Here is a 115,343-nt window from a genome sequence, read left to right on the forward strand (position 1 = left end):
ATTTCACGGCGGGCTGCAAAAGTTGAAAGTAATGTCCCACCTTGGCCGGTAATGACAAATTGTTTCCGAGCAGAAACAGAGTTACTTATAAATGATGGAGTCCACTCCATTTTTTGTGGGCTTGAGCGTTCTGCTTCTCGAATCATTTGCCATACGTTAAATGAAGTAGGTGGCAGTGCAAGCGGATAGCGCATGGTTTCTGAGAAAGTTATCCTCCGCTTATCGGCCAATGGATGGCTTTTACTCACCAACAGGCATACAGGAATTGGAGCTCGCGCATAACAGCGAATATTTGAATGAAATTGAGAGTAATTATTGACTATGCCTATCTGTGAAATATCTTCAAGAATATTGGTTATGATTTGAGGAGAAGGATTTATCTCTTCAATATGCATGTTTAAACGAGGGTATGTTAAGCAAAATTCATTTAATACATCCTCCATCAATACATCAATATATACGCTAGGCAAAACAATACAAATTTTTCCGCGTTTCATATCGCGTCGTTCTTGCAAGCAGGTGTCCATATAATCGCGCAGCGTACGACATCCCAGATAATATTCATCTACGATCTCAGCCGCGTCATTCGGCTTCATACCGTTACGTGCGCAACGCTCGAATAGTTTTTCTCCAAGCGCCTCTTCCAAACGTTTGATGCGCTCTGACACCACTGACGGAACGGCGCTTACATTATTAGCCGCAGCCGTGACTGAGTGGGACTTCATCACTTCATGAAAGGAGTCCAACCAACTCTGCTTAATTTCCTTGCGCTGATTAACTGTCTTCATGAACACCCGCCCAATTATGTGTATATAGGACATCAATTTTCGGTAAATAACGAACGATAAAAAGCCATTATCGTTATTGTTATGAATATTCTTTGCCAAGGATACTAGCATCGAAATCAGTTCATCAGAGGTAAATGTATTTTTGATGCAACATGATTTAATGGTTCTCGCTGCTTGTAAGCGACATTTATAAAAATGTCGTTGCTTTTATTGGGTTTGCCTTGATTGATACTATTTAAAAAACATTCTCTGGCAGCCTCCGGTAGCGCGTGTGCGATGAATAGACTCGAGCTAGGAGACGTAAAAAAATGAGTATCCCTTCTGTTGATAGCAGCGTTTTAGTCCATAAAAAGTGGCGATATTTTCTACAGGGACATAAAACTGGTATGTTTCGCTTCCAGTTTGGTTGCCTTCAATGGCAGAAACTAATGAATCTGCACATCGGCATTATCCCATTGCCGGTTTATAGCGTTATTCTTATTTGTTTGGGCATCTTTTTAGCCCTTGGAAAAATCTCTGGCGATATCTCAATCATGTTCGCGCTCCTTACCGTATTCGGCTTTACCTGCGCCGAATTGGGAGCGCGTATCCCAGGCCTACGCCAGATGGGCGGCCCTGTCATCGTGACAATTTTTCTCCCCGCCTGCTTGGTTCATTACAAGCTTTTACCTAACGAATTGGTGGGATCAATTAACGATTTCTGGCAATCGACCAAAATCCTATATCTCTTCATTGCCTGTGTGATCGTTGGCAGCATCCTTAGCGTGGATCGTCGGACATTGATTACAGGCATTGTTAAAATCTTTATCCCTCTTGCTGCCGGGTCTGTGCTAGCAACTATTGCAGGTACGCTTACCGGGCTAGCCTTTGGATTAAGCGCTCACCATACCTTTTTCTATCTCATCATCCCCATTATGGCTGGTGGCATTGGCGAAGGGGCGATCCCTCTCACCCTTGGCTATGCTGACATTCTCGACCTGCCACAAAATCAGCTATTCGCCCAAATCGTACCCGCTATTGTGCTTGGCAATTTGATGGCGATTATTTGCGCGAGCTTGCTTAATCGGCTTGGTAAGCGCCGTCCTCACTATACCGGCCAAGGCCACTTATATGCTGCTGATGAGGATTCTCCTGCAAGACCCGCCAAGGCTCCTACAGTTACGGTAGAGCACATTGCCACCGCCGGCATGATTGCCATCTCTTTTTATATATTGGGCATACTCGTGCACAAGCTGACCGGTTTACCTGCTCCAGTAGGTATGTTATTTCTCGCTGTGCTTGCCAAGCTAACTTATGCGATTTCACCCAAGCTGGAAGATGGTGCTCGCACGGTTTGTAATTTTTTCTCGACAGCAGTGACCTATCCCTTGCTTTTTGCTATAGGCATCACTACCACTTCGTGGAACGACTTAATGGCTGCTTTTACTTTGGCTAATGTCGTTACTATTGCGGTCACGGTTTTTACCCTGACTACGGTCGGGTTTTTTGTGGGCAAATGGGTCGGTTTATATCCCATCGAGAGCGCGATTATTAATGCCTGTCACAGTGGGATGGGAGGTATTGGCGATGTGGCGATACTGACCTCAGCCCGCCGTTTGGAGCTGATGCCATTCGCGCAAATAGCGACTCGCCTAGGAGGTGCGCTCACTATCACTGGCGCAATTGTTTTGTTAGGATTAACTGCCTAAATACTGAATAGCTGCTTGTGATGAGAATAAGAGCGAGGGAATAAAAAAGCTGCCATCTAATGGCGGTGGTAAATCTAAAGCTGTTAGTAACCTGATTTATGGGACGTGCTCCATTTTTCTTGACGGCCTATTTGATAGAGAAATCCTTCCAGGGGAGAAGGGCAGGGGGCTATAGTTGACGAATCATCTTAAATTTATGGAATGTTTTAAGAGTGACAACATTTTGTCAGCATATGCCCGAAAACCCTTATATTTTATAGATGGGGCGAGTTCGAGTCCTGCCGAGACTGTTCGCTATTTTTTATCAGTCTTATTTTCCGCAATGTCCGTAATAGCATTTTGTGCTGTAAATAAACTCAACACAGCCATCTTTTTGATGTGCCTCAAAAAGATGGCTTGCCGCTTGCATCATGGCTTCATAATTGGGCTGTCCTGATTTTGGTGTGTAAGAGGTAGACAATAGGCGCCCTAAAAAACCATTCTTATCCAATCTTTGTTGGTGGGCAAACGCAGCAAGATTAACGCTTATTGGCGTAAAAAATTGTTGAATTTTCTCTTCATCTATCTTGTTAGCATTGACCTCTTTATAGTCAGCGCCATACTGATTTAAGAGTTCTTCATATTGTGCCATCAACGGCGATGCTTCAAGCAGCCGCACATTCCAAATCAGCATGCACAAGCCGCCTGGCTTAAGAATGCGGTTAAATTCCTTTTTTACCTTCTCTTTATCGAACCAATGAAATGCTGTCGCGGCGGTAATGCTGTCCACGCTATGGCTACTCAAATCGGTCGCTTCAGCAGTGGCATTGACGCTCATAAAGTTTGCATAACCAGCCAATTGCTGTTCTGCTTTTTCTCTCATCTGCGCATTAGGTTCAATACCCAATACTTTGTATTGATGATCAAGCAGAAGTTTTGCGAATATACCGGTGCCTGAGCCAATATCTGCGACTACCGCGCCAGGTTTAAGCTGTCCTTCTTTTTTGAGAAGATCAATCACAGACACCGGGTAAGTAGGGCGATATTTCGCGTAATGCTCGACAGTGTCACTAAATCTCGTAGTGGGGCTAAGCTTTTTTTCTTGCATAAAAATTCACCGAACTTTAATCCAACAAGAGTAGGAGGCCTACGCAACGTTAGCACCCAAAGATGGCTACCGCGTTGCTAGTTGATCGATTCTGGCAGCAGATCGAGGGCGCGGCAAGGAAATACCTAAATTAAACGAATAATTTCTAAAGCAGGATATTTTGAGTTGCATCCAACTAATACATCTAATCAACTTATCATCCACTGATTAAAGCGTTCAATAACAGTTTCTTTATTCTTAAGCCAGTACGAAGCATCAATATATAAGCCCCGTTTAAGATTATCCGGGTAAGTTTGCAGTAGCTTGGCCCGTTCTGGGTCGATCAGTTTTTTTAATAGCTCGTAAGGCTGAGTCGGTCCAATCGCATGCTGCGCAAGAAGCGCCTGTTGTTTTGGCTCTGAGGCAAATAGGATGAACTGGCGGCAGGCATCAGCATTCGGTGTTCCCTTCAAAATCGTCCAACTCTCGCATCCGTAGATATGCTGCTCCCACGTTATTGCGACCGGTGCACCAGCGTCTATCGCTGCCTGCGCGCGAGAAATATAAGTGGGTATCAAGCTGACCTCGCCAGACTTCAGCAGTTGTTCGACCTGCGCCCCATGCGTCCACCAGAGAGCGACGTGTGGTTTAATTTTGTTGAGACTGCGAAACCCCCTCTCGAGATCGCAAGGGTAGACCTTGTTCGTTGGTACATGATCAGCCATCAGTGCTGCTTCGATAGTGCCAAAAGGATGTTTGCGCAAACTACGGCGACCAGGGAAATGCTCCACATCCCATAGATCCTGCCATGATTGTGGCGCTCGACGCCCTTTAAAGACATCCGTTCGATACGCAAGCACGGTTGTAGAAACATTCGTTCCTACGCCGTAAGGCGACATAAACTGTGGCAAAATCGATGAGACAACCGAGTCATGCTCAAGTTCATGACGCTCCAAATAAACCTTGCCATTTGTCAAAGACATGATGGTGGATTGGCTAATCACGGCCATATCCCATAGATAACTTTGGGTTTCAACCATCGTTCGGATTTCTGTAGTAGGTTCGTATCCTGACGTAGCACTGATCACTTGAATGCCAGTCTTTTGCGTGAAGGGTTGATAGAGTATGTCTTTATATATCTGGCTATAAATTCCCCCCGCATCGCGCACGATGATTTGCTTCAGGGCAGTCCGGGAGCGCGTTAAAACGAATGGAGCGATGGCAGCCACCGCTCCAAACACTGCGATTTTAATGGCTGTTCGGCGGTTAATAAGGTGAGGTCGATGATTATCCATAGTCATGGTTCGTCAGTTTAGTAGCCAATGGTTAAATCGTTCAATCGTTGCTTCCTGGTGCTTGGACCAATATGAAGCGTTGATATGCAGTCCCTTTCTCAGATTATCCGGATAAGTTGGAATGAGCTTGATTTAGGTAGTGTTAACTTTATTGCAATAATAGGCTTAGATTTACAAACGGGAAAGCACGCATGTTTATTTGGCGCTGCTCAATAAGCACCATCATAGTCCGCCATGGTGGTTCAAATAGCCTTACAACGAGTCAATAGTCCAGCGTTAGAGACTTGACATTATTATCGGTGCCTTCGAACTGTTCCATGAATTTTCCGGTCCGGTTCAGTAGAGAGAAAAAGCCAGAACATTCTATGAGTACTATGATTTATAGCGTGCCAAGATAATCTGATGACCTTTGGGAACATAAGATGTGTCCTTATAAAAGGCAAGATAGCCCAGAGATATCCACAGATACTGTGCATAACTACGTTGAAAAGTGTCTCATATCTTTCTCAAAGGCAGGCGGGACAAGGCTATGCTCGGATTGACTAAATTTTAGCAACTGCGCTTATTTGCCGGAAGAATTTTAGGTTTTTTATTTCTTCTAGGGTACGTGGTACCTTAGTTTTTGCAGTCAAGGCCGCCGCCTTGGCTGGTATCATTACTGCTTTCGATGACATACAGAGAAAGAGACTGTAACGCAGGAGCTTGCGATGAGGGTGCCTGACACCGAACGAGATACGCATTTTATGGCGCTGGCTCTAGCCGCGGCACGCGAAGCGCAAGCCGCAGGTGAAGTGCCAGTGGGAGCGGTGGTGGTACGAGATAACCAAGTGATTGCGACAGGGTTTAATCAACCTATCAGCAAACATGATCCATCTGCCCATGCTGAGATGAATGCGCTACGCACAGCAGCTCATATGCTTGGCAATTACCGATTACCTGGGTGTGAACTCTATGTCACACTTGAGCCTTGCCTGATGTGCGCGGGGGCCATGATGCATGCGCGGATTGCGCGCGTGGTGTTTGGCGCATACGATCCTAAAACAGGGGTAGGTGGGAGTGTATTCAATGCATTTTCTAATCCGCAACTGAATCACCATACGCAAATTAGCGGGGGCGTACAGAGTACGGAATGCGCGCAATTATTGAGTGGTTTTTTTGCGGATAAGCGCCGCGCATTACGGGATGCGCGACTATCAAAATCATGAGCAAAAATTATAATCTGACGTTGGTCGCACCCTCTGGCTATCCGTTGGAGGCGAATACGGTAGAGCGTGGCCTTGAGCGTTTGCGTGTATATGGCTGTCAAATTGACAATGAAGAGGCGGCGCAGCGGCATTGCCAGCGTTTCGCCGGCACAGATGATGAACGGGCTGCTGATTTTAATCGGCTGGTTGACCCGGCGTGTGCGCGCCCGGATATTGTGCTTGCGGTACGAGGGGGGTATGGCGCCACACGGATTTTACCCAGACTGGATTATGCAGGGTTGCGGCGTTGCTTTAAGGGTAGGCCGACAGCCTTTGTTGGGCATAGTGATTTTACGGCAATCCAGATGGCGTTGCTGGCTCAGGCTGGATTAGTGACATTTGGCGGCCCGACTTTATGCAGTCACTTTGGCGCTGAAACAATAGATGAATTTACTCTGCATCATTTTTGGCAAGCACTTGAATCTCCGCAAATCCATTTAAATAGCAACGTGCGTCAGGCGCAGTCGGTTGCAGTAAGCGGTACGCTATGGGGCGGTAATCTGGCGATTATTGCGTCGTTGATTGGCACGCCTTATCTACCGCAAATAGAGAACGGCATATTGTTTATTGAAGATGTCAACGAACATCCGTTTCGGTTGGAGCGAATGATTTATCAGTTACATTTTGCTGGTGTGCTGGCTCGTCAGCGCGCGCTTGTGTTGGGCGATTTTAGTGGGATTCGGCTTGCTCCTCATGATAATGGCTATGACTTGTTGGCGATGGTCGAGCAGATGCGCGCAGTGATTGGCATCCCAATTGTGACAGGTTTGCCGTTTGGACACTGCGATAAACTTGTCACGCTGCCGGTTGGTGCAAATGCACAGCTAGTCGCAGATGAGCAGGGTTTTACGCTGACGGTGGACGGCTATCCGCACCTAATGAGAAATTAAAGTGTGTCAAGCGGATTATTTTTTCTAATTATTAGAGCACAGCGATCGCAGCAATGGTAAAATCCGCGACTCACTCCTTGCCGGGGTGATGAAATTTGGTAAACATAGCGGACTTAAAATTTGAGTGCCTGGCTGGAAACGGTCAGCGTAGAACCCTTCAAATTCGGTGAACCCCCTGGCGCACGCGCCGAGGCAACGCCGAGCCAAGCTTTTTGTAGCCGGGCAGTATCGGTGCAAAAAGAAGGTGTAGAGACTAGACGGAGGGCACCTACTGCGCATTAGCGCTAGGGTGAAGGCATAGTCCAGCGCACAAACAGCGGCAACGCTGGCGTTTAAAGACGTAGTGTGAAGAAAATCCGCCGCCTAAAGGCTTGCCGGTTCGAGTCCGGTCCCCGGCACCAGTCCGCTTTTGGATCGCGTAGACGATCAACGAACATTGTGTGATGTTTCCTTAAAAATCCTTGGCTTAGCGGAAATTTTCGTAACTTCTCAATAACCTGGGGCAACCACTGCGCAACGCTGCGCCGTTTGGTCGGCTCGCTTCGTCAAGATCGGCGGAGCAGCTTGCTCGCGCGATGTAACGAATTTCACTTGTAAACGGTAGGGGTGATGTTAACGTTATTCGCGCCGACATCATTTCCCCCACATTTATGCCCCTTCCCACAATGTAGTGCGTAGTGCGACGCGAATGGGGGTGTTTGGGTGAGAATCATTGCAGCGATATTAGGAGGCCGTCGGCACCAGTTCACCGTGATAGCACGTTGCCTCATTAAAAAAGGTTACCGAAGGGGACTAACGTTGCCTCATAACATAGGTTACCGAACAAGTTTTAAAAATAGCGTTAAGTTTTTTCTGAATAGTAGAACGCAAAACGAAAGGGTTAAGATTATTGTAGATGTTTTTCAGAGCTGTCTTTTGTTGAGAGTTGATGGCTGGATGTGCCAATAAACGTTGAACAGGGGTTTCTGGTTTTGCATATTTTTTGATAATTTTTGCACCGACTCGCTTTTTCTCAAAGAGCTTCATGGTTGGGCAAAAGAAATTATTGAGCAAGCTGAATTCATTGGTATACAGGTCATTCATCATGGTAACGAGTTCGGGATTGGCAAAGCGCTCATAGCCAAAAAGCTGACGGACACAAGCCCTTTTTTTTTGCTCAACATGCGCATTATCATTTGAGTGATAAGGGCGAGAACGGGTAAATTGGATTGGCTGTGGATGGTTCTGGAAATAGCGTAGTAGATGCCAGTTTAAGAATTCGGAGCCATTATCACAATCAAACCCCTGCACCACAAAGGGTAACGCTTTCTGCACAGCTTGAATTTGCTTCATGACACCCTTAGCGCCTTTGCCCCAGGTAGCACGACATTCGGTCCACCCGGAGTAAAGGCAGTCATGGTTAGGCTCCAGACAAAATCCCCTGCTAAGCCTGGGCCGCAATGTGCCACCGTATCGGCCTCGATAAAACCCGGCTGTGATATATCCCAATGACAGCCTTGCAAAGGGATTTTATTTTTAAGCAAGGTTCCTGGTTTTGTACCTGATAAACCTCGTTTGCCTGTTTGAGCTCGTACCGGTGCAAGCAAGCGATCGATCGTAGCAGATGACATAGCCAGAAGCTTGTGACGTGCCTCATTAGCCATCTCACCACGCATAGCCTCATAGTGCGGTAGCCAGAGCGGTATGGCAACTTTTAGGCGTTTGGAGGCCATTTGATCGGTAGCAAGCCAAATGGCGCGTAACGGCACCATCACCTTGGCGCAATCGTAGCGCGATGGCTTGCCTGGCTTTTTTCTGGTAGCTTGTTTTTTCGGCTCGTTTAAGCGCCGCAGCGCATATTTGCGATGGTAGCCGCACACCGCACAAAATTCGTCCAATATCTTGCTTTTGTCACATCGCTTGGCTTTTCGGTAGCGCTTTCGTATCGCTTCCAAATACGCTTGCTTCTCATGCTTTTTCATCATCGATAACCGTCCTTTCTTCGGTTACCAATGATGTGAGTCAACGTATTACTTTTTTACCACTCTTGGGTTACTTTTAATGTGAGGCAACTCGTTTCTACCGCTTGCTTTGCATCTTCCGTATCAAGCTCCTATACTGAAAATTGCAATTGATTAAGCAGCGCTAGATTTTTATCAAAAATATTTGTTGTCATACTTGCTATATTTTTAGCGCTTTGGTGGAATTTGAGTTCATTTGATCTACGAAAGAATTCAGGCGAGCACTAGCATTGAAGCTCTATGATGAATGCGTGAGAGCGAACCGTCATTTTCTGTTTAAATGCCCCCGCTGGTCCGTCTAGTGTCTTTTATCATACGTTTTAAAGTGTTGGAGGTGGCATGTTTCCACAGGTAAAGAATACGCGAGAGGTTGGCTATACTTCGTCGCTTGCTTTTCAAGCTAATGCATTAACTACCCTTAAGAGTGCTCCCTTAGAAGAGGAGAGAGTATCGCCATCTGATTCAGCCGGTGATAAAAAGCTATCCTTAGCTGAAAAATGCCCGTTAGACATATGGCTAACTGTTTTCGAGACAGGTCATTTGTATAAGAAAAATTTATTAAAACTACGCTTAGTTTGTAAAATTTTAGAAAAAATAGCAAACGAAGGAATTAAAGATATAATATTACGTAATGTCGAATACCTAGAAAAAGCATTAACTCTATTTAACTTAAAATATATCAAACTGAGATCTGGTTTTGAGTTACAGGCCCAAGATTTAGTAAAAATAAAACCAAATATAACGGTTAAATCTTTAATGATTGACTATGGAGTTAATGATGAGAATCTACCCGCTTTACTGGGAAAATTTCCTTATCTGGAAAAGCTTGGCCTTCCAGGCGGTCATTTTATCGAATTCAATTTGGTGAATCAATGGCCAACCCTAAACAACTTAAAAGTTGCTTACTTTTATAATAACAAGAATTTAGTTGACAAAAATCTTGCCGTTTTATTAAAAAAACTCCCTAATTTAGATTATTTAGATCTTCGTCGATGTGACGAGTTGGCGTTTAACTCAGAAAATGAGTGGCCTACTTTAAGCGATGTTAAAACTTTAAAACTTTCTAATCATAAATATCTCAAAGATGAGAATTTATCGGTTTTTTTGAGCAAATTTCCTAAGTTGGAAGTATTGGTCTTGGCTTATTGTCATAAGCTTAAATTCAATTTAGTAGATACTACTTCTATTGCACAAAGGGATTACACGGCTACACAAGATAAGGTTACTTCTGATTTACCACTTATGTGGCCTACCGTAAACCATATTAAGAAATTAAACCTTGCTGGCACTGGCCAGAATCAAGTTGATGAAGAGAAAATCTTTGATTTTTTAGGAAGATTTCCAAAATTGGAGAAATTGAATATTTATAATTGTTTTATTCATTCTAGCAAAGCGGATATGCATAAGTGGCCCGACCTACCAAATATAAAAGAGATCGCGTTCTCAGACGACGATCTTGTATGTGGCGGTTGGGATATCGAAGCAAAATACCCTAATGTGAAAATCAAATACTACGACCTTGACAAGTATTGCGGTGATATTACCACTGATATTTAAGCTTGTTACATAATTTGTGTGTATCTAGGCCGTACTTGCTACATCAGGCGCATGAACAGGCGTTGTTGCACAAATGTCGAAGATTAGGAAGAGGTCAGAGCGCATCTTCCGGGGGTAATATGAGGCATATCCCATGATTCAGACTCAACGTGCAAGGATAGGAGGGCGCCACTTAGTGCTGAAGATTTGATGCCAATTATCGGTGAAGATCACACATATCCGAGCAGCATGGCGGAAAGTCCAACAAGCCCTTAATTTTAAATATAGCTACACTTTGAATGTTGGAACGAGATTTTGGAATGACACCGAAAGGCTTGTCGGCACATCATACTTGTTGCCGGCTATGGTGCAATAAACGGCCGTTTTCTGCACTATTGGGATCGGGGTAGATTTGCTCAACTCGGTGCCATATGTCGGGTAGCAGCAGTACATTACTGCACCACCGCCCCCTTGTTTAGCAGAAGCCCGTAAATAAGCGATAAGCGTGATAACTATGGTGTCTGAACCCAAAGTGTCGTCACGCAGAAGATGACTGGGCAGCCTTAGCAAGAAATTAACTATCGAAATAATTTTATTTTTTAATTGAACAAGATTTATGCTGAACTCTATTTCGCGCTCGATCAATCAGCGTTATCCAGCGGCACAAAAATCCACCGAATCTGCTTTTCTTTCGCTGCCACTGGAAGTACGGCAGGAAATAGAAAGTCGGTTGGATTTTTCGAGTCGGCAGTCGTTGTTTAAAGCACTGACGACGGCGACTCGTAATGGGGAATCTATCGATTCGCCTGTGCTGCGATTACAGTTAATCAAAGATACGATTCAAGCTCGACATCAAGGGACTTTAATCTGCTCAGACGAAGGGTTAAAGCAATTTACCTTGAGTCAATTGCAAACGCTTTCAGATTCAGCTCAGCTTGATAAGGTGGTAGAGAAATTTAGCCTTTTTAAGCTGGTATGTCTGCTCAATGCGTCTGAAGTATTTACATCTTTTCGAGAGCTAGTTCACCAAGACGCTCAGCTGAAAGAGAAATTATTGAATTGGGTAGAGCGCTCTAAAACAGAAGAGGTGCAGACCATCGCAGCGAACGCGCTCACGCTGTTGGTGAAAGCTGGCGTGCAATTCAATCATCAAGATCTCAAAGGAATCCGCGTGCCTGGCGCGGATTTAAGTTATGGCGTATTCGATTCTGTTCAATTACAAGGAGCAGATTTGAGCGGCGTCAATCTTAGCGGGAGCTGGCTACGCCAAGCTAATTTGAGCGAAACCAAAATGGAAGGCGTGAGATTTGGCGAGTGGCCTTATCTCCAAGAAAAGGGCGAGGTACATTTCTGTGCGTTTTCTCCGAATGGAAAGGCGTGTGCGGTGGGCCTCCACGACGGTACGATCAACGTCTATAAAACTTCAAGCTGGGAGAAAATCTGCACCTTACAAGGGCATACCACCAGGGTTACTAGTGTTGCGTACTCACCTAGCGGTCATCAAATTGCTTCGAGCAGTTGTGATATGACGGTGCGTCTATGGGACGCGCGCAGTGGAAAATCCGAGCATGTCTTACAGGGACATGCCGGCTATGTTTTGAGCATAGCGTATTCGCCCAATGGGCAGCAGATCACCTCGGGCAGTGAGGACGCGACAGTGCGCTTGTGGGACGCGCCCAGCGGAGAGTCTAGCCACACATTGCACGGGCATACCGGCCCGATTACACGTGTGCTGTACTCACCGAGCGGTCGACAAATCGCCTCAGGCAGTGAGGACAGGACAGTGCGGTTGTGGGACATAAGTTCGGGCCAGCGTTTAGCGGTGGTGCGTGGTTTTCAGGGAAGCATTCAAAGCCTTGCCTGGAAGGAAGCAGCTGATGGCACCTACTTGCTTACCGGCTGTAGAGATACCTCAGTTTTCCGTGTGATTGAAGAGGATGGGTGCTTTCAAGTCAGACTCTGCTGGAATACAGCTTATGGCAGATTGGTTTTGGCAGACACCGATATCAAGGACGCACAAGGCTTAAGTCAGTTGAATAAAAAACTTTTACAGCAGCGCGGCGCCGTAGGAGAGCCGAGTTACTTTGCGTAGGTTAAATCAATCATGACGCCATGAGCGTTAGCCGCGGCGGCAAAAATCAAAGCGTCATTAAGTGGTAGGATTTAGGACATGCTTGCTACGCTCAGCCACTTTCACTGGTTACTTGTCATTCCATTTTTACTTTCTTGATTGGCTAGTTTTATTTTTTTCTATTGAACAAGACATTTATGTTGAATCCTATTTCGAGCCTTGCCAATTTACCTTACTCAACAGCACAAAAGTCCAATCAATCCAGTTTTTCGGCGCTGCCACTTGAAGTTCGAGAGGAAATAGAGAACCAACTGGATTTTTCCAACCGACAAGCTTTGTTTGAAGCCTTAACGACGGTGACTCGTGACGGCGATCTCATCGATTCTCCTGCGCTGAAATTACATTTAATTAAAGAGTGGATTCGAACTGAATATCAGCGGGATTTAATTTGCTCAGATGAAGGGTTCAAGCAATTTGCGTTGCGTCAATTGCAAAACCTATTAGAGGCAAAGCAGCTCGAGCAGGTAGTCGAAAAAGCGAGACTTTTTGAATTGGTGTGTCTTGTTAATGATCCAAATATATTTACGTTTTTAAGAGAGCAAGTCCACCAAGATGCGCAGTTAAAAGAGAAATTATTGAACTGGGTAGAACGATCCAAAACAGAAGAGGTGCAGGCTATTGCAGCTAACGCGCTGACGTTGTTGGTGAAAGCCGGTGTGTCTTTGAGTCATAAAGACCTTAAAGGAATCCGCGTGCCAGGCGCGGATTTAAGTTACGGGATATTTGATTCGGCTCAATTACAAAGCTCGGATTTGAGGGGAGCCAATCTAAGTGGAAGTTGGCTGCGTCAGGTGGATTTAAGTGGGGCCAAGATGGAAGGGGTACGGTTTGGTGAAGGGCCCTATCTTCAAGAAGAAAGCGAAGTCAATTCCTGTGCGTGCTCTCCCGATGGTAAGGCGTGTGCAGTGGGTCTTAAAAACGGCACGATTAACATCTATAACACCTCGAGCTGGGAGAAAATCTGTACCTTACAAGGACATACCGGCAATGTTTTGAGCTTAGCGTATTCGCCTAGTGGTCATCAGATCGCCTCCGGCGGTGATGACCAAGCGGTGCGTTTGTGGGATGCATATAGCGGAAAACTCAGCCATACCTTAACAGAGCATGAGGACGACGTTTCGAGCGTGGTGTATTCGCCCGACGGCCATCAGATTGCGGCAGGCGGCAGTAACTGGGGTGTGCAAGTATGGGACGCGCACAGCGGAGAACCCAGCGATACCTTATACCTGGAAGCCGGCAAAGTGATTAGCGTAGCGTATTCGCCCGATGGTTATCAGATTGCCACCGGCAGTGCGGGCGGGGACGTGCAATTATGGGACGTGCGCAGCGAAGAACTTGAACATACTTTAATAGACGAAGAAGAGTATGTTGGGGACGTGACTAGCGTGGTGTATTCACCCAGCGGTCGGCAGATCGCTTCGGGCAGTGATGACGGTAGCGTGCGACTGTGGGACAGGCATAGCGGAGAACTCCAACGCGTCTTACTAAGGCATGACGGCAGGGTTTTAAGCGTAGCGTATTCACCCAATGGTCGTCAGATCGTCTCGGGCGGTGCTGACAAAACAGTGCGGTTATGGGATGTGGACAGCGGGAAGAGCCAGACCATCAGAGAGCATACCGGCTTTGTTTCGAGCGTGGCGTATTTATCGAACGGTCGTCAGATCGTCTCTGCTAGTGGCGACAATACGGTGCGGCTGTGGGATGCGTACAGTGGGGAGACCAGTCACACCTCAGAAGGGCGTGTCATGGCTGTTACAAGTGTAGCGTATTCGCCGAGCGGTCATCAGATCGCCTCGGGCAGTCAGGACACGACGATACGTTTGTGGGACGCGCACAGTGGGCAGACTAATTACATCTTAAAAGGGCATCTTGGCGTTCTTGCTAGTGTAGTGTATTCGCCCAGCGGCCAGCAGATCGCTTCGGGCGGGGACGCGACGGTTCGCTTATGGAATGTGGACAGCGGGGAGGTCGATCAATGCTTAAAAGGGCATGTCGGCATGGTTACTAGCGTAGTGTATTCGCCCAGCGGCCAGCAGCTCGCTTCGGGTAGCGGGGATAAGACGGTTCGTTTGTGGAATGTGGGTAGTGGGAAGGTTGAGCAAATCTTAAAAGGGCATGTCAACAATGTTACTAGCGTAGCGTATTCGCCTAGCGGTCAACAGATTGCCTCGGGCAGTTTAGACAAGACGGTACGGTTGTGGGATGCGGACAGTGGGGAGGCCATCCACTCTTTACAAGGACATACCAAACCGGTTCGTAGCGTGACGTATTCGCCTGGTGGTTATCAGATTGCCTCCGGCAGTGATGACCATACGGTACGACTGTGGGACGTGCGCAGTGGGAAGGCCGTTCACATCTTGGAAGGGCATACCGGCTGGGTTAAGAACGTGGTGTATACATCAAGTGGCCAGCAGATCGTCTCGAGTAGTGATGACCAGACGGTACGGCTATGGAGCGCGAGCTTGGGTCAATGTCTAACGGTGTTGCGAGGTTTTGATGGACCAATTCATGGGCTTGCTTGGAAAGAGATGGCCGATAGCGTCCATTTGTCAACTACGAGTAACCGCGAAGTAGTCCGTGTCTGGCAGGTCAGCGAAAAAGAGGGACGCTATCAAGCAAGCCTTTCTTGGAGTTCGATGCGTGTCAAACTGACTTTGACAGACGCCAATATTCAAGATGCGAGAGGCTTAAGTCAGATGAATAAACAGCTCTTACAGCAGCGCGGAGCTGTGGGAGAAGCGAATCGTTTTGCTTAAGTGAGAGCAACAAATCAGCAATAAGCGTTAGCTGCGGGATTAAATTCAAAGCGTCATTAAGCGGTAAAAATTTGGCTCTCGTAGCTAACGCTTAATTTGTATTAGTTCAGATCTGATCTGACAGTTATCCGGTTCAATTTCTTCTGGCTCACTTGGCGCTATAACAGACAATAATAAGGGAACAATATGTTGGGTAGCATCTTATCGTCACCACGGAGTGCGCTCTCTGCGGAGCAAGCACTTGACCTCGCCAACGCCTATTTAAAAAGCGCCAGAAGTACCCAGGATATCCATCTCGCTTCAACCTTCTGTGATGATGGAGAGTGATCCAAACTGGGGGCTGAGGCGGAAACGAGAATTGTTCGTCTCCTGGGAAGGCGAGACTCAGTCCAGCCGTTGAGAAGTCGTTTATGGCACTTCAGCCCCCAGTTTGGATCACTCTCGGTGAATTTTCAAGAGACTCGGATCCTCCGCCTTTCGATTTTAGCTCGCATATTTCCTTCCTGAGCACGGGCAGTTCCCCCTTTTTTCCCTGGAGGTAGCAGTGCGAGCTTTTCCAATTACCCTTTACAATAACTTGAGTACGGCGCTCCTCTAGCCCGAGTGCAGGATTAGCAGCATATTTAGCAGAATATAGTGAGTTGTCGTGGACAATCGCTGATCCCTCTTCCTCAGTACGTATACAACCGTGTGATGCTGGATAATCTGGTAGGGGACCAGAATGTATAGCAATGTCTCTGCCGCCGAAATAGATCGGATTCTTAGCCCAGCTATTTAGCACAGCAGCCTTACTGTGCACAATGAATTTACCCCTGGGAGTGCATAATGTATCTACGGTATTATTGACAGTCTCGTCATCGCAGTCATTGCAACAGCGACCAGCTCCCGCAGAAATTTTGTAGGTGCGGGTAGGTAAAAGCAAGTTGCGCGGGTTATTCCATGTCAGCGACATTTTCGCCGTGCTGAGATTTATCGTGATACGGCTGACATGCGTATTGGGGAAGTCAATATTTTCTCGATTAGGGCGCTTGCAGCCTTCTCCGCAGTCTCGCTTTCCGCTTTTCCATGGGCCTTTCTTTTCATCTTCTTTTGATTGGACATCCATATCTTCCGCCCCTGGCCGCTGCACTCTGGTGATTGGCGAAGTAACTGCATGGATAGAGCTCAAACGGAATGCTCCATCAATCGCATCTGAGCGCATAATTTCGTCGGTGATACGATCCGCTTCCTGGGCATAGTGATAATAGGGTTCGTTCGCCTTGAGTTTAGAGTGTACACCGACCGCATTGCCGCGCTTGCACTCCTCATTCTCGTTAGGGCGAGTTGACATTGCACATAGGCAACCATAAGAAAGCGCAAGCCATAGCAACCAAACTCTCATTTCGGTAACGTGCCGATCAGATCAGGTGCCGTCGTGCAGTCATTAATCTGGCTACCTGTCATACTAGATTCAATTGGTTTTCCAATAGAATAGACTGCCAAATGGATTTTGGTGGTGTGACCCACATAATTCTTCCCGATGGCTTCATCTTGTTCTACTTTGTTCATACCCCTCCCTTTAAATAAGAGATAGGCAAGGTCAACTCAACTACGTCTCACCTATCCATTTTGAAAGGAAATTTTAGTATGAATTACGCCATTTTTACGCCAAATTACAGAAATTCTATTATTTTTTAATGGTTATTGGGTGCCGGTCCACGGCACCATTCTGCTTTTAGATCGCGTAGACGATCAACGAACATTGTGTGATGTTAACGTTATTCGCGCCGACATCATTTTCCCCACATTTATGCCCCTTCCCACAATGTAGCGCGTAGTGCGACGCGAATGGGGGTGTTTGGGTGATAATCATTGTAGCGATATTAGGAGGTCGTTTGTGCCAGTTCACCGTGATAGCGGAGATTAGAGCAATAGATTTAAAAAAATACTCTATAGTGAAAGAGTAATAAGGGAGTATTAAAGAAGGAAGTATTAAAGAAGTAAGGTGGCAATATGTTTTCAAGAGTCGTTTCGAAATCTACTGAGCTAGGGAAGCCGTTGGGCACTACTTTTGACCGTGGCAAGATTGCTTTGAAGCGAGCCGATGAATATTTAAGAAAAGAAAGAAATTTAAGCTGGCGCAAGGCTCCGATGCGGCGGAATTTGCCCTGAAATGTGCTCTCTCACTAGAGAAAAAATGCTATGAGGCTACGTAGCTGTATGCCTCATAGGGTAAGACGCGCAGGCTCGAAGCTGCGGCTAACGGATTAACAGGCTCCGTTAAATATACAAAAATCAAAGGGTTAGCCGAGAAGCCGTTCTGTAATCAATAGAAAGGTATAGCCCGCAAACCCTTATCTCTTTTAGGGCTTCTAGTTTTGCCGAACAAAATTCGGGGGCAGCACGGCCTTCAATCAATAGTGCGGCGGGAATATGCAGCCCGTGATGCAGCCGCTGAAAAATGAGGCTAAAACTTGTATCTCAAGTTAAAATATGTACAATTATTATTTTTCTCCTGCTTTCAGTAAAAAATCAGCCTATGACCAGAACCAACAATTGGTCTGTCAGTATTGCCTCTGATCAAAACAACCTCGCGCTGTCGAAAGAACAAAAAGCGTTCAACTCTCTGATCAAACAGATTGATAAGCGACGCAAGCGGCTTGGCGCTTGGGAAACCATGGCATCCGCGTTCCAACAACAATACGTCAACGATCTCTTGCCTCTTGAACAGACTTCGACCGCTTTGCAAATCCAGATGGTACATTGCCTCGATCGGGCTTATGGCCAAAAGGGACTCACCCAAGCAGAACGTCGCAAGACCGCAGCCGTCATTGTCGATTGGGCGCGTGATCTGATCGACGAAGAGGAGAGTTTGAAAACCATTTACAATAAATACAACCCGATCGACTACGACAGCGAAACTGCTACCGAAGTCGACGATATGAAGTCGATGTTGGAGGCGATGCTCGGTGTCAATCTAGGCGACGATCTGGACATAAGCTCGCCGGAAGATTTATTGCAACACGCTCAAGCGCATATCGAGCAACAACAAGTGAAAGCCGAAGCCGAAACCACAGCGCGGGAAGCACGCCGGGCGGCAAGAAAAAAATCACCCAAACAACTTGCGGCAGAAGCTCGCGCACACGAAGAGCAGGCGCAGATTAGCCTTTCGATCCGTGAGGTTTATCGCAAACTAGCCAGTGCCCTGCACCCCGATCGCGAAGCTGATCCGCAAGAACGTGATCGGAAAACCAAGCTGATGCAACGCGTCAATGCCGCTTATACCAAGAACAACCTATTACAGTTGTTGGAGTTGCAACTGGAACTGGAGCATATCGATCAGCATTCGATCAACGGCATCAGCGAAAACCGGCTGAAACACTACAACAAGGTCTTGAAAGAGCAAGTTCGCGAACTGGATCAAGAAATCCTGCATGTCGAAGCCACATTTCGACATACTTATGGAATCGGGTCTTTCGAGGAACTGTCCCCAGATATTGCTTTACGAAATCTTGCTATTGAAATCAAAAATTTCCGGCAAAACATCCGAGTTCTTGAGCGTGATCTTGTTGCGTTCGAAGATATCAAGAATGTGAAGTGCTGGCTTAAGACCTTCAAGCTTGCGTCGGCTAGATCTATATCATTCGTATAGAGGGATGGCCGGGTTGGCGAGTCAGAGCAAGTCAGGTCTGGGAGGGACGCCATAAGTGCCGATCCCTGCTGGACCCTCTGCCTTAGAATATGCCTATCACTTGCCTAATACCTTAATTCAAGCGCTAGGCTTATGAAATTAACCTATCTGCAACGTGTGGATTGGTTTTGCGCTCTTGCCCAAAAGTAGAGGTGCGGCCATGCCCAGGAATAAAAGTCACATCGTCTCCAAGAGGCCATAAGCGGCTCCGAATAGAATGAATCAACTCGGCATGATTGCCGCGAGGAAAATCGGTGCGGCCGATGGAGTGAGCAAACAATACATCGCCTACCATGGCCAAGCGATGCGCTCGGCTAAAAAAGATAATATGCCCCGGTGTGTGGCCTGGGCAATGATAGACCTCTAGCATTTCTTCCCCGAAATACACACGATCTTCGTTTTCTAGCCAGCGGTCAGGTTCAAATACGCTGGCGGCTGGAAAGCCAAAGCGTACGCTTTGCTCTGGCAATAAATCTAGCCAAAAACGTTCTTCTTTCTGAGGCCCCTCAATGGGCACGTGATATTTGCGCGCCAGTGCTTGTGCGCCGCCGCAATGATCAAGATGGCCATGCGTTAGAAACACTTTCTCTAAAGTGGCGCCTTCTTTATCGATTTGCTCCTCGATACGCTCTAAATCTCCACCAGGGTCTACTGCTGCTGCGCGATTGCTCGCCTCACAGATGAGTAGAGTGCAGTTTTGCTTAAAAGGCGTGACGGGGATGATTTTAGTTTTCATGGCAAAGCACAGGTTGGTTAGGGCGCGCTGGTTTTTTGCGATTTTTTATTCTGAAATGCTTGACGCAGTTCCAGATATACACCTAAAACGCCATCAAGTGCTGCCACTACGTTATTTGGCAAAGCTCCCACTTTATCCGCATCGATTAATTTTTGGATCAACTGACGTACGGTAAGCGTTAGATTTTCATGATGACTAATTAATTTTTGTTCAAACGCTAAGAGTGGTTTGTCTTTCTTGGCCCGTTTTCGGGCAGAAATAGCTTCGTCCCCAAATTGCAGCCATTCTGGCGATACCCCTAGCGCTTCAGCGACAGCAGGCAGCCGGGTTCTATGCGGCGCTGTACCGCCTTTATTTTCCGCCCGTTCCCAATGCTGAACGGCCTGCCAACTTTTAACTCCTACTTTCTGGGCAAGCTCTTCTAGCGAAAACTTTTTTTCTAGGCGCTTTTGTTTGATTCGTGCATGTATGTCCATGTCATACAATGTACCTGCCAGAAAAAGTAGCGTCACTGCAAATTTTTCTTGTTAAACAAAAATAACTGGCATATATTGATACATAAAGATGGTTTTAGAGTGATTGCTTTAACTGTTTTTTAACCTAAGTCACTGAAAATAAAGTGAAAAAGGAAAGAGTTGGATTTCCCAAGAGGGGCGATAGCGCCGGAGGTCAGTGTGTTAAACCATTTATAGCGAATCAAGGGAAGCGCCGATGTCGACGATTAGCTCACTAGTTTTGAGCAGGAACGGGCTAGAGAGTTTATGTAACTTCTTGCCTTATTATCTATTTTATAACCCAATAATCGCAGTGCAGCAGGCTCTTTGCGGGCAGGAATGCATATGAGCCAGCTCGCGCGTAAATTTAGTGCTAAGGACATTAAAGCCAAGCTTGCCTCATGCGTGAATGCCCAAAATCCTGTCAGTCAATTGTCAGCGGGTAATGTAAGCGCTGATAATTCAACTGAAAATAAAAATATTCAACCCAAAAATACATTGCCCTGCTTGGCGCAAGGTTGCCGCCTGGATGATCGGTTGATTGAATTGAATTCAAACGATCTGCGCCGCTCTGCGTTACTTGAATTAATCACGTCTATTAGAGCTCATGCCAAGCTGGAAGGGCTCTCCAGCGCTACTTTGCAGATCTTGCGCGATCCGGATATTGAGGGCTTGATGAATCGACTGTTGGCGATGAATTCGGTGCGCGTGTTAATTCATGCTCATACATTGAATTTTCGGTGCGAGCATATTGAATCGATGGAGTGGGAGGACGCGGCGCTCCAGTATTTTGTACGAGCGCAAGCTAGCCTAGCGTTGCTCAGAAGTATCTTCCCTCAAGTGACGCGCGCACAGGTGGGCCGATTACGCAAAGCATTGGCAGTCGTGCCGCCGGCTAAAGCGGTTAATCTGCCGTTACAACAAATTCATCAAATTTACCGCATCTGGCAAAAAATTTGCCAAGAGCGTCAAGACAATCGCGAGCGTTACATTGCGCTCCATGGCGAATTTCCGCAGTTCACGTTGACCACGTTATTTGCTGCGTTGAATGTGAAAATGAGAAAGTGATGAGCTGGAAGCCTCGTACAGATATATTACTGAGCGAAATGGGCGACTTTGAGCGGCAATTCAATCGTTTTTGGATGCGTTCGGATGGACTGTATTTTTTCTACCTTGTATGGTTTGCCTATTATCTTAAGATTGTTGCGTGGCTTGTGCTGCTAATGGTTGAGTTTATTCAATGGAGAGTGCGTTGTTCAGCGGCTCATCAGGCGCGTACGGAGTATCGTGATGGTCACTAAAGCACCATTACGGCCCAGGCGGTGGAACTCTGCTCTTAATGCGTTTGCGACTTCGGCGGATTCGCCTTTTCCAGACCATTATGATCTGGAGGCCGAGCGTAAAATTGTGTGGCACTTACTGCAATCGGATATGCCTGATCCGGCCGATCCGTTTTTTGCCCGTTATGAGCTTTTTTGTGAGCGCGAACAAAGCCTGAAACACATGCAGGCAACGTATGCTGCGCGGCAAAGTGCAGACGCACTTGTACCCATTAGCGATGCGCGCAAAATTAAATCGTTGGGGCAGCTTGCTGCTCAAGTGGAAGATACGATGGAGTTGCATACGGTGCATGCAATGCGGCTTTTCCTCGGTTTGGCAATTCGGCCTGGAGAATCAGGCTCTCCGAGCGCCGGGGGCAAGCGCGTGGCCGCTGCGTTGCGCGCCCTTTGGTCATTATCTGGTAATGATAATCCTTATGCCGACTGGGCTTTGATTGAAGTTTCGAACCGTATTGCCGAAGTGCGTAAGCTCATTAACGCAGAACAAAAACGCATGCTAGGCAAACTTGACGGATTGAAGCAAAAAGGGCTTTCTTATTCGATCTTACAAGCTCGGGAACCTGCTAAGGTTCGCCTTGGTTTTGCTTCTCCATACGGTTTTATGATTGCGTTACTGTTGGTTGAAGTCGACGGCTATGCTCGGATTATCAAATCTGCGCAGTATCGGGATTTGATTTCATCGCACGAAGGCCATCAAGCGTTGCAAGCAGTCAAGCATAAATGTCGCAGCATCTTTGAGCGCGCTGTGTATTGGCAAAAATATTTAACGCAGGATGCTCTGATTCAGCTGACGCGGCTTGATTTTTTGCCAACAGCCCAGGCGTTGGCGCAAGCGCGTGTGAGCACCATCAAAAAACTATTTGGGGCGGTCCCTAAAGATATTTTTATGGGCCTGAAACAACCTCGCCATACTAAGCGGCATCTCAATTTAAGCGAAGCGGAATACCGTTTGCTTGAATCGATATAAATAAAATAATACGGCCTGTCGTTATCAAAAAGAGAAGCTACTTGCACTCCTTTCAACTGTAATGATCGGCGTAAAAGGGAGCGTTTATGGAACCTCAATCCAAAATGCATTGGGCGCATAGGTGTCGTGCATATCTAATGCGTTCTAAGCTATTTCGCGGGCGGACAAAAGTTGTTTTATACAAAGGTTTGCCGGTCTCTAAAAGCTATTTTTATGCACTACGGTCACGAGCTTGGTCAGCTGGGTGGCGGCAGCTGTTACAGTTTCGTATTGGCATTGTGCCACTGCCTCTGTATTGCGCCATTTTTGCTTGTTTAGGCGCTTTTTTAATTTGGGGTACGCTGCCTAGCGAAATTTCCGTGATGTTCGCCACGCTTGCCGTGCTTGGTTTTACCTGCTCAGAGTTGGGCGCACGTCTGCCTGGCTTACGGCGCATTGGCGGGCCGGTGATTGTGACGCTCTTATTGCCCTCATGCTTAGTACATTACCAGTGGATACCCGCTGATTTAGTGCGCTCGATTGGTGAGTTTTGGCATGCAACCAAGATTCTTTACCTGTTTACCGCTGCCATTGTTGTTGGCAGCTTGCTGAGTATGGATCGACAGGTGTTGATTCAAGGTTGCGCTAAAATTTTTATCCCATTGGCGGCAGGCTCGATTGCCGCAGCGTTAGTCGGTACTTTGACGGGTCTAGCGTTTGGCCGTAGCGCATATGATACTTTTTTCTATTTAGTGATTCCCATTATGGCCGGTGGCCTCGGTGAGGGGGCGATTCCGCTGACATTCGGCTATGCGGCAATTTTACAGCTGCCGCAACCTCAACTCTTTGCGCAGGTCGTGCCGCCAGTGGTGCTGGGTAATTTGACGGCGATTATCTGTGCCGCTTTATATTATCAGTTTGGTAAGCGTTATCCGTGCTATCGCGGAGAAGGTTGTGGGCTATTGATGAGTGCCCCAGCTAGAGAAAATAATCTGCCGCCGATGACAATGGAGCCGTTAGCAGGGGCCGGCATGGTCGCATTGGGTTTCTATATGATTGGACTATTGGTGCATCAATGCACGGCATGGCCGGCGTCGATCGTGATGCTGTGCCTGGTGGTGCTGGTTAAATTGACGCGCACTGTCTCGCCTAAATTGGAATATGGTGCGCAGATGATGCATCATTTTTTCTGTAGCGCCGTGGCGTATCCATTATTGTTTGGCATTGGCTTGACGCTGACGCCATGGGAGGGGCTGCTAGCCGCTTTTACGCTGGCGAATTGCGTCACGATTATTGCGACTGTGTTGACATTAACAACAGTGGGCTTTGCGGTTGGGCGTTGGGTTGGTTTGCATCCGGTCGAAAGTGCGGTGATCAATGCCTGTCATAGCGGTATGGGCGGGATTGGCGATATGGCGATTCTCACGGCGGCTGACAGCATGCGGTTAATGCCGTTTGCGCAATTGGCGACGCGTATTGGCGGGGCGTTAACGGTGATTTTGGCGCTTATTTTGTTGGCCCGAGTAGGGTGATTTTTAGCGGGGAAAATTGCAGCTTCCGCGTCAAGATAAGAGTAATCGCAGCCGTTCGGGCTGCGACGAGTAGCTCAGCCCCCAGGGTTGGAAGCGCCACGTTTGCAGCAACCTGGAGGTGAGGGTGAAGTACACTGCTTTTTTCACCCGACCTTTCGGCAGCCGAATCGGGTATCAGTGCGTATTTATCAAGCGATATACGCAAACGCTCGAACATCCCGAGCTAGTTGGTATATTGCCATGCTTTCTTGCAGGCGTCTATGTCTGGGTCCATTAAAATGAGCGAGTCGTACAGCTAGACCCAAAAGTTTGGGCGTTATATTAAGTGGTCAATTTTTTCGTGAAAAAGCTTTAGCGCATAAAAAAATCCCGCCGATATGACAGGATTTTCAAAGCTTAAGCATTTTGCTTAAAAATAATGTAGTTAATATTGATCTAAGGGGTTGATGATGTCATCTATTTCAACCAATGCTTCATCAAGCAAGCGTGACTGAGCGTCGCTGCTCACAATATTAACCCATCTTAGTTGGAGTAAACGTTTTGGGGAGATCCAGTCCAGACTCAACCAACGAATACCCTTGGCTTTGCCCCGAACAACTGAAAAAAACCAGGTTAAAAAGGGCTGGGTGGATTGGCCAAATTGGCTTACTTTGAGCGGTTTTTTGTATGTAGAAGCTAAGTAGTGAATGCCGGTGATTTGATATTCAGATACTTGGGCTTCATCGAGCTGAGTCATTTGATTCATGATGGTTCTCTTCAAATAAAAAAAGGAACTCACCATGCACCCTATCAGGGGAAGGATAAGTTCCCCATTAGGGTTAAAAGCTCTAAGCCAGAGAGACCCGCGGCCATTCAAAATGAACAGAGCCAAACCGCGAATATTTCATTAGCACTGACCTGTGCTAATGAGGTTTGTTTTATCTTATACGATTGGAGTGACAATGCAAGTCAATACACGCCTTAGAATGAATCATTAGCCAATTAGTAGGGGGGTGATCAGCGATTGGTCGAGCGCACGATTGGAACCCTAACCAGTCGAGCCAGGGAATGGATGCTTTGTTGTTGCATTTCGGCTAGGGGCAAATCGCTGTTAAACCATTGGTTTGCCACGCTAATGAGGATCTCCGGTGGCGCGAAGAATAGGCGCCAATGCGGCCACCATAAAAAATCTTCATAGCAGATCGAAAGCGCGGCTTGAAGGTCGCCAAGTTTGAGGTAAGGTTGTCTGAGTTTTCCGGCTACTGCGCTGATTGCGCTGCCTGGGCGCCAGAGGCCGGCTGGCATCGGCATACGGCTATCTAAGCGAGCTGGGTAGTGGCCAAATGCCAATACGCTATTGGTGTAGCGTAGCGGAATTTCCTGCTTAAGGAGATCGGCGCCAAGTAAAAAAGTTTGACCCTGACGCGCCGCTTGGCGTATCTGTCCTTGCCACCAAAAAGCCAAAGCTGGCCGCCAGAGTCCTATAATTTCTTCTGGTAATACAACCACTGTGGTGGCAGGTTGGGCGAGTGCTTGTGAGAGCGCGCTTTGCACTTGCTCGGTGCGCTTAAATAATGCAGGTAGCGTGCTTTGATCAAGCCGGCCAAGTTGTAAATCAAGTGCTAGCCAGCCGGCGGGTATGGCCGGGGGAGTTTCATTTTTATGTGCGGTTAGAGCCAGGCCAGCTAAGCATAAGGTAAACCATATCGTTTTACGGTTGCCGGGGCATACAGCTGCAAGGCAAAGTGTCCCGATGCCAAGGAGTAAACCTAAACCTCCCCAAGCTGGAAAGAGTGCGCTGCTGATATGCAGCGGAGACAGCCAGCCAATGATGCCAAGCGGCGGCAGATTGGTGCAGAAGAGGGCGATGAATACCCGGATGATGGTTTTTGCTGCAGGTGCTTTGGACGTGGGGTGTAATAGAGACCAGGGTATTGCAAGCAAGACAGCTTGCGCTAACCAAAAACCGATGCCTAGCATATAGCCCAAGCTGGCAGATAGCTCATCGTGGCCGCTGAAAAAGCGTGCGCATATCAGTGGAATATCGCGTGCCCCAGTCAGGTAATAGGCCAGCCAAAGTGCCGTCGCTTGCCAGTGTGTATGTGCGCTTTGCACCAGAGCCATGGTAGGAGCGCTAAACTGACTAGCCAGTGGCCAGGAAACCAGGCTATAAGGGCAATGGCTGTGCCGGCAAGGCTGTAATAAATTAAGCTAGGCAGCTGAATGCGGTTTGGCGCATGTGTTGGCTTTGGAATAGGGCTCACAAGCAGGTAGCTGAGCAGGTGCGAACGCTTCACATGCCCATAAACCAGACTCTTTCTGCGCCGTGGATTGCGAAGCATTCCCCTTGCATGATTGGCATCAATGCACTGTTTTTGCCCTGCCCATATTTGTCGCGTTTATAGTCTTCAAAGCGCACAATGCCAGAGGTGTAGCCCACCATATGCGTATTAAAGTGTGAGGTGGCGAGTAGCAAGCCGTTTTGCTGCACGCATCCGGACGCTTCCAGAGACTGCCAGCCAGTGAAACTTTGTGCGCTGGATGAGCGCCAAATACCGGCTTGACAGGTCAACAGAAAACCAGAGCTATCGATGGCAATCGCGCCATGTCCTTCATCGCAACTCACACCTGCTTGCGCCAAGCGGGTTAATTGTAAATTGTGAGTGGTGAGTTTCTTTTGAACCATGGCGTGATTTGCCGCCATCCATTCTGTCGCCATGGTTTTGGCATGGAGGATATCTTGTCCACCGGCGTTCATTGAGCCGGTTAATGGGCGTGAGCCATCTAGCTTGTAAAGCTGTTTCAGTTGCCAAGTTAAATTACCTGTCACGGCGCCTACTCGTGCGGCAAGCGTGCCGGCTACGTCGCCTAGCGGGTTAGCTTGCCACCACTTATTATCCACGCCAACCAGTTGGCCGCCATTGGCCGCTGTGGAGAGGGCGGCATCTGCACCAGCCGCCAATCTGGCCTGAGATAACAAATCGATGCGCAGCGTGCCTTCTTGATCACGATAAGGTTGTTTAGAATAAATCAGTCCCGTGATTGAACAGGCTAGGCCCGGACAGTTTTCTGGCTTGAGTCGGGTGGCAAAAGAGAGTCCAAGTGGGCTGGTATCGGCAAATGTGGGGAGCAGGAATTTGAGTGCGCGCAATTCGGCGACGGTTGGCTCAAGCGAATTTTCTATACGCGTAATCGCTGCGCCATTGGAGAGCGTGTCATAGTGAGTTTGCACATAGTTATTGACGCCAGTTTGTAAAGTGTAGAGATACTGCCCGGTCGATTTTGCAAAAATCTGCGCAATCTCAGTGTGTACTTTGTAGACCGCAGCAACCATGCTAATTGTCGAAAGTGTCATGGCTAATGCTATATCGATGGTGATAAAACCACGTTGGCATTTTCTGCGCCAGCCGAGATTGGAGGATTGTCCAGCGTGCCTTGGCGATAGCCCAGCGTGCTGGTGATAAGGGGGCCAGCGCAGATGGGTTAAATCGTCGATGTCAGTGAAGGTTTTCATGGGGCTTCTCGGAGTGAGTACGGTTAGCCAAACACCAGGGTGAGTGTGTTCGCGTCGCCTGAACAGCGGATCTGAGAGGGGTCGGGTTGGCCGCCAGGCGCTTTAACTTCGCTGGCATTGATCGTGAGTCGTGCAGCGCTGCGCGCCAGGGTCGTGGCAAGCGGTAAACAGGCTATATCGGGTAGATTAGTGATTTGGTATTGAACGGCGTCGCTGGCTGTGTTGATTTGGCCAGGGGTCACAATCAGTACGCCATTGCCGGGTGAGACGGTTACTGTGCCGTGATTATCTTTGAGTGACGGCATAGAGCGGAAAAAACCGCCTTGATGTAACGCGGTATTGCTAATTGCCCCGTAATTGCCGGAATACGCGGTACGCACTGTACCAATTAGAGCGTTGAGATCCATCGCCAGCGTGTTGGCGTGTGTGACATGGCTATTGGTGGAAAAATAAACCAGTGTGCCGACTAGCCCAAAGGAGACCAGCAAGAGCATTAAGCCATATTCAGCCATGACAGAGCCGCGCTGACGGCGATCTTTAAGTGTGTGAGCATGGTGCACAGTGCTTACCAATGTGCTGGGTTGTTGTCGTGGATTTTTCTTCATCGTGGTCTGCCAAATCGGGTGAGTGAAATAAGGGGGTGGATTTTGCTGCTAACCAGAAGCCAATCTGTGGCCGACTAGGGGCTCAGGATGATGTTTTGCATGGCGGAAGATGCTTGGAATTCGTTAATCATCCCAAGTAGTCCAAAATACAGGCCCATCATGATCGCTACAGTTGAGAATGAGAGGCTATAGCGGATCAGCGTAGCGGTTCGTTGAATACGCTTTGGTGTTTCGCGCAGAATATATTGGGCGACGCTTAGGAGCGCGCTATCAAGTTTCTGGTATTCGCTAATGTCTTGCAGGCGATACTGGAATTCCCGCTGAAGAATGCCGGTGGCAAATGCTTCTCCGCCCGCATTGGGCATTTCTTCAAAATTGAGCAAAATCCGCTTAATGTGCGCAGCAAGCCAAGGGGACGCGTAGGGTTTAATGCGTAACAAGGCTTCGTGGATGCTGATTGCACGTGCGCCAATTTTCTGGGTGATGGAAGCGATTGTCGCTAGGAAAAGCGCACCGGCAAAATCTCGGTGCACGCTGTAAAAGATAACGTGTTGGTCAAGCCATGCTCGCCAATGCCCGGTATAGTTTTTGATTGACCAAGAGCCCCATATCAAGGCGGCTACGAGTAGGGCCAGCCAACCTGGGCCAACCATGCGGATTGCGGTGGCAAATATATGATAGGTTTGCGCAATGGGTCCATAAAGGTTGCTATCGAGGTTCATCGCAGATTCGATTTTCGGCACGATCCAATAGCCAATTAGGCCTAAAAAAATATGCAAAATGGCTAGGCCGACGAGCGCGCTGGCATTGATTAAAAGGAATAAATGCTTGGTGGTTTCAAGGGCATCGATATTGGTCGCTAAGGTGCGTAGCCCTATTTTAAGATCACCTGATTCTTCAGCAACGGCAAGCACGGTAACCTCTTCGGGAGGAAGTGTATGGGTGACGGCTCGCGAGAAGCGGGCCGTTTCTTCGAAGCGCATGAGCCAGTGAGCGCAAACAATGCCGACGGGTTCGCCTGGGTAGCGTAGGGCATATTTTTGTAAAAATATGGCAAGTGTTTGCCCTGGCTGCGCTTCGATTTGACTCGCAAGATCAATATAGAATTCAGCGCGTTTTTGGTAGAAGCGCCGTTGGGCCCAGAGCAAGCGCCGCTTGAAACTGGGCCTGTATCTGCTACTCATGACTTGCCATAGTTGCTTCAGTTTGGTCAGGGGTGGCGAATGCATCGCGCGCTCCTATGCAGTTTTAACTGTTGTTCATAGTGTAGAAATGAGCCGAATTTTGCTTCGATATCAAGCAAATCGATCTCACCTTGCAAGGCTTTATAAAGAGCAATTTCCAGGACCGATTTACCGCTGGTCGACGCCGCGTCGAGCGGGGCTTTATGCAAGTTGTAAAGATATTGGTGCAGTTCTAGATTTTTATGGGCGCGGATTAATTGGAGCATGGATCGGTCTAACTCGAACATTTCAGCGACCACCGTGCGATGATGTAAGCCATTTAACTCAGGTAGCCCTGCGCGCTGGCAGTGCCCACAGCCATTTGGGTTACGGCAAAAAAGGCCAGGCATTTGAGGGTGCTCGAAGCGTTCGATTTTAAAGCAGCGGACAATGCGTGCAAGATAGGCAGTCAGTCCTTCGGCTAGGGTAAACAGGTCTGAGTCTGGAAACAGGTCGGCGAGCTGGGCCAAGTGATGCGTTCGAGCATTTGCGGGACGCATCAGTTCAGCCAGAGGTATTTTGCAATGCTGGCAGAGTGTGGGCAGCAGGGTTTGGTAGATCAGTAGATTGAGAAAGCCAGGTGTCGCGAGTACTTCGCGTGGTATGCCGAGCTCGTGATCGGAGAGACGATCTACAATGCCAATGGCAGAAGGAGTATGCAGTGTGGTGAAAGCACGATGGCCGGATTCGGCAATGTCGCGCAACAAAGCAGCGCTCTGCCGGTCTCGAACCTCACCGATAAAGCAGACGTCTAAGTCGCCGCGTTTGAGCTGCCGTTTGATGGTCAGAAACGGGTCGCTGTGATGGTCTTGCTCGCTGAGCGAGCGGGCTATCGAGATTTGAGAAACCCCCGGGATTAGATACTCAACAGGATCTTCAATGGAAAATTTTTTATGCCAAACCGGCATACGTGCTAGCACGGTTTGCATGGTGGTCGATTTGCCAGAATTGACCACGCCGGCGACAATCGTAGCACCGCTTAAGCGGGCTATGGCGCGTTGCCACAGTGCTACTTGGTCAGGTAGATAGCCTAAGTCTGCCAGCGAGCGAATGGTTTGGGCGTCGTCTTGAAACAGCAAACGCAATACCACATCGGTACCGCTGACCAGTGGAAAGGTGGCTAAGCGGAACAGAATCTTCTGGTTATCGATGGTAGCTGGCACTTGGCATTGCTGGGCATAATTTTCGTTAAAGATTGATTCGGAAACTGAGTTGCCGCGAGAATAGATAATTGCGGCCATATCGGTCAAATGCGCTGTGAACATATGGAAGGCCGAGGGGCGGACCAGGCGGCCAGCTACCCGAAAACCGATTGGCGAGCGTTCTTGCGTGCGCCGAATTTCCAGATGAATATCGGAAGCGCTGTGAGCGATTGCAAAGCGTGCCGCGGTTAAAAAATGAGCCCACAATGCACTATCATCCGGCTTTTTTGCGGTGCTGCCCTCTAGATGAAGGTTGCCGTGCGGCGCGCTACGAGCGCGGCATAATTCAATCATTAAGGTTGGCGCTGCAACATAATAGAATGGTTCGGCCGGGACGTAGCGGGTGCTTAATTGCCGCACAATCTCCTCGGTGATATCTGAGCGCAGCATGGCATCAAGCACAATCAGAGCGAAACGGCCACGCTGCATTTTTTCTGTTGCAGGTTCAATCAGGATTGGGCAAATTTGGTTTCGTAGCGAGGCTTGTAGAGAGATTTCTTCATACAGTGTGCGCACGAAATAGGGCAGCTCATTGGGTAAGTTGATCACCGTATTGGCTTGCGTGAGCCGCGGGGTAGTAGAGTTCGCTTGAGAGGCTGGGGCAGTCCGGCTGGCGCGACGAAAACGCAGCGCTTCACTGGTGTTGTGCGGGTTAGAGCGATTCGGTTTGGGGATCAATTTGGAGAGCATGGTCAGCTACTTTTGATGAAGGGCTAGTGGAGACTTGGTTTAAGGCTCGACCGAAGGGCGCAATGGTTTGGTGGCTGCTGGCAACGGTGGGAGATCCGGTGGCGTTGAGGGCGCCGTGGTGATAGGCCGTGCAATGCGAGTATCGAAAGCGAATGGAATTGAGCGAATCCGGCCGTTTGGATGGCGCAATTTCACGTTTTGGGGGGTGAGTTCGATCACTTTAGAGTGACGGACTATTGCCCCGGGATAGAGAGGATAGATTTGTTCCCCCCAAGTGAGGTAGCCGCGATAATCGGGGGCAATGCCAAAAGCGGCAATGTAACGAGGGTGTTCTGCGGATTTAGCAAGAGCCGAGTCAAGCGGTGGCATGTTTGTCATCATCAGTCTACTGTTAAGTTGCCCTGGAGGTGTGAGGTTAGTCTGAGTCAGCTCATTTTTCAGTTTTTGTAGTTTGAGCTGGCTTTCTAGTTGCATGAGCTCGCCTACTGTAGGGACTGTTTGAGCGCTAGCGATGCTGAAAATGCTCAGTAAATACAGCACTATTGGTATGAGTCCCAGCCTCATAGGGTGAGGGGGGAGGCGATTAATCGCGGGCATAAATCTCTCCTTTAACGTGTAACATCAAGCTCGATGCTTTGAGTGAAGCCACTGGCTGAGGGTCTTTAATGGTGAGGGCGAGCCGAGTGACACTGGTCATGGCTGGAAATGTTTCAAACAAAGCCATCGTGTGCAATGGCCCGTTGACTTCCCACGCTGCGTGTTTAATTGGATGGGGAATCGCCATGGCGGGTACGCCCGCGGGTATGCCATACACGTGAAAATCCTCAAGCTTGGTATGGGCGATTTGTTGCATGCGCTGTAACTGTGAAATGAAATTTAAGCGGATTTCACGCTCATTTGGCAAGTTAGGCAGAGAGTGCCGTAGGCTCGTCGTCGCAGCGCTGGGCATAGCCAAATTGACCTGTAGGCGTTTGTCGTCGACCGCATCGATGTGCTCGGCCCAATCATGCACTGTCGCTGCCACAAAAGTCTGTTGCGTGGCTTGCGGCAATGTGCGTTCATAATTCAGTAAGCATTTTGAGGGAGACGGTTGTACCGTACAGTCGATGCTTTTTAGGTGCCAGCCGCCGACTGTCAGCGGCAGCGCTGTGGCCCATTTGAACCAGGCGGTGATCACCGCAGGGGCATTCAGCAGTGGCTGGTTGCGTGCGTTGATTGACTGTTCATACTGCTGTTCAAAGGATAATTTGGGGGCTGCAGTGGCGTCACGTTTGCTCCCCCAGTGTGCGTAAAGTGCATAGCTGACAGTGGCGAGGCAAACCCCCATGAGCAGCCATACTATGAAGCTGCGCCACACTCTGCGACGCGGCTGAACCATGCGGGAAGCCGGGCTAGCAAAGCGCGCTAGCTCAGTTAATGTAAATGGGTTGCATTCTGCGAGCGTTATATTTCCGAGTAGCGTATAGTCATCGTTGCCGCATAATTCGGCAAACTGTCTGATGAGGTGCATTAACTCTTCGTTAGATAGCCCGACTTGATCGAAATTTTTGCCGCTGGCGGTAGCACTTCCCCACGGTCGGCCTTGGAAAATCCCGCATAGTGAATGCGTCCCTGCTGGGTCGCCGAGGGCTAATAGTACGTTTGGCCCACAACCGGGTATGGCCGCTAGCATATGCGCGGCAGCATAAATGGGTTGATGGTTAAGCTGAGTGGGTAGTATGCCGTTATAAGCGCCGAGCAGCGGGGTTTTCCCATCTTGCCAGATCAGGCTTGCATTGAGCTTATCCGCTTCGGTTAGAGCCCGCGACTCGTAAGATTCTTGAGCGCTGATCAGGGGCTTCCAGCGTAAGCCAAAAGCCAGGTGTTTGCCGTCGATCTCAATGATGCGCATTAGATATCGTCCTGAATCACCGCAGAAATCACAATTAGGGTCGTGGTGCGCTGGCGACTTGCTGCGATTGAACCTCCGCTGAGCAACGGTATGCGCTCACCTAATGTTCTGCGTCGAAATTGATCATCGAATCGTTCAAAGCCAGTCAGTACAATGGTCGAGCCACTGCGTACAGTGGTTTGTAAGGTAGTACCCTGGCGATCGATACTCGGTAGTTGCACGGATTGGGCTTGCTGGCCTGTGCCGGCATCGAATCGATCAAGGCTTTTAAGCATTGAATCTTCAATCGAGAAAGTCAGATCGACCGTATCTTTGCTGGTTGCATTAGGATAGATCAGGAGCTTTAAGCCGGTTGAAATTTGACTGGTTTTAAGACCCGGCACGCCGCCGGTGCCACCCACCGTAGAGGTGGCAGGCAGGGCTGCTGAGACATAGGAAAAGGCATTGCCAATGTCATAACTCATGGGTTGGCGGTTGCGAATGGTCATCGGTAGCTCGGTGGAGGATTGCACACGTCCGATCTCGCTTAAAGCAGTGATGAGCGCGCTTGAGTTATTCAGTGTGCCAGCCAAGAGATTGAGGTTAAACCCAGCAGCATGAGAGCCGGCCAACGAGGCAGGTGAGTGTGCTGTCAGCTTGAAATCGGGCAGCTTAGACAGAGCCGTGGTGAGCGCCATATTCCAATCGATGCCAGCTTGGCCTGTGTCATGGGTGAGCACCTGTATTTTTTGTAATTTAAGCAGCACGCGCCGCGAGAGGATATGAATCTCGCGGGTGATGATCTCGTCTGCGCGCTCTACTGCCTCTTTGGTGTCAGTGAGCGTGATCGTGCCGGTAGCGGCATTGGTTGCAATCGAGCCCACCCGGGTCATCAGGGTTTCGATGCTCTGACGAATTGAGTTCAATTCATTGACATGCGTGGCTTCACGCTTAGCGGCAGAGTTGGCGTAAGTATTTTGCGGCAGGAGCGTAGCGTTGGCGTTACTGGATTGAACAGTACTGCCTTGAAAGGCCGTGGTAAAAGACATTTCGCCTGCGGCGCCAGGGAGCTGCCAGATTTTGGTGAGCATCCGATAAAAGCGAATGGCGCCCCTAACCTCATCATATAGCCAGTTAATGGATAAGCGCGTGGCGATCAGATCGAGCATTTGATTGAGCGGTATTTCACCAGGCTGGAATTCAACCTGGGCCAGCGCATTGAACGGGGTTACTGCATGCAGGCTGGCGAACCCTGGCGGGATATGCTGTAGCAATGGATTGGGTGCGGTCGAGGTCAGCGGTGCGTCTACTTTGCCACCCGTTGCATGTGTCGTATGCAGTGCGGCGTCATTGCTTTGTGCGCGGGGCAATAGTGCTGAGGCAGATAAATAGACATCTGGGTCGATCTTAACCGGAATGCCCGTGGCTAATGTGATGCGTTCGGCGGCCAAATTCAGAGGAACAGTTTTTTCTGGGAACATCACAGCCGTTTTGACTCCCTTGCGTAGTGCATAGGGTAGGGTGACTTCACGCGCGAGGGGTACGGGCTTACCGGCTAAATAGGGCAGATCGACTTCGTCGTTGATGGCTTCCTGTGGTTTGCTGCCCTCCATCTGTGTGAGCAGCCTCGTACGCAGTCGCTGAGCATCGGCTTGGGCGCGATCAATATTTGCGCGGGTTTGTTGTACCAACTGAGGCGAGATACAGCTGCTTAACGCCAGCGCCGTGATCACCGCAAAAAGTGGATGGCAGAGAGTGTGCATAGCGGCTTTGGAAAGCTTATTGGTGCGGGTTGCAGACGGTCGTTTGACGCACCACGCGCACGACACGGTTCGTATAGAAGCATGGCTTAACCTGGTATTCGGTTAACGCTGTGGCGCCCAACACGCGGCGCACGGCTTCTTTGAAATTGCCTTGGCTTTGATCCTCGGCTTGAATCGGGATGTCATGGTCTACATCCCAGATTAAATGCCAATCATCAATCTGTGCCCAGCGTGTCAGCAGTTGCCGTAAATTCTCGTCGGTGCGTTTGACTTGCCACTGGGTGGTGGCTGATTTTTTCTGCGCCTGTTGTATTGTTGGTGGTATTTTTTGGGGGGCTGCGGGCAGAAATAGTGCATTCGGAGAGACAGTTTTTACTATTTTTGCAGGCCAAGCGGTGGCGCTTTGCTGTTTGGAAGGTTTGCGCCAGGCCTGCGCGAGCTGTTTACCAAGACGAAAATGCAAGCGTGATGCAAATTGGTTGAGCACAATATAGGGCGGTTCTGCTTGCCAGTTAAGCAGAACCTGTCCGTCAGGCTTTTCGGCCAGAATCGCTGGTGTAGGTGAGCCGGCGCGAAACTGTACATACAGCTTATGATCGTTATCGAAGACCTGGATTGGCGCGACTTCTGGCGCCCCTGATATATGCCAGTCAAAGTGATACGTCGTAGGCGTGCGCGTTTGGGGTGAGGTTATTTGAGGCACGGCGGCTGGGGGCCTAAGTTCTTGAACAAGATTAGACCTAGGTGCTTGAACCAAGTCAGAGGCGTAGAGTATTTCGCTTGAACCGCACAACAAGCTGAGCAGCGCAGGCATGAGCAAGAGCCGGGTGGGTGCATGTTTCATAGAGTACTCTCGTAATTTGAGACCACAGCAGGAGGCAGCACCATATCGCGCGCAACGATAATGGTGATTTTCTCGCCAGCTGGCAAAGTGAGCGTAGGCTTAATGTTTTGGTGACGATCCAGCATGCGCTGCACGACCTCTGAAAGTGTTTGCGCGGCGGCTTGTGAAAATGTTGAGGGCAAGGCTGTACCCGTGAGGTTGATGGTCATATTAGGCGGCGCAGATTGCTGGCGGCCGGCCCAAGTGGCAATCCCCGCCACTAAAAACGCCTGGCCGAATTGGCGCAAGAAATGGTTATTCACATGGGCCTCTAAGCCGGCTGACCCGCTCCGTTCAATGGCGGGGACGCCGCTGATATCTAGATGCGCTCCGCTTGGGAAGTTGATGCGGTTAAAGGCAATTAGTAGGCGGCTTTGACCGACTGAGACATCGGCGTTACTCATACCGATTAAAATTGTGCCGCGGGGAATTACTTTGAAGCGGCCGCGGATGCTGTCATACATATCGCGTGTCACCATTGCGCGTACGGTCCCTGGCAAGTCGCTGTTGATTTTTTGTAGGGTGACGGCGGGGATAGGCTCGCCCATCATCAATAGATAGGGTGAGCTGGCGACCGTAGGGAAAAGAGGTTGGCTACTGGTGTATTCACTTTGGCGTTGCAACCAGCGTTCATCATGACTGACCGCTGGGAAAGAGGTGTTGGGTTGGCTCATCAGTTGCTGTAGAGCGGTGTGATGGTGCGTATCGGTAGGCGCTGCTGCCGCGGCGATGGGCAATTGCGTGAGATTAGGCAGATACAGCTTGTCACCGGGGTGAGTGCTTAGATGATTTTCTAACGCACGACGATCTTCGATCTCATAGACCGCCATCTCAGTGTCATCACTGAGTGTTGCTCTGGCGCGCTCGAGCGAGAGCTTTTGTTCATCGCTTAATTGTCCCAAAGGACGGCTGGTGGTCAACAATCTGCTGTATTCGGGCGGTAGAGGCGGTGCCATGGCGAGAGGCGTTGCTGGCTCGCTTGGCGTTTTGGCTTTTTCTTGCTGGGTCAGTTGATGGGCGTGTTCGGCTTGTTGCCGCAGGGCTAAGCGGATATCCGCGGCATGCCCAGCCGCTTGCGCCCTATATTCAGTGCTGCGCTCTATAGCCTCTCGTTGTGTCGGTGTTTGAGCCGCACCGCTGAAGCGGCGTGTGAGCACGATAGCCAACATAGAAATCATCAGTACCGTGAGTAAGACTTGGACAATATTACGTTTGACGCGCGGTGCGGTTGGCCTTGAAAGGGGGGTAGACGCCATTTAGTGTTCCCACAGATTAGTGATTGGTTGATTCGAGCAGCCCCAAAAACCGCAGTTCTGGCTTCGGTTGTTATAGATTCGGACTTCGTCTTTGCCGAGTTTGAGCAAAGCGCCGTGGTCAAGTATTTGCCGGATGACAAAATAATCGCCCTGGACCATGAAGTTAGCCAGTTCAGCTGTGCCATCTTGAGCGAGGATTAAGACAGCTGGGATTTCCTGAATAGGTGGCATTTTTAGCCAAGTGAAGCGGCTATCGTCAAAGACCGCGATGGGCTTAAATGGCGTTTTGCCTTTGACGGTATAGTCAAAGTTGGCGTGTGCTAGGTCTATCGGTAGATGAGCGCTTGCTTGATTAGGCTCGCGGCTTTTGGTCTGCTTAGATGACGGGGTGAGCGTGGGTCGTGTTGGTGGCGTAGGGGTGCTCTCTGGGTTACCCGTGACCTCAGGAATAAATCCATCTAGGTGATCGCTGGCGTTATGTTGCCAAGATACCCGCTGGTAATATTGATCGGCGGCGGGTGTTAGCATCAATTCATAACGACGCTTGTTGGTGATGATGGTCGCTGTATTGGTAAGCCCTGCTAGCTTGGGCTGAATAAAAAAATCACGTCGCGTGATGGCGGTTTTACGATACCAGCTTTTGGGGTCAGCCAAATAGATGCCGATGATTAATTCGTCTTCTTCAAATTCAAGATGCGTCAGCCGCCCGGTTTGCGTTAAAACCGGATAGGTGTAATCTGGATCATAGGTATACACGACCAACTTGGGATCGAGCGCGGTGGGTTCAGCGTGCATGGTCGCAGGTGCTGGCCTGGGGGCGGGCGGGTTGAGCTTAGCAGCTTGCGCGGTGCCGAGGAGCAAAACCGTTAATAACGCGGTCCCAAGCTGATTCAGCTGTAGCCAGTCACTACGGAGCAATTTCATGATGCAGCATGGGTTGGGGAAGTTGGGCCGTAATAGGGGGTGAGCGTAAAGTGAGTCACTCCTAGGCCAATCGGGTTAGTTCGACGCTGCTGTTCGTTAAAGCGTTCGGGAGCAAGAACGAAATTGGCGGTTAATATTTTTTGTGTACGATTTGTCTCGATGCCATTGAGGCGTTCAATCAGGGTGAAGACCATATAGGCCACTTTACCGTCAGCCGCATAGGAGGTTGAATTTTCGACGACTTCACGCGTTAGGCCGGGTTGCTTGGCGATGCGCTCGGCAATCCGGTCAGTCTGCTCGAAATATTCGGTAAATGCCTGAGCTGCGGCGCCCATAGTCCAGGCTGCTGCCGCTGGGATGTCATTTTCTTGGGTTTGCCTTGGATCTGGTTTGATCGAGAGCATATGGGTTGCCCAAATACGCAGAAAATAGGTGATGTTGGCGGCGCTTGGCGTAAATTGCTGTGCCACCCGAGATGATAAATAGACCGCTCCAGAGTGCTCATCATGCTCGATAAAATAAGGCTGCGGACCCGCGCTTTTGAGGAGTTGGATCAGTGCTATCGCTTCAATCATGGCGAGCGTGAAAAATCCGGCTGCCGCTAGGCGCGCCCATCGGGCATTCAGGAGTGGCTTCTGAAAATAAGCAAACCAGGTATTGACGGCTTCTAGCGTTGTGCCAGGAGGCGGTGAATTTTCTGTTTGCGGGGGGCGTTTTAAAAATTGCATGGCGGTGAGTCTCTGGCTATTTAGCGCTTGCTGTTGGTACGCAAATGCCCAGCAGTAGTGCTGTTGCCAAAGCCGCGCAGAGTGAGAGCGCTATGGCCTGAAACAATTCCTTGGGCAATGTGGGGGACTTGCCACATCATGCAAGCCCCTACGCTACAGGTGAAAGCAAGCCCAAGCATAGTGAGGCAATTAAAATCTAGTGGAGAACTGACATGACTACTCACGCTAGCATTCAATTGCAGAACTAATTTCTGCGTGGCGGGAGTGATCCCAGCTTGGACAATGGTGAGCATGAGCCAAGCGACTACTTTGTACAAGCCGGCGACAATGATGAATCGTAGCCAGCCGTTAAATAGAAACTCAGTGGCTGGCAAGAGGTACCAGGGCAGCATAATGGGCCCCAGGCAAAAGCCAATGGCGAGCAAGAAAGATGACATTTGAGCGACTAGCATGAAGGCAATCGCCATTTGGGCAATCGCTAGCACCGCAATGACTTTGAATACAAATGACAGTAATACAAACGATAAATTGCGTAAAGTATCGATCCAGCCGCTTTGATGGTTCTTGCCGTGGCTGAGGTAGCACGTTTTTTGGGTGCCGGGCAACGGTGTGCCATCGTCGGCGAGCTTGGGTAATTCCTCGCAGACACTCGCCGCGTTGGCGCGGGTGAGCGAGAAAATCGTCTGGGCAGCACTCCATAGGGTGCGCACTGTCTCGACTGGATCAGTGCTATGTGCACTAATCTGCTGGACGGTTCGCTCCATATTGCCGACCAAAAAATCGCGCACGGTGTCGGTCCAGCCAGTTAGCATCAATAAAATGATGGCAACCTTAACGAGCAAGCTCAACTGGTTAATGAAATAGTCGACAGTAGAGTCGGCTAGCATCCACATCAATGTATGCCAAGTCGCCATGATGAGCCCCAGAACGAATAGCAATTCAATCCCTTCACCAATGAATTTTCCGTATAGCCCAAGCCCAATTTTCTGCATGAGCCGGAAGAGCTCGTTCACAATGGCCACTGGATCGTTCGCATTCATCGAGCTATCCTATGCTCGCAATGAGATGCAAGACGATGAAAAAAAACAGGCCAGCGAGTGCTAACATGCCAGCAGGCAATACTGTGGGCTGTTCTAGGGTTAAGCGGCAGCAAGCCCAAGCCAGCGACAAACGCGGTTTACCGAACTCCTGTGGGGTGCGCAAATGATCTAGGGTTGCCTGCTGCGGGGCACTCGCATAGCGGTGATAAGCGCGCTGCAGTTGAAAAATTTCATGTCGGTTGTGGCAGAGTCGATGGGCTAAGCAGCGCAAAAATAGGGGCATGGTGCGTCTCCTCAATGACCTATGGTTGATCTTGTAAGACATAGAATGGGCCGTGGTTGATCAGTTGGCGCTCGTGCATATCGAGTTGCTGTGCGTGCGTTTGACGTGCCCGGAGCAGATCGAAGAGGGCGCTGTTCGCCCATTCTTGTTCCAACCGATCTTGCGTTTGCAGCGCTAACTGGCGCTGCATCAAAGCACGTAATTCGAGCATTTCAGCAGCTAAGATCGAGGCTTGTTGGTTGAGAAGCTGCAGGCCTTGGATCGTGCTCGTGATGCCTGGAATTTGATGCGATAGAGTGTGGACACTGCGGGCGCGACTCGCGAGCGTATCGAGGGCGGCTAGATCCTGTTGCCATTGTTGCTGATACAGGCTGTCTCGGTTTTTAGCTAAATTGCTATAGGCTGATAGCCATTGTTGGGGGGCTAGGTTAAGCTGAGTGATTTCGCTTAGGCTGCGCTTAAATAAAGCGTGTGTTTGCTGGGTGGCGTCTAATAGTGCGTCAACTGAATGGGCAAGTTGCATAAACGTTTGCAACTGATGTTGCCAGGGCGCCATAATTTGTTCTAAAACATGGGCTGGCAGTTGCGCAAGGTTTTGCAGCATCGCCATATATTGCTGCATGCGCGTAATGTGTGCGGTGATATTTTGGGTGACCATGGTGCTTTGTTGGCTGACGCTGGCTAGCAACTCGGCGTGATTCATGATCTGCGTTAATTCGGTGGCGCCTCCTATGGGCGTTCCTACGCCACCGCCTGCTAGGGTAGGCGTAACCGAGCAGAGTCCGATGAGGCACCAAAGCGTGTGCCAAGAATGCTTATGCAGCTTAGCTAACATGGGTCATTTCTTCAAAGTAACGCGCTTGCCAAGCGGCGTGGCCCGAGCGGTAATGGCGCTCGAAAATTGCTTGTGCACTCAGTTCGCTGCGTAGTATGGCAAGTGTCCGGCGATCCAATGTAAGCGAGAGGCGTCGCGCAAAGCCGTTTTTTTGGGTAATGAAATAATCGCGTTTGCGCGTGCCTTTTTCGATGCCGTGGATTTGGCCCGCATGTAAACCGAAGCCAGTTTCTAGTGCCTCGCGTTGCGAAGGGGTGAGGTTGCCGCTAGGCGGCAAGAAAATGCAGGTTGGCACATTATCACGCAGGCTTGGATAAACCGGTGAATCAAGGTAGCTTTCGGGGGACTGCGTATCCATCCAGACGCAGCCGAGCTTTTTGCGCAATGTGCTGACCCAATCCACGATTTTGTTGGCAAAGCGCGGGTTATCAAGCAGGTGCCATACTTCTGGCAAGCCGATGAAGGTCGGGGCTATTTTGCCATTTAGCCGGTTTCTGGTGAGCGTATCGTCAATCTGATAAAAGCATAGATCGAGCAGCGCCGGGGCCACCAGTGAATTGTGGATAATCTTGCCTAACTCAATGCCCATAATGCTGGTGCTGGCAAAGCTATCTTCAAGATTGTCAAAATAATGAGCGTAAACGCCACTCCCCACCCACGCCGCCAGTTGTTGTTTGAAGGACCCATCGGGCAGCTGACTATAAATAGCGTGAAGTTGCCAAAGTTTGCGATCGATATGGCGCGTTGCACGGAGGGCGTTGACGAGTTGCGCGTCATCTTGTGCATTAGGGGTGTAGCCGCGTAAGCTGCCTAAAAATAGAATCCAGTCTTTGAGCCATTCAAAGTGACGTTCATGCGCCAGCAAGGCGACTGGATTGAAGCGGGCACTATGCTCATTTTCGGGCTGGATATTTAGATAAGTCCCCCCTTGCATCAGCACCGGAATGCGGGAAGAATAATCTTTGTCGAATAAGTAAATCATGGCCCCTGGATATTTGCGAAAAAGCGTCCAACTAAGATTGAGAAACGCAGTTTTGCCGGAGCCGGAGTCGCCACATAGCAGCACATGTCCGACATCATTAAAGTATCCGGTGAAATGAAAAGGGGTGCCGTATTCGGTTGGAAAGGTCGCTAAGGCAGGGCAATCGATGCCCATTTCCTGGCTCAGGTGTGGGTTATAGCGTTCCCCTTGGGCGACCGTGCGTAGGGGCGCAAGCCGCGCGAGTACCTGGGCATCAATAAAGGCCCAGCGCGCGCACTCACTCCACATGCCGGGAATGGTCACGGTAAAAGCTGACAGGGCATGAAGTTTTTCGCGCACCGGCATAAAATGGGCGGCGCGCATGATTTCTTCAGCGGCTTTACAGGTGGCGCTCGCTTGCGTGTAGGCGGAGTGCGCGGCGCTTGCGGCCTGCGCAGTATCAGGCCCACCGGCTTCAAATACCGGCGACCAGGCAAGCATGGTGAGGTTGTACCAGCCGTATGCTTCTTGGCCCATTGATACCTCGCCGCGTAGGGTATCTGCTTGGTTTGCGGCTTGGGCGCGTGCTTGGTTCTGCCGTACTTGTTCGGTGTCGCCTTTTTTTAAGGCAGCACTGAGCAGTCCACGTATATCTAGCCGTCGGTTATCGTGATATTTGCGCATACTATCGATAAAACGTTCTGCCCGAGCTCGACTGGCGAGGCGGAAAACATGGCTGAGGGTGAGTTCCCCATTAATCTTGAGTAAGTCGTCAAGGGTCGTGGGTGCGATCTGGTCGGGCCAGTTCTCGCGAGCTACCGGGACGCTGAGTGCCAGCGCGTAACGTTTGCAGCCATTGCCTTCAAAAAACAAAAAATCGTGGCCGGGAATCACTTCCGTATCGGGTAGCGCGACATCCAGAAATGGGTGATCGGAGAGGCCCGTGGTGGTTTTATCTTCGGCGCAGGGTGAACAAGCGGCGTGCAAGAAAGCGCTAAGTCGATCGCCGCTTAAGCGCGTGCATTTGAGGTTGGGCAAGCCAGCCAGCAAGGCGCTTAATAATGCTTCAAAGTCCTCTACTTGATGGTGTAACTCATCAGCAGTATAGGCAAATGCGTACTGATCGGAGAAGGTGCCGCGCACCGCTTGCCAGAGTGCTTTGTAAAGCGGTAGGCCATCATGCGATAAAGCATGGGAGAGTCTGCCGGAGAAGCGGTCTAGGCCTGCCTCAGGTGGCCGGGCGATGGTCAGGTAGTGGTGGTTTAGGTAACTACCGCTTTGCTCAAAGGCGCGCCGCCGTTCGTCGTCAACCATCTGAGCGTACCGGTCTGGTAGCGGTAGCGTGTCATAGCCGCTGATTTGCCGGCGATAGACAGTCCACCAGAGAGTGATTGGTTGATGGCTTAGACTCACTAGAGATTGCGTTAAATCTTCAATTAATTTGAGCATACTGCCAGCCGTGATGCTGTCAGTATCTGGGCCGCTATACTCGAAGGCCGCAAGCAAGGAAGAATCTTTACATACTAGAGTCTGCTGATTGCAAGCAAAAAGCCATGGCACGAGTTCGGCGCACGTGCGTATCCCTGCGTTATGGCGCTGGCCGATGGCGGCCAGTGATTCATGCTCAAAAGGGCTGGTACTGGGGTGCTTAAGTTTTAACATAGGTGTTTGCGAGCAAAGCCTAATGGACGCTGATGGCGTGTTTGCCGGAGTTGTTGACGGGGCTCGTAATGGCCTGCTTGGTGTCGGTATTTGAGGTAGATATCAAGCAGGTCAGGGTCTCGTCGGCCGGCGAGCCACATGCCGCCGTAACCTGGTAGGGCCGCGAGCAAAACCCAATAATTGTGCAAGGTGGCAGCCACCAGAAATACGCTTACCACCAGCACCACTATCATGCGCTTGTCCACCGCCAGTAAGCGCTTACGCTCAATCAGCACTTTTTTGACTTGGGCATGAAGGGTAGGATGTGGGCTAGACATACATGCTCTCGCGCTATTTTTGAGTTTAACCGCACACTGGCGAGCGACCAAAGATGGTCGTCCAGAAAATGGGGAGATTGAAGATCATGAGCGTTGCTGCCACGATCCGCAGAATCCATAATTTAATGGCTGACGATTTGTCATCTAGCATCCATAAAATAATGGCGAGCGCACATGAACCGATGCTCACAAAGGCGATTAGTTCGTCATCGACGACCTGTTTATAAAAGCGGCATAAACCGCCGCCCCAGATGCCCGCATAAGCATAAGATGACCAGGTGCATAACAGCCAGATAAGTATTGTCATGTGCGCTCCAAATTTGAGCTTATTGAACAGTGTCATAAGCCTTTGCTGCTTGTCGGATTTTGGAAAATAGCAAGCGGGTTTGATAGCGCTTGCCGGCGACTCCGAGGATTTCTCGAATCTCCCAAGGACCTCGTAGAGAACCGATACGCTGTGCTTGCACCACATAGCGGAAAGTGGCGGCGATCTGCTGACGCAGATCGGCCAAAGGCCAGTTTTGGGCTTCAGGCGCCATACGGATTAAGGATTCAAGGCGCGTGAGGGCTAATTCGGCAGAATTAGCATGAAATGAAACGACCGAGCCAGGGTGGCCCGTATTGAGTGCATCCATCAGGTCAAAGGCCTCCGCGCCGCGGATTTCACCTACGATGATGCGTGTCGGCCGGCAACGTAGGGACAGTCGGACCAGCTCGCGCAGATTGACGCCTCGGGCCGGGTGGGCTTCAAACGATACGTAATTAGGGACGCGTATTTGGAGTTCGCTAGTGTCCTCGATGGTGATCAGTCGGTCATCGTTAGGGATCACTTCAATTAATGCATTCAGCAGCGTTGTTTTACCTGATGAAGTCGAACCGCAGACAATCAGATTTTGGCGGGAATGAATGGCCCATTCAAAAAACTGTTGCAAGGCTTGGCCGCCGGTTTGCATTGCCTGGCGTAAAAACGCACTGGGGGAGGTCGCCAGGGCGGCACCTTGAGGCGAGTTCTGGGGTGTGTGCGGCAAGGTATTAAACGCGCCACTCGCCACATAATTTGGCAAGCTAAGGTGGTGTGCCATATGCTTTCGGATACAGAGCATTGGACCGTGGATGGCCACTGGCTGGCGTGCGCTGGCGATGCGCAAATCAGGTAACTGGCAATCCATAATCAATGTATCGGGCTTGCCATTTAAATTGGCGAGTAAGGTAATCGATGCTTCAAGACTCGCTTTAGCCAGTTGTATGTCGGCCAAATAAATCATCTTGCCGTTGCGTTCAAACCAAATATTGTCATGGCGATTGATCATGACTTCTTGCACGTCGAGATCATCTAACAACGGGCGAATGGGTCGTAAATGCTCATCTAGAACTTGCTTGGCCATGGCGGCGGCGGACTTATCCATGTCTGGCATTTTTTTGAGATTGAAAAAAACCCCGCCAGGCGGGGATCACACCCGGCGGGAAAGACCTGTCGGCGCAAGAGGAAGCGACCGACAAAACGTACTTTAGAAAATGTATTGGCGGCTGTCTGTAATTTGCTTGCACGGTGTGTTGGTACACTGCGCAGTCATTTTATGAGGTTTATTTTTATTTTAATAATTAAAAGTAATAAATTTAATAAGAAAATATAATTTTTATTTGTTTAAAAAGTAATATAAAACAATAAGTTAGATAATTTTTTGAATTAGGTTAAATAAGAATAAATATTTTTAGAACAAAGAAAAAATGATTAAGGGAAAGCAAGAAAACTTTATAGTTTAATAGCGTAAAGTAGCTTTGTCATGTAGTTGGGTGCACGACGTGATGGCATTGCGTGCACTCAAATTTTCGGCCGAGCCGACTTTTTGCTTAAAGTGATATTTTTCACTGTGCTGCAATCGATGCGGACTGTCTATGTTGCTCGCTTGGTTTGAACGTGATTGGCTATACGGGTTGGCCGTGGTGTGCGGGCTGGTTGTTTGTGGGTTGCGTTATGGCCCATCTTTAAGGTGTCGCTTGCCTGTGATGGCTACCGCAACGACCCAAGCGCCAAGCACACGTCATTTGGCGATACTGCCATATGAAGAATTGATCGAGCGTACAGGAGCACGCCGTGTACTGGATAGGCTTCGCCAGCAACTGGCTTTTACGCCAGAAAATTTCAGCCGCGACGTTGAGCCGTTGTTACAGCGCTGCGGTGAATTTGTGCAATTATTGCCCGCTACGCAAACCGCCCAGTTGAGCCAAGACTGCAGTTTGTTTATGCATATCATGTCGCTTGCTCGAGATGCGTTGCATTATCGAAATGCCTATGCCCTGCCAGTTGGGAGGGGCGCTGAAGAGCAAGCGCGGTTAGCTGCCCGTTACAGCTATGCGGTGCTGGCGATGGCTGTGCTGCAGGGAGTGGCGCAAGGCTTGGTGGCTTTTGGGGTTGAGATCTGCGATGCCCAAGGGGGCCAACGCCGGCCCTGGATCGTGCTCGGCGGCACGATGTGCGAGCAAGGCGGTGCATGGTACACCTTCGAGCCAGTTCAGCCTCATTCGTCATCGCAGCGCTTGGATCATCGTCAAGCGGGCCAGTTAGCCTTGATTTTGCTGCAACGGTTCATTCCGCGGCCAGTGTTAGCTTGGTTAGGCGAACATCCGCCTGTGCTGAATGAGTTGCTCGACGCGTTGAGTCGTGAATCTCAAAGTAACCCTATGGCCCGCATCGTGGCGCGTGCTAGCCAACCAGTTATGGCCAAGACTGGATTAGTGATGCCTGCCTCTGAGGGCGTATCCAATTCATCTGCAACCGTAACCGAAGCTTCAACCGAAACTCAGCTTGCTTTTCCTGCATACCTTGAGGCGCAGGATAGTGCGCTAAGCTTGTGGACTAGCCGCCCGCAGGCGGACTAGGTCTTAACGTAACGTGCGAACGAAGCCCTGTATGAACAATCTGTTCCGTAAACCGGTCGAATTGGTTTCATCTATCTCAGCACTGATCGCTTGCGGCATCGTGTGGTTTTGGCATAAAACATTTCTAGTGACGCTGACATTAGGTTTAATTTTTACGCTGGGTATGCTGTTGTTAGCATTCATTCGAGCGTATCAGGCAAGCTGTATTATTCGCCTTCAACGCAACCTAAGACGGTTGCCAAGCTATGAAATAGAGGCGCGAGATATTCCGGTTTCCACTCAAGAACAATTTCTTGGGCGAGGTTTTCGTTGGACAGCAGAGCATACACAGCGGCTATATTGGGCTAGATTGCCCCAAAACCGGCATTTATGTGCGGGTGATGAGCGTCAGTATTTTAGCGCTTGGTTGAGCAAGTTCATGCGCATAGGGGGCCTGCGGCCTGCCGTTGCGCGTTTGCCGCCAGCCGGTGGTGAACCGGCGCTACATGGTGTCGAAGTGCATGAGCGCGACATTTATACGGATCTGCGTGAGCGGGTCGGCCATACCTTAGTGCTCGGTACCACCAGGGTGGGTAAAACCCGCTATGTGGAGATTCAGGTCAGCCAGGATATTCGACGTGGCGATGTGGTGATTGTCTTCGATCCCAAAGGTGACGTGGATTTACTGTTGCGTATGTACACCGAAGCTAAGCGAGCACAACGCGAAGATCTATTTTATGTGTTTCATTTGGGTTATCCAGAGGCTTCTGCACGCTATAGCCCGATCAGCACTTTTTCAAGGATTACCGAGGTTGCCACGCGAGTTAGCAACCAGCTGCCAAGCGCCGGCCAAAGTGCGGTGTTCAAGGAATTTGTCTGGCGTTTTGTGAATGTCATGGCGCGTGCGCTGTCCGCATTGGGTATGAAACCGACCTATGAGTTAGTGTATCAGCACGCGGTTAATATCGACGATTTGTGTATTCAGTATTTTGAATTTTGGCTGAATCAGGCGCACCCGGTCTGGCGAGAAAAAATCAAAGAGCCGGGTAAATCGCTACAAGAACAGGCTCGTAAAACGGGTCGCGCATTATCTGCATTGCAAATGCTTGCGCTGATTAAAGAGCAGGGCTGGCATGATCCAATCGCCGATGCGCTCTCATCCATATTAGCCAATGATCGCAGTTACTTTGAAAAATTGGTTTCGTCGTTATATCCGCTACTAGAAAAACTCACCACAGGTAAAATTTCTGAGCTTCTTTCTCCCCAATACGATAACCCGCATGATCCACGCGCCATTTTTGATTGGGCGCAGGTGATTGATCAAGGCGGGATTGTGTATATTGGTTTAGATGCGCTGTCTGACTTTGAAGTCGCCGCAGCAGTGGGCAATGCAATGTTTGCGGATCTTACCTCCACCGCCGGGCGTATGTATAAATACGGCACGGGCTTTGGCCAAACCCGCTCTGGTATGCGTCGTGATGTGAGTCTATATGCCGATGAATTTAATGAACTGTGCGGCGATGAATTTATTCCGCTGCTTAACAAGGCTGGAGGGGCTGGCCTACGTGTCACCGCATTGGCTCAAACGGATGCAGATATTGAAGCAAAAATCGGTTCTAGAGCAAAAGCCCAACAGATGTTTGGCAACTTCAACACGTTAATCATGCTGCGGGTAAAAAATCCTAGCACAGCAGCTATTTTGATTGACCAGTTGCCTACCGTTGAAATCTGGTCGCGCAGTACCGACTCGAGTACGCGCGACATTGATGAGCCGGGAGAATTTGCAGATTTCTCTGCCGCCACACAAGACACATGGACTGCCCGCGAGATCCATATGCTGCAGCCGGCAGATTTAACGCAATTGCCCAAAGGTCAGGCATTTGCTTTAATCGATGGCGGACAATTGGTTAAATTGCGTTTACCTTTGGTGACGGCAGAACATGGCCAGGCGAGCCAGCAGCGGGTTTTAGAAGCGGTGTTTGAGGCGCTGCGTGAGCGCATCTCAGGACCACGTGATGCGCTCTAAATCTCAAGCGGATGACGAGAGCATACGAGAGTTTTTTTGGGTGCTGCGAGCAACCCTGAATCTAGTGCTGTGGATCGTCGTTATTTCAGTGCTCGCGGTGTTTGCTTGCTGGTTTGCAGGGTATTACAGTTGGCGCGCGGACTCGATTGCGGCAATGCAGGCTTTGCTGCACTATTATTTAGTGCAGTGTACAAATTTAGAGTTAGCTCAACACGCTGCCGGCTGGGCTTATTGGAGTTGGTTTGGTTGGAATAGGATTGAACTTGCGATACAGTCGCCTGTGGCAGATTATCGAAATTTACCCTTGAGCAATTTGCGCGAGCCTATTTTGATTGCCATGTATGCTCTGCAGTTATTCGGTGTACGGCTGGCGATGCTCATCCTGGTGGCGCCTAAGTTTGGCCTGATTATCGGCTTGGCGCTGATCGATGGCTTGGTCGCGCGAGTGATTCGCCGAGAAAACGGGGGCCATGAATCAGCCACTCGTTACCATCGGGCGAAGCGTTTGCTAAAATTTGGCTTGTTGCCACTGGCGGCAACTGGGTGGCTGGTGGCGCCCGTCAAACTCCCGTTTGAGATTTTGTTTTTACCTGTCGTGAGCTTTTGCGCGCTGCTGGTATGGACAATGGCTAAGTATTATAAGAAATATTGTTAAGCAAGTTGCAATCAAGCGATATCGTTTTGATTACCCGAGGTGGCGTAAAAGTCGCATATCGAGTGTAAATGGGGTCGCTTGACCAAACTCGATCTTAACAAAATCAGGATGGTGTGGGTTGAGTAGGTAATTCAATTCGGTTGGGATAATCACACTGGGAACGGCAAGTACTGCACTGCAGCCTGTTTTAACCCAGGTGGCGCCAATCATTTGTAGCGTACTACGCACAGCGGGGTCTCGCCAGTTAGGGGGGAGCTGTTGTAAATTGTAGTGTTCAATGAGCTGTTTGGGGACTTTGACTGGCATGATCACATAGCGAGCGCGTAGCGGTATATCTTGAGCCAGCATTTCTAGCGCTGCGAGTGACTGACTCTGCGCGGTGTAAATCACGGCAATGCCTTTGGGATTCCAGCGTCCGCCATATAAACGCGCGCCTTCACCGGAAAAAGCCGTAGCGGCGTGTTGCTCAGTCACAATCCGCCAAACCGTGAGCATCAATTAAGCCCTCCATGCCCCGGGTGATGTGCAGACTGACTCAAGGTGCGTCAATGGCATACCCCTCATGCAGCGTTTGCTCAATTTCTTTGCGGTTCAAACTAGGGGACAGCAGCTCAATCAAAGCATTCATATAGCGGCGTAGATAAGTGCCTTGCTTGAGTACGATATGCGTCAGATGGTTGCCAAATACATGCTCTAAGGGGAGTGCGCGCAAGGTACCGTTCAACGGAGTGTCCAAGGTTATATTGGGCATGATGCCTACGCCTAAACCCAGTTCCACATAGGTTTTAATGGTGTCTGCATCGATCGCTCTGAGCAAAATTTCTGGCGTTAATGACTGTAAGGCAAACGTCTGCACAAGCTTAGTGTGGCCAGCGCCGGCCGTGTCGTAGATGATTAACGGATAGTTGGCCAGTTCTGCGAGCGTTAAGCGCTCATTCGCCGTCAGCGGATGATGGCTAGGCAGGAGCGCGACATAATGCCATGGCAAAGAGGGCAATAAATTGAGTTCTTGGTGGCCGGTCACGGCTTCAGCGATCAGTCCAAGATCGGCTTGTTCACTCTCTACCATCTCTGCCACTTGACTGGGAGTGCCTGGCAAAATGGACAAGAGAACTCTTGGAAATTTTTTTTTGAATTCCGTAACAATCGGGGGCAGCGTGTAGCGGATGTGTGCTTGCACCGCTGCAATCACGAGCTTGCCTTGGTCTTGCTCAGTATATTCTTTGCCGACACGTTTAATATTATCGATTTCTTGCAGGATTTTTTCGACCGAGATTAAAATGGCGCGCCCAGGCTCGGTGAGTGAGCGTACTCGCTTGCCGTGCCGCCTGAAGATATCGACCCCCAACTCATCTTCAAGTTCGATGATCGCTTTTGACACGCCGGGTTGCGATGTCGCCAGCGCCTTAGCCGCTTCGGTTAAATTGTAATTCTGCCGAACTGCTTCGCGCACAAAGCGAAACTGATGAAGGTTCATATCTAGATAATGGCCACAGACGGTTAGAAAAATACCCCTTGCTCGATCCGGCCTAAGGTGTCTAATATACTGTCCGCACCGATATCGGTGTCGACCAGACTCAGCGGAGTCATACCGCCAAAAGCGGGGGCCGGAGATTTAAGCCAATTGGTAGCAGTCGTTAGGTCTTCAAAAACCTGCGTGGCGCGCACGACGATGCGCGCGAGTCTCAGGAGTTTGGCTGATTCTTCGCTGCTCAGGATGCCTTCTCGTTTACGTCGAGCAAGCGTACGCTCTGGAATAGCCAGGGCGGAGGCAAGTTCTGCTTGTGACAGACCGATGGATTTCAGCATTGAATCGACTGCACCGGATGAAATCCCCCGCCGAATCATGTTCACCCATTCTAGCGCTGAACCAGGCAATTGGCTCAGCACCGCGACGCCGCCTAGTAAAGTCCCAGTCGAAATATTCGCTGCCACAGGTTTCATGATGCACTCCTTCTATGCCACTATGGATATAGTGTACGCAATTTTGGCATAAATAGCGAGTGCTCTGAGGCGCGCTTCAAAGTTGAGCTTCTTCAAGCATGGGGGCGTTTAGTGCCGGTCAACCCGACGCAATGCGATTAAGCCAAACGCAATATAAATCAGGCTAGGCGTGGCCGCGGTCAGCGCAGCTGGCCATGTATTCAGGATGCCAATATGCGAGAACAGTGTATTGATAAGCTGAAAACTCATGCCTAGCATGATGCCGCCAAATACTTTAATGCCGACCACGCCAGCACGGGTATGCAAATAGGCAAAGGGTAAGGAGAGCGCAAGCATGACCCAGACGGTGAATGGGTAGAAAAATTTGCGCCATAAGGCAATTTCATAACGCTGCGTATCTTGGTGATTTTCTTGTAGGTGGCGAATATATGAAAATAAATCTAGCATTGACATCCGGTCGGGGGACACCAGCAGCACTGACAGAATCTGTGGGGTCAGCTGCGAGCGCATTAAGTATTCCGGCAGAGCCGCTTGCTGAGCGTGGTACAGCGGCTGTAGCAGGTCTATTTGTTGATTGGGAGTATTGCTTGGCGGCGGCAGTGTCGCAGCTTTAAATAAGTGAGTTGCCGTTACCTCGGTGAGCTGCCAATGATCTGGCGCTATAAACTGCCCACGCTCGGCAACGCGCACATCGGTTAACTGGAATTGATGGTCGAATTCATAAATCCGTACATCGCGAATCGTGGTATCTGGCATGAGCTTGCCAACATTCACAAAGCGCATGACTGGACGACCTTCACCGTCATTGTTGAGCGTATCTTTGACCCAGACCCCAGACTGAAAATTCGATGAGACGGAGGCGCCCAATGCCTCGAGCCGTACACGCTCGGATAATTGGTCTGCATAAGGGCTGATCACTTCACCAAATAAAAATGTGGCGGTGACAAGTGGCACGCCGATTTTCATGAGGGAGCCGAGTGCGCGCCGGGTTGAGAGGCCGCAAATGCGAAAGATCGTGAATTCCGAATTGGCGGCCATGGTGGCAAAGACATAAATCGCGCTAATCAGTGCCGCCACGGGAATAATCTCGTACAAGCGAGATGGGGCGAGTAAGGCTACGCGTATAACGGCATAACCAAATTTATAATTGTGCTGCCCAATCGAGTTTAATTCGCTAATCAGATCAAAAAAGAAGAAGAGCCCAGAAAATGCAAATAGCACAAAGCCGAACGCCAAATATATCTGGCGCGCGAAATAACTTTCATACACCAACAGAGCAGTTGGCATTGACGGAGCAGACATGATTTATTTCTCTTTAGATCTAGCCAGGGACAGATAGCTCAGCAATGGCCGGTGGCGTGTGCGTAACCAAAAAAGCAGCACGACTACGGCGGCGGCGATGAGGTGCAAAATGCATAGACCCATACTGAATGAGATCTTTCCTTGTTCAATCCATGATTGCATTAAATTCAGAAAATTAGAATAGGTCAGGTAAATTAACACCGCCATCACCAGATTAATGGTGCGGCTGCGGCGGGGATTTTGATACGCCAACGGAATGGCGAGTAGCATCAGATTGATGGCAATCAAAGGCAACCCCGCGCGCCATGCGAGTTCTGCTAGATTCACTAAACTGGGTTGGCGGATGAGCTGCGGGGTTGAAGTACTGGTCGAGGTTGGCGTGTTGACAAAGCGCTGTTCGCCAATGCGTACGCCATAGCGTTCAAACGACATAATGCGGTAATCAGGCTGGCCAGGTTGACCATCGTAGCGCCGGCCGTTTTCAAGGACGACAAAGCGCTCGCCGTCGGCTTGGGTCAGAATATGTCCCTGGCTTGAAACGACAATACTGACTTTGCCATTTTCGGTACTGCTGACAAAAACATTGCGTACCTGGGTGGCATCAGGCGAGATGCTTTCAATAAAAAAAACCCGTTGGTTGGACGGAGATTCCCGAAACTGGCCTGGGGCGAGTAATGATACCTCGTCGCGCTGCGCGAAATGCTCGCGCAAGAGCTTGCTTTGTTCGTTTGACCAGGGCCAGCCGACAAAAGCGAAAAACGCAATGGCGGCAATCAGCGGCGCAGAAAAAACCGCAATCGGCTTGACCAAATGCGTCAGGCTAACCCCCGATGACATCCAGACAACCATTTCCGAATCTCGGTACCAACGGGTGAGTACAAACAAGATTGAGACAAACAGCGTCACAATCAGCATGACCGCTAGGTAGCCAATCACGGTAAGACCAATCAGCGACAGTACGTCGCGCGGATCGACTTGGCCTGAAGCGGCAAAGCCGACAATGCGAATCATCATGGTGGCTAACATAATCGTTAGTAGCACCATAAATACAGCAAGAGCCGTATACGCAAGCTCGCGTTGCAGGGAACGTTCGAAAATCATGTCTATTGCAGCTGCTCTGCAGGCAGCGACGAAGGAAAATAGCGGATAATTACGGTTTAATTCAAATCAAACTGAAATTTATCCAAGGGGAGCGCGATGGACTTTAGCATAAAAGCCTGCAACTGGAATAGTGTTGCTCAAACTGAAATGCTGCGCGCGCAGTCTAGCTGTATTGTAATTGGAATCTTTGAGGGCAGTCCTTTGCTCGGCGTGGCGCAACAAATCGATCAAGCCATGAAGGGTTCAATTGGTCGGTTGGTGAAGGCCGGAGAGATCAACGGTAAGTGCGGCAAGGCGTGGATGTTGCACGAGACAGTCGGTGTCAGCGCGGCCCGCGTATTAGTCGTCGGCCTTGGTCAACGTGAGAACTTTAACGCCAAAATTTTTGCGCAAGCAGTGCGGGCAGCTGCGCGCGTACTTTTGGCTAGCCCCGTGTTTGTGCCACAAGTAAAAACCCTACTTTGGACGCTCGTCCAAGAATGTAGCAGTGAAGTTGATGTGGTTAAGGGGGTACGTTTGTCTATTTGCTTAACGCGTGAAATAGTCTACCAATTTACTCAGCTAAAAAGCCAAGCTGAAACAAGTCAGCCTAGGCCCCAGAAAATCATCATCACGGTGAACGCGGCCGACGAAAAAAGCGCAAAGGCTTCGGCTAAACAAGGTGTTGCGCTTGCCAGTGGCATGGATTTTGCGCGTGATTTAGCCAACTTGCCGGGTAATATCTGCACCCCCACTTACTTGGCGCAGACGGCCAAAGAGCTCGCCCACGAGTTTGCATTAAAAGCCGAAGTACTGGGGCAAAAACAGTTGGAAACCCTGAAAATGGGCGCTTTCTTATCGGTTGCCAAAGGTTCAACTGAACCACCGAAATTGATCGTGCTGCATTATCAAGGCGCTGCCGCAAAAACCAAGCCGATCGTGCTGGTGGGCAAAGGTATTACTTTCGATGCGGGTGGGATTTCGCTGAAACCAGGCGAAGGCATGGATGAAATGAAGTACGATATGTGTGGCGCTGCCGCCGCCCTGGGCACGTTGCGTGCCGTTGCCGAAATGGGGTTGAAGTTAAATCTGATCGTGGTGATTCCGAGTTGCGAAAACATGCCGGCAGGCAATGCCTATAAACCTGGCGATATTGTGACCAGCATGTCAGGACAGACCATTGAAGTCTTGAATACGGATGCTGAAGGGCGTCTGATTTTGTGTGACGCGCTGACTTATGTTGAACGCTTTAAACCGGCGCTGGTGATCGACATTGCGACGTTAACCGGTGCTTGTGTGATTGCGCTGGGCCATCATCATAGTGGCTTATATGCAAAAGAAGATGCGCTCGCCAATGAATTGTTGGCGGCCGCTGCCACCTCGGTCGACCCGATCTGGCGTATGCCGCTTGATGACGAATATCAAGAACAGCTGAAATCAAATTTCGCCGATATGGCAAACATTGGCGGGCGTCCTGCCGGTAGTGTGACGGCTGCCTGCTTTTTAGCTCGCTTCACGCAAGCGTACTCTTGGGCGCACTTGGATATTGCTGGCACGGCATGGAAAAGTGGCGCATCTAAAGGCGCAACTGGGCGGCCCGTGCCGCTCTTGACGCAATTTTTGATTGAGCGCGCAACCCGCTAATTGTTCAGCCACTATGATACAAATTGATTTTCATACGCACGTGGGCGACCAGCTTGACTATGCGTGTCGGCTGGCGCGCAAAGTCTATGCAGCAGGGCAGCAATTATTGGTGATTGCTGAGCCGGCGCTTTTGCGTACTTTTGATACTCGCTTGTGGACGTTTGCCGCGCTTGAGTTCATCCCGCATTGTATGGATGATGATGCCCGCTGCCTAGCCACCCCGATTGTGTTGGCAAGCGAGGCGAAAGCGGCATTATATGGCCGGCTGCTGCTCAACCTTGGGACTGTTGTGCCGCCTCATTTTGCGCATTTTACGCGCGTGCTTGAAGTCGTCGGCAGCGGCGCTAACGAACTCGCCGCTGCGCGTAAACGTTATCGCTTTTACCGTGAGCACGGCTATCAGCCTAACAATTACAAGCGAGGAGATTAAGAGGCATAAGCTGAAATTTAGCCCGTGACAGCGCCTCGATTGGCGGGTAGTGCGAGAGTCGCGTATTTTGCCAGTACGCCGCGCGTATAGCGCGGTGCGGGTTGTTGCCACTCAGCCCGTCGGCGCTTCAGTTCAGCCTCATCAAGATTGAGTTGTAGCAGTAACTGATGGGCATCGATGGTAATTGAGTCGCCTTCTTGGACGAGGCCGATCACACCGCCAACAAATGCTTCAGGCGCCACGTGTCCAACCACCAGGCCCCAGGTCCCGCCAGAAAAGCGGCCATCGGTGATTAAGCCGACTGACTCACCTAAGCCTTTGCCGATGAGGGCAGAAGTGGGGCTGAGCATTTCCGGCATACCGGGACCCCCTTGCGGACCAAGATAGCGTAACACCAGGATATCGCCCGCTTGAATACGGTCGGCCAGGATTGCCGCCAGCGCGCTTTGTTCGTCATCAAACACACGAGCCGGGCCCGTGATCACAGGATTTTTGAGGCCGCTGATTTTCGCGACAGCGCCATCCGGCGCTAAATTGCCTTTTAAGATCGCCAAATGACCTTTCTGATACAAGGCTTTTTCAAGTGGGAAGATCACCTTTTGTTCGGCACGAGGCGTATCCGGTACAGCGGCCAATTCTTCAGCGAGTGTAGCGCCGGTAATGGTGATGCAATCGCCATGCAATAAGCCCGCGTTTAATAAAATCTTCATGACTTGCGGAATACCGCCTGCTTGATGCAAATCGGTTGCCACATATTGACCAGATGGTTTGAGGTTACAAATCACAGGAACGCGCTGACGGATACGCTCAAAATCATCTATGCTCCAGTCAATTTCGGCGGCATGGGCAATCGCTAAGTAATGCAGCACAGCGTTGCTTGAGCCACCTGTGGCCATGACCACAGAGACGGCATTTTCGATCGATTTTTTGGTGATAATGTCGCGCGGCTTTAAATCGCGTTTGACAGCTTCAACCAAGACTCGTGCCGAGGCCGCGGCGGACTCTATTTTTTCTCGATCTGGGTTAGCCATGGTTGAGGAGTACAGCAATGACATGCCTAAGGCTTCAAAGGATGAGCTCATGGTATTCGCGGTATACATCCCGCCACATGAGCCGGTGCTGGGACAGGCATTACGCTCAATCCCCTCAAAATCTTCTTGGTTGATGCGGCCAGCCATAAATTCCCCCACCGCTTCAAACGACGAAATGATGGTTAAATCTTGGCCATGCCAATGGCCGGGCTTGATCGTGCCGCCATAGACATAAATCCCGGGAACATTGATCCGCGCCAGTGCGATCATCCCGCCTGGCATATTTTTATCACAGCCGCCAATCACCACGACGCCATCCATCCATTGGCCTTGCACCGCCGTCTCAATACAGTCGGCAATCACTTCGCGCGAAACCAACGAATATTTCATGCCTTCGGTCCCCATCGACATGCCATCGGAAATGGTAGGCGTGCCAAAAATTTGCGCATTGGCGCTGGCCGCTTGAATGGCATTCACGGCCGCATCTGCTAGAGGTTGCAGGCCGGCATTACAAGGCGTGATCGTAGAATGGCCGTTGGCTACGCCAATCATCGGTTTATCAAAATCTTCTTTTTGATAGCCAAGCGCGTAATACATCGACCGGTTTGGCGCGCGCTCGATACCTTGGGTGATATGGCGTGAGCGTGGATTGTGAGGCATGGATTTTCCTTTCAGAAAAAGAATCGGCAAAAACAAGGCCAACGGCGCTAAACAGTAGGCGCGCCGTGATGAACTTGCGATTACTCCGTAATAAATAGGGCCAGCATAAGAATGAAGACTCTTTTTATCAATGTCAAATACTATAATGCGCTTTTTTAATGGTTTAGAGGTCAAGTTATGCTGATCCATCCACAATTCGACCCGATTGCGCTGCAACTGGGGCCACTTGCTGTACGCTGGTATGGCTTGATGTATTTGCTGGCTTTTATGGCCGCGATTGGGCTTGGCCGCTGGCGCTTACGCTTGCCGCAGGTTGCCGCCCAGGGCTGGAGTGCGAAGGCGCTAGATGACCTGATGTTTTACGCTGTGCTAGGCACTATTGTGGGTGGTCGACTTGGCTACGTTTTGTTTTATAAGGCCAGCTTTTATCTAGCCCACCCACTGGATATTTTTAAAGTGTGGGAAGGCGGCATGTCATTTCATGGCGGTTTTATTGGCGTTAGCTTCGCCCTGTTTCTTTTTGCGCGCCAATCTCAGCGCCGCTGGTTGGAGGTGACTGATTTTATGGCGCCGCTGGTACCCGCTGGGCTGGCGGCTGGTCGTTTCGGCAATTTTATTAATGGTGAATTGTGGGGCCGGGTCAGCGCTCCTGATGCGCCTTGGGCCATGTTATTCCCACAGGCAGCGCAAGCGGATCGTCTCTGGTTGTTGAGTCATCCGCAGCAGGCCGTGGCCGGCGGGTTACAGGTCATCTTTGACCACTATCAGGCATTACCGCGTCATCCATCCCAATTGTATGAGGTGGCGCTTGAAGGGCTCGCGCTGTTTGTGATGGTTTGGTTATTTGCACGCAAAACCAGGCCGGTTGGGGCGATCTCGGCGGTATTCTTGATTGGCTATGGCTGCGCGCGTTTTCTGGTTGAGTTTATGCGTGAGCCAGATGACTTTCTAGGTTTATTAACGCTTGGTTGGTCATTGGGGCAGTGGCTATCCGTACCGATGATCGCCGTTGGCATTGGTGTATTGGCTTACGTGTATCGGGGTGGGCAACGCATGCCCCCAGTTGCTAGGCAGTGAAATTGAGAGGATAAAAAAACGGCGCCGAAGATTCGGCGCCGTGCTATAAAATCCCCGCCTTAGCCGCCAGACCGGCATCCTGAACCTGGGTTCAAGATGGTCGCAGTTAGTGACACTTTGAGCGCATCAAACGAGTGATGCGCACGCCCATATCACAAATTTCCGCAACCGTTGCGTATCGCATTGGTTCAAAGAGTATAGGGTCTTCGCAAACCAGGCAGGGAAAACTTTAAATTATGTCATTTAACCTTTAAGCACATTAAAAAGCGGCTCTCTCGTATATGATGCCCACCTCTACTGCGGGGTTCAGATCACGTTGGGTCAGTGTTGAGCAGTGGCGTGCTTAGCTCATGCTGCTCAATCGTGGCCGTAATCCGTTGATTCATACGTTGCATTGTACGTCGAATTTCCTCTGTAGGGAATGCCTCACTTTGACGTACGCTACGTTGCAGTAATAAAAGCTCGGAGGCGAGCGAGATCGCTGCCATGACGGCAATTCGGTCAGTGCCGCGCGCAGCACTATGAGTGCGCACTTTTGTCATTTCTGCATCAACCCGTGTAGCGGCCTCCAATAAGGCCGCTTCGTTCTCTGCTGAACAGGCGAGTCGGTATGGCTGACCTAATATTTGGACTTCGATTTGCTTGTTTGTCATGAGCACTTACTGGTGTTTATCTAGAAAGATGAGATTAAATCTCAGAGGTTAGGGCAGGCGGTAACTTTGTAAGGATAGCATTGAGTTGAAGCTGAGCCTCTTCGATTTTGCTGGTGAGCGCATCGCGTTCACTGCAGGTTTGTTCAAGTGTTAAGCGCGTGGCGGCGAGTGCTGCTTGGGTTTGTTCCAATTGTTGTGTTAAATCTTGCCATTGTTGGCGGTAGCGGTCGATCAACATGATCAGCCGACCAATATTTTGTCGTAAAGAGTCTATTTCGTTAAGCATGAGCTGCATCCTTGGAAGTCGGAATATTTTAACCGCATCAAATCGTATTGAGGCAATTTGCACGAAGAGAAACAGCCTTAGCTATAAAATAGCGTATGCTCATTCTATGCCAGCAGCGATAGCAGTATCGCTGATTTGTGTCATCTTAATGGCGTGGCCGCAGCTGGTGTGCGCCAATACAACTCAATCGAATGTCGAGAAAATGGGCCCCGTTACCGTGGCTGCCGGCCAACCACAGCCGGTCAAACACCCTTGGTTGGCCCAAGTGGTCGTGACGGCCGCGCGTATTACGCCACCGTTGACTCATACGCTGGCGCCGACGACGTCATTCAGTCAGCAGGATCTAGTCGATAGTGGCGCGCTTGATTTGCCCGCATTATTGCCTGCTGTCGCGGGAGCCCAGGTGGTGAGAAATGGTGGGCCTGGTGCGACCAGTAGCCTTTTTTTGCGTGGCGCCGCTGCAACGCAAACCCTAGTCCTGATCGATGGGGTGCGGGTTGATTCAGTTAGTCTGGGTAGCACGCAGCTAGCGCAGTTAATGTTGGCTCAGTTTGAGCGGGTCGAAGTGGTGAGTGGCAATGTCTCAGCGCTTTATGGCTCCAATGCAATTGGCGGCGTGGTACACATTTTCACCAAAGCAGGCGGTCAGCAGCCACCCAAATTAAATTTTTTGGCGGAAATGGGGAGTCATCATACCCAGCATCAGCAAGCAGGTATCAGTGGCGCACTGGATGCGGCAGGCGCTACCACCTTTAGTCTTCATGGCTCGCGCTTGAAAACAGAAGGCTTGGCATCGCCTAACACAAAACGGCTGCAGCCGGCTCATCCGAATGCCTATGATTTTTTTGATGAAAGTATAACGGCGGCGCTTAAGCATCGCTTTAACCCAGCTTGGCTGGCCGGGATACGGTTTTATCAATCACACGGGACGGTGGGTTCTGACCAGGCCTATGGCTACCCCACGGACCTCAATTTAGCCAATAACCGGGTGCGGGCTTTATCGGTCTTTGTTGCTGGCCAGTTGAGCGAATCTTGGCGCACTTCGCTGATGATGGCCAACGGTCACGAGCAAAACCTGAATTGGCTAAATGGCATATTCGATAACCGCTTTAGCACAACCAATCGCCAGCTTACCTGGCAAAATGAACTGACTCTGCGGCCCAGGCAGCGGCTACAGTTTGGCTATGAATACCTGCAGCAAAACCTGGATGCAAGTCTTTATGCAGCTGCTAGCCGGCAGGTGCACGCCACTTTTGCGGGTTATCAGGCTGGCTTTGGCGCGCATCAACTCCAATTGAATGTGCGGCGTGATCACTATACAAATTTTGGGGGCGCAGATAGTTATTATGCCGGTTACGGCTATTACTTTAATCCCCATTGGAAATTCACAACCAGTTATTCCAGTGCCTTTCGCGTCCCCTCTTTTAATGATTTATATTACCCGCACTATGGCAATCTCAGACTTCAGCCTGAATCTAGTCATTCGGTGGAGGCGGGCATTGAACATAGTTCAGATCAATGGGGCATGGCACGCGTGAACGTATTTCAGACACGCTATGATGACTTGATTGAAGCGGCGCCAATCAAATCCGCTACGATACAGTTGCCTAAGCTGGCCAACCTGTACCAAGCTCAAAATATTGGCCGCGCGCGGGTGCAAGGACTTGAAGCATCGTGGTCCGGACGTGTGCGAGGCACGCGCATACGCGCCTCGCTGACCACGCAACGCGCCATTGATGAAGTGCATAAACGGGATCTGCCACGCCGAGCGCGGCATTTTGCGAGCCTTCTCGCGACTCGTCAACTGGGTGATTGGCGAGTGGGTGGCATGTGGCTGACCAGCAGCCGGCGTTATGACAACGGCGCTGTGCTGGGCGGCTATGGGGTGGTGAACTTAAACGCGCGTTATGATTTGTCTCGCTCATGGTACGCGACAACTCGGATTGAGAATGTATTAAATAAACACCATGAACTGGTTTACGCGTATCGAGCAGTGCCCCGTGGGATATATTTTACGTTGGGTTGGCAGCAACGTTAAGCGCGCTATAGCTTTGAATGTCTATAACGTTGCGATATCTTGGTCAGAGAGGTTTGTGATTTTTTTAATAAAATCTGGCGCTGATCCGGCGTTTAACAAATTTTTAGCGATGGCAAGAATTGTCAGGCGTTCACCTTCTTGCCGACCTTTAAGTTCTAATTGCTGAGCAATTGTCATGATTTCCTCTCGATAGCTAGGAGCATTTTCAACGACTAATTCGATAAACTGTGCGTAATTATCATCGCAAACTTTACCTTCTCTCAAAAGGTAGTGTAGCACACTACGAACCAGCTCATGAGTGAGTGGAGCGGCTGTCATTAGCTCTATAACTGGTTTTGCGAACTGCATCAAATCTCTGGCCCGGATATGCTTTTGAATAAGCTCAAGCGCCGCAATACTTTTGTGGGTTTTGAGTTCTTCGTTGGGAATCATAGATAAATCGATGAGTTTGATAGGCTTTAGAAAAATTTTCTGTGCCAGCGCTTTGTTTTCAAAACAGTCAAAAAGATCAACTGGGCCAGGATATGGGCTTTGCAGCCCTCGATAAAAAAGGATCGGTACGATTACCGGTAATAGCGCATTATTTTGATCGAGGTGTTGCTTCATCAGGCCGACTTGATAGCGTAGGAGTTTGAACGGTGTCAGTTTACCCGCGGTGCTTTCGTGTTCAATGAGCGTATAAATATAGCCCGGTGTATTTGCAATCCGCATCGAATAGACAATATCTGAAAAATGCTGTCTAAGCTCAGCATCGACAAACGAGCCTGCTACAATTTCCAGCGTACTTAAGTCACAGTATTTTTTAAGATGAGCGGGCAGGTGGAAATGCAAAAAATCTTTAGCTACTGTGATATTCGTTAAGAAAGTTTTAAATAATGCGTCATGAGGGGTAGATAGAGTGTGCTTCATCGAATGAATTTCCAGAAGAATGGCGAGCAATACGTTATAAGCAAGCTCCGATTGTTTCCGATGAGGCTATCCTTGACAAGGATTTGGGTGCACGATCTTGACGCAGACCGTGCACCCACTTTGTTGCATAAATTGTAAAAATATGCATTAAAAAAATGATCAAAACTATGACATTACGACGTGCAGTAATCATCTGGTTTGTACTCTTATTGCTTGCCGTTACTGTATTTTTGGCTTCGCTGGCAACCGGCAGTGTCACTTTGTCTGTGGCGCAATTGTTGCGCGTTTGCTTCGGCGATGAAGATAGTGTCGCGGCACAAATTGTGCATACTTTGCGTATACCTCGTGCCGTAGCAGGTTTTGCTTGTGGTGCATTATTGTCGGTGGCGGGCGCGTTGTTGCAAATCCTGTTGCGTAATCCCCTGGCTGATCCTTACGTGTTAGGCGTATCGGGTGGCGCGGCTAGTTTTGCTTTGGGCGCGATGATGCTGTCGTTGCCGACTCTTTATATCAATCTTTGTGCGTTTGCTGGAGCGCTTGCCGCGATTATGATTTTACTGTTTGCTACGCGGCGTACGTGGTTGCAGGGAGCATCGCATGTTGCCTCGTCGCGCTTACTGTTAACGGGTGTTGTGCTAGCAACGGGTTGGGGCGCATTGATTATCCTTTTAATGACACTGGCACCGGAGCGCGCCTTGCGTGGCATGGTGTTCTGGCTGGTCGGGGATTTGAGTAGCGCCGGTCATGGCTGGTTTGCACTAATCGTGCTGGCGGGGGTGCTAGTGGTGAGTTTAAGTGTCGCCACCCAATTGAATGTATTGTTGCGTGGCGAAGCTACGGCGTATGCGCTAGGGGTTGCCGTTGTGCCCTTGCGGCGGCGCATTTATTGGCTGGCGTCGCTGGCTACCGCGGCGGCAGTCAGTACGGCGGGGAGCGTTGGATTTATTGGCCTGGTGGTGCCGCATGGAGTGCGGCTCTTATTGGGCAATGATCAGCGCCTGTTGCTGCCGGCTGCGGCCCTAGCGGGTGGGGCATTGACGATGATGGCAGATCTAGTTGCTCGTACCGTGGTGGCTCCAGTTCAATTGCCGTTGGGTGCGATCACGGCACTGCTTGGGGTACCGGTCTTTTTATGGTTGCTAGCTAGCGAGCGGCGATGAATGATCAACGGCAAGAGGGCGCGGCTGTTGGTGCGGCGACTGCGCCCGCTGCACCGGCGAGTTCTCTAGTGAAAGGTGCCTTGACGGTGCGTGATCTTACGCTGGCACGAGGTTCTCGCACGCTTGTTGCCGGCTTAGGGCAAGGCTTTTTGCCGGGTCAAATATGGTGCATTGCCGGACCTAATGGCGCAGGTAAAACGACTTTAATCGAAAGTTTGGCGGGTTTGCATCAAACCTGGCAGGGTACGATTGAGCTCGATGGTTGTGCGCTCTCCTTATGGTCAGCCGCGGCGCTTGCGCGGCGGCGGGCATGGTTGCCGCAAACCCAGCAAGATATATTTAGCGCCAGGGTATTGGAAATCGTGTTACTGGGTCGTTATCCTCACCTTGTGGGTTGGGGTTGGGAGACGGCTGAAGACCACTTGGCCGCGTGGGCGGCACTCGATATATTCGGTTTAGCGCCGCTGGCTACCCGTGATGTGATGTCACTCTCGGGGGGTGAACGGCAGCGGGTTGCATTAGCTGCCGTGCTTTGCCAGGAGGCGCCATTGCTGTTGCTGGATGAGCCGCTGGCGCATTTAGATCTACCTTACCAAATCGATTGCCTACAACGCTTACGGGGTTGGGTGGGGAGTGCGCCACGCATAGTCATATTCTCATGCCATGACTTAAATTTGGCTCGTCGTTTTGCAACCCATGCACTTTTACTCGACGGCAAAGGATCTGCATATAGCGGCCTAGTGCAGGATATTCTCTCACCCAGGCTAGTTAGCCGCGTGTTTAATCATCCATTTAGGCTGTTGCGAGACGCTGAGCAAGAAGCGCTGGTACCCGTTTAATCTTCAGAGAGCAATCACATATTGGGATAATTGGGTCCGCCGCCGCCTTCTGGCGTGACCCATACAATATTTTGCGTAGGGTCTTTAATATCGCAAGTCTTGCAATGCACGCAATTTTGCGCATTGATTTGTAAATGCTGCTCGCCATCGCTGCCTGTCACAAATTCGTATACAGCAGCAGGGCAATAGCGGGCTTCTGGCCCTGCATAGCGCGGTAAATTCAGGTTGCTTGGCACCGCCGGATCTTTCAACGTCAGGTGAGCGGGCTGGTTTTCTGCGTGATTGGTGTTCGAAATAAAAACCGAAGAAAGCCGATCAAAGGTCAGCTTACCGTCTGGCTTGGGATAATCGATGGGCTTGCATTGTGACGCGGGCTTTAGGCAAGTATGATCAGCGTGCCGATGGTGTAGGGTCCAAGGTACTTTGCCGCCGAGTAGTTTGTGTTCAAGACCGGTCATGACGGTCCCTAACGTGAGTCCTTTGCTCATCCATTGCTTGAAATTGCGGGCGCGGTGCAGTTCTTGGTAAAGCCAAGAACGTTTAAAGGCCTGCGGATAGTCCTCTAAGACATCAGATTGCCGACCGCTGGCGATTGCCTCGTAGGTCGCGACCGCTAGCAGCATGGCACTTTTAATCGCAGCATGGCTGCCTTTAATGCGCGCTGCATTCAGAAAACCTGCCTCGCAGCCAGCCAGCGCCCCGCCTGGAAAGACCAACTGTGGTAAAGACATTAGCCCGCCGGCAGCAATCGCACGGGCACCATATGAAATACGTTTGCCACCGGCCAGAAAGGCACGAATCGCTGGATGTGTTTTATAGCGCTGAAACTCTTCAAAGGGCGAAAGATAAGGATTTTCATAGCCTAATCCAACCACTAGGCCGATGGCAATTTGCCGATTTGCCATATGGTAAAGAAAAGAGCCGCCGTAAGTCGTGTGATCAAGCGGCCAGCCAGCTGTATGGATGACGAGTCCAGGTTGATGCTGTGCGGCCGGGACTTGCCATAATTCTTTAATACCCAGCCCATAGACTTGCGGGTCACTATGGGCGTTGAGCCGGTATTTTTCTTGTAATTGGCGGCCAAGATGCCCACGTGCGCCCTCGCAAAAAAGCGTGTACTTGGCATGGAGCTCCATGCCAAGCTGGAATTGCTCATTAGGTTTGCCATCACGGCTAACGCCCAGATTGCCTGTTGCTACACCTTTGACAGCGCCATCGTCGCCATATAAAATTTCGGCAGCAGCGAAACCTGGGAAAATTTCAACGCCGAGCGCTTCAGCCTGGCGGCCGAGCCAGCGTACAACATTGGCCAGGCTAATCAGATAGTTGCCATGATTTTTAAACGTTGCAGGCAACATCCAGCTAGGTACTTGATAAGCCCGTTGGCTGGTCAAAAACAGAAAACGGTCTTCCGTGACGGGCGTTTCGAGTGGCGCGCCCCGTTCTTTCCAATCGGCAAATAATTCGCTCAGCGCGCGCGGATCCATCACTGCGCCCGACACAATATGGGCGCCGATTTCTGAGCCTTTTTCAAGTACGCACACGCTAATTTCAGTGCCTTTTTGCTGCGCGAGTTGTTTCAGATGAATGGCTGCCGTAAGCCCTGCTGGACCGCCGCCAACAATGACTACATCATATTCCATCGATTCGCGCTGGCCGTATTGTTCAGTAAAGGGGGTAGATGACATAGCTTTCCACGGCGAATGGTGATTCGTTTTTGCGAACAATATTGTGCTGGAAGTAGCCTTCTACCGCAAGCAATCAGTAAGCTGTGACACAGTAATATTCTGTTAATCTGGCTTTTTTTGGCGAGGAAAGTTATGTTTATCCTCCTGTTTCATGATGAATAACGAGATTTTTTTTCAGCCGGCAGCGGACGCTGCTGAGCTTGAGGATGCGCTGGCCTTCGTGCAGGAACACGCGGGTGCATTTAGAGTGCACTCGGGAGAGTCGGTGCTTGACCATGCACGGGGTACCGTGCGTATTATCGAAACGCTCAATGTAGATCGGCCAACTTTGATTGCGTCGGTGATCTTTAATGCAATCGCTTATATCAAGGAGCCTGGCCCGCTCCTTGAAACTCGCTTTGGCTCGGAGATTGCACAGCTTGCGATGGATGTGTGCAAGCTGGTGCGGCTTGGCGTAAGTCGAGGCCAAACTGCGCCTGCAGCGACGCCGCATCGCGCTAGCCGTGATGTCGCAGCGGCTCGGCATGCACAAGTTGAAGTGGTGCGTAAAATGGTGTTAGCGTTTGCCCAAGACGTGCGAGTGGTGCTGATCCGACTGGCTTCCCGGCTGCAAACACTACGCTACTATTCTACTGTACAGCCACAGCCTGCGCTTGAAATGGCGCGTGAAATACTTGAACTTGACGCGCCGCTGGCTAACCGGTTGGGTATTTGGCAACTGAAATGGGAACTTGAAGACTTAGCTTTTCGCTTCGAGGACCCGCTGACGTATAAACACATTGCGCGCTTGCTTGACGAAAAGCGCATTGAGCGTAATACCTATATCACGGCAGGGGTCGCTCAGCTACAGCTTGAGTTATCTAAAGCCGACATCCAGGCCGAAGTCACTGGCCGGCCAAAGCATATCTATAGTATTTGGCGCAAAATGCGCAGTAAGCAACTCGACTTTTCTGAACTCTATGATGTGCGTGCATTACGTGTGATCGTCAACGACATTAAAGATTGCTATAGCGTATTGGGTATTGTGCATAACCTTTGGCAGCCGATTCCAAAAGAGTTTGATGATTACATTTCGCGGCCCAAACCGAATGGATATAAGTCATTGCATACCGTCGTGCTAGATGCTAGCGGCCGCGCTCTGGAAATTCAAATTCGCACTCATGAGATGCATCGCTTTGCCGAATATGGGATTGCAGCGCACTGGCGCTATAAAGAAACTGGGGCTCAGAGCCATCATGGGCAAACTCTGGCCCAGAGCCGCTACGATGAAAAGCTCGCCTGGTTGCGGCAATTACTCGCTTGGAAGGATGATATAACGCATCGCGATGCCGATCTAGATTCACTGGCTGAAAAAGAACCCTGGCAGCAATTAAAACAAGCAGCGCTAGATGATCACATTTACGTACTCACGCCGCAGGCGCATGTAGTGGCGTTACCGCAAGGGGCGAGCGCCATCGATTTTGCTTATTATTTGCATACTGAACTGGGCCATCGTTGCCGCGGCGCGCGCGTTGATGGAGCCATGGTGCCACTGAATACCCCCCTGCAAAACGGGCAGACGGTTGAGATTATCACGGTAAAACAAGGTGGTCCATCGCGTGATTGGCTCAATCCGCAATTAGCGTATCTAAGCAGCGCGCGGGCTAAGCAAAAAGTGCGTTCTTGGTTTAATGCAATTGACTTGCAGCAAGCTATCGCGGGCGGACGCGCTCTGGTTGAAAAGACCTTACAGCGTGAAGGAAAAACCTCTATTAACCTAGACGAATTAGCCGCTAAAATCGGCCTTAAGTCAGCCGAAGAATTATTTGTTGCAATGGGCAAAGAAGAGCTGAGTCCACGCAGCATTGAGCAGGCGCTAGCTCCAGATATTGAGCACAGTACTAGCACACCTGCGCTGGCGACCAGAAAAAGCAGTGATTTAAGCGTCTTGCAAGGTGCCTCAAGCGGTGTGTTAGTCGTGGGAGTGAGCGCATTGATGACGCAATTCGCACGCTGTTGTCGACCTGCTCCGCCCGATGCAATTGTAGGTTTTGTGACGCGGGCTAGGGGCATATCCATTCATCGTGCTCAATGTGCAAGTTTTCTTCATCTGGCGCAACGTATGCCTGAGCGAGTGATGCAAACGACTTGGCCGAATGGTATACAGAGCCGCTCAGGAGCGACGGTTTATCCGGTTGATTTGGTGATAGAAGCGAATGACCGCCAGGGATTACTGCGTGATATTTCGGAGGTTTTCGCGCGAGAAAAGATCAATGTGATTAACGTGAAAATTGTTCGCCAGCGTACTATTGCATTAATGCACTTCACGGTTGAAGTGGCAAGCACTGCAGAGGTTTCGCGGGCAGCCGCATTATTGCGCGAAGTAGTCGGCGTGTTGCGCGCTACGCGTAAAAGCTAAAATGTGAAAGCAAACCAATGAGTCGTCTATGAATAATTCAGTCATCCTTATCCTCACTACCTTACCCTCAACCGAGATAGCGAATACCCTTAGCCGTCAGGTACTCGATGCGCAGTTAGCGGCTTGTGTCACGCAATTTGCGCCAATGCATTCTCGTTATTTTTGGCAAGGGAAATTTGAGGATACAGAAGAGATAATGCTTCTTTTTAAAACTACTGCAGAAATAGCGCCAGCGCTCAAAGAATGGATTGCTCGCCATCATCCTTACCAAATTCCTGAAATTCTCAGCTGGTCTACTTCTGCTAACTCTGCTTACGCTCAATGGGTGGTAGCAGCAACTCAAACTTTAGCGACCTAGACTTCTGCTCCGCAATGCGGTTCTTTTGCTTTAGGAATTTTGCCAAATTCGGCAAGAAATCAAGGGGCTCGCGTCTCCTAGCGCACTTGACCCTAACGGGAAGCTGGCAGAAAAGCATCACTGTAAGCTTACTTAAGTGAGCATCTCGTTGTAACATTGAATAATAGAAAATAACAGGAGCATGATATGTTAGGCAGCATTTTCTCGTCATCACGTAGCGCGCTTTCTGCAGAGCAAACGCTTGACCTCGTCAATGCTTATTTAAAGACCGCCCGCGAAACCCCAGATATCCATATCGCTTCCATCTTATGCGACGATGCAGAAATCTCGTTATCTCAGGCAAAAAAATCCTTCAAAAGAGCACTGACCCCTGAGACGCTGGCAGATCAAACGCTACGCAATAAAATTGGCATGGCCTATTTCGAGCGCGGCGAACTGTTAAAAAAAATAGGTAACCATGACAAAGCCGAAGCCAGTTATAAAAAAGCAGAAAAATGGGGATATATGCAGGAGCCGGACCAATCGACCTCTGCCTCGCGCCCCAGCAGTACGTTTAGTTCCATTCACAGCGCCTTACTTCCGCGCGCAGCTTTATTGGTTGCGCCCCAACACGCCTCCCCAGCGGCTAATAAAGGCAGTCTGGGCACCAATATCGCACAGCTTCCTCCCCATATTTTTGCGCAGAACGTGTCTGCACCTGCTGTTCGGTATGACTTACCGCAAGCAGATGACCCCCTCACCAGCACCCCTCAGCTTGTGTACTGCCTGAGTCTGTTGCCAGGTGTCTTGTTAGCCGATAAAGTCCTCAACCAAAAAGAAAAAGACTGGTCCCAAGCCATAGCCAAAGATGAAATAGAACAAAAAAGGCTCCGTACCCTGGCAACGGATGTAATTCGAGAATTCACCACCGATGAACTCCAAGAGGCGACCGCGGTCACCGAGGTAGTGTGCTTGGCTCCGGTCCTCGAGCAAGCCCACTTTAAAGAACTGATAGCGCAGTTTGTAGATGGCATTGACAAGCAGCGCTTGCTGGATTTCGCTTTACTGGAAGGGCTGGCTGAACTGATTCAACACACAACTTCCGGTTACTTAACGGAAGATGATCTGATCAAAATATTAGGACTCTTAGACACCCGTTTAGAAAGCACCCATGGGCAATCTACAGAGGCTATTTATCAATTAACGCGCACGATATCGCACGTGTTGGATGCGATGGCCGATAGCCAGGTCAAGGGCGTAAAGCGCGAAGCACTGCATGAACCCCTTTCTGCGTATCTAAAAGGGTTAAAGAGTAGCGCCGACCCGTATCTTGTCTACCAAGCTGCCTATGCTTCTCAGGCTTTGCTATATGTTCCCAATAATGAAAAGTTATTGGACACGGTCATGCGCATCGGCGGCAAGATGTTTGGGGGCGCTGCAAGTATAGTGAAGGCCGTCAAAGGCTTTGATCTGAATGGCTTTGTAGAAGGCTTGAAGAGTATTCAGGAGGGCTTCGACGGGGTGGTAGCTGCCGCTAAAACGCTCAAGGAAGGCTATGACACCGTGATGTCATTGAAGGAGAGCGGGCAAAGTTTTCTTGACAGTTTGCAAGAAGGCTACAACTTTGACCGCAAAAGCGCGTGGTATCCTGCCTTGCAAATTGCTGATCAACTGATACAAAAAGGGCAACTTGCCGATTTTAAGGAGTTGGTGTGTGCAGCGCCCTGTCGGCGCGATCCTGTTTTTCAGTGGGGGGTGTGCGAACGCTTAGGGCAACTGGCGGCCAATCCGCTGTGGGAGGCTAATACACGCCAAAGCGCGTTGGATTTTTTAGGCACGCTGTATCAAGAAGATGCGGCGTGGGGTCATCATGCGAACGTGAAGCAATGGATTATTAAGATCCTGATGCACCTAGCCGATTCACCTGAGCGCTCAGCAGCAACCGACGTTAAAGCATCAGAAAAGCCATTTGAGAGTGCACCAGCAGCCAAAACCCTGTTGCAAGCGTTGGCAAAAAATGGTGAGGCGCAGAAACAAGCGCTCTATGCAGAGTGTATTAAAGAGGGTAAAGGCCGCAGCCCTTATACGAACGTCGGCGCACCGCTGCTCGCTTCGCCTTCCTTATTGGAGCGCGCTCAGAATAAGCCGGACGTCGAGACCGACTTGCGCAAGCTCAAACGCCAGCGCTTAAAAGAACAGGGCAAGGCCGTCTATATCGCCCCACAAGCCAAGCCCAGCCTCAAAGCATCCGATGAGACGCTGTTTAACTTAACAGCGGCAGTCCAAGCATTTCTGCAAAGTGAGCAAAAGGTGATGTTGCTCTTAGGGGATTCTGGGTCGGGTAAATCGACCTTTAACCGGATGCTTGAAAAGGACCTCTGGCACGCTTATACGGCAGAGAACGGCCAGCGTATCCCCCTCTTTATTACCTTGCCCGCGATTGACAAGCCTGAACAGGATCTGATCCCCAAACAATTACGCAAGTTGGGCTTTACCGAGCCGCAGATTAGAGAGCTTAAGGATACGCGTGAATTTATTGTCATTTGCGATGGGTATGATGAGAGTCAGCAAACCCATAATCTGTATATGAGCAACCAGCTCCAACGCGGTCAAAAGGGAGAATGGAGCGCGCAGATGGTGATCAGCTGCCGCAGCGAATACCTTGGCTTGGATTATCGGGATCGCTTTCAGCCGATGGATCAGCATCACCAGGCCGAATCATCGCTGTTTCAGAAAGCGGTACTCACCCCGTTTTCTGACGCTCAGATTACAGAGTACGTCAAGAAATATGTCTCCCTACATAAACCGCTCTGGAAGACGAAAAGCTACGACGATGCGCTTAATCAGATTCCTCATTTAAAAGAATTAGTGAAAAATCCCTTTCTTTTAACCTTGTCCTTAGAAGTGCTGCCCCGCCTAGTACTGGACCCCAAACAAGATCTCTCTAGCGCCCGGATAACCCGTGTGGCGCTGTATGACGAGTTCGTCGAGCAATGGCTAGAGCGTGGCAAAAAACGCCTAGGAGAGAAGGACTTAAGCCGTCAAGAAAAGAAAGCGTTTGAGAGTTTGGCCGATGAAGGCTTTACGCAGAACGGTATCGACTTTTTGAAAAACTTGTCGGCTGCGATCTATGAAGAGCAAGGGGGAAACCCGGTCGTCGAGTATTCGCACTTTAAAGATCAAAAGACCTGGAAAGAAGCCTTTTTTAGCCGAGACGACGACAAGTACCTGCTGCGCGAAGCCAGCCCCCTTAGTCGTAGTGGTAATCAGTTTCGGTTTATCCATCGGTCGTTGCTCGAATATGGAGTCGCCCGTGCGGTATTCGAGCCGCAAGACGGGGAGCGCGCGCGCAAAGCGGCCCTCACGCAAGCCCTGACCACCCGTCGAGGGAGCACCAGTTCTGTTTGGAGTTTTAGAAGCCAAACTGCGGTGGAAGACGACGCTGTAGCGATTGAGCAACCCTTACTTGCCTCGCCTTTGGCGAAGAAAGATTTTGTCAGCGAGCCGTCAGTTCTGCAATTTCTCGCGGAACGGGTGCAACAGGAGCCCTTGTTCAAGGAACAACTGCACGCGGTTATCGAACGGTCTAAAACCGACAAGTCGGTGCGCAGGGCCGCGGCCAATGCGATCACGATATTGGTCAGAGCGGGCGTACAGTTTCATGGAGCAGATTTAAAGGGTATCCAAATACCCGGGGCGGATCTGAGTGGGGGCGTATTTGATTCTGCGCAGCTGCAAGGGGCGGATTTAAGAAAGGTCAAACTTCAGAATAGCTGGCTGTGCCAGACCAATTTAAGTGGTGCGCAGATGGCGGGCGTGCAGTTTGGCGAATGGCCTTATCTCCAAGAAGAGAGCGGGGTGCGGTCCTGTGCGTATGCACCAGATGGGAAAGCCTGCGCCATTGGCCTTGGTGACGTGATCCGCGTGTATGACACGTCAAGCTGGGAAAATATCCACACCTTACGCGGACATAGAGGCGATGTTAATAGCGTGGTGTACTCGCCGAGCGGCGCGCAGATCGCCTCGGGCAGTGATGACAAGACGGTGCGGCTGTGGGACGCGCGAAGCGGAGTCCCTGAGCACACCTTAGAAGGACATACCGATGCTGTTAATAGCGTGGCGTATTCGCCAAGCAACGCGCAGATCGCCTCGGGCAGTCACGACAAGACAGTGCGGCTATGGAACGTGCAAAGCGGAGCTGCTGAGCACACCTTAGAAGGACATACCGACGTTGTTAATAGCGTGGTGTATTCGCCGAACAGCACGCAGATCGCTTCAGGCAGTGATGACAAGGCGGTGCGGCTGTGGGACGCGCAAAGTGGAGCCCCTGGGCGTATCTTAGAAGGACATACCGGCTGGGTTAAGAGCGTAGTGTATTCGCCGAACGGCGCGCAGATCGCCTCGGGCAGTTCTGACAATACGGTGCGGCTGTGGGATGCGCAAAGTGGAGCCCCTGGGCACACCTTACAAGGACATACCTCCTATGTTTGGAGCGTGGCGTATGCGCCGAGCGGCGCGCAGATCGCCTCGGGCAGTTGGGACAATACGGTCCGTCTGTGGGATACGCAAAGCGGAGCCCCGGGGCACACCTTAGAAGGACATACCAGAGAGGTTACTAGCTTGGTGTATGCGCCGAGCGGCACGCAGATCGCCTCGGGCAGTGGTGACAAAACAGTGCGGCTGTGGGACGCGCAAAGCAGAACGCCCGGGTACACCTTAGAAGGACATACCGACGTTGTTAGTAGCGTGGTGTATTCGCCGAGCGGCGCGCAGATCGCCTCGGGCAGTGATGACAAGACGGTGCGGCTGTGGGACGCGCAAAATGGAATCCCCGGGCACGCCTTAAAAGGACATCTCTCCGCTGTTATGAGCGTGGTGTATTCGCCGAACGGCGCGCAGATTGCCTCGGGCAGTTATGACAAAACGGTGCGGCTGTGGGATGCGCAAAGCGGAACTCCTGGGCACACCTTAGAAGGACATGCCGACGCAGTTTATAGCGTGGTGTATTCGCCGAGCGGTGCGCAGCTCGCCTCGAGCAGTCATGACAAGACGGTCCGGTTGTGGGACGCCGAAAGCGGAGCCGCTGGGCACACCTTAGAAGGACATACCAGAGAGATTAGAAGCGTAGTGTACTCGCCGAGCGGCGCGCAACTCGCCTCGGGCAGTTCTGACAAGACGGTGCGGCTGTGGGACGCGCAAAGCGGAGCCGCTGGACACACCTTAGAAGGACATACCGACGCTGTTTATAGCGTGGCGTATTCGCCGAGCGACGCGCAACTCGCCTCGGGCAGTCGTGACAAGACGGTGCGGCTGTGGGACGCGCACAGCGGAGCCCCTGGGCACATTTTAGAAGGACATGCCGACGTTGTTAATAGCGTGGTGTATTCGCCGAGCGGCGCGCAGATTGCTTCAGGCAGTGATGACAAGACGGTGCGGTTGTGGGATGTTGCCTCGGGTCAGTGTCGGGCGGTGATTGAAGGTTTTGACGGAAGCATTTTGAGCCTCGCCTGGAAAACGACCCCCGACGGTACCTATTTGGTAACTGGCAGTATAGATAGGTTAGTTTGCCAGTGGCAGGTGATAGAAGAAGGGGATGAAATTCAGGTGCGTCTAAGCTGGATATCACCGCATGGGGAGTTGAACGTGAAGAATACGTTACTTGAAGGGGTACGGGGCTTAAGTGGGATGAATACGGCCCTTTTGAAGCAGCGGGGGGCCGTGGGCGAGCCGACTCCGCTTTTAGACTTCCAGCAGGCGAGTCAGCAGTTAAGCGTTGTGAGCGCTGCGGCAGCCAAATTCAAGCAGCTGTCAAAACGCAAGACGTTGGATGCTCTCCCTGTAGTACAACCCGCTGAGCAGTCAGTAAGTCCAGTACCCTCGGCAGACATCTCTCAGTTTGCCTAAGAGAGGATGTGGGTCCCAACACGGTAGGCGAGGGCGAATTGCGGAGCAAGCGCAGGTGTTAAAAATCTGCTAGAATCCATACCGCATAAGGCAAAGCGGGCGTCGTATAATGGCTATTACCTCAGCTTCCCATGCTGAAGACGTGGGTTCGATCCCCATCGCCCGCTCCAATTTGCTGCTTTTTGAATGATCCTCCCTGTAGTTCAATGGATAGAACGAGTGCCTCCTAAGCGCTAGATACAGGTTCGATTCCTGTCGGGGGGACCATGGTTATGCCTCTCTTATTACCCCCCCCAATCATATGAATTGACCTATACCCTATTATTACTATAGTGTAAGTCAATCAGGGTATAGTGGTTTGGATACATTCAATCGAAGTTGTTTGCGACAAGTTCGCCCTAACTAGGAGACTACGATGAGAAAAGGTGCTCTTCCGCGTATCGTTTGGGTGTTAGGGGCGGTGAGCTTTTTCATGTCACTCTCTTTCGAGTTAGGCCATGTTTTATTGCCGGCCTTACTGGTTGGCACAATGGGCATGAGTGTGACTGCGCTGGGCTTAGTTGAAGGCATTGCCGATGCAATGAGCTTTATGATTAAAGTCTTGTCTGGCGCACTCAGTGATTATCTAGGGCGGCGTAAATGGTTTATTTTAGTGGGCTATGGCTTGGCCGCTTTGAGTAAGCCATTTTTCCCGTTGGCTACTGGGCCGGCCATGTTGGTGAGCGCGCGTTTGTTTGAGAGCTTTGGCAGGGGTGTGCGCAGTGCGCCGAGAGATGCACTGGTTGCCGATATGTGTTCACCTGCGGTTCATGGCGCCTGTTTTGGTTTGCGTCAATCAGCCAGTACTTTTGGTGCGCTCATTGGGGCATTACTGGCGATGGGGCTGATGTTTTGGTCGGCGGAGAATATTCGGCTGATTCTTTGGGTTCCTGTTATTCCAGCATGTATTGCAGTTGTTTTGCTGATTTTTGGTATTCATGAAACTGGGCTGGCGCCTAGCAAGTCTTCTTTAAAAAGATTCCCTTTGCATTGGCGGGCATTGCGTGAATTTTCAGTGCATTATTGGTTAATTGTGGTGATTGTGGCGCTCTTCTCAATGGTGCAATTGAGGACCGCATTTATCTTATTACGTGCTCAACAAGTTGGCCTTGAAACGAGGTGGATCCCTGGTGTCGTCGTTGTCATGTATTTAGCTTACTCGCTGTCCGCTTATCCAATAGGTAAAATTTCAGACCAAATGGATCGCCGTTTTTTATTTGCGTTTGGCCTGGTGCTGATGATTCTGGCGAATGTGCTATTTGGTTTAGGTTATTCGATCGCGCTTTTATTGCTGGGTGTTATCTTATGGGGGCTGCACATGGGCTTTATCCATGGTCTATTAGCTGCGATGCTGGCTGAGGCAGCGCCAGAGGCGCTACGTGGTACAGCGTTTGGTATTGCTAATCTAGCCAGTGGTGTGTGCATGGTAATCGGCAGTGTGGCAGCCGGATGGCTATGGGACTACCTGGGGTCATCAGCTAGCTTCTTGACGGCGGCTTGGTTGGCGCTGATTCCTTTATTGTTATGCGTGTTGGTGCTCCGCCCAGCAACGTTTTATCGTCAATAGCAGACGGTGAGGTTAGCGTTGCGCTAAACCGAATGAGTTGCCAGGTTATCGCTTGCGTACATGTTCGCTACGCACATACAGCCGAAAACGTTCATCACGGTCGGCCGGCCGGTGGCCTTCCCAGACGAGCTTCCAAACAAAAGGCGAAAGTGAGGCGGGGGCACCGTAATCCCACGTGTCTTGACGCAGCAATACATCACAATCTTCGTTATCAAAGGCAAAACGCATTGCGCCAAAATAAGCAAAAGAAGCGATTTGTGCGTCGCCTAGCCGTACCGGGCTAATACATTGATAATCGGTGGGTAAATGATGTGCAATTTGAGCGGCAACGTCACGATAGGTTCGGCTGTAATTGACCAGCGGTAACCATAAAGTCATCAATAATACCCACATCAGGGTTGTGCCTGCGCTGGATAGAATAACACTGCGCCATAGCACTTTAGGGTGACGCGCCAGTCGCCAATGAACGAGGGCAATCCAGCAGCCGGTGACAAGTAAGGCAATAATAAATGCGGGGAGCCTGAATTCAGCTTGGAAACCAGGCGCGAGCCGTGCTAGATTGTGGGCGATTTGAGCTGGGAAGCCCGTTTGCTGTGCGATCCAGACGATCCAGACGAACGAGCCCAGAATGGTAAAACTAAGTAGCGCGAACCAATCGATCGCATTGATCGTGCCGCGCTTAAGTGTGGGTAAAGCGAATGCCGCTAGGATGGAAAGTGCCGGCAGTAATAGTAGAAAAAGCCGGTTAGTCTCATGAGTTTGCAGGGCAATCAAGATCAGTAGCGCGCTGATGACGGACAGTGCAATCGTCACATGGGGCGCGCGTCGCAGACCTGCCCAGCTATACCAGGACCATGCGGCAAGCGGCCATGCCGGCCAGGTATAGAGGGGTAAGTTTTTTAGAGCGTAAAAAAGCGCGCTGGCCGGTGAGCCGGAGAATGTGTGGATATTGCCAAAGATCCAGGCATGTAAATAAGCTCTAGCTTCGTCGCTTAAAGCAATATAGGCAGTCAGCGGCCAGGTAATCGCGATCAGCGCTAGCACAGGCAAGCCAATGGTGAGTAAGGCTGTGCTACGCAGCTCACGCGTCACCAGCGTTAATACGGCAGTACTGATCAGGAGCGCAACCAGTAAAGCTGGGTTCGCAGCAAGCAATAGCAGGCCCAGGGCAAATCCCCACCAGAGTGCGCCTTGCTTGGGTTTATCAATGCTGCGGATCAGGCCATAGAGCATGATCGCAATACAGGCAAGTTGCGTGATTTCAGGCGTGGTTTCATGGCTGCGCTCGGCCATTCCAAAGCAGCCCAGCAGGATTAATAGTGCGCCATCGGCAAGGGTGCGGCCATAATCACGTGAAGAAGGTTCGCCGCCGAACGCATATTTGAAAGGCTGCACTTCAGCGCGGCGACCTAATAGGTAGCTGCTATACCAAACAAAGGCGCAGCTAATGCACAATAAGCACGCGGTGACAATATGCGTAGCGCCAATTGGATTAAGCCAAGGTCCAAAGAGGCGTAGGCTGATGGCGCCGAGCCAATAAGAGAGGGGGCCGCTGCTGGTGATGGCTTTACCCGCAAGATTGGGCAGCAGCCAATCTTGCCAACTGCCATTGGCCAGTGTCCACATGATACCGAAGCCGGCCGCATCTTCGTTTTTCCATGGGTCGCGCCCAAAGAGGCCCGTCACCGCATACACCATGCAAATGGCAAGCAATAACCAGCGTGGCAATGTGCGAGTAGCGGAAGTGGTCAGACGAACAACAGCGGACTTCATGCGTGGCGGTTAGCGTAACTTGATGATGAGCTTGGCGTGACCCAAGCACACAATAAATAAAAAAGGGCAGCTAATAGGCTGCCCGGGTTGCCTCGGTGCGAAGCGATGGCATCTTACGCTCGCTTGCTACACCGATGCCAATGCTGACTTGAACCTTACGCTGGGTCTGAGCTTTGAGTCGCTTTAGTGTAATTCGCGTATTTGCGCTTGAATTTCTCAACCGTTCCTTCGGTGTCAACAATTTTGTTTTGGCCGGTATAGAAAGGGTGGGAGGCTGATGAAATTTCCATTTTTGCAAGCGGATATTCTTTGCCTTCGTGTTGGATCGTTTCGCGCGTATTGACTGTCGAGCGCGTCACAATTTTGTCGCTAGACGACATATCCATAAAAACGACTTCGCGGTATTGTGGATGTATATTTTCTTTCATATTTCATTCCTTGCGTGGATGCAGTCACTTTTGTCCGCGTCTAATCGAGTCGACGCGGACTTCTTTGCTGCGCTAAAGCTATTTTCAAAGCAGAAAACACATTATTATGCCAGAAAATTGCTGGCTAATAGATTAGATTAAAAACTTGCTTTTGAGAGGCCATGTGTGCCGTGCCTGATATAGGCTGATTAAAACTATCCGCCGCGGCGCATCATATCGAAAAATTCAGCGTTGTTCTTGGTTTGTTTGAACTTATCCATTAAAAATTCTAACGCTTCGACTTCATCCATGTCATGAATGAATTTGCGCAGGACCCAGATCTTTTGCAGGATTTCCGGTTTAATCAGTAACTCTTCGCGGCGGGTGCCTGATTTATTGAGATTGATCGCGGGGTAGATCCGTTTTTCAGCCATGCGCCGCTCAAGGTGTACTTCCATATTGCCGGTACCCTTAAATTCTTCGTAAATCACATCGTCCATCCGGCTGCCGGTTTCGATCAAGGCAGTACCGATGATGGTCAGTGAGCCACCTTCTTCGACATTACGGGCAGCCCCAAAGATGCGTTTTGGACGCTGTAGTGCATTCGCATCGACCCCGCCGGTTAAAACCTTGCCTGAGGTTGGCACCACGGTGTTATAGGCGCGCGCTAGGCGGGTAATTGAATCAAGCAAAATCACCACGTCTTGCTTCATTTCGACTAAACGTTTTGCTTTTTCAAGCACCATTTCAGCAACTTGCACATGGCGCGAAGCGGGCTCGTCGAAGGTTGAGGCAATCACTTCGCCGGCGACTGAGCGCTGCATTTCAGTGACTTCCTCGGGGCGTTCGTCAATCAGTAAGACGAACAGCTTGATATCGGGGTGATTGGCTTTAATCGCATGTGCGATATGTTGTTGAATCACCGTTTTGCCTGATTTGGGCGAGGCCACGAGTAAACCGCGTTGGCCTTTACCAATCGGCGCGATCATATCAATGATCCGGCCCGTAATGTTTTCTTCGCCACGTATGTCTCGCTCGAGCAGAAGCGGTTTATTCGGGTGTAGCGGGGTCAGGTTCTCAAACATAATTTTATGCTTTGAGGCCTCAGGGGGCTCGCAATTGACCTTATCTACTTTCACCAGGGCAAAGTAGCGCTCACCGTCTTTGGGGGTGCGGACTTCGCCTTCAATCGTATCGCCAGTGTGTAGATTAAAGCGCCGAATTTGCGATGGGCTGATATAAATATCATCCGGGCTCGCTAGATAGGAAGTTTCTGGCGAGCGTAAAAAACCGAAACCGTCAGGCAAGACCTCTAGCGTGCCATCACCAAAGATGGTTTCGCCCGTCTTGGCGCGTTTTTTTAAGATCGCAAACATTAGCTCCTGTTTGCGCAGGCGGTTTGCGTTTTCGATTTCTAGGCCATTGGCCATTTCAATGAGGGCGGATACGTGTAAAGATTTGAGCTCAGATAAGTGCATACGGAATCCCGCTAGGGAAAAAGGTTGTCGCTAAGGACTAAAGGAATGGGAGAGCGAACGCTCAGGAAATTAAACGATATGAATTTTTTTGTATTCTAGCACAGCGTGCACGGCTAATCGAGTTTTTTCAGAAACTTTTGTAACCGGCACGACTTTGAGTGGGTGCTAGGGCTTAAAGGTGGCTATCGAGAAACGAGGTGAGTTGGTGTTTCGATAAAGCGCCGACCTTTTGCGCAGCAACCGCGCCATTTTTAAAGAGAATCAAGGTCGGGATGCCGCGTACGCCGAATTTAGCCGGGGTTGCCTGGTTTTGATCAACATTGATTTTGGCAATATGCAAGCGGTCGCTGTAAGTTTGCGCAAGTTCATCCAGGATAGGCGCAATCTGCTTGCATGGGCCGCACCAATCAGCCCAAAAATCCAATAATACGGGCCGCTCGGCCTTGAGAACTTCTTCTTCAAAGGACGCGTCGTTAATAATCTTGATGAGTGAATTCATTGTGAATGTACCTCTTCCAACCGGGGAAATTGTAGCGAATCTATAAACAGGCGTTATCTTAGCCTAAATTGTTTAAGTTGTGAGAGGGTTTGACAAGCAGGCTAGGCCGTTACATAAGTTAGATAAACATAAAAATACTTCTTATGTCGCACTGACGGCGCAAGTATCTGTAGCTTTGGCGGACATGCATGTGGATACCTTTTCTTGAATGGTGCAATTTTTCAATAATTCACCTGATCGATCGTATACTGCAACTTGCCAAATCCAAGTCTTGCTGTCAGCGTTGGCGGGGTCGACACGTTTCATGACCATATAGCCATATTGCTGATGCAAAATGTCGATGGCTTGGATCTCTACTTTGGGGGCGGCGCCAGGAACAATGTCAATACCTTTGTTTTGCAAATAGTGTATCCGTTCTGCTTGAGATGTGTAACGCAATAAATCTTCTAGCAAGCCTGAATTATCCAAGGCTGCGCCGGAAAATCCAACAATAAAATGCGAGGGATGCGAAGAAAACTTAATATGCTGCCAGATATGAAAGTCGCTCGCTAAGACCAGCTTGATATCTTCTGGAAAAAGCTTTTTATTTTTGTTTAAAAAGACTGATTTGATTGCCGTTCCTATATACGGTTTTTCAATGCTGCCCGCTAGCGCTAATACGGGGGTATGCATGAGTAAAATATTGTGAGTCGCTTTTTGCGCGAGTTTTTCCATTTCCGTATACTTTTGCAGGTATTGGGAATAAGCATAGTGATCGGGGTGCAAATTTCCAAAACGTGACCGGGCTGTATCAAAAACAATAAATTGCTCACTGACTCCGAGCGGGATAGCATAAGGAGAACTATAGTCGCCGGCATAGTCGCGTTGTTTGCCTGCTGCAGGCGGCTGGATGCAATCCTGCTCCTTGGGTTGCCACGGCCGCGGATCTAAAAATCGCCACCACCCCTGTCCAGCAAATTGGCAGCTCTCACGATTACCACGCACCATGATCCAAGGCGCCGCCTTTAATAAGTCATCTGCGGGCTCAAAAAAATCCAGATTCCAAGTATCAAAATCTGCATGTTCTCGCTCTTTCTTTCTTGCTTGTCGGTAATGATAATCGCCAAGATGAATGACTAAGTCTAAATCAGGGGTTTGCGCTGCAGTTTGGGCAATCTTCTTAAATGGAGTTTCACCATCGCATGATTGCCCTTCAGGCACTCGGCAGCCCGTATCCCCAATAACGACAATAGTCTGGGGAAATTTTTTTCCTAAGCTTAATGCTCTGCCACTAATAGAGATGGTTTTTGCATCTTTTGTGAGCGGCTTTTCGCAGGTAAGCGGTAAATTATCCAAATTAGGCAGGCCCTGGGCGTCGCGATCGCTTCTTTCCTGCCGCATGGTCATATCGTGCTCCACTCCATTAATCTTAATCTTGGGGCATGCATCTCCCTTAGCGATTGCTCGGGCGATGCGTTCGCCTCCTTGACCTAATACGACGAAGGCTGAATGCACGCTAGTATGCGCCACTGCTGTGGTGTTGGGGGTGTGCGGATCCTGATCGCTACTGTCGTTGCCGCAAGCGGATAACGCGGCGATGAGTGAAAATCTGATTAAAGCGAGCGGGATAAATGGATAGCAAATGTGAAGGTGCATGATAAAACCACTTCCTAAATGAAATTCCAGGGTGAAGGTCTCTTCGAGATGTATGAAGTATTTTAGGTAGTGGGGAATATTTGATAGAATGACGACGTTCAGTCGCACTTTCCATATTAGGCTACTTATTCCATTATTTTTAGTACAAAACCTCTAACTCTCTAGATGCGCAGACTCAGATTGGTATGGCTGCGGCAGGAGGGTATTGGAAGAAGCATGATTAGCAGAACCTTGAGCATACTCATACTCACGCACTTGGCTGAGTGTTTTTATTAGGACAATTTGATTTTATGACCCAGAACATTAATATAGAAAACCTTGGTAAGCTTGAACGGAGTGTTCGCCTTCCTTTACAGAAGGACGGTGTACATCAAGAGGTCGATGTGCGTATCCGTAAGATCGCAAAAAATTTCAAACACCCTGGTTTTAGGCCTGGTAAAGCACCGCTCAAAATGGTTGCACAACAGCATCAGGAACGACTTCGGATTGAAGTGCTGTATGACAAAGCAGGCCAGGAATTATTGACCATTAGTCAAGCCCAAAATTTCAGAATCGCTGGTTTGCCAAGCTTAGATATAAAGAGTGATTTGGCGGATGCGGATACCTATGTAGTGGACGCCACCTTCGAGGTGTTTCCCGAGGTGACAATTGGTGATTTGTCCGCTGCAGAAATTACGCGTACGACGACCCTGATTGGTGCCGAGCAAATTGATGTCACCCTTGACATGCTGCGCAAGCAGCGCGTCCACTATCATGTGCGTGGTGAGGCTGGCGCCCATGGCGATGGCAATGGTGGGTTGGCTGCGCAAGCTGGGGATCGAGTGCAAGTGGATTGGACTGGCACGATAGATGGCAAGCCATTTAATGGCAGTGTTGCAGAAAATGCTGAACTGGTTTTGAGTGAAAAAAAACCAGATCAAGAGAGCCCAAAAAATCATCAGCGGATGATTCTGGAGCAGTTTGAAAATGCAGTGCTTGGCCTTGAGGTAGGGAACAGCCGAGAATTTGAATTGAGCTTCCCAGACGACTATCAAGACAGCGAAATGGCCGGTAAAACAGCTCAGATTGCACTGACCCTCAAAAAAGTCGAATGGCCGCATTACCCGGAAATCGATGCAGAGTTTGCGCGCTCAATGGGGATTGAAGACGGTGACGTGGCAAAGCTACGCGAAGCCATTCAGGCGAGTCTCGAGCGCGAAGCGAAAAAGCGCACGCAATCACTCCTAACTCAGCAAGTAATGGATGCGCTGATTGCCACCACAGAGCTTGACGTGCCAAGCGTACTGGTCGCAGAAGCGCAACAGCATCTGCTTGAGAGGATGCACGCAGATCTCGAACGACGGGGCCTGACAAAGGCAAAACGGCCTTCGATTCCGGCCGAAATCTTTAAAGATCAAGCTGAGCGCCGCGTAAAATTGGGCTTAGTGATCAATGAATTGGTGCGCGTGCACAGTTTGCAGGTAAAACCTGAGCAGGTTCGAGCTGAGGTTGAAGAGCGCGCGCAAAGTTATGCTGACCCGCAAGCAGCCGTGCGCTGGTATTATGCAGAGCGTAAGCATTTGGCTGAAATAGAAAACGATCTGGCTGAAGGCAATATCGTTGACTTTGTACTCGGTCAAGCCAAGATAACCGATAAGGAGGTGAGCTTTGAAGAATTAGCGCAAGCAGCAACGGCGCAGTAAAATAAATTCAGATAAGTTCATGGTGTTAAAAACCGCGGCATGCGGATGGGGCTATACATTAGCTGATCCGCTGTGGCTATTTAAAAATTTAATAAGGATAAGCGTATGATGTCTTACGTTGATTTAGCTGCGCAGCGGTTCCCCCACCCTTCTGAGGGGCTTAATACGCAAGCACTGGGCCTGGTGCCGATGGTTGTTGAAACCAGTGGCCGCGGTGAGCGTGCTTATGATATCTACTCGCGTTTACTGAAAGAGCGCGTGGTTTTTCTGATTGGCGAGGTCAATGATCAGACCGCCAATCTTATCGTGGCTCAGTTACTCTTTCTTGAAAGCGAGAATCCAGACAAAGATATTAGTCTGTATATTAATAGTCCTGGCGGCTCGGTCTCAGCGGGTATGGCGATCTACGATACATTGCAATTTATCAAGCCGGAAGTTTCAACCCTATGTATGGGACTGGCGGCTAGCATGGGCGCCTTTTTGCTGGCGGCTGGCGCGAAGGATAAGCGTTTTGCGTTACCCAATGCCCGTATTATGATTCACCAACCACTAGGTGGTGCGCGCGGCCAAGCATCCGATATTGAAATTCAGGCGCGCGAAATTCTCTATCTGAAAGAGCGGCTGAACCAATTGCTTAGCACTCATACTGGGCAGCCGGTCGAACGTATTGCGCGTGATACTGATCGTGACAATTTCATGTCAGCCGACGATGCTAGAACATATGGTTTAGTCGATCAGGTCTTGTATAAACGTATTTAGCCCCTATTTACCTATTCATGTATTGAATAGGTAGGTAACGTGGATAATTAGAATGCTGGCAACATAGCCCAAGCATTTTTTCTTACTGTCCGGAGGGATTCGTCGATGGCGGACAAAAAAATTTCTAGCAACGATAAAGTTCTTTACTGCTCGTTTTGCGGCAAAGGCCAGCATGAAGTCAAAAAACTGATTGCCGGCCCATCAGTCTTTATTTGTGATGAATGTATTGATTTATGCAACGATATCATTCGTGAGGAGTTGGCTGGGGCGATTAGCGAAGCTGGCTTGTCTAAATCGGACTTGCCAAGCCCGAAAGAAATCAGTGAAATACTTGATCAATATGTGATTGGACAAGTGCGCGCGAAAAAAATTCTCGCGGTGGCCGTCTACAATCACTATAAAAGACTGAAACATATTGATAAAAAAGACGAAGTTGAGCTTGCCAAGAGCAATATTTTGCTGGTCGGTCCGACTGGCTCAGGCAAAACTTTGTTGGCCCAAACGCTGGCGCGCTTATTGAATGTGCCGTTTGTAATGGCCGATGCAACGACGCTGACAGAAGCGGGTTATGTTGGCGAGGATGTGGAAAATATCATCCAAAAATTATTACAAAACTGTAATTACGAAGTCGAAAAAGCCCAAAAAGGTATTGTCTATATTGATGAGATCGACAAAATTAGCCGTAAATCGGCTAATCCATCGATTACCCGCGATGTATCCGGCGAGGGTGTGCAGCAGGCTTTGCTAAAACTCATTGAAGGAACGATGGCGTCGGTGCCGCCACAAGGCGGACGTAAGCATCCCAATCAGGATTTTATTCAGGTTGATACGACCAATATTTTATTTATCTGCGGTGGTGCTTTCGATGGGCTTGAAAAAGTGATTATCGACCGTACCGAAAAAACTGGGATTGGCTTTGGCGCTACCCTCAAAAGCAGCCAAGAACGTGATGCTGGCGAAGTACTGCTTGAAGTTGAACCGGAAGATTTGATTAAATTTGGTTTGATTCCAGAGTTGATTGGCCGTTTGCCGGTCGTGGCGACGCTGAGCAAACTGGATGAAGAGGCGCTTGTCAAAATTCTCGTCGAGCCGAAAAACGCGGTGATTAAGCAATACCATAAACTTTTTGCGATGGAGAATGTCGTACTCGAGATCCGACCCGCTGCGTTACAAGCGATTGCTCGTAAAGCGATTCGCCGTAAAACAGGCGCGCGTGGACTGCGTTCGATTTTAGAGCAGGTATTACTCGATACAATGTATGAATTACCAATGACCAAAGGTGTGAGCAAAGTCATTATTGATGAAAATATGATTGCAGGCGAGGGTAAGCCTCTGTTGATTTATGAGGAGCCGCAATCCTTGGTTGCCAACCAAAGCGCCGGCTAAGACAAGTCCAGGCTCTATTTGTAAAAATGGCTCAATTGATTTTACCTATAGGAAAATAAAATGCCAGGAATCCAACTCCTTTCATCGGAGCCCATCCTGTTACCGTTGCTACCATTGCGAGATGTAGTCGTGTTTCCGCATATGGTGATTCCGTTATTTGTTGGGCGTCCCAAATCCATTAAAGCGCTAGATGCTGCGATGGAAAGCGGCAAGCAGATCATGCTGGTGGCGCAAAAAACGGCAGGCAAAGATGAGCCGACAGCGCATGATATGTATGAGATTGGTTGTGTCGCGCATATTCTGCAAATGCTGAAGCTGCCCGATGGCACCGTTAAAGTGCTGGTCGAAGGGCTGCAACGCGCGAAGGTGCTGTCAATTGAAGAGCAAGATGCACAGTTTTTTTGCACGCTGCAACCGCTTGAGCCGGATCAGGCCGAAAGCACGCAGACCGAGGCTTTGCGACGTGCATTGATCTCGCAGTTTGAGCAGTATGTGAAACTGAACAAAAAGGTGCCGCCTGAAATCCTCACGTCGCTGGCTGACATTGAAGAAGCCGGCCGCCTAGTGGATACGATTGCCGCTCATCTACCGCTTAAGCTCGAGCAAAAACAACGCACCCTCGAAATGTTTTCAGTGTTTGAGCGGCTTGAGCATTTACTCGCGCAGCTGGAAGCAGAAATCGACATCTTGCAGGTAGAAAAGCGCATTCGTGGGCGCGTCAAGCGCCAGATGGAAAAAAGCCAGCGCGAATACTACCTGAATGAACAGGTCAAAGCGATTCAAAAAGAATTAGGCGAGGGCGAAGAGGGCGCCGATCTTGAAGAAATTGATAAGCGCATTACGGCTGCGCGCATGCCTAAAGAAGCTAAAAAGAAAGCTCTGGGCGAACTCAAAAAACTGAAACTGATGTCGCCGATGTCGGCAGAAGCAACGGTTGTGCGTAACTATATCGATACGCTGATTAACTTACCGTGGCGTAAAAAAAGTAAAGTCGATAATAATTTGCCTCACGCTGAAAAAGTGCTTGATGAAGACCACTACGGACTTGAGAAAGTCAAAGAGCGGATTCTTGAGTATCTTGCAGTGCAACAGCGTGTGGATAAAGTGAAAGCGCCGATTCTATGCTTGGTGGGACCGCCAGGAGTCGGTAAGACTTCGCTCGGCCAATCGATCGCGCGCGCGACCAATCGCAAATTTGTCCGTATGGCTTTAGGCGGCGTGCGTGATGAAGCAGAAATTCGCGGTCACCGGCGCACGTATATTGGCTCGATGCCGGGCAAAATTTTACAAAGCTTAGCCAAGGTCGGCGTGCGTAACCCCTTATTCTTGCTAGATGAAGTTGACAAGATGGGGATGGACTTTCGGGGCGATCCTTCCTCGGCGTTGCTCGAGGTGCTAGACCCTGAGCAGAATCACACCTTTGCCGATCATTACGTTGAAGTTGATTTTGATCTGTCTGATGTGATGTTTGTGGCAACCTCTAACTCGCTGAATATTCCGCCGCCGTTGCTTGACCGGATGGAAGTCATTCGCCTATCCGGTTATACGGAAGATGAGAAAATCAACATTGCACGACGCTATCTGGTACCTAAGCAAAAACGCAATAATGGTCTACAGAACGGCGAGTTTGAGCTGGCTGAAGAAGGTGTGCGCGACATTATCCGTTATTACACTCGAGAGGCGGGCGTGCGTTCGCTCGAGCGCGAGATCTCAAAAATTTGCCGTAAGGTAGTCAAGATCTTGCTGCTACAAAAAGAGCTTGAAAAAACCGCAGGCACCATCGCGGTCGATAGCAGTAACCTCAGTACTTTCCTGGGCGTGCGCAAATATGATTTTGGCCTAGCGGCGAAAGAAAACCAAATTGGCCAAGTAACGGGCTTAGCCTGGACCGAGGTCGGTGGTGATCTGCTGACCATTGAGGCTGCGGTGATGCCTGGTAAAGGCCTGGTGTTGCGTACAGGTTCACTCGGCGACGTGATGAAAGAGTCGGTTGAGGCCGCTCGTTCAGTGGTGCGCTCGCGTGCACGGCGCCTGGGCATAACGGATGAATTTTTTGAAAAAAAGGATATTCATATTCACGTGCCTGAGGGCGCTACACCTAAGGATGGGCCATCGGCGGGGGTGGCCATGGCAACCGCACTGGTCTCGGCGCTTACGGGCATTGCGGTGCGTGCAGACGTGGCGATGACCGGTGAGATTACTTTGCGCGGTGAAGTTTTGCCGATTGGCGGGCTCAAAGAAAAACTGCTCGCAGCTCACCGTGGCGGCATTAAACTGGTGCTCATTCCAGAAGACAATGTGAAGGATTTGGCCGAGATTCCAGACAATGTGAAAAGCCACATTGAAATTGTGCCGGTACGCTGGTTTGATAAAGTGCTTGAACTGGCGCTTGAACGTGTGCCAACGGCACGGCCGGAAGAGGAACTGAAAACTGAACCTCTAAAGGACGTGCCGTTGCCTACGGCAGTCGCGCAAGCGGTGGTTAAGCATTAAATTTGAAAATAACTCAAACTTCTTGTGATTTTCCTGCCTTGCGGTACTGGTCAGCGTAAACAGAATGCGGTAAACTCTTGGTTTTTAGCAAGACAGACTCAGAAACTGAGTTGCAGCACGTCTTGCTATAGTCTTAGTCACCGATGGTATTGGGTGCTTAGCTCAGTTGGTAGAGCGGAGCCCTTACAAGGCTTAGGTCGGGAGTTCGAGCCTCTCAGCACCCACCAATTCCATCGGCACTCGCATTTAGAATGACTCGCCCTGAAGTTCTTGCCGGGCAAAATTATCCCATTTTTGATCCTTGCTTCTCTACTCTTTGACTTCTATGTTCGATTTCATTCGCAATCACAAACGTCTCATGCTGCTTCTGTTGGCTTTGCTTATTGTGCCGGGCCTTGGCCTGGTCGGTGTGCAGGGGTTCCGTGGGTTTTTTGACACGAGCGCGAATGTAGCCGATGTCGGTGGCTCCAAGATCACGCGGCAAGAATACGATACGCTGCTCAATGAGCAGCTCGAGCGGATGCGCGAGATGTTTGGTGGTGCGGTTGATATGGCGGCAGTCGATACGCCTGTCTTGCGTCAAATTCTGCTAGACAATCTGATTCAGCAACGTTTACTGGCTCATGAAGCACGGCGTCAGCACCTGAGTGCCTCTGATGATGCGGTGCGTCAAACGATTCTGGGCATCCCAGCGCTTGAACCACTACGCAAACCGGATGGCTCGATCGATACCGACAAATACCGTGAACTGCTGGCGACCCAGGGGATGACGCCTGAGCAATTTGATGCTCGCGTGCGTCAGGGTTTGGCGATCGCTCAAATCGGCGATAGCATTGAAGCGAGCGCTTTAATGCCTAAGAGCTCGGCCCAACAACTGGCCAATTTGTCGATGCAGCAGCGCGAAGTGCGAGAATTGGCTTTTCATCCACTTGACTATAGTGTGAAAGTGCAGCCGACTGCGGAACAGTTAACGCAGTACTATGATGCGCATCAACAAGAATTTGCAACACCAGAAACCGCTACAGTAAACTACGCAATCTTAAGCGCCGATCTAATTGCGACAACGATTACGCCGAGCGAAGACGAGCTTAAACAGGCCTATCAAGATAACTTGGCAGCATATCAAACGCCTAAACAGGTTCGTGCAAGCCATATCCTGATCACCGTGCCTAAAGAGGAAGCTAAAGCGGACGACGCCAAAGCGGATGTAAAAACGGCAGCCAGCGTTGCTGCCCAAGCACATGCCACGGCGCGCGAAAAAGCTAAAGCAAAAGCTGAAGCCCTGCTGGCACAGTTACGCCAGCAGCCCGCTCAATTTGCTGACATTGCGCGTAAGGAATCTCAAGATCCGGGCTCTGCAACCAGAGGTGGGGACCTTGGGTATTTTGGCCCAGGCATGATGGTCAAACCATTTGAAGAGGCAGCGTTTAAGCTTAAGTCAAATGAAATAAGCGGTCTAGTGCAATCGGATTTTGGCTACCACATTATCCAGGTCACGGACATTAAGCCGGCATTGACTCAACCCTTTGATAAAGTCAAAGAGACGCTGTTCAACGATCTGAAAAAGCAGCAGGCTGCGCAGCGCTTTGCGGCGGCGGTTGAGCAATTTTCAAATATCGTCTATGAACAGACGGATAGCCTGACGCCCGCTGCCGAGAAGTTTAATTTAGTGCTGCAAAAGGCCACTCTGACAAAGCAAACTACGCCAGCGCTGTCAGCGGTTCCTGCCTTAGCTAATCCAAAATTTCTGGCCGCAGTCTTTGACATCGAAGTGCTCAAGGGCAAACATAATACGGCGGCGATTGATGTTGGCGACAATACCTTAATCGCGGCTCATGTGACCGAGCATAAACCTGCATCCGTGCTGCCGTTTGAGGCGGTTAAGCAGAGCGTGCAGCAAAAAATCGTGCTGCTGCAAGCAGCAGAATTAGCTCGCAAAGCTGGAGAAGAGAAACTGGCCAGTTTGCGGCAATCGAAGTCAATCGAGGGATTTTCACCGGTGCTTAAGCTCTCACGTGCCGGCATACAAGGCTTAACGCCTACGGCCGTGAACGCCATCTTCAAGGCGGATGCTCAGCAATTGCCGCACTATGTGAGCGCCATACTAGATGGTGGTATTTATGCAATCTATCGTGTCGAGTCGCTCATTACGCCGCCGGCGATTGAGCCTCAAAGGCTGACCGCTTTGCAGCAGCAACTTGCACAGCTGACCGGGCAACTTGAACTCAACGCGTATCTTGCCTCACTGCGCACGCGCTCAAAAGTCAAAATATATGAAGTAGAAAAAGCGGCCGCTAGCGAATAGAGCGGCGGTCTCTGCGGGGAGGCTTGAAGCCTCTAACACGCAGTACTATCTTGATATGTCTGCCTTCTCCCTATGTGGGAAGGCTTTTTTTCGTGCGAGATAAGATAAGCGCTAAAAGCGTGTAGGGGAAAGCGCCATCATCGTCTCTGCGTCGAGTTCGCCGGCGTGCCCCGTCAGTTTATCCGCGAGCGCTTTAGCCGTTCCACAAGCCAGCGCCCAGCCTACTGGCCCATGGGCGAGGTTCACCCAAAGCCGTGGATGAGCGGTGGCCCCCACCAGTGGGAAGCCATCAGGCGATAGCAGCCGTTTGCCATCCCAATAGCTGCCAGCAGACAATTTAATCACTCCCGGTAGCCAATCATGCACGGCATGCGCCACCTTAGCGAGTGCTTGTTGGCGCAGTTTTGGATCGGACCTCGATGGCGTTTGATGACGATGATTTCTGATCATCGCACCTGCAATCCGTAAGCGGTTATTGAACCGTACCATGGTAATGTGCCGTACCGTATCAACCATCGTCAGATGAGGGGCGCGCTCTTCATAGGCAATTGGAGCCGTGATGGCGTGCAACTGCATCAGTTGTAGCGGCAACTGCACGCCAGCGTGGGCGAGCAAGGGCAAGCTGCCGGCTCCGGCCGCCACGACAATCGCATCCGCTGTCAGGGTTTCAAGCTCATGCATAGGCCATGTGCTTGAGTCACCTTCAAAACGGCGATGCGGTGGTTCGAGTTCAACCTGCGCCCGCGTAGGGTCAATGCTTACAACGGTGCGACCAAGCAAAAAGCGCACCCCGGCTTCCTCAAGGACTGGCTTAAGCTGCTTGGCAAAAAGAGGGCAATTTGCACTGCGATCATCGGGTAACAAGATACCCCCCGCGAGTGGCTGCTGGGTCGGGATAGAGGGCTCTGCACTGTAACATTCATCAGCCTTGAGCACCTGGTACGAATGTTCGTGTTGGGTTAAAAATGAGAGCGCCGGGGCCACTTTTTTAAGCTCAGAGGCTTGACGGAATAAATGCAAAACACCGGTTCTTTGTTCAAATTCAAACGCATGGCGTGTTTCAATTTCTGCCAGCGTCATAGAGGATAGATCGATCAGTGGCTTGAGGCGAGTGTAGTGCGCTAAACGCTGCTCAGTGCTAGGTTGCGTGAAAAAGTGGCGGACCCAACTGCAGCCCAACACACTTTTAGTCACACGCATGCGCGTAGATTCTCCACCTAACCATGCGGGCCATGAGCTAAACGAAAGCGCTGGGCCAAACCATGTATCAAGCGGTGTCGGTAAGATGACGCCGCCATGGCCAAAACTCGCTTTTTGAGCAACTGTAGTGTGTCGTTCAATCACACAAACACGATGGCCGGCAGCATGCAAACAATAAGCCGTTGTCATGCCGGCAATGCCAGCACCAATCACAATAATATCCATAGGTTGAGATTATAGGCGGTCCAAGCGTAGCGCGCGGGCGATTAATGCACGCGTTGATGAATCGTGTGCCGGATTCACTTTTTGAGCGATTAAATCATGTTCAATCACGGCGCTCAACTGCTTGCCAAGCTCCACGCCCCACTGATCAAAGGGGTTGATCTTCCAAATCGTGGCTTGTACTAGTGTTTTATGCTCATACAGAGCAATTAATGCCCCCAACGTACGCGGCGTGAGTGCGTCAATCATCATCGTATTGCTGGGTCGATTACCCGGAAACAGCAAATGAGGCATAAGTGCTGCTCTATCAGACCCAGCGCTTGGTTGTGCTGTTTGAGTGCGGCCAAGCATCAGCGCCTGGCTTTGCGCAAAGCAATTGGCGAGTAGTTGAGTATGGTGGCCGGCAAGGGTATGTTCAGCGGTGAGTGAGACGATGAAATCAACCGGTACCATCGTAGAGCCCTGATGCAACATCTGGAAAAATGCATGTTGCCCGTTGGTCCCGGTATCGCCCCATAGTACTGGAGCCGTTTCATAATTGGCAGGGAGCCCATCCAAACACACGGACTTGCCATTACTTTCCATCTCTAGCTGTTGCAAATAAGCGGGTAAATAACGTAAGGCAATGGAATAGGGCGCAATTAAATAGCTCGGCGCGCCAAAAAAGTTTCGATACCAAATACCGAGCAAAGCCAAAATAGTAGGCAAATTGCGTCTCAGCGGTGCTTCACGAAAATGCTGATCCATCTGCGCCGCGCCTGCCAGCAGCTCAGCAAAATGCGTCGGTCCAAGGTAGAGCAAAGCCGACAAGCCCACGGCTGACCAGAGTGAGTAGCGGCCTCCTACCCAGTCCCAGATTTTAAAAACACATTCTGGTGCGATACCCAATTGAATGGCTCTAGCTGGGTCGGCAGAAACGCCTACCAAATGCTGTCCAAGCTTAGCTTTGGGCACACCGTGGCTGAGCAACCAACTGCGCAATGAGTGCGCGTTGGTCATGGTCTCAAGCGTGGTAAATGTCTTTGAGACAATGACGGCCAGGGTTGTCGCCGGATCGATTTGGGCCAGCACATGTTGTAAATCTGCCCCATCAACATTTGAGACAAAATGCATCGATAGTTTAGGGTCGCCTAATGGCTGCAGTGCATGGCAGACCATTCTAGGTCCCAGGTCTGAACCACCAATGCCAATATTGACAATAGATTGAATGGGTTTGCCAGTATGCCCAAGCCATTGCTGGCGACGGACTTGATCGGCGAAAGCGACCATTCGATGCCACTCTTGCTGAATCTCTGCCGCATAAGGTGCATTCGGATCGGTGGCGCGTAGAGAGGTGTGTAAAGCCGCGCGCGCTTCAGTCGGATTGACGATATCACCGGCAAACATGGCGTCCCGTGCCGCAGGAACCCCCGCCTCATGAGCCAGTTGCACGAGTAGTTTGAGCGTTTCATCGGTGATGCGATTTTTTGAGAAATCAAGCGTGATACCACTGCTCTCAAGCGTAAAACGTTGCGCCCGAGTGGGCGCAAGATCGTTTGCCGCAGCAAACCAATCGCGCATTTGCTGGTGGCAAATAGTTGTGTAATGCGCTTTAAGTGAGGCCCAAGCGGCAAGTGATGTTAGGGACATTGTAATTGGATAAATGCCAGTCAAAAAATGAAGTGTTTTAGCTAAATATTCTATACCACATAGCATATAGATGTGCAAAGTCAGGCTTCGCTAAAGCCATGTCCTTATACACCACTCAAAGGGCCTAATTTTGGCGCGCCCAGCGGAGTCCGTGTACAAAGGTAGCAATTTGCTGTCTCGAATTCTGATGCTGCCCAACTCATCTCTTCACCCCCTTTCGGTTCATTAAAACCATATTAAAAATTAAGGGCAATTGAGAGAGACTTTTACAAAATCTCTAAGAAAAAATTATAAATAAAAAAACATTATTTTAATAAATCAAAAAATAGCCGAATAAAGTTATCCATATTTCGCAAACCAATCCAAATGTATGATAAATCGGTACGCTATTGTAATTAAAAAATTTTATTTTGATATTTTAAAATAATTGCTTACACTTATTTATCATTCGTTACTAAACGGGGTATTAACAATGTTGAAACCCATTAATGCAGTATCGATTCAAAAAATTCAGCCTATTCAACAGGCACTCATCCCGGCCAACTCTAGCTCTAGCGAACCTACGCGAGCTACTCCTGAGACGGAAAAAAATACTCTCCCGGCAAACACGACTCAGCCCGATTCAGCCCCCGCGCCAAGCCGCCGCAAGCCGCCTCCCAACGCTCATCTATCCGACACGACCTTAAATCAAACCGTGCGCGAGGCTCTCCAAGCTCGGTTGGGCAAGACAATTCAACCCAGCTCCCAGCGACAGAGCGGCCTCACCATACGGATGATTCTCAATAAAGTCACAGGAGGGATGCCATCTCAGCCCGATCAAATTGTTAAGATCGCAGGACAGCCTGCAGAAATGGCATACGCCTATGCCAACAATACCCCCTACTGGGGGTACAGTTTTCTCAACAGTAACCGCATTGTATTGACAACGGGTACGCCTATTTTTGGCGCTGACGGCGGTCTTGAATCACTATGTGTATCCGAAGGCCAGATTACGATCCGCTATGGCACGCAGCTCAAGTCATTTAAACAACTGGATTTAATTGCCGGCACGATCAACATAGAAGGCGAAATACAAGCGAATAAAATTGACTTGCTGAGCGGAGCTAACCAAGTCAATTATACCAACGGCGCCTGGACAAATGCCTATCCAGCTGGCCCGCAGCCACTCGATCAAAAGCCCAGTCAAGGTGGGCTGACTTTGACCCAACAGGCCAAAGTATGCGCTGATAGCGAGCTCTCGCTTTCAAGCTCAGGTTGTTTACTCAATCAGGGTACATTAGAAACAAAAGGAGATATTTCGCTTAAGGCGAGATCCCTAGAGAATCACGCAAGCGCTTTGATCGACGGACGATTTCTGACGCTGACCCTACACGATCAGCTCAAAAACCGCGGGGTAATCCAAGGCAGCGCTGTGGTTATTGATACGCAGCACCTTATCAATGATGGCACCGAGGATACGGACGAGCATCAAGCTGGTGCAATATTGGCGCGCCGCCAGCTTACCATCGGAACGCAGACGCTACACAACCAAGAACATGGCTTAGTGCATAGCGATGGCGAATTGGCAATCGGCGGTACCCTCAATGCCCAGGGCAAAGCAAAAGGTTCAGTACAGAGCCTAACCAATGCCACATCTTCTACGATTGGGTCTAGAGAGAAGCTCTTGATTCACGCCAAACTTTTGGACAATCCAAATGGGCAAATCACAGCGAGTTCGGATCTTGTTCTGAACAGTCAAACGCTCAACAATACGTGGGGTCATATAGAAGTTAGCGGGGACCAAAGCGTATTGGATGTGCAGGCAAATACGCTTGACAATACCTCAGGTCGACTCATTCATACGGGTACAGGGCAGGCTCAGATTGTAGCTCACGATTCGATTGTAAACCGCAATTCTGAAAGGGTAAAAGGGGCAGGTTCAATCAGTGGTAAAGGCCCTGTTACCATCACCGCTCCTCAAATATCAAATGATGAGGGCGGGACATTTTTTTCGAACCAATCGCTCAAAATAAAAGCTGCCATCCTTTTGGACAACCAAGGCACTTTGCACAGTAGGGATCACGTCTGGATCGAGGCTGGAGGGATACGTAACGGTGTAAGTCAAGGGTCTGAAGAGCCTGAAGATTCTGAAATGGCTCTATTGAGCGCATTGACTCAATTAACTAACCAATTAAGCAGGATGATACAAGAGTCTCTTCTGCCGAATGAGTTTAAAAAACCCGAGTATTTAATTACTGGCAATACGATTTCAATAAGCGCGCATGATGGCTTGATCAATACGAATGCCGTGATCTTCGCACAAAGCAGTCTCGAGATCGGTGCCGAGTGCGTTAACAATTTCGAACAAAGTGTGCTCTATAGCGGCGGTAATCTGGCTATTGGCGGTCAGCTTGATACTCAACTCAAAGTAAAGGGCACCAGTGAGCATGTCTTCAATTATGGATCAACGATAGATGCGCTAGGCGACCTTGTGATCAATTCAGAAACGTTGCTCAATGCAAACAGGAAGTTCAAGACCAAAGAACAGGTCATCGAAGAGCGAGAGATACACGAATGTCATGATCAGCATACCAACCAACGCTACGATGGATCTCAAATCGGATGGCATGGTGACGTAGGGGGCCTTTACCGAGTGCACCACTCCGGTACAGAAGTGTTTTGTTTTACTAACTATAACTTTACCCGTCGTGTGTCAACGACCGTGGTCACGCACAGCGAACCCGGTAAAATTCAAGCGGGTGGGGCGATCCGCTTATCGGGAGCGGTCATTAATGATAAAAGCCGGATTATTGCAGGGGGAGCGCTCAGTGACCTCGAAGGTAGAGCGGCTCAGATTGATAACCGTGATGCCAACGGTCAGCGTGTCACGACCGATCAGGGAACATCGCAATGGTCAGACAGAGACTGGCATGGTGGAATGTTCAGTCGGGGCTGGACTCGTGATTGGAGCGGGCACGTACCCTACCATCCAGCTCCGGTGATAGAACACCACAATCTGAATGTAGCCGTCTATCAACAACACACTGCGGTTGACCATCAAGCGCCCTCTACAGCGTTAGTGCTGAGCACCTCTGCCATAACACGCAGCAGCCCTTTCTTAAATAGTGGCTTACAGCACTTTCAGTTCGATCCTGATCGACCGTATCTAATTCAAACCGATCCCCGTTTTACGCGTAACAGCGATACCGTTTCTAGCAATTTTTTGCTGAATTTACTCAATCTCGACCCCCAACGCGTGCCCAAGCGCTTAGGAGATGGATTTTATGAACAGCAACTGATTCGCGATCAGATCATTGGCTTGACGGGTCACTACTATCTATCCGGCTATCGAAACCCAATTGCTGAATTCAAAGCTTTAATGCATAGAGGCGCAAACTGGGCCAAGCAACACCATCTGACCCTCGGCATGGAGCCCACGCCGCAGCAAATTGCCGCTTTAAGCGCGAGCCCAGTCTGGCTGGTGAATCAAAGCGTCAAATTACCCGATGGCTCAGAACAGACGGTCCTGACACCCAAAGTCTATCTGGCTAACAGAGATGCCAGTCCAGTTCCTCTGGGCGGCTCGCTGATTTCAGCTAACGCCATTGAACTGCACAGCGATCATCCACTCAAAAATGCCGGCACGATGCTCAGCCGCGGCAAGATGGATCTCACCGCACACAATATTGATAACCAGCGCGGCGCAATCGTCAGCTTGGACACCCTATCGATGCAGGCGAGCCATAACATCGATAGTCGCGCTGGCCAGTTGATTGCCGTCAAAAAAATGACTTTAAAAGCCGGACAGGATCTCCATCTGCAGAGCCAAACCCATACGACCCATGCCATCAGCGGCAGCCAGACGGCGCTAGATGGTGTCACCCAAATCCAAGCTGAGCAGTTGGAAGCGTATGCCGAGTCGGATATTCATTTGGCCGCGACTCAAATCAAGGTGGCTGAAAACGCCCGTTTAAAAGCCAAAGGTGACCTCACACTAGGGACGGCCACTGTAGGTGCTCAACGCCAATTAGCCTGGGATGAACGCAATTACTTAAGCCTAAGCAGAAAAACAGAAATCGGCACGCAAATTGAAACGGGCGGCTCACTTGAACTTAAGGCGGGTCGGGATCTCCATGCGGCTGGCGCTTATGTGAATGCTGGAAAAGAACTTTCTGTCAAAGCGGATCGAGATATTAACGTGGAGGCAGCCTATGAAGAGACGGATTTTAAGGAATCTCATTATCATGAATCGAGCAATGCATTTTCTTCTTCGAGTGAATTAACGCAAAACAAACTGTATAAAAAACAAGCATTGAGCAGTACCTTATCCGGGGGCACGGTACAGCTAGAAGCCGGACATGACCTGAATATCATGGGCTCAAACGTGATTGGGATGCACGATGTGGATCTCCATGCGGCCAACAATATCAAGCAAAAAGCGGTCGAGCAGGCTGAGAGAGGCCAGCACTATTCCGTTAAAGAACGCTCAGGCTTATTAGATAGCGGGAAATTCGGGGTGACGGTGGGCACACGGACACAAAAAGACACTCAAGAAAATGAGCACACCCCCCAGATTGGTTCGGTGATAGGCAGCGTATCTGGCCATGTTAGAGCCATTGCGGGTCATGAATACGAGCAAAGCGGCAGTCAGCTGGTTGTGCCGACAGGCGATATCCAGATTCAAGCTGGCAAGGCCAAGATCGATGCGACTTATGAAGAGAGCCGGGTCTGGCAGCGCAGTGAGTGGCAGCAATCGGGTTTGACGGTTTCGGTCAGTGCGCCCGTGCTTGCAGCGGCACAAACGAGTCAGCAGATGTTGCAGGCCAGTACCCAGGTCAGTGATCCACGGATGCAGGCGTTAGCGGCAGGCGCGGGTGCACTGGCGATGAAAAACGCCTACGATGCGATCCAGGCGGATCCCAAAGCGGTGGGTGGGGCGACAGTGAGCGTCATGATTGGCGAAGATCGTTGTGAAACAGAGCAGACGCAACTGAGCAAGACGGCGCTGAACAGCACACTGGCGGCAGGTGGGAATATATCGATCCAGATCAGTGGCTTAGGAAAAGAGTCCACGCTGGATCTGATTGGCGCTCGCATAGAAGCCAAACAGGATATTACGCTTAACGTAGAAGGTCGACTGAATGTGGAAGCTGCGCCGAATAGCTTGATTGAGCAGAGTCAGCAGCAGAGCCGGAGTTTTGCCGTGGGGATGGCGGCAACGCTTGGCCGCCAGAATTCAGTGGGGGCCTCGCTGGCGGTGAGTGTTGGGCATGGCCATGCAGATGGAGCGCAACTCAGCTATACGCCAACCTTGATCCAAGCGGGTGGCAAGCTGACGCTCAATGCACAAAGCGATGTGCGCCTAAAAGGCGCGCAGATAGCTGGAGAGCAGGTCAAAGCGCAGATTGAGGGGGGCCTTGAAATAGAAAGGGTGCAAAACACGGCGACTTACCATAGCCACTCTCAAAATATCAGCGGCAGCGTAACAGTAGGTCCTGTCTCAGCGGCCAGCCTGCATTTCTCGCAACGTAGGATGGACAGTCATTATCTGAGCGTCGCGGAACAGGCGGGGATTCAGGCGGGAGAGGGAGGTTTTCAGATAACCGTTAAAGGTGATACGAAGCTTGTCGGTGGCGTGATTGCAGGGGCTGAACAGGCAGTGCGGGCAGGGAGGAACACCCTGATGACAGGAACCCTGCAACAGACTGATCTGACGAATCAAGCGAGCTATGATGCAAGCAGTATTAGTTTAGGTGTAGGGTACAGTCAAAGTGGCAAAGGGGTGGGCTCGAAGCAATCAGGAGAAGTGACAACGCCTGCTCATAGCGGCAATCAGCTGGCGAGCCGGGGTGGCATGAGCGCTGCGATACCGATTGTGATGAGTGCTTCGGGTCAGGCGCAGTCCACAACCCGCAGTGCGATTAGCGGTGCGGAGATTGTGATTACGGATGAGGCCCGGCAAATGGAACTGACGGGTCAAAGTGCGGCAGAGACAATTGCAGACCTAAACCGTCATCCGGCACAGAGTCACCAGGCGTTAGCGCCGATTTTTAACCGGACTGAGATTGAGGCGGGCTTTGATATCGTCAATGCATTAGGTCGGGAAGCGGGGACCTTTATCGTCAATAGAGCCAGGGAAGCGGATCATAAGCTCGAGCGGGCCAAAAATATAGAGACGCAGGCTAATGATGAACTTATGCCTGTAGCGCAGCGGCAAGAATTGCTGGCAGCGGCGGCTGAGTTACGTGCGCAGGCACAGACCTTGAATAAGCAATGGGGAGCAGGAGGTACCTACCGTCGAATCGTCACTGCACTGACGGCAGCGGCATCGGGCAATGTAACTGGGACGACCGCGCAATTCACCCAGGCAGCGGCGCTCAACTACTTGCAAAGCCTGGGTGCCGAAAAAATCAAGTATATTGCAGATAGCTTGCATGATGAAACGGTGCGTGCTGCCTTGCATGGGGCATTAGCTTATGGCGGCGCAGTGGCGCGGGGGCAATCGGGTGGCTCAGCGGCCTTGGGCGCGAGTGCAAGTGTATTGGTGAATACTCTGTTAGGTCCTGTAGAAGGCCTGACTGAAGAGGAGAAAGACGCGCGCAAGAATATAGTCACTAGCCTAGTGGCGGGGCTTGCGGACGCAGGAGGGATTGATGCGACATCCGCGCAGCATGCGGCGCAGATTGAAGTGGAAAATAACCAAATAGCGCCACCAGTTCAGCTGTTGCCACCAATAGTGACGCCCATGGTGCCATTACAGCCATTTCAAATTCCTGGAAGAAAGCGGCATGAAGGTGAAGAGATACCTTTGTTTGGGGGAGCGCCTGATCGGTCAAGGGATAGAGCATGGCCGTTGGTGAGTCCAAGAGAGGTTCAACAAGGAGTTGAACCAATAATTACGCCGATGAATGAGGAGGTGAGTGAGTACGGGAATGCGATTTTTAGTAAGGAAGCTAGTAGTGAAGATAATAGAAAGAAAAATCCGTCAAAAGCTGAGAGTCCAGTTTGGAACGGGCTTCAAAACGCTGGAAATGGAATAAAAACTGATGGCAAACAGTACTATGAATGGGATAATACACACAAAGATATTGAAGTTTATAATAAAAATGACAAACATATGGGTTCAATGGATCCAATAACCGGTAATATATATAAACCGGCAGTACCTGGTAGAAAACTAAAAAGGAGATAAATTGGAAAAGCAGGATTTGCTAAATAAAGTATTTGAGAAAATATTAACCCCCGATGAAGCCGAGCAGGTGCTCGATTATTATTTGGAACATTTGACAGTAGCGGACCCTCCTATTCATGAAATGTTAGGTTTTTCAGTAAAGGAGTGGACAGCTTACGCTCACAGTACGCCACTTGACACTATTGCAGAGTGGCGTGTAAATGGCTGGCCAAATCAATGCTTTGTCTGTAAAAAAGAAATTGTTTCAGATAATTATGGATGGTTTCCACGCGAATATGAGGGAAAGTATGGGTTAAGGCATATTGTTTGCCCTGACCCTGCTATTTCCACGGTTTAGATTTAAGGTGTGGCAGTAACGGCAAGTGCGGGATATGTACATACGGTGCATGGCATGGAAACCGCGTAGTAAATTATCGACTCACCCTGAGCGAGTAAAGTCGCTAGATATTGATCTAATGGCCAAAGAGGAACATTCTAGTAAAACGCCGAAGAAGAATGTGAGTCATTTTTGGCCAAAAATTTTTAATAAGATAAAAAAATCCCATCTAAAAAATGAGTGATTTCCCGCTACGCATTTATCGCTAAAATCGTCAATCCATCACACCCGCATTATGCGCCTGCTCATCCGCATGGTAGCTGGAACGCCGTATGAGTAAAACGCATTTTGTAGGCTTCTTCATACATCTTGAAGATATTCGGATGAATATAATCGCGTACAGGCAAATGATGCTCTGGAAGTTGTAAATATTGGCCAAGCGTGAGCATATCTACATTATGCGCCCATAAATCTCGCATCACTTGCAGAATCTCATCTTCACGCTCCCCCAGCACGACCATCAAACCAGATTTGGTAGGAACCGCTGGATGCGTAGGATTGAGGTGGATCTTGAAATAGAAGGTGTGCAAAACACGGCGACTTACCGTAGCTACTCTCAAAGTATCAGTGGCAGCGTAACAGTAGGTCCTGTTTCAGTGGCCAACCTGCATTTCTCGCAACGTAGGATGGACAGTCATTATCTGAGCGTCGCGGAACAGGCGGGGATTCAGGCGGGAGAGGGAGGTTTTCAGATAACCGTTAAGGGTGATACGAAGCTTGTCGGTGGCGTGATTGCAGGGGCTGAACAGGCAGTGCGGGAAGGGAGGAACACCCTGATGACAGGAACCCTGCAACAGACTGATCTGACGAATCAAGCGAGCTATGATGCAAGCAGTATCAGTTTAGGTGTCGAGTACAGTCAAAGTGGCAAAGGGGTGGGCTCGAATCAATCGGGAGAAGTGACAACGCCTGCCCATAGTGGTAATCAGTTGGCGAGCCGGGGTGGCATGGGCGCTGCGATACCGATTGAGCTGATGGTAAAGCATTAGCAGATATAAATAAAATAACCCTTCTCGCGAAGGGAGAAAATGTACTAGGCTTCAATAATAAAAGTCATAATGCAGTTAACAAATTGAAACTAAATAGGTCTCTTGCCAGTGAACAGCAACTAGCAGAATTAATTAGTGGTAAGGATATGCCAATTTCTGGGCATGGCACTAAAGAAATTTTGAGAGAAGCACCTCGCTTGGTGGCAGAATATGGAGGAAATCCAAATGACTGGAGTAAAGTTGCAAGTAGAAGTTACCAGACCATTAATAGCGTTGATAAAACCCAGTTTGAAATTCATGCATACTGGAATAAAATTACAGGTCAATTGGTGGAAGAAAAAACAATTATAAAAAGGTAAAAAATGGATAGGTACCAGATAAATAAAATGTCAGATGTAGAGGCACGTAGTGAATTAGTTGCATTGGCGCAAGCGATGCTGGATGGAAAATTGACTTTTCTTGAAGGCGCAGTGCGTGTAGTTGCCCTTAAAGAACAAATAAGCGATGTGGCTGATGATGATCCGGATTTTCTTGCATTTGTCCTTATTTCTTCTGAAACAGATCATTTACCGCTTGCTGCACAACGCTCCCTTTGGTCATCTGAAGCATTAGCGCGGTTGGAGCCAGAGTTCAAAAGCGTTGAGGATTGGGCCAGATCATTTGCGTCGGAGGCGTGTAAGAACTTTATTACGCGTTTCAAAAAATTTGGAGTAAAAGCACGTTTTGAATTAGTTGCTCTGGCGCAAGCGATGCTAGACGGTAAAGTAACTTTTTTTGAAGGCTCGAAACATATGCTTGCGCTTAAGGAGCAGATAAGCGATCTTGTTGATGATGCCCCCGATTTTCTTACGTTCGTGGTGATTTTGTCTCTTGCTGAGAAAGGCTCTTTTCAGTCAACTGAAGTATCAATGCATCCCCATTCAGAATTTAAAAGCGCTGAAGAGTGGGCTAAATCATTCGCGCCAAAAGCCTGTGAAAATCTTATTGTACGTTTCAAAAAGATAATCTGAGCAGGGCCTGCAGCAGATTGCTACCTTTGTACACAGACTCTGCTGGGCACGCGAAAATCAGGCCCTTTGAGTTGTGTATCAGGACATGCGCTAAAGCCTCATTATTTCATACTGATTGATGATCTTCATGAGTTGGAAAAATCAAACTGCTCATCAGCGCTTCTTTTGCCTTCAATCTGGAAGCAGATTGAAGGTATAATAAGCAATTGTCTGCCTTGCGGCGTGCAGCACACGCCATTCTACGCATCTGCTACATGACCCATTTCTCATATTTCCCCGGCGCTTTAGCGCTTTCCAATTTCCGCTGCACGCAGTTGCTACAAATGCTGCAGGCCGTAAATCCTAATATTGTAAGTGTGCGCGCGCGCTATTTGCATTTGGTGCATAGCACTGTGCCGCTGACCTCTGATGAGTCAGCACGGATCGAGGCGCTGCTGCATTATGGTGAACTAGGGCGCGACGAAGATCCCCAAAAAGGGGAGGAGTTCTTAGTCATCCCGCGTTTAGGCACAATCTCACCGTGGGCCAGCAAAGCCACTGAAATTGCCCGTCATTGCGGCTTACACACCGTGCACCGTATTGAGCGTGGCATTGAATATCGGGTGCTGCTTAAAGCCGGTAGCTTATGGTTTGGCGGCAATCAGACCTTATCAGAGAAAACGCGCGCGGCGATTGCGGATGTGTTGCATGATCGGATGACCCAGACCGTGGTGGCCAGCCGCGCTGACGCGCAGCACTTGTTCGATGAATTACCCGCACAACCCTTACAGAGCATTGATCTTGGCCAAGGCCGGCAAGCCCTTGAAGAGGCTAATCTAGCCCTGGGCTTAGCCCTAACGGTGGATGAAATTGATTATCTGATGGCCGCTTTTGGGCAACTGGGTCGCAATCCAACCGATGTTGAGTTAATGATGTTCGCGCAAGCGAATAGTGAGCATTGCCGGCATAAAATTTTTAATGCCCGCTGGACGATTGATGGTGAGCCACAGGATCATTCCCTATTTGAGATGATCAAAAATACGCATGCCTTACACCCGCAAGGCACGATTGTCGCGTATTCGGATAATGCGGCAGTGATGGCAGGTGCTCAGGCACAACGTTGGTTTGCCCAAGGCGAGTCGCAGTGCTATCAACACAGTGAAGGGTTGGTGCATACCTTGATGAAGGTTGAAACGCACAATCATCCAACGGCAATTTCGCCATTTCAGGGCGCGGCAACTGGTGCTGGCGGTGAGATTCGAGATGAAGGCGCAACCGGCCGTGGGGCTCGACCTAAAGCTGGGCTGGCGGGTTTTTCTGTATCTAATCTCCATTTGCCCGGCGCCGTCGCGGCTTGGGAAAACACCCGCGATGGGGCGCCACCTAGCACCGGCAACGCTACCGATACACCTATGCCTTATGGTCGTCCATCACAAATTGCTGCGCCATTACAAATTATGATCGACGGCCCGCTTGGCGCGGCTGCTTTCAATAATGAATTTGGCCGACCCAACTTGGGCGGTTATTTCCGCGTGTACGAGCAAAATGTTGCGCAACGCATGCGTGGCTACCATAAGCCGATCATGATTGCGGGCGGAATCGGCAGTATTGCTGATGAACTCACGCATAAAATTGATTTTCCAGCAGAGACCTTGTTGGTGCAAATTGGCGGACCCGGAATGCGGATCGGCATGGGGGGCGGCGCGGCGAGTTCAATGGCAACCGGCGCGAACACCGCTGAGCTTGATTTTGATTCAGTCCAGCGTGGTAACCCCGAGATGCAACGTCGTGCGCAAGAAGTGATTAACGCGTGCTGGCAGTTGGGCGCAGATAATCCCATTCTGAGTATTCATGATGTGGGCGCAGGCGGTTTATCCAATGCCTTGCCCGAGTTAGTGGAAGGGGCAAAAAAAGGCGCGCGTTTTGAACTCAACGCGGTGCCGCTAGAAGAAAGTGGCCTATCGCCTCGTGAAATATGGAGTAATGAGGCGCAAGAGCGTTATGTCCTCGCGATCTCACCTGCTGCGCTTAAAGCCTTTGAAGCCATGTGCCTACGCGAACGCTGCCCGTTTGCAGTCGTTGGCATCGCCACCGACGAACAGCATTTGCAACTGGTCGACGTCAATCGGCCAGCGCCGGCAGCCCAGCCAGTTGATTTGCCACTCGACGTCTTGTTTGGCAAAGCGCCACAGATGCAGCGCCAAGTGAGCCGTACGCAACCGCTATTGGAGCCGCTCGAATTAACCGGACTGGTGCTAGCGGAGATTGCTGTGGCGGTTCTTAAGCATCCGAGCGTAGCGAGTAAATCGTTTTTAATTACGATTGGCGACCGCACAGTTGGCGGTTTATCGGTGCGTGATCAAATGGTCGGCCCATGGCAAGTGCCGGTCGCTGACTGCGCGATTACAGCGCTAGACTACGCCGGCTACCGGGGCGAAGCGATGACCATGGCAGAGCGTGCGCCGCTCGCGGTCATCAATGCGCCTGCCTCTGGACGGATTGCGCTAGGTGAAGCGATTACGAATCTTGCTGCCGCGCCGATTGCCGCCTTGACTGAGGTTAAGCTCTCAGCCAACTGGATGGCCGCCTGTGGCAGCCCTGGCGAAGATGCGGCGCTTTACGATACGGTGCGCGCCATTGGCCTTGAGCTGTGTCCAGCGCTGGGTATCAGCATTCCGGTCGGCAAAGATTCATTATCGATGCGCACCCAATGGCAAGACAATGGAATTGATAAAGAAGTGACTTCCCCGGTTTCGCTGATTATTTCTGCGTTTGCACCGGTGACAGATATACGTCATCACCTGACCCCTCAATTGCGCCGCACCGAAGAAAAAGGTGACACGATATTGATCGCCATCGATCTTGGGCGGGCGCGTCACCGGCTGGGTGGCAGCATCCTAGCGCAGGTTACGCAGCAAGTTGGTGATACCACGCCGGACCTAGATGATCCGCAAGATTTGCAGCGTTTTTTTGCCGCCATCCAGCAGCTGAATGCGCAACGCAAATTACTGGCCTATCATGACCGTTCGGATGGTGGCTTCTTTACCACTGTCTGCGAAATGGCCTTTGCGGGCCATATCGGCGTATCGCTGAATATCGATATGCTGATGTTGGAAGCGGCCCATGAATCCGATTATGGCGACGCCAAAAATTGGGCACAGCAAATCACCGGCCGGCGCGAAGAGCAAACCCTGCGGGCGCTCTTTACGGAAGAACTCGGCGCGGTGATCCAAGTGCGCGCGCAAGATCGCGATGCGGTGTTTGCTCTTTTGCGCGAACACGAGCTGGCTGCATGTAGTCATGTGATTGGCAAACCCAATGCAGAAGACACGATTGAGATTTGGCGCGATACCAAAAAAATATTTAGTGCATCACGGGCCGAGTTGCAGCGCGCGTGGAGCGAGCCGAGCTGGCGCATCGCGCGTTTGCGTGATAATCCGCTGTGCGCAGATAGCGAGTACGATGCATTGCTTGCGACAGATGATCCCGGTTTGTCGACACAGCTGAGTTTTAATCCTAGCGACGACATTGCTGCACCGTTTATTGCCACCGGCGTGCGGCCGCGAGTGGCCATTTTGCGTGAGCAGGGCGTGAATTCGCATCTCGAAATGGCCTACGCTTTTGATCGCGCCGGCTTTGCTGCGCATGATGTTCATATGAGCGATTTGCTGGCTGGCCGGACGACGCTAGCCGAGTTCACTGGGCTAGTGGCCTGTGGTGGTTTTTCTTATGGCGATGTGTTGGGGGCGGGCGAAGGCTGGGCCAAAACCATCCAATTCAATACCGCACTGGCCGTAATGTTTGCTGAGTTCTTTACGCGTGGTGACACCTTTGCGCTCGGCGTATGCAATGGCTGTCAAATGATGAGTGCACTGGCGGAGATGATTCCTGGCGCACACGCCTGGCCTAAATTCACCCGGAATAAATCGGAGCAATTTGAAGCGCGGCTATCGCTGGTTGAAGTTCAGCCCTCACCATCTTTATTTTTTGCAGGCATGGCGGGTTCGCGCCTGCCAGTTGCAGTGGCGCATGGCGAAGGCTATGCTGATTTCTCGCAGCAAGGTAACATTGCTGAAATTAATCATCACTTAGCCGCACTCCGTTATGTTGATCACGACGGTGCGCCAACTGAGCGTTACCCGTTCAATCCAAATGGCTCACCCGCCGGCCTGACTGGCGTGACGACACCCGATGGCCGTTTTACCGTATTAATGCCCCATCCAGAGCGGGTATTTAGGACGGTGCAAATGAGCTGGCATCCTGACCATTGGGCGGAAGAGAGTCCATGGCTTAGGATTTTCCGTAACGCGCGGCGCTGGCTTGGGTAAAGCGAACTACGCAAAGGGTGGAAAAAATAGTGCTATGGACCCCAAAGATACGTGCAAAAAATCCGCGCAAGAATGGCGCCAGCAACTCTCTGATATAGCCTATAAAGTGACACGGCAAGCGGCCACTGAGCCGGCTTTTAGCGGCGCTTACTGGGATCACTGGCAAGCTGGCGTATATCAATGTGTGTGCTGCGGTACACCACTTTTTGAGTCGACGGCCAAATTTGATGCGGCGTGTGGCTGGCCAAGTTTTGATCGGCCAGTGGCCAGTGAGACAATTGAAGAGAAGACGGACCATTCTCACCAAATGACACGAGTTGAAGTTCGCTGCCAGAAATGCGCAGCTCACCTCGGGCATGTATTTACGGATGGTCCAACTCAAACTGGGCAACGCTACTGTATTAACTCAGCTGCGTTACAATTCGATCCGAACAAACCTGAATAGCTTAAGGCTTAAACCGGCACTTAATTGACTTTATAGACACATCAATGAAATTCTTATTCGATCTTTTTCCCGTTGCCCTTTTTTTTGTTGCTTTCAAAGTGTGGGGCATTTTTGTAGCAACGGCGGTGACAATCGTTGCAACCCTTGCGCAGATCGCCTGGGTTGCCTTCCGTCATCGTAAGGTAGAGCCTGCTTTATGGGTCAGCCTAGGGGTGATTGTGGTGCTCGGCGGCTCGACCCTTTTGCTGCGTGATGAAATGTTTATCAAATGGAAACCCACTGTCCTGTACTGGGTATTTGCCTTGACCCTGCTCATTTCGCGATTTGCTTTTGATAAAAACTTAATGCAAGCGATGCTGGGCAAAAAAATTGTACTACCGCGGCTTGCTTGGAATGCATTGAATTCGGCTTGGGCTGGTTTTTTTGTGGTCTTAGGCTGCTTAAATTTAGTCATTGCCTATCAGTTCTCAACCGATACTTGGGTCAACTTCAAGCTGTTCGGTGGTACTGCCTTGATGTTTATTTTTATCATTATCCAAAGCATTTGGTTAACCCGATATTTAAAGAGTGAGTAATTTATGTCTGTTTGGTCTGATAATCCGCTTGCAGTGATTGAAACGCGGCTGCGTGATGCGCTGGCGCCGCTCTATCTAACTGTAGACGATGACGGTGCGCAGCATGTGGGTCATGCTGGCGCTAAATCTGGTGGGCATTTTAGCGTAACCGTGGTGACCGCGAGCTTTGCTGGCAAAACTCGGGTAGCGCGTCATCGCTTGATTTATGATGCGCTGGACGATGCCATGCAAGGCGCGATTCATGCACTTGCCATCGCTGCCTATACGCCAGAAGAATTTGATGCGCTCTCTAGCAAAACTCAGGCTATTTCGTAGTAGAATTGCAGCCTTTGTTGCATTGACAATTAAAAAGGGCCTCTAGCTCATGCTTGGTTAGAGCAGCGGACTTAACAGGCGGTCGGCCTAAAGCGTCAACGTGGCGTCATGGCAGGCTGCTAGATGGGTTGCTTTGGGGTAATTTAAGTCAATATTGCTCCCTAGTAGAACTGCTCAAAGTCGGGGAAGCCTCTGGCTATTGCCGTGGTAATCCCGAGCGAAGCCCTGTTAAAGAATTTTTGACAGGGAACGTGTAGAGACTGTACGGGCAGGTCGTAAAGACAAGAGACAGTCCAGACCCCAAACTCGAAAGAGGCGGTGAAAACCGTAGTGGGTAAGCATAATCCGTTGGTGCCGGGTTCGACTCCCGGGGGGCCCACCAAATAACAGAAATAGTAGTAATCAACTCCGCTGTCAGCCAAAGTAGTACAAGAAGACAGAGCAAAATCGCAGGGGGGAAGGTTGCGGCAGGAGAAGGAAAAGTAAGCCCGCGTTGGACTGACACACATATAGAATGTGTTCAACGCGGGCAGATGTCGATGAGGAGTTATATCAAGATAACTTAGGTTTTACACGCATTGGCAATCTGATTTTTAGCGTCTCGCCTGTTGAGGCAAGGCCTTACTGTCTGATCAAGTCGTAACTCATTATCATACCCCTAACCATGGCAAACCTTGCCAACGCCAACCATTAATTGTATTACGGTGCCCGCCGTTGTCCTTATCGCCTTCAAAACCCTCAAGCACATCAAATGCACCCGTAAACCCAGCCCGAGCAGCAGCCGCTGCGGCAAGTTTTGAACGACCCGCACTACGGCAGAGCAAAAGGAGTGGCGTTTCCAACGTCACCATTTCTCGTAATTGATTGATAAACGCCAGATTGGGTGCACCGCTTGGATAGCTCATCCATTCAAGATGAAGATATTGGCTAGAGTTGATGGCTGGCCGGCCCACCCAGTCAAGCTCCGCGCGTGTGCGTACATCAACAAGACGAGCGGAACGATCGCTTTGCAGCACCTCAAAGGCCTCGTTAGGTGTGAGTGCGCCGGCGTAAGGCAATTCGCGCTCTAGGCAGCGCTGTTGGGCCATTGTGTAAAGCTGTTCAAGACTACTCATTTAAGTTCAGTAAACAAAGATTAAAGCACTATTCTAAGGCAACTCTCAAAGAAGGCGGTATTTCCCGAATCGGATATTATTGCTTTTTCTACACCACAGTTTATAATCATACTCTTCATTGATTTCAAGCATATTTGGGTCTAAATGGAGTCCTCTTGGATCAAGGCTCATTCAAATTTCGGCGTTAGCATAGCGCGAAATAGCGGGCATCTTATCGCGGCACTCTATAACATAGGGCGAATCCGTCCATCCCGCATTCATAGAGCCAAAAGAAAATTTCAGCACCAAGGCGAGCTTGCTGGCGTTGGATATGGCTACAGGATTTTATTAGCAACAAAACTTCTTTGAAGTGAGTTAGGCCACACTGGTTTGGCTGGTTGTAGGGGTTTCCGGACTCTCTTACGTTAAACAACAGTATGTGTAGCGTAAGGGGGCGGAAGATATCAATTCTAAATTTGGGCCATTTAGCAGGAGTAATGTATGAGTAAAACCGTAGCCGATGTGATGCAACTTGTCAGCGAAGAAAACGTTAAGTTTATCGATTTTCGTTTTACCGATACGCGTGGCAAGGAACAGCATCTATCAGTACCGACATCGGCGTTTGAGGCGGATAGATTTGAAAGTGGCCAAGCGTTTGACGGCTCTTCAATTGCTGGTTGGAAGGGTATCGAAGCATCTGATATGTTGTTGATGCCAGATCCAAACACTGCCTATATTGATCCTTTTTATGAAGAGCCCACTTTAGTGTTGGTTTGCGATGTGGTTGAGCCCTCTGACGGTAAAGGTTATGAGCGTGACCCACGCTCGCTAGCCAAACGTGCGCAAGCTTATCTTAAGAGTACCGGCTTAGGCGATACGGCGTATTTTGGACCAGAACCCGAGTTCTTTATTTTTGATTCGGTGCAATGGGGCGTGGATATGTCAGGCTCCTTTGTTAAAGTCAATTCGGAAGAAGCGCCGTGGTCTTCAGGTAAGGAATATGAGCATGGCAACACTGGCCACCGCCCAAATGTGAAAGGCGGGTATTTTCCAGTGGCGCCGGTCGATACATTTCAAGATATGCGTTCTGAAATGTGTCTATTACTTGAGCAGCTTGGGGTGCCAGTTGAAGTGCATCACCACGAAGTAGCGGGTGAAGGCCAGAATGAAATCGGCACCAAGTTCTCTACTTTGGTGCAACGGGCGGATTGGACTCAGATCCTAAAATATGTGGTGCACAATGTTGCCCATACTTATGGCAAAACAGCCACCTTTATGCCTAAACCGATTGTCGGCGATAATGGTTCAGGCATGCATGTTCACCAATCGATCTGGAAAGATGGCCAAAATCTCTTTGCTGGCCATGGTTATGCCGGGCTCTCAGAGTTTGCGCTGTACTATATTGGCGGGATTATCAAACATGCGCGTGCGCTGAATGCGATTACCAATCCTACAACCAACTCGTATAAGCGTTTAGTCCCTGGTTTTGAGGCGCCGGTAAAATTGGCGTACTCCGCGCGTAACCGGTCTGCTTCGATTCGTATTCCGCATGTTTCAAGTCCGAAGGGCCGTCGTATTGAGACGCGCTTCCCAGATCCAATGGCGAACCCGTATTTGGCGTTCTCGGCGCTGCTAATGGCAGGTTTGGACGGCGTGCAAAACAAGCTTCATCCAGGTGAAGCAGCAGACAAAAATCTTTATGATTTGCCGCCTGAAGAAGACAAAAAAATCCCAACCGTTTGTGCAAGTTTGGATGAAGCGCTGTATCACCTCGATCAAGATCGTGAATTCTTAACTCGTGGTGGCGTCTTTACCGATAGCATGCTGGATGCCTATATCGAATTAAAAATGGCCGAGCTGACTCGTTTCAGAATGACTACGCATCCGGTTGAATTTGATATGTATTACTCGCTTTAAACCGGGCTAAGAAAGCTGGTAAGCATTGAGTCGTAAAGTGTATCAATAGCGTATAGCTGTGCTTGGCACAACTATACGCTAGTTATATCTAATAGTCTTTTCTGGATCATTTTAAGAGAAGTCGCGCTGACGCCAGCCTCTTTTGCATATTCTTTCCACTTTGCCACAGCGGCTTTCACTTGATCAATTATTTGTAAAGCGTTTGCTTTTTTGATGCCACTCAAAGCGCTGTCCATCAAAAACCTGATCCCGGCATGCTGTCATGCCGACTTTAAGTGGGAGCTTAAAAGGGGAGAGTTCTAATCCTGTTTTTATAAAATCAGGTGATATTCAAAAAATATGGTTCGATCTTTTAGCGCGAGCGTTTCTTTCCCGCGCATAAAAGAAACTTGCATAACAGATTGATTTTTAAAGCTCATTGTCGCCCTCTTTGACGCGTTTTATCTTTCATGAGCGCATCAATCGAGACAAAGCTCTCCGGATCTGCTTTTTTAAAGAGCTCCTTGAATTCTTCAAACGCATCTAAAATAACCGCAAGTTTAAGGAGTGATTCAAGGGATATTTTTCCTGTGCGTTCAAATTTTTTCAGCACTCCCAAACTCACGCCGGAACGTTCTGCCAAGTTCTTTTGACTGAAGTTCAACGCTAGCCTTTTGGCTCGCGCTTGCTTTGCGATATGCTCTGCCATGCTCCGCGGAGTCATAAAAAATACAGATATCATAGTATCTTTTATATTAAAAAATTAAGTATAGTAGATATTATAATGTACTTTATTGTTTTTATTTATTTGTATTGTCTAAAAAACTTGTGCCCTGTCTAAAATACTGCACGTCGACGCCGCTGGGCCCTTGGCCTCAAGCAAGGTGTGGTGGCTGTGCAGTCTGGTATCACCCAAGAATCTCTTGCGCGTTTTGAACGCGGGCATGTTTCTGAGTTTGGTTCGCGTAAGTTGCTGGCTGTACTCGCTGTACTGGGTATGAGCTTTACTTTATTAAAACGGTGCCTGGGGGCTCTCTTGATGAGTTGCGCAGAGAGCGGGGTGGTTTATGACGCTCTCAATTTATGTGTGTGACTCATAGACATTGATATATCCATCTTTACACATGACGTAAAGATGGATATTTAAATAACGCTAGAAAATTGCGTTAGAGCTTTTGCTAGAGCCGACAAAATAACCGTTTTGCGGAGCAAAAGGTTGCGTCGACCCTTTGCGTTTTTACTCTTCAGTCGCAGCCATACCTGCAGCAACCGCATTAAAGCCACTGTCTACGTGCATGATTTCTGCACTCACGCCAGCCGCTAAATCGGATAATAAAAAGGCGGCGGCATTACCGACTTGTTCAATGCCGACATTGCGGCGTAAAGGCGCATGGGTTTCAACAAAATCTAAAATCTTGCCAAAACCTTTGATGCCGCTGGCGGCTAAGGTCTTAATCGGGCCTGCCGAAATAGCGTTAACCCGGATACCTTTAGGGCCGAGCGAGGAAGCCAAATAACGTACGCTGGCTTCAAGCGAGGCTTTGGCTAGGCCCATAGTGTTATAGTTGGGGACAACCTTTTCAGCGCCAAAATAAGTCAGTGTTAACAACGATGCATCGGCTGATAAAAGGGGCAGTGCGGCTTTAGCAAGTGCCGGAAAACTATAGGCCGAAATATCGTGTGCGATCTTAAAGTTTTCACGCGTGAGGCCATCCAGAAAATCACCCGCGATGGCTTCGCGCGGTGCAAAGCCGATTGCGTGGACTAATCCATCAAGGTGGTCCCAGTGTGCTTTCAGCGCGGTGAAGGTCTCTTCAATTTGCGTATCGTCAGCCACATCGCAGGGGAAAACTAACTCACTACCAAATTCTTTGGCAAAGCCTGTGACCCGCTCTTTGAACCGTTCACCTACATACGTGAAAGCGAGTTCAGCCCCTTCACGATGACACGCTTGCGCAATGCCGTAGGCAATCGAGCGGTTTGACAAAAGTCCGGTGAGCAAGATGCGTTTACCAGCGAGAAAGCCCATAAATACTCCGTAATATTAAGAAAGTGTATCGTTCACTTGTGTGAAGACTGGAACGAACGGGATTTTGGGTACAATTCTCGCACATTGCAACTAAAATTGCCTATTTCATAAAAACCGGACTATGAAAGAGCGCTTTTTTGCTGGTGTTAGGACGGTTTATCGTGCCGCTTCGTGTTCTTCCGAAAGCCTCTTTGTGGCTTGTCATTTGGGCTATGATTGACTAGCATGGAGTGTAATAGGTTGTTTCCGCTGTTGTTTTTATTTTTCAGCTTAGTTAATAAACATTTATAATGCTAGCCGAACTTCCTTGAAATCGGCATTTTGCTGTGTATTTTTTTATTACTTATGCATCAAAAAATTCTAAATTTATTTCGTGCGCGTACCCTGCTAGGTTTCTTTACAGGCTTGCTCATATTAAATTCAAGCACAGTTTTTGCTGAAAAAAATTCATACCTTAACAACTTCAGTTTCGACTCCCACGTCCTGACGGAAGGTAGCGCAGAGAGTCACCCCCAAAAATTATCGGGCGCTCCTATTCAAGAGCCGCACACCTTTTTAGCGGACATGGCGACTAAGGCAAGCAATGTAGTTGCCAGCGCTTTGAATATGATTGGCGTACGGTATCGTTGGGGGGGCAACACCCCGGATTCGGGACTGGATTGCAGCGGTTTTGTTCGTTATGTGTATCAAAACACGCTTGGCTTCACGTTGCCGCGCCGCGCGGTGGACATGAGTCGGGTCGGCGAGAAAATTATTAAAGTGACTGACCTAAAGCCCGGCGATCTCGTATTTTTTAATACGATGCGCCGCACTTTCTCGCATGTAGGCATTTATATTGGCGATAACAAATTCGTTCACTCGCCTTCTACCGGCAATAACATTCGGGTTGATGCATTGAATAACCGTTATTGGGAAAAACGTTACACGGGCGCGCGCCGGATTGAAGCACTGTTGGCTGGGTAGTGCGTGTTAGTTTAGTAACTGATGTTACTGAGCAGGCCTATCTTGTGCTTGATGATATTTTGAGGACACTATGCATGGGGTCACTCCTGGGCGCTTATGCGCTGGTTTAATAAAGATTCGCAGCTCTATCAAACCGGGTAACCGGACCTCTTGGCAAGGCCTTACTGTACGATTAAGCCGGAATGAATGCAGCGGCAGTGCCGAAATCACTAGCTATGTGTTGGATCATCATGATTTTATTACGGTGCAAGGCCAGAACTCACGGTTTGTACAAAACTAAGAAAGCGAAAATAGAAAATCCATAAACTACGCTGCTTTACACCCATTCTCTC

91 protein-coding genes, 3 tRNA genes, 1 other RNA gene and 2 pseudogenes (1 of these 97 only partly in view) are annotated in these 115,343 nt (G+C 49.9%); 45 read left to right on the plus strand and 52 right to left on the minus strand.

Translation table 11 applies throughout. The features are described 5' to 3' along the window. A protein-coding gene (locus tag NQD60_RS03205; RefSeq protein ID WP_257101034.1) for a LysR family transcriptional regulator crosses the window boundary here: on the minus strand, window positions 1–788 show its 5' portion. Its footprint begins 163 nt before the window's first position; only the first 788 of its 951 coding nucleotides appear in the window; its start codon is at window positions 786–788; its stop codon lies off the left edge, out of view. A gap of 428 nt (window positions 789–1,216) precedes the next feature. On the opposite strand from NQD60_RS03205, the gene NQD60_RS03210 reads away from it, so the two are divergent. Beyond that, complete coding sequence (locus NQD60_RS03210; protein ID WP_257101035.1) at window positions 1,217–2,476, plus strand: 2-hydroxycarboxylate transporter family protein; 1,260 nt, start codon at window positions 1,217–1,219, stop codon at window positions 2,474–2,476. A 310-nt stretch (window positions 2,477–2,786) separates the two neighbouring features. Here the strand turns inward: NQD60_RS03210 and NQD60_RS03215 are convergent, their stop codons facing one another. Together NQD60_RS03215 and NQD60_RS03220 are read right to left on the minus strand one after the other, a co-directional pair. Then, a complete protein-coding gene (locus tag NQD60_RS03215) occupies window positions 2,787–3,563 on the minus strand; it encodes a class I SAM-dependent methyltransferase (RefSeq protein ID WP_257101036.1) in 777 nt (258 codons plus the stop codon). Between the two features lie 188 nt (window positions 3,564–3,751). After that, window positions 3,752–4,837 carry an ABC transporter substrate-binding protein gene (locus tag NQD60_RS03220; RefSeq protein ID WP_257101037.1) on the minus strand — a complete coding sequence of 362 codons (1,086 nt, stop codon included), beginning with the start codon at window positions 4,835–4,837 and terminating at the stop codon, window positions 3,752–3,754. Window positions 4,838–5,544: 707 nt separating this feature from the next. Between NQD60_RS03220 and tadA the strand changes: the two genes are divergently transcribed. Both tadA and ldcA read left to right on the plus strand, forming a co-directional pair. Continuing rightward, entirely contained in the window at window positions 5,545–6,042 is a 498-nt protein-coding gene (tadA, locus tag NQD60_RS03225; RefSeq protein ID WP_257101038.1) for a tRNA adenosine(34) deaminase TadA, read from the plus strand. Continuing rightward, window positions 6,039–6,971 carry a muramoyltetrapeptide carboxypeptidase gene (gene ldcA / locus NQD60_RS03230; protein WP_257101039.1) on the plus strand — a complete coding sequence of 311 codons (933 nt, stop codon included), beginning with the start codon at window positions 6,039–6,041 and terminating at the stop codon, window positions 6,969–6,971. The genes tadA and ldcA overlap by 4 nt, the downstream gene beginning before the upstream one ends. 792 nt (window positions 6,972–7,763) lie before the next feature. Here ldcA and NQD60_RS03235 read toward each other — a convergent pair. Both NQD60_RS03235 and NQD60_RS03240 read right to left on the minus strand, forming a co-directional pair. After that, the gene (locus NQD60_RS03235; RefSeq protein WP_257101040.1) at window positions 7,764–8,303 is read right to left on the minus strand and encodes a hypothetical protein; all 540 of its coding nucleotides are present in this window, start codon (window positions 8,301–8,303) and stop codon (window positions 7,764–7,766) included. After that, on the minus strand, window positions 8,300–8,935 hold the full coding sequence (locus NQD60_RS03240) for a hypothetical protein (RefSeq protein ID WP_257101041.1): 636 nt from the start codon (window positions 8,933–8,935) through the stop codon (window positions 8,300–8,302). The genes NQD60_RS03235 and NQD60_RS03240 overlap by 4 nt, the downstream gene beginning before the upstream one ends. A gap of 375 nt (window positions 8,936–9,310) precedes the next feature. Between NQD60_RS03240 and NQD60_RS03245 the strand changes: the two genes are divergently transcribed. The 4 genes from NQD60_RS03245 (at window position 9,311) to NQD60_RS03260 (ending at window position 15,721) form a co-directional block, all read left to right on the plus strand. Next, complete coding sequence (locus NQD60_RS03245; RefSeq protein WP_257101042.1) at window positions 9,311–10,528, plus strand: hypothetical protein; 1,218 nt, start codon at window positions 9,311–9,313, stop codon at window positions 10,526–10,528. A 595-nt stretch (window positions 10,529–11,123) separates the two neighbouring features. Continuing rightward, entirely contained in the window at window positions 11,124–12,599 is a 1,476-nt protein-coding gene (locus tag NQD60_RS03250; RefSeq protein WP_257101043.1) for a WD40 repeat domain-containing protein, read from the plus strand. Between the two features lie 176 nt (window positions 12,600–12,775). Then, window positions 12,776–15,394, plus strand: coding sequence for a pentapeptide repeat-containing protein (locus tag NQD60_RS03255; protein WP_257101044.1), 2,619 nt, complete (start codon window positions 12,776–12,778; stop codon window positions 15,392–15,394). 186 nt (window positions 15,395–15,580) lie between these two features. Then, a complete protein-coding gene (locus NQD60_RS03260) occupies window positions 15,581–15,721 on the plus strand; it encodes a hypothetical protein (RefSeq protein ID WP_257101045.1) in 141 nt (46 codons plus the stop codon). 91 nt (window positions 15,722–15,812) lie between these two features. Here NQD60_RS03260 and NQD60_RS03265 read toward each other — a convergent pair whose 3' ends face one another. Both NQD60_RS03265 and NQD60_RS03270 read right to left on the minus strand, forming a co-directional pair. Then, window positions 15,813–16,724, minus strand: coding sequence for a L,D-transpeptidase family protein (locus NQD60_RS03265; protein ID WP_257101046.1), 912 nt, complete (start codon window positions 16,722–16,724; stop codon window positions 15,813–15,815). 50 nt (window positions 16,725–16,774) lie between these two features. After that, window positions 16,775–16,924, minus strand: a pseudogene (locus NQD60_RS03270) (IS5/IS1182 family transposase); the annotation flags it as partial. A gap of 988 nt (window positions 16,925–17,912) precedes the next feature. Here NQD60_RS03270 and NQD60_RS03275 point away from each other — a divergent pair. Then, complete coding sequence (locus tag NQD60_RS03275; RefSeq protein WP_257101251.1) at window positions 17,913–19,025, plus strand: J domain-containing protein; 1,113 nt, start codon at window positions 17,913–17,915, stop codon at window positions 19,023–19,025. A 130-nt stretch (window positions 19,026–19,155) separates the two neighbouring features. On the opposite strand, the gene NQD60_RS03280 is transcribed toward NQD60_RS03275, so the two are convergent. Together NQD60_RS03280 and NQD60_RS03285 are read right to left on the minus strand one after the other, a co-directional pair. Beyond that, window positions 19,156–19,800, minus strand: coding sequence for an MBL fold metallo-hydrolase (locus NQD60_RS03280; protein WP_257101047.1), 645 nt, complete (start codon window positions 19,798–19,800; stop codon window positions 19,156–19,158). A 17-nt stretch (window positions 19,801–19,817) separates the two neighbouring features. After that, window positions 19,818–20,312, minus strand: coding sequence for a helix-turn-helix domain-containing protein (locus NQD60_RS03285; RefSeq protein ID WP_257101048.1), 495 nt, complete (start codon window positions 20,310–20,312; stop codon window positions 19,818–19,820). 327 nt (window positions 20,313–20,639) lie between these two features. On the opposite strand from NQD60_RS03285, the gene NQD60_RS03290 reads away from it, so the two are divergent. From NQD60_RS03290 to NQD60_RS03305, 4 genes are all read left to right on the plus strand, one after another. Then, window positions 20,640–21,362 carry a hypothetical protein gene (locus NQD60_RS03290; protein WP_257101049.1) on the plus strand — a complete coding sequence of 241 codons (723 nt, stop codon included), beginning with the start codon at window positions 20,640–20,642 and terminating at the stop codon, window positions 21,360–21,362. Further along, the gene (locus NQD60_RS03295) at window positions 21,362–21,595 is read left to right on the plus strand and encodes a hypothetical protein (protein WP_223694215.1); all 234 of its coding nucleotides are present in this window, start codon (window positions 21,362–21,364) and stop codon (window positions 21,593–21,595) included. The genes NQD60_RS03290 and NQD60_RS03295 overlap by 1 nt, the downstream gene beginning before the upstream one ends. Then, on the plus strand, window positions 21,585–22,601 hold the full coding sequence (locus tag NQD60_RS03300) for a PFL_4669 family integrating conjugative element protein (protein WP_257101050.1): 1,017 nt from the start codon (window positions 21,585–21,587) through the stop codon (window positions 22,599–22,601). The genes NQD60_RS03295 and NQD60_RS03300 overlap by 11 nt, the downstream gene beginning before the upstream one ends. Window positions 22,602–22,687: 86 nt before the next feature. Continuing rightward, window positions 22,688–24,112, plus strand: coding sequence for a 2-hydroxycarboxylate transporter family protein (locus NQD60_RS03305; protein WP_257101051.1), 1,425 nt, complete (start codon window positions 22,688–22,690; stop codon window positions 24,110–24,112). Between the two features lie 424 nt (window positions 24,113–24,536). Here NQD60_RS03305 and NQD60_RS03310 read toward each other — a convergent pair whose 3' ends face one another. The 20 genes from NQD60_RS03310 to NQD60_RS03405 form a co-directional block, all read right to left on the minus strand. Then, complete coding sequence (locus NQD60_RS03310) at window positions 24,537–24,857, minus strand: hypothetical protein (protein WP_257101052.1); 321 nt, start codon at window positions 24,855–24,857, stop codon at window positions 24,537–24,539. A 251-nt stretch (window positions 24,858–25,108) separates the two neighbouring features. Next, window positions 25,109–26,215 (minus strand): conjugal transfer protein TraB, encoded by a 1,107-nt coding sequence (locus tag NQD60_RS03315; protein WP_257101053.1) that lies wholly within the window; start codon window positions 26,213–26,215, stop codon window positions 25,109–25,111. Window positions 26,216–26,384: 169 nt separating this feature from the next. Continuing rightward, the gene (locus NQD60_RS03320; protein ID WP_257101054.1) at window positions 26,385–27,605 is read right to left on the minus strand and encodes a hypothetical protein; all 1,221 of its coding nucleotides are present in this window, start codon (window positions 27,603–27,605) and stop codon (window positions 26,385–26,387) included. Window positions 27,606–27,628: 23 nt separating this feature from the next. After that, window positions 27,629–28,210 carry a type 4 pilus major pilin gene (locus tag NQD60_RS03325; RefSeq protein WP_257101055.1) on the minus strand — a complete coding sequence of 194 codons (582 nt, stop codon included), beginning with the start codon at window positions 28,208–28,210 and terminating at the stop codon, window positions 27,629–27,631. 74 nt (window positions 28,211–28,284) lie between these two features. Beyond that, a complete protein-coding gene (locus tag NQD60_RS03330) occupies window positions 28,285–29,439 on the minus strand; it encodes a hypothetical protein (RefSeq protein ID WP_257101056.1) in 1,155 nt (384 codons plus the stop codon). Further along, on the minus strand, window positions 29,421–31,325 hold the full coding sequence (locus NQD60_RS03335) for a GspE/PulE family protein (protein WP_257101057.1): 1,905 nt from the start codon (window positions 31,323–31,325) through the stop codon (window positions 29,421–29,423). Before NQD60_RS03335 ends, NQD60_RS03330 begins: the two co-directional genes overlap by 19 nt. Window positions 31,326–31,364: 39 nt before the next feature. Then, window positions 31,365–31,799 (minus strand): hypothetical protein, encoded by a 435-nt coding sequence (locus NQD60_RS03340; protein WP_257101058.1) that lies wholly within the window; start codon window positions 31,797–31,799, stop codon window positions 31,365–31,367. A gap of 109 nt (window positions 31,800–31,908) precedes the next feature. Next, a complete protein-coding gene (locus NQD60_RS03345) occupies window positions 31,909–33,216 on the minus strand; it encodes a hypothetical protein (RefSeq protein WP_257101059.1) in 1,308 nt (435 codons plus the stop codon). Continuing rightward, window positions 33,216–34,958: a type II secretion system protein GspD gene (locus tag NQD60_RS03350; protein WP_257101060.1), complete on the minus strand. Its 1,743-nt coding sequence runs from the start codon at window positions 34,956–34,958 to the stop codon at window positions 33,216–33,218. The genes NQD60_RS03345 and NQD60_RS03350 overlap by 1 nt, the downstream gene beginning before the upstream one ends. Before the next feature lie 16 nt (window positions 34,959–34,974). Continuing rightward, window positions 34,975–35,802, minus strand: coding sequence for a TcpQ domain-containing protein (locus tag NQD60_RS03355; RefSeq protein WP_257101061.1), 828 nt, complete (start codon window positions 35,800–35,802; stop codon window positions 34,975–34,977). Then, window positions 35,799–37,097, minus strand: a complete 1,299-nt coding sequence (locus tag NQD60_RS03360) for a TrbI/VirB10 family protein (RefSeq protein WP_257101062.1) — start codon at window positions 37,095–37,097, stop codon at window positions 35,799–35,801. Before NQD60_RS03360 ends, NQD60_RS03355 begins: the two co-directional genes overlap by 4 nt. Next, the gene (locus NQD60_RS03365) at window positions 37,098–38,021 is read right to left on the minus strand and encodes a TrbG/VirB9 family P-type conjugative transfer protein (protein WP_257101063.1); all 924 of its coding nucleotides are present in this window, start codon (window positions 38,019–38,021) and stop codon (window positions 37,098–37,100) included. Beyond that, on the minus strand, window positions 38,018–38,749 hold the full coding sequence (locus NQD60_RS03370) for a type IV secretion system protein (RefSeq protein WP_257101064.1): 732 nt from the start codon (window positions 38,747–38,749) through the stop codon (window positions 38,018–38,020). Before NQD60_RS03370 ends, NQD60_RS03365 begins: the two co-directional genes overlap by 4 nt. A 20-nt stretch (window positions 38,750–38,769) precedes the next feature. After that, window positions 38,770–39,789: a type IV secretion system protein gene (locus NQD60_RS03375; RefSeq protein ID WP_257101065.1), complete on the minus strand. Its 1,020-nt coding sequence runs from the start codon at window positions 39,787–39,789 to the stop codon at window positions 38,770–38,772. A gap of 4 nt (window positions 39,790–39,793) precedes the next feature. Then, complete coding sequence (locus tag NQD60_RS03380; protein WP_257101066.1) at window positions 39,794–40,072, minus strand: hypothetical protein; 279 nt, start codon at window positions 40,070–40,072, stop codon at window positions 39,794–39,796. 19 nt (window positions 40,073–40,091) lie between these two features. After that, window positions 40,092–40,907, minus strand: coding sequence for a conjugal transfer protein TrbJ (locus tag NQD60_RS03385; RefSeq protein WP_257101067.1), 816 nt, complete (start codon window positions 40,905–40,907; stop codon window positions 40,092–40,094). Then, window positions 40,897–43,530, minus strand: a complete 2,634-nt coding sequence (locus NQD60_RS03390; protein WP_257101068.1) for a VirB4 family type IV secretion system protein — start codon at window positions 43,528–43,530, stop codon at window positions 40,897–40,899. The genes NQD60_RS03385 and NQD60_RS03390 overlap by 11 nt, the downstream gene beginning before the upstream one ends. Next, window positions 43,524–43,847 (minus strand): VirB3 family type IV secretion system protein, encoded by a 324-nt coding sequence (locus NQD60_RS03395; RefSeq protein ID WP_257101069.1) that lies wholly within the window; start codon window positions 43,845–43,847, stop codon window positions 43,524–43,526. Before NQD60_RS03395 ends, NQD60_RS03390 begins: the two co-directional genes overlap by 7 nt. Window positions 43,848–43,872: 25 nt before the next feature. Next, on the minus strand, window positions 43,873–44,154 hold the full coding sequence (locus NQD60_RS03400; RefSeq protein WP_223694265.1) for a hypothetical protein: 282 nt from the start codon (window positions 44,152–44,154) through the stop codon (window positions 43,873–43,875). Window positions 44,155–44,173: 19 nt separating this feature from the next. After that, complete coding sequence (locus NQD60_RS03405; RefSeq protein WP_257101070.1) at window positions 44,174–45,253, minus strand: CpaF family protein; 1,080 nt, start codon at window positions 45,251–45,253, stop codon at window positions 44,174–44,176. 490 nt (window positions 45,254–45,743) lie between these two features. On the opposite strand from NQD60_RS03405, the gene NQD60_RS03410 reads away from it, so the two are divergent. Genes NQD60_RS03410 through NQD60_RS03420 form a run of 3 tightly spaced genes read left to right on the plus strand, consistent with a single transcriptional unit; the run spans window position 45,744 to window position 49,387 of the window. Then, window positions 45,744–46,727: a TraI domain-containing protein gene (locus NQD60_RS03410; RefSeq protein ID WP_257101071.1), complete on the plus strand. Its 984-nt coding sequence runs from the start codon at window positions 45,744–45,746 to the stop codon at window positions 46,725–46,727. Window positions 46,728–46,758: 31 nt separating this feature from the next. Beyond that, window positions 46,759–48,732 carry a type IV conjugative transfer system coupling protein TraD gene (traD, locus tag NQD60_RS03415; RefSeq protein ID WP_257101072.1) on the plus strand — a complete coding sequence of 658 codons (1,974 nt, stop codon included), beginning with the start codon at window positions 46,759–46,761 and terminating at the stop codon, window positions 48,730–48,732. Next, window positions 48,722–49,387, plus strand: a complete 666-nt coding sequence (locus NQD60_RS03420; protein WP_257101073.1) for a DUF4400 domain-containing protein — start codon at window positions 48,722–48,724, stop codon at window positions 49,385–49,387. Before traD ends, NQD60_RS03420 begins: the two co-directional genes overlap by 11 nt. A 30-nt stretch (window positions 49,388–49,417) precedes the next feature. Here the strand turns inward: NQD60_RS03420 and NQD60_RS03425 are convergent, their stop codons facing one another. The 5 genes from NQD60_RS03425 to lptF all read right to left on the minus strand — a co-directional run bounded on the left by NQD60_RS03425 (window position 49,418) and on the right by lptF (window position 53,734). Beyond that, window positions 49,418–49,882, minus strand: a complete 465-nt coding sequence (locus NQD60_RS03425) for an RES family NAD+ phosphorylase (RefSeq protein ID WP_257101074.1) — start codon at window positions 49,880–49,882, stop codon at window positions 49,418–49,420. Window positions 49,883–49,922: 40 nt separating this feature from the next. Then, window positions 49,923–50,864 (minus strand): CysB family HTH-type transcriptional regulator, encoded by a 942-nt coding sequence (locus NQD60_RS03430; RefSeq protein WP_257101075.1) that lies wholly within the window; start codon window positions 50,862–50,864, stop codon window positions 49,923–49,925. A gap of 23 nt (window positions 50,865–50,887) precedes the next feature. Then, window positions 50,888–51,331: an antitoxin Xre-like helix-turn-helix domain-containing protein gene (locus NQD60_RS03435; protein ID WP_257101076.1), complete on the minus strand. Its 444-nt coding sequence runs from the start codon at window positions 51,329–51,331 to the stop codon at window positions 50,888–50,890. A gap of 108 nt (window positions 51,332–51,439) precedes the next feature. Then, window positions 51,440–52,606, minus strand: a complete 1,167-nt coding sequence (gene lptG / locus NQD60_RS03440) for an LPS export ABC transporter permease LptG (protein WP_257101252.1) — start codon at window positions 52,604–52,606, stop codon at window positions 51,440–51,442. Between the two features lie 30 nt (window positions 52,607–52,636). Continuing rightward, entirely contained in the window at window positions 52,637–53,734 is a 1,098-nt protein-coding gene (gene lptF, locus NQD60_RS03445; RefSeq protein ID WP_257101077.1) for an LPS export ABC transporter permease LptF, read from the minus strand. A gap of 96 nt (window positions 53,735–53,830) precedes the next feature. Here lptF and NQD60_RS03450 point away from each other — a divergent pair, with 96 nt between their 5' ends. Together NQD60_RS03450 and NQD60_RS03455 are read left to right on the plus strand one after the other, a co-directional pair. Next, the gene (locus NQD60_RS03450) at window positions 53,831–55,357 is read left to right on the plus strand and encodes a leucyl aminopeptidase (RefSeq protein ID WP_257101078.1); all 1,527 of its coding nucleotides are present in this window, start codon (window positions 53,831–53,833) and stop codon (window positions 55,355–55,357) included. A 13-nt stretch (window positions 55,358–55,370) separates the two neighbouring features. Beyond that, complete coding sequence (locus NQD60_RS03455) at window positions 55,371–55,787, plus strand: DNA polymerase III subunit chi (RefSeq protein ID WP_257101079.1); 417 nt, start codon at window positions 55,371–55,373, stop codon at window positions 55,785–55,787. A 17-nt stretch (window positions 55,788–55,804) separates the two neighbouring features. Here NQD60_RS03455 and ilvD read toward each other — a convergent pair whose 3' ends face one another. Beyond that, complete coding sequence (gene ilvD, locus NQD60_RS03460) at window positions 55,805–57,478, minus strand: dihydroxy-acid dehydratase (protein WP_257101080.1); 1,674 nt, start codon at window positions 57,476–57,478, stop codon at window positions 55,805–55,807. Window positions 57,479–57,655: 177 nt separating this feature from the next. On the opposite strand from ilvD, the gene lgt reads away from it, so the two are divergent. Continuing rightward, complete coding sequence (lgt, locus tag NQD60_RS03465) at window positions 57,656–58,555, plus strand: prolipoprotein diacylglyceryl transferase (protein ID WP_257101081.1); 900 nt, start codon at window positions 57,656–57,658, stop codon at window positions 58,553–58,555. A 47-nt stretch (window positions 58,556–58,602) separates the two neighbouring features. Here the strand turns inward: lgt and ssrS are convergent. The 3 genes from ssrS to NQD60_RS03480 form a co-directional block, all read right to left on the minus strand. After that, window positions 58,603–58,782, minus strand: a non-coding RNA gene (gene ssrS, locus NQD60_RS03470) — 6S RNA. Between the two features lie 84 nt (window positions 58,783–58,866). After that, window positions 58,867–59,208, minus strand: coding sequence for a cell division protein ZapA (locus NQD60_RS03475; protein ID WP_223694294.1), 342 nt, complete (start codon window positions 59,206–59,208; stop codon window positions 58,867–58,869). A gap of 34 nt (window positions 59,209–59,242) precedes the next feature. Beyond that, complete coding sequence (locus tag NQD60_RS03480) at window positions 59,243–59,494, minus strand: ATPase (protein ID WP_223694297.1); 252 nt, start codon at window positions 59,492–59,494, stop codon at window positions 59,243–59,245. A 106-nt stretch (window positions 59,495–59,600) separates the two neighbouring features. Here NQD60_RS03480 and NQD60_RS03485 point away from each other — a divergent pair, with 106 nt between their 5' ends. After that, complete coding sequence (locus NQD60_RS03485; protein ID WP_257101082.1) at window positions 59,601–61,532, plus strand: TonB-dependent receptor; 1,932 nt, start codon at window positions 59,601–59,603, stop codon at window positions 61,530–61,532. Between the two features lie 21 nt (window positions 61,533–61,553). On the opposite strand, the gene NQD60_RS03490 is transcribed toward NQD60_RS03485, so the two are convergent. Next, the gene (locus NQD60_RS03490; protein ID WP_257101083.1) at window positions 61,554–62,441 is read right to left on the minus strand and encodes an Rpn family recombination-promoting nuclease/putative transposase; all 888 of its coding nucleotides are present in this window, start codon (window positions 62,439–62,441) and stop codon (window positions 61,554–61,556) included. A gap of 167 nt (window positions 62,442–62,608) precedes the next feature. Between NQD60_RS03490 and NQD60_RS03495 the strand changes: the two genes are divergently transcribed. Continuing rightward, a complete protein-coding gene (locus NQD60_RS03495; RefSeq protein ID WP_257101084.1) occupies window positions 62,609–63,601 on the plus strand; it encodes an iron ABC transporter permease in 993 nt (330 codons plus the stop codon). Beyond that, window positions 63,598–64,440 (plus strand): ABC transporter ATP-binding protein, encoded by an 843-nt coding sequence (locus NQD60_RS03500; protein WP_257101085.1) that lies wholly within the window; start codon window positions 63,598–63,600, stop codon window positions 64,438–64,440. Before NQD60_RS03495 ends, NQD60_RS03500 begins: the two co-directional genes overlap by 4 nt. Window positions 64,441–64,454: 14 nt before the next feature. Here NQD60_RS03500 and NQD60_RS03505 read toward each other — a convergent pair whose 3' ends face one another. After that, the gene (locus NQD60_RS03505) at window positions 64,455–66,128 is read right to left on the minus strand and encodes an electron transfer flavoprotein-ubiquinone oxidoreductase (protein WP_257101086.1); all 1,674 of its coding nucleotides are present in this window, start codon (window positions 66,126–66,128) and stop codon (window positions 64,455–64,457) included. 154 nt (window positions 66,129–66,282) lie between these two features. On the opposite strand from NQD60_RS03505, the gene NQD60_RS03510 reads away from it, so the two are divergent. From NQD60_RS03510 to NQD60_RS03535, 6 genes are all read left to right on the plus strand, one after another. Then, window positions 66,283–68,526, plus strand: coding sequence for a bifunctional (p)ppGpp synthetase/guanosine-3',5'-bis(diphosphate) 3'-pyrophosphohydrolase (locus tag NQD60_RS03510; protein ID WP_257101253.1), 2,244 nt, complete (start codon window positions 66,283–66,285; stop codon window positions 68,524–68,526). Between the two features lie 28 nt (window positions 68,527–68,554). Beyond that, window positions 68,555–68,884 (plus strand): divalent-cation tolerance protein CutA, encoded by a 330-nt coding sequence (gene cutA / locus NQD60_RS03515; RefSeq protein ID WP_257101087.1) that lies wholly within the window; start codon window positions 68,555–68,557, stop codon window positions 68,882–68,884. 186 nt (window positions 68,885–69,070) lie between these two features. Then, window positions 69,071–74,767, plus strand: a complete 5,697-nt coding sequence (locus tag NQD60_RS03520; protein ID WP_257101088.1) for a pentapeptide repeat-containing protein — start codon at window positions 69,071–69,073, stop codon at window positions 74,765–74,767. 95 nt (window positions 74,768–74,862) lie between these two features. Beyond that, window positions 74,863–74,937 (plus strand) — tRNA-Gly (locus NQD60_RS03525). Window positions 74,938–74,959: 22 nt separating this feature from the next. Next, window positions 74,960–75,034: transfer RNA gene (locus NQD60_RS03530), tRNA-Arg, on the plus strand. Window positions 75,035–75,182: 148 nt separating this feature from the next. Then, entirely contained in the window at window positions 75,183–76,373 is a 1,191-nt protein-coding gene (locus NQD60_RS03535) for an MFS transporter (RefSeq protein WP_257101089.1), read from the plus strand. Between the two features lie 45 nt (window positions 76,374–76,418). On the opposite strand, the gene NQD60_RS03540 is transcribed toward NQD60_RS03535, so the two are convergent. The 5 genes from NQD60_RS03540 to NQD60_RS03560 all read right to left on the minus strand — a co-directional run bounded on the left by NQD60_RS03540 (window position 76,419) and on the right by NQD60_RS03560 (window position 82,273). Continuing rightward, entirely contained in the window at window positions 76,419–78,146 is a 1,728-nt protein-coding gene (locus NQD60_RS03540; RefSeq protein ID WP_257101090.1) for a glycosyltransferase family 39 protein, read from the minus strand. A gap of 155 nt (window positions 78,147–78,301) precedes the next feature. Then, window positions 78,302–78,574, minus strand: coding sequence for a type B 50S ribosomal protein L31 (locus NQD60_RS03545; RefSeq protein WP_257101091.1), 273 nt, complete (start codon window positions 78,572–78,574; stop codon window positions 78,302–78,304). 194 nt (window positions 78,575–78,768) lie between these two features. Beyond that, a complete protein-coding gene (gene rho, locus NQD60_RS03550; protein ID WP_223694327.1) occupies window positions 78,769–80,031 on the minus strand; it encodes a transcription termination factor Rho in 1,263 nt (420 codons plus the stop codon). 172 nt (window positions 80,032–80,203) lie between these two features. After that, the gene (trxA, locus tag NQD60_RS03555; RefSeq protein ID WP_223694329.1) at window positions 80,204–80,530 is read right to left on the minus strand and encodes a thioredoxin TrxA; all 327 of its coding nucleotides are present in this window, start codon (window positions 80,528–80,530) and stop codon (window positions 80,204–80,206) included. A gap of 141 nt (window positions 80,531–80,671) precedes the next feature. Continuing rightward, window positions 80,672–82,273, minus strand: a complete 1,602-nt coding sequence (locus tag NQD60_RS03560; RefSeq protein WP_257101092.1) for a metallophosphoesterase — start codon at window positions 82,271–82,273, stop codon at window positions 80,672–80,674. A gap of 182 nt (window positions 82,274–82,455) precedes the next feature. On the opposite strand from NQD60_RS03560, the gene tig reads away from it, so the two are divergent. The 6 genes from tig (at window position 82,456) to NQD60_RS03590 (ending at window position 90,790) form a co-directional block, all read left to right on the plus strand. Further along, window positions 82,456–83,847: a trigger factor gene (gene tig, locus NQD60_RS03565; RefSeq protein ID WP_257101093.1), complete on the plus strand. Its 1,392-nt coding sequence runs from the start codon at window positions 82,456–82,458 to the stop codon at window positions 83,845–83,847. A 108-nt stretch (window positions 83,848–83,955) separates the two neighbouring features. Then, window positions 83,956–84,606 carry an ATP-dependent Clp endopeptidase proteolytic subunit ClpP gene (gene clpP, locus NQD60_RS03570; RefSeq protein WP_306438083.1) on the plus strand — a complete coding sequence of 217 codons (651 nt, stop codon included), beginning with the start codon at window positions 83,956–83,958 and terminating at the stop codon, window positions 84,604–84,606. 105 nt (window positions 84,607–84,711) lie between these two features. Then, window positions 84,712–85,992, plus strand: a complete 1,281-nt coding sequence (gene clpX, locus NQD60_RS03575; RefSeq protein WP_257101094.1) for an ATP-dependent Clp protease ATP-binding subunit ClpX — start codon at window positions 84,712–84,714, stop codon at window positions 85,990–85,992. 60 nt (window positions 85,993–86,052) lie between these two features. Continuing rightward, complete coding sequence (gene lon, locus NQD60_RS03580) at window positions 86,053–88,485, plus strand: endopeptidase La (protein ID WP_257101095.1); 2,433 nt, start codon at window positions 86,053–86,055, stop codon at window positions 88,483–88,485. Window positions 88,486–88,636: 151 nt separating this feature from the next. Next, window positions 88,637–88,712, plus strand: a tRNA-Val gene (locus tag NQD60_RS03585). 98 nt (window positions 88,713–88,810) lie between these two features. Next, complete coding sequence (locus tag NQD60_RS03590; protein ID WP_257101096.1) at window positions 88,811–90,790, plus strand: SurA N-terminal domain-containing protein; 1,980 nt, start codon at window positions 88,811–88,813, stop codon at window positions 90,788–90,790. Between the two features lie 111 nt (window positions 90,791–90,901). On the opposite strand, the gene NQD60_RS03595 is transcribed toward NQD60_RS03590, so the two are convergent. Further along, window positions 90,902–92,215, minus strand: a complete 1,314-nt coding sequence (locus tag NQD60_RS03595) for an FAD-dependent oxidoreductase (protein WP_257101097.1) — start codon at window positions 92,213–92,215, stop codon at window positions 90,902–90,904. Window positions 92,216–92,224: 9 nt separating this feature from the next. Then, complete coding sequence (gene pgi, locus NQD60_RS03600; RefSeq protein WP_257101098.1) at window positions 92,225–93,841, minus strand: glucose-6-phosphate isomerase; 1,617 nt, start codon at window positions 93,839–93,841, stop codon at window positions 92,225–92,227. Window positions 93,842–94,313: 472 nt separating this feature from the next. On the opposite strand from pgi, the gene NQD60_RS03605 reads away from it, so the two are divergent. Both NQD60_RS03605 and NQD60_RS03610 read left to right on the plus strand, forming a co-directional pair. Beyond that, window positions 94,314–101,012 carry a hemagglutinin repeat-containing protein gene (locus NQD60_RS03605; protein ID WP_257101099.1) on the plus strand — a complete coding sequence of 2,233 codons (6,699 nt, stop codon included), beginning with the start codon at window positions 94,314–94,316 and terminating at the stop codon, window positions 101,010–101,012. Window position 101,013: 1 nt separating this feature from the next. After that, window positions 101,014–101,349 carry a hypothetical protein gene (locus NQD60_RS03610; RefSeq protein WP_257101100.1) on the plus strand — a complete coding sequence of 112 codons (336 nt, stop codon included), beginning with the start codon at window positions 101,014–101,016 and terminating at the stop codon, window positions 101,347–101,349. A 253-nt stretch (window positions 101,350–101,602) separates the two neighbouring features. On the opposite strand, the pseudogene NQD60_RS03615 reads toward NQD60_RS03610, so the two are convergent. Continuing rightward, window positions 101,603–101,879: pseudogene (locus tag NQD60_RS03615) on the minus strand (lipoyl synthase); the annotation flags it as partial. Here NQD60_RS03615 and NQD60_RS03620 point away from each other — a divergent pair. From NQD60_RS03620 to NQD60_RS03650, 7 genes are all read left to right on the plus strand, one after another. Beyond that, window positions 101,877–102,377 carry a hypothetical protein gene (locus tag NQD60_RS03620; RefSeq protein WP_257101321.1) on the plus strand — a complete coding sequence of 167 codons (501 nt, stop codon included), beginning with the start codon at window positions 101,877–101,879 and terminating at the stop codon, window positions 102,375–102,377. The pseudogene NQD60_RS03615 and the gene NQD60_RS03620 sit on opposite strands and share 3 nt — an antisense overlap. 83 nt (window positions 102,378–102,460) lie before the next feature. After that, a complete protein-coding gene (locus tag NQD60_RS03625; protein ID WP_257101101.1) occupies window positions 102,461–102,736 on the plus strand; it encodes a hypothetical protein in 276 nt (91 codons plus the stop codon). Between the two features lie 3 nt (window positions 102,737–102,739). Then, window positions 102,740–103,387, plus strand: a complete 648-nt coding sequence (locus NQD60_RS03630) for a DUF2489 domain-containing protein (protein WP_257101102.1) — start codon at window positions 102,740–102,742, stop codon at window positions 103,385–103,387. Window positions 103,388–103,641: 254 nt separating this feature from the next. Then, window positions 103,642–107,694, plus strand: a complete 4,053-nt coding sequence (gene purL, locus NQD60_RS03635; RefSeq protein ID WP_257101103.1) for a phosphoribosylformylglycinamidine synthase — start codon at window positions 103,642–103,644, stop codon at window positions 107,692–107,694. A gap of 34 nt (window positions 107,695–107,728) precedes the next feature. Further along, complete coding sequence (gene msrB, locus NQD60_RS03640; RefSeq protein ID WP_257101104.1) at window positions 107,729–108,139, plus strand: peptide-methionine (R)-S-oxide reductase MsrB; 411 nt, start codon at window positions 107,729–107,731, stop codon at window positions 108,137–108,139. Between the two features lie 44 nt (window positions 108,140–108,183). After that, the gene (locus NQD60_RS03645; RefSeq protein ID WP_257101105.1) at window positions 108,184–108,714 is read left to right on the plus strand and encodes a septation protein A; all 531 of its coding nucleotides are present in this window, start codon (window positions 108,184–108,186) and stop codon (window positions 108,712–108,714) included. A 3-nt stretch (window positions 108,715–108,717) separates the two neighbouring features. Next, on the plus strand, window positions 108,718–109,029 hold the full coding sequence (locus NQD60_RS03650; RefSeq protein WP_257101106.1) for a BolA family transcriptional regulator: 312 nt from the start codon (window positions 108,718–108,720) through the stop codon (window positions 109,027–109,029). A gap of 650 nt (window positions 109,030–109,679) precedes the next feature. On the opposite strand, the gene NQD60_RS03655 is transcribed toward NQD60_RS03650, so the two are convergent. Next, on the minus strand, window positions 109,680–110,144 hold the full coding sequence (locus tag NQD60_RS03655) for a rhodanese-like domain-containing protein (RefSeq protein WP_257101107.1): 465 nt from the start codon (window positions 110,142–110,144) through the stop codon (window positions 109,680–109,682). Between the two features lie 480 nt (window positions 110,145–110,624). On the opposite strand from NQD60_RS03655, the gene glnA reads away from it, so the two are divergent. After that, window positions 110,625–112,040 (plus strand): type I glutamate--ammonia ligase, encoded by a 1,416-nt coding sequence (gene glnA, locus NQD60_RS03660; RefSeq protein WP_257101108.1) that lies wholly within the window; start codon window positions 110,625–110,627, stop codon window positions 112,038–112,040. A gap of 71 nt (window positions 112,041–112,111) precedes the next feature. Here the strand turns inward: glnA and NQD60_RS03665 are convergent, their stop codons facing one another. Continuing rightward, window positions 112,112–112,279, minus strand: a complete 168-nt coding sequence (locus tag NQD60_RS03665) for a hypothetical protein (RefSeq protein WP_257101109.1) — start codon at window positions 112,277–112,279, stop codon at window positions 112,112–112,114. A 176-nt stretch (window positions 112,280–112,455) separates the two neighbouring features. Further along, a complete protein-coding gene (locus NQD60_RS03670) occupies window positions 112,456–112,728 on the minus strand; it encodes a helix-turn-helix domain-containing protein (protein ID WP_257101110.1) in 273 nt (90 codons plus the stop codon). 180 nt (window positions 112,729–112,908) lie between these two features. On the opposite strand from NQD60_RS03670, the gene NQD60_RS03675 reads away from it, so the two are divergent. Then, entirely contained in the window at window positions 112,909–113,112 is a 204-nt protein-coding gene (locus NQD60_RS03675; RefSeq protein ID WP_257101111.1) for a hypothetical protein, read from the plus strand. A 144-nt stretch (window positions 113,113–113,256) separates the two neighbouring features. Here NQD60_RS03675 and fabI read toward each other — a convergent pair whose 3' ends face one another. Then, entirely contained in the window at window positions 113,257–114,048 is a 792-nt protein-coding gene (gene fabI, locus NQD60_RS03680; RefSeq protein ID WP_223694393.1) for an enoyl-ACP reductase FabI, read from the minus strand. Between the two features lie 345 nt (window positions 114,049–114,393). Between fabI and NQD60_RS03685 the strand changes: the two genes are divergently transcribed. Beyond that, on the plus strand, window positions 114,394–115,011 hold the full coding sequence (locus NQD60_RS03685) for a C40 family peptidase (RefSeq protein ID WP_257101112.1): 618 nt from the start codon (window positions 114,394–114,396) through the stop codon (window positions 115,009–115,011). The last annotated feature ends 332 nt before the right edge of the window (window positions 115,012–115,343 follow it).

It is taken from the genome of Mycoavidus sp. SF9855, from assembly GCF_024582735.1.
Classification (GTDB): domain Bacteria; phylum Pseudomonadota; class Gammaproteobacteria; order Burkholderiales; family Burkholderiaceae; genus Mycoavidus.

Coding starts and splice junctions, on each gene's coding strand:
- NQD60_RS03425 (WP_257101074.1), bottom strand. CDS start 49,882: ATGCTCACGGTTTGGCGGATTGTGACTGAGCAACACGCCGCTACGGCT.
- tig (WP_257101093.1), top strand. CDS start 82,456: ATGACCCAGAACATTAATATAGAAAACCTTGGTAAGCTTGAACGGAGT.
- NQD60_RS03535 (WP_257101089.1), top strand. CDS start 75,183: ATGAGAAAAGGTGCTCTTCCGCGTATCGTTTGGGTGTTAGGGGCGGTG.
- clpX (WP_257101094.1), top strand. CDS start 84,712: ATGGCGGACAAAAAAATTTCTAGCAACGATAAAGTTCTTTACTGCTCG.
- NQD60_RS03365 (WP_257101063.1), bottom strand. CDS start 38,021: ATGAAATTGCTCCGTAGTGACTGGCTACAGCTGAATCAGCTTGGGACC.
- tadA (WP_257101038.1), top strand. CDS start 5,545: ATGAGGGTGCCTGACACCGAACGAGATACGCATTTTATGGCGCTGGCT.
- NQD60_RS03325 (WP_257101055.1), bottom strand. CDS start 28,210: ATGAAGAAAAATCCACGACAACAACCCAGCACATTGGTAAGCACTGTG.
- NQD60_RS03250 (WP_257101043.1), top strand. CDS start 11,124: ATGCTGAACTCTATTTCGCGCTCGATCAATCAGCGTTATCCAGCGGCA.
- lon (WP_257101095.1), top strand. CDS start 86,053: ATGCCAGGAATCCAACTCCTTTCATCGGAGCCCATCCTGTTACCGTTG.
- NQD60_RS03630 (WP_257101102.1), top strand. CDS start 102,740: ATGGATAGGTACCAGATAAATAAAATGTCAGATGTAGAGGCACGTAGT.
- NQD60_RS03510 (WP_257101253.1), top strand. CDS start 66,283: ATGAATAACGAGATTTTTTTTCAGCCGGCAGCGGACGCTGCTGAGCTT.
- trxA (WP_223694329.1), bottom strand. CDS start 80,530: ATGAATTCACTCATCAAGATTATTAACGACGCGTCCTTTGAAGAAGAA.
- NQD60_RS03240 (WP_257101041.1), bottom strand. CDS start 8,935: ATGATGAAAAAGCATGAGAAGCAAGCGTATTTGGAAGCGATACGAAAG.
- NQD60_RS03275 (WP_257101251.1), top strand. CDS start 17,913: ATGACCAGAACCAACAATTGGTCTGTCAGTATTGCCTCTGATCAAAAC.
- pgi (WP_257101098.1), bottom strand. CDS start 93,841: ATGTCCCTAACATCACTTGCCGCTTGGGCCTCACTTAAAGCGCATTAC.
- NQD60_RS03255 (WP_257101044.1), top strand. CDS start 12,776: ATGTTGAATCCTATTTCGAGCCTTGCCAATTTACCTTACTCAACAGCA.
- lptF (WP_257101077.1), bottom strand. CDS start 53,734: ATGATTTTCGAACGTTCCCTGCAACGCGAGCTTGCGTATACGGCTCTT.
- NQD60_RS03685 (WP_257101112.1), top strand. CDS start 114,394: ATGCATCAAAAAATTCTAAATTTATTTCGTGCGCGTACCCTGCTAGGT.
- NQD60_RS03655 (WP_257101107.1), bottom strand. CDS start 110,144: ATGAGTAGTCTTGAACAGCTTTACACAATGGCCCAACAGCGCTGCCTA.
- NQD60_RS03650 (WP_257101106.1), top strand. CDS start 108,718: ATGTCTGTTTGGTCTGATAATCCGCTTGCAGTGATTGAAACGCGGCTG.
- NQD60_RS03245 (WP_257101042.1), top strand. CDS start 9,311: ATGTTTCCACAGGTAAAGAATACGCGAGAGGTTGGCTATACTTCGTCG.
- NQD60_RS03300 (WP_257101050.1), top strand. CDS start 21,585: ATGGTCACTAAAGCACCATTACGGCCCAGGCGGTGGAACTCTGCTCTT.
- NQD60_RS03545 (WP_257101091.1), bottom strand. CDS start 78,574: ATGAAAGAAAATATACATCCACAATACCGCGAAGTCGTTTTTATGGAT.
- NQD60_RS03670 (WP_257101110.1), bottom strand. CDS start 112,728: ATGGCAGAGCATATCGCAAAGCAAGCGCGAGCCAAAAGGCTAGCGTTG.
- NQD60_RS03605 (WP_257101099.1), top strand. CDS start 94,314: ATGTTGAAACCCATTAATGCAGTATCGATTCAAAAAATTCAGCCTATT.
- NQD60_RS03455 (WP_257101079.1), top strand. CDS start 55,371: ATGATACAAATTGATTTTCATACGCACGTGGGCGACCAGCTTGACTAT.
- NQD60_RS03215 (WP_257101036.1), bottom strand. CDS start 3,563: ATGCAAGAAAAAAAGCTTAGCCCCACTACGAGATTTAGTGACACTGTC.
- NQD60_RS03410 (WP_257101071.1), top strand. CDS start 45,744: ATGTTGCTCGCTTGGTTTGAACGTGATTGGCTATACGGGTTGGCCGTG.
- NQD60_RS03235 (WP_257101040.1), bottom strand. CDS start 8,303: ATGAAGCAAATTCAAGCTGTGCAGAAAGCGTTACCCTTTGTGGTGCAG.
- msrB (WP_257101104.1), top strand. CDS start 107,729: ATGGACCCCAAAGATACGTGCAAAAAATCCGCGCAAGAATGGCGCCAG.
- NQD60_RS03295 (WP_223694215.1), top strand. CDS start 21,362: ATGAGCTGGAAGCCTCGTACAGATATATTACTGAGCGAAATGGGCGAC.
- NQD60_RS03405 (WP_257101070.1), bottom strand. CDS start 45,253: ATGGATAAGTCCGCCGCCGCCATGGCCAAGCAAGTTCTAGATGAGCAT.
- ldcA (WP_257101039.1), top strand. CDS start 6,039: ATGAGCAAAAATTATAATCTGACGTTGGTCGCACCCTCTGGCTATCCG.
- NQD60_RS03490 (WP_257101083.1), bottom strand. CDS start 62,441: ATGAAGCACACTCTATCTACCCCTCATGACGCATTATTTAAAACTTTC.
- NQD60_RS03395 (WP_257101069.1), bottom strand. CDS start 43,847: ATGTCTAGCCCACATCCTACCCTTCATGCCCAAGTCAAAAAAGTGCTG.
- NQD60_RS03315 (WP_257101053.1), bottom strand. CDS start 26,215: ATGGCTCTGGTGCAAAGCGCACATACACACTGGCAAGCGACGGCACTT.
- NQD60_RS03345 (WP_257101059.1), bottom strand. CDS start 33,216: ATGCGCATCATTGAGATCGACGGCAAACACCTGGCTTTTGGCTTACGC.
- NQD60_RS03375 (WP_257101065.1), bottom strand. CDS start 39,789: ATGAATGCGAACGATCCAGTGGCCATTGTGAACGAGCTCTTCCGGCTC.
- NQD60_RS03390 (WP_257101068.1), bottom strand. CDS start 43,530: ATGTTAAAACTTAAGCACCCCAGTACCAGCCCTTTTGAGCATGAATCA.
- NQD60_RS03260 (WP_257101045.1), top strand. CDS start 15,581: ATGTTGGGTAGCATCTTATCGTCACCACGGAGTGCGCTCTCTGCGGAG.
- glnA (WP_257101108.1), top strand. CDS start 110,625: ATGAGTAAAACCGTAGCCGATGTGATGCAACTTGTCAGCGAAGAAAAC.
- NQD60_RS03335 (WP_257101057.1), bottom strand. CDS start 31,325: ATGCTCTCCAAATTGATCCCCAAACCGAATCGCTCTAACCCGCACAAC.
- NQD60_RS03290 (WP_257101049.1), top strand. CDS start 20,640: ATGAGCCAGCTCGCGCGTAAATTTAGTGCTAAGGACATTAAAGCCAAG.
- NQD60_RS03355 (WP_257101061.1), bottom strand. CDS start 35,802: ATGAAACATGCACCCACCCGGCTCTTGCTCATGCCTGCGCTGCTCAGC.
- NQD60_RS03360 (WP_257101062.1), bottom strand. CDS start 37,097: ATGGCGTCTACCCCCCTTTCAAGGCCAACCGCACCGCGCGTCAAACGT.
- cutA (WP_257101087.1), top strand. CDS start 68,555: ATGAATAATTCAGTCATCCTTATCCTCACTACCTTACCCTCAACCGAG.
- NQD60_RS03370 (WP_257101064.1), bottom strand. CDS start 38,749: ATGCAATTTTTAAAACGCCCCCCGCAAACAGAAAATTCACCGCCTCCT.
- NQD60_RS03350 (WP_257101060.1), bottom strand. CDS start 34,958: ATGCACACTCTCTGCCATCCACTTTTTGCGGTGATCACGGCGCTGGCG.
- NQD60_RS03590 (WP_257101096.1), top strand. CDS start 88,811: ATGTTCGATTTCATTCGCAATCACAAACGTCTCATGCTGCTTCTGTTG.
- NQD60_RS03310 (WP_257101052.1), bottom strand. CDS start 24,857: ATGAATCAAATGACTCAGCTCGATGAAGCCCAAGTATCTGAATATCAA.
- NQD60_RS03210 (WP_257101035.1), top strand. CDS start 1,217: ATGAATCTGCACATCGGCATTATCCCATTGCCGGTTTATAGCGTTATT.
- NQD60_RS03505 (WP_257101086.1), bottom strand. CDS start 66,128: ATGTCATCTACCCCCTTTACTGAACAATACGGCCAGCGCGAATCGATG.
- NQD60_RS03495 (WP_257101084.1), top strand. CDS start 62,609: ATGACATTACGACGTGCAGTAATCATCTGGTTTGTACTCTTATTGCTT.
- NQD60_RS03430 (WP_257101075.1), bottom strand. CDS start 50,864: ATGAACCTTCATCAGTTTCGCTTTGTGCGCGAAGCAGTTCGGCAGAAT.
- NQD60_RS03520 (WP_257101088.1), top strand. CDS start 69,071: ATGTTAGGCAGCATTTTCTCGTCATCACGTAGCGCGCTTTCTGCAGAG.
- NQD60_RS03265 (WP_257101046.1), bottom strand. CDS start 16,724: ATGTCAACTCGCCCTAACGAGAATGAGGAGTGCAAGCGCGGCAATGCG.
- clpP (WP_306438083.1), top strand. CDS start 83,956: ATGTCTTACGTTGATTTAGCTGCGCAGCGGTTCCCCCACCCTTCTGAG.
- NQD60_RS03330 (WP_257101056.1), bottom strand. CDS start 29,439: ATGCATTCGCCACCCCTGACCAAACTGAAGCAACTATGGCAAGTCATG.
- traD (WP_257101072.1), top strand. CDS start 46,759: ATGAACAATCTGTTCCGTAAACCGGTCGAATTGGTTTCATCTATCTCA.
- NQD60_RS03385 (WP_257101067.1), bottom strand. CDS start 40,907: ATGTTAGCTAAGCTGCATAAGCATTCTTGGCACACGCTTTGGTGCCTC.
- NQD60_RS03450 (WP_257101078.1), top strand. CDS start 53,831: ATGGACTTTAGCATAAAAGCCTGCAACTGGAATAGTGTTGCTCAAACT.
- lgt (WP_257101081.1), top strand. CDS start 57,656: ATGCTGATCCATCCACAATTCGACCCGATTGCGCTGCAACTGGGGCCA.
- NQD60_RS03595 (WP_257101097.1), bottom strand. CDS start 92,215: ATGGATATTATTGTGATTGGTGCTGGCATTGCCGGCATGACAACGGCT.
- NQD60_RS03620 (WP_257101321.1), top strand. CDS start 101,877: ATGCGTAGGATTGAGGTGGATCTTGAAATAGAAGGTGTGCAAAACACG.
- NQD60_RS03645 (WP_257101105.1), top strand. CDS start 108,184: ATGAAATTCTTATTCGATCTTTTTCCCGTTGCCCTTTTTTTTGTTGCT.
- NQD60_RS03420 (WP_257101073.1), top strand. CDS start 48,722: ATGCGCTCTAAATCTCAAGCGGATGACGAGAGCATACGAGAGTTTTTT.
- NQD60_RS03280 (WP_257101047.1), bottom strand. CDS start 19,800: ATGAAAACTAAAATCATCCCCGTCACGCCTTTTAAGCAAAACTGCACT.
- NQD60_RS03480 (WP_223694297.1), bottom strand. CDS start 59,494: ATGCTTAACGAAATAGACTCTTTACGACAAAATATTGGTCGGCTGATC.
- NQD60_RS03340 (WP_257101058.1), bottom strand. CDS start 31,799: ATGCAACTAGAAAGCCAGCTCAAACTACAAAAACTGAAAAATGAGCTG.
- rho (WP_223694327.1), bottom strand. CDS start 80,031: ATGCACTTATCTGAGCTCAAATCTTTACACGTATCCGCCCTCATTGAA.
- ilvD (WP_257101080.1), bottom strand. CDS start 57,478: ATGCCTCACAATCCACGCTCACGCCATATCACCCAAGGTATCGAGCGC.
- NQD60_RS03485 (WP_257101082.1), top strand. CDS start 59,601: ATGCCAGCAGCGATAGCAGTATCGCTGATTTGTGTCATCTTAATGGCG.
- NQD60_RS03380 (WP_257101066.1), bottom strand. CDS start 40,072: ATGCCCCTATTTTTGCGCTGCTTAGCCCATCGACTCTGCCACAACCGA.
- fabI (WP_223694393.1), bottom strand. CDS start 114,048: ATGGGCTTTCTCGCTGGTAAACGCATCTTGCTCACCGGACTTTTGTCA.
- NQD60_RS03540 (WP_257101090.1), bottom strand. CDS start 78,146: ATGAAGTCCGCTGTTGTTCGTCTGACCACTTCCGCTACTCGCACATTG.
- NQD60_RS03305 (WP_257101051.1), top strand. CDS start 22,688: ATGGAACCTCAATCCAAAATGCATTGGGCGCATAGGTGTCGTGCATAT.
- purL (WP_257101103.1), top strand. CDS start 103,642: ATGACCCATTTCTCATATTTCCCCGGCGCTTTAGCGCTTTCCAATTTC.
- NQD60_RS03435 (WP_257101076.1), bottom strand. CDS start 51,331: ATGAAACCTGTGGCAGCGAATATTTCGACTGGGACTTTACTAGGCGGC.
- NQD60_RS03400 (WP_223694265.1), bottom strand. CDS start 44,154: ATGACAATACTTATCTGGCTGTTATGCACCTGGTCATCTTATGCTTAT.
- NQD60_RS03220 (WP_257101037.1), bottom strand. CDS start 4,837: ATGGATAATCATCGACCTCACCTTATTAACCGCCGAACAGCCATTAAA.
- NQD60_RS03475 (WP_223694294.1), bottom strand. CDS start 59,208: ATGACAAACAAGCAAATCGAAGTCCAAATATTAGGTCAGCCATACCGA.
- NQD60_RS03500 (WP_257101085.1), top strand. CDS start 63,598: ATGAATGATCAACGGCAAGAGGGCGCGGCTGTTGGTGCGGCGACTGCG.
- NQD60_RS03320 (WP_257101054.1), bottom strand. CDS start 27,605: ATGAAAACCTTCACTGACATCGACGATTTAACCCATCTGCGCTGGCCC.